The sequence below is a fragment of the Martelella sp. AMO21009 genome (genome assembly GCF_053484295.1).
Genome location: NZ_JBAKFR010000002.1, coordinates 57,672 through 168,794 on the forward strand (window position 1 = coordinate 57,672; position 111,123 = coordinate 168,794).

General features: G+C 63.1%; 115 protein-coding genes, 1 tRNA gene, 1 pseudogene and 1 riboswitch (2 of these 118 running past the window's edge). Of the genes and pseudogenes, 52 read left to right on the forward strand and 65 right to left on the reverse strand.

All coding sequences use genetic code 11. From position 1 onward, the window contains the following. The 3 genes from V6766_RS02450 to V6766_RS02460 all read right to left on the reverse strand — a co-directional run. On the reverse strand, window positions 1-491 hold the start of the coding sequence (locus V6766_RS02450; protein WP_448463285.1) for a LacI family DNA-binding transcriptional regulator. It extends 550 nt beyond the left edge of the window; the window shows 491 of its 1,041 coding nt (coding positions 1-491); the start codon lies at window positions 489-491; the stop codon falls past the left edge of the window. A 108-nt stretch (window positions 492-599) separates the two neighbouring features. Further along, the gene (locus tag V6766_RS02455; RefSeq protein ID WP_448463287.1) at window positions 600-1,316 is read right to left on the reverse strand and encodes an SDR family NAD(P)-dependent oxidoreductase; all 717 of its coding nucleotides are present in this window, start codon (window positions 1,314-1,316) and stop codon (window positions 600-602) included. A gap of 9 nt (window positions 1,317-1,325) precedes the next feature. Continuing rightward, window positions 1,326-2,243 carry an MBL fold metallo-hydrolase gene (locus tag V6766_RS02460; RefSeq protein ID WP_448463289.1) on the reverse strand — a complete coding sequence of 306 codons (918 nt, stop codon included), beginning with the start codon at window positions 2,241-2,243 and terminating at the stop codon, window positions 1,326-1,328. A gap of 361 nt (window positions 2,244-2,604) precedes the next feature. On the opposite strand from V6766_RS02460, the gene V6766_RS02465 reads away from it, so the two are divergent. After that, window positions 2,605-3,300, forward strand: a complete 696-nt coding sequence (locus V6766_RS02465) for a GntR family transcriptional regulator (protein ID WP_448463291.1) — start codon at window positions 2,605-2,607, stop codon at window positions 3,298-3,300. A gap of 130 nt (window positions 3,301-3,430) precedes the next feature. Here V6766_RS02465 and V6766_RS02470 read toward each other — a convergent pair whose 3' ends face one another. Both V6766_RS02470 and V6766_RS02475 read right to left on the reverse strand, forming a co-directional pair. Beyond that, on the reverse strand, window positions 3,431-5,599 hold the full coding sequence (locus V6766_RS02470) for a malate synthase G (protein WP_448463293.1): 2,169 nt from the start codon (window positions 5,597-5,599) through the stop codon (window positions 3,431-3,433). Between the two features lie 188 nt (window positions 5,600-5,787). Next, window positions 5,788-6,849 carry an aldo/keto reductase gene (locus V6766_RS02475; RefSeq protein WP_448463295.1) on the reverse strand — a complete coding sequence of 354 codons (1,062 nt, stop codon included), beginning with the start codon at window positions 6,847-6,849 and terminating at the stop codon, window positions 5,788-5,790. Between the two features lie 410 nt (window positions 6,850-7,259). Between V6766_RS02475 and V6766_RS02480 the strand changes: the two genes are divergently transcribed. Next, on the forward strand, window positions 7,260-7,889 hold the full coding sequence (locus tag V6766_RS02480; protein ID WP_448463297.1) for a class I SAM-dependent methyltransferase: 630 nt from the start codon (window positions 7,260-7,262) through the stop codon (window positions 7,887-7,889). A gap of 21 nt (window positions 7,890-7,910) precedes the next feature. Here V6766_RS02480 and hslU read toward each other — a convergent pair whose 3' ends face one another. The 5 genes from hslU to V6766_RS02505 all read right to left on the reverse strand — a co-directional run bounded on the left by hslU (window position 7,911) and on the right by V6766_RS02505 (window position 11,266). Continuing rightward, window positions 7,911-9,212, reverse strand: coding sequence for an ATP-dependent protease ATPase subunit HslU (gene hslU / locus V6766_RS02485; protein ID WP_230722026.1), 1,302 nt, complete (start codon window positions 9,210-9,212; stop codon window positions 7,911-7,913). A gap of 13 nt (window positions 9,213-9,225) precedes the next feature. Further along, a complete protein-coding gene (locus V6766_RS02490; RefSeq protein WP_448463299.1) occupies window positions 9,226-9,729 on the reverse strand; it encodes a GNAT family N-acetyltransferase in 504 nt (167 codons plus the stop codon). Continuing rightward, a complete protein-coding gene (gene hslV, locus V6766_RS02495; RefSeq protein ID WP_448463301.1) occupies window positions 9,719-10,279 on the reverse strand; it encodes an ATP-dependent protease subunit HslV in 561 nt (186 codons plus the stop codon). Before hslV ends, V6766_RS02490 begins: the two co-directional genes overlap by 11 nt. Window positions 10,280-10,361: 82 nt before the next feature. Further along, entirely contained in the window at window positions 10,362-10,790 is a 429-nt protein-coding gene (locus V6766_RS02500; RefSeq protein WP_448463303.1) for a DMT family transporter, read from the reverse strand. After that, the gene (locus tag V6766_RS02505) at window positions 10,787-11,266 is read right to left on the reverse strand and encodes a DMT family transporter (protein ID WP_448463891.1); all 480 of its coding nucleotides are present in this window, start codon (window positions 11,264-11,266) and stop codon (window positions 10,787-10,789) included. Before V6766_RS02505 ends, V6766_RS02500 begins: the two co-directional genes overlap by 4 nt. A gap of 141 nt (window positions 11,267-11,407) precedes the next feature. On the opposite strand from V6766_RS02505, the gene hisB reads away from it, so the two are divergent. Both hisB and hisH read left to right on the forward strand, forming a co-directional pair. After that, on the forward strand, window positions 11,408-12,016 hold the full coding sequence (hisB, locus tag V6766_RS02510) for an imidazoleglycerol-phosphate dehydratase HisB (protein ID WP_448463305.1): 609 nt from the start codon (window positions 11,408-11,410) through the stop codon (window positions 12,014-12,016). A gap of 23 nt (window positions 12,017-12,039) precedes the next feature. Next, entirely contained in the window at window positions 12,040-12,696 is a 657-nt protein-coding gene (hisH, locus tag V6766_RS02515) for an imidazole glycerol phosphate synthase subunit HisH (RefSeq protein WP_448463307.1), read from the forward strand. Here the strand turns inward: hisH and V6766_RS02520 are convergent, their stop codons facing one another. Then, on the reverse strand, window positions 12,697-12,990 hold the full coding sequence (locus tag V6766_RS02520; RefSeq protein ID WP_448463309.1) for a hypothetical protein: 294 nt from the start codon (window positions 12,988-12,990) through the stop codon (window positions 12,697-12,699). A 138-nt stretch (window positions 12,991-13,128) separates the two neighbouring features. On the opposite strand from V6766_RS02520, the gene hisA reads away from it, so the two are divergent. Genes hisA through coaA form a run of 4 tightly spaced genes read left to right on the forward strand, consistent with a single transcriptional unit; the run spans window position 13,129 to window position 15,970 of the window. Continuing rightward, on the forward strand, window positions 13,129-13,857 hold the full coding sequence (gene hisA, locus V6766_RS02525; RefSeq protein ID WP_448463311.1) for a 1-(5-phosphoribosyl)-5-[(5-phosphoribosylamino)methylideneamino]imidazole-4-carboxamide isomerase: 729 nt from the start codon (window positions 13,129-13,131) through the stop codon (window positions 13,855-13,857). 1 nt (window position 13,858) lies between these two features. Continuing rightward, complete coding sequence (hisF, locus tag V6766_RS02530) at window positions 13,859-14,641, forward strand: imidazole glycerol phosphate synthase subunit HisF (RefSeq protein ID WP_448463313.1); 783 nt, start codon at window positions 13,859-13,861, stop codon at window positions 14,639-14,641. A 16-nt stretch (window positions 14,642-14,657) separates the two neighbouring features. Next, on the forward strand, window positions 14,658-14,981 hold the full coding sequence (locus tag V6766_RS02535; RefSeq protein WP_448463315.1) for a phosphoribosyl-ATP diphosphatase: 324 nt from the start codon (window positions 14,658-14,660) through the stop codon (window positions 14,979-14,981). After that, window positions 14,978-15,970, forward strand: coding sequence for a type I pantothenate kinase (gene coaA / locus V6766_RS02540; protein WP_448463317.1), 993 nt, complete (start codon window positions 14,978-14,980; stop codon window positions 15,968-15,970). Before V6766_RS02535 ends, coaA begins: the two co-directional genes overlap by 4 nt. Window positions 15,971-15,991: 21 nt before the next feature. Here the strand turns inward: coaA and V6766_RS02545 are convergent, their stop codons facing one another. From V6766_RS02545 to V6766_RS02560, 4 genes are all read right to left on the reverse strand, one after another. After that, window positions 15,992-17,515, reverse strand: coding sequence for a tripartite tricarboxylate transporter permease (locus tag V6766_RS02545; RefSeq protein ID WP_448463319.1), 1,524 nt, complete (start codon window positions 17,513-17,515; stop codon window positions 15,992-15,994). Between the two features lie 10 nt (window positions 17,516-17,525). Continuing rightward, on the reverse strand, window positions 17,526-17,957 hold the full coding sequence (locus V6766_RS02550; RefSeq protein ID WP_448463321.1) for a tripartite tricarboxylate transporter TctB family protein: 432 nt from the start codon (window positions 17,955-17,957) through the stop codon (window positions 17,526-17,528). A 19-nt stretch (window positions 17,958-17,976) separates the two neighbouring features. Next, the gene (locus tag V6766_RS02555) at window positions 17,977-18,924 is read right to left on the reverse strand and encodes a tripartite tricarboxylate transporter substrate binding protein (RefSeq protein WP_448463323.1); all 948 of its coding nucleotides are present in this window, start codon (window positions 18,922-18,924) and stop codon (window positions 17,977-17,979) included. Window positions 18,925-19,068: 144 nt separating this feature from the next. Beyond that, a complete protein-coding gene (locus tag V6766_RS02560) occupies window positions 19,069-19,518 on the reverse strand; it encodes a MaoC family dehydratase (protein WP_448463326.1) in 450 nt (149 codons plus the stop codon). Window positions 19,519-19,672: 154 nt separating this feature from the next. On the opposite strand from V6766_RS02560, the gene V6766_RS02565 reads away from it, so the two are divergent. The 3 genes from V6766_RS02565 to fdhA all read left to right on the forward strand — a co-directional run bounded on the left by V6766_RS02565 (window position 19,673) and on the right by fdhA (window position 23,091). Then, entirely contained in the window at window positions 19,673-21,097 is a 1,425-nt protein-coding gene (locus V6766_RS02565) for an aldehyde dehydrogenase family protein (protein ID WP_448463328.1), read from the forward strand. A gap of 23 nt (window positions 21,098-21,120) precedes the next feature. Then, on the forward strand, window positions 21,121-21,741 hold the full coding sequence (locus V6766_RS02570) for a nuclear transport factor 2 family protein (protein WP_448463330.1): 621 nt from the start codon (window positions 21,121-21,123) through the stop codon (window positions 21,739-21,741). 153 nt (window positions 21,742-21,894) lie between these two features. After that, window positions 21,895-23,091: a formaldehyde dehydrogenase, glutathione-independent gene (gene fdhA, locus V6766_RS02575; RefSeq protein WP_448463332.1), complete on the forward strand. Its 1,197-nt coding sequence runs from the start codon at window positions 21,895-21,897 to the stop codon at window positions 23,089-23,091. Between the two features lie 22 nt (window positions 23,092-23,113). On the opposite strand, the gene nth is transcribed toward fdhA, so the two are convergent. After that, window positions 23,114-23,845, reverse strand: a complete 732-nt coding sequence (gene nth / locus V6766_RS02580) for an endonuclease III (RefSeq protein ID WP_448463334.1) — start codon at window positions 23,843-23,845, stop codon at window positions 23,114-23,116. A gap of 24 nt (window positions 23,846-23,869) precedes the next feature. Between nth and V6766_RS02585 the strand changes: the two genes are divergently transcribed. The 12 genes from V6766_RS02585 to V6766_RS02640 all read left to right on the forward strand — a co-directional run bounded on the left by V6766_RS02585 (window position 23,870) and on the right by V6766_RS02640 (window position 33,829). Further along, complete coding sequence (locus tag V6766_RS02585; RefSeq protein ID WP_448463336.1) at window positions 23,870-24,355, forward strand: DUF2244 domain-containing protein; 486 nt, start codon at window positions 23,870-23,872, stop codon at window positions 24,353-24,355. A gap of 75 nt (window positions 24,356-24,430) precedes the next feature. Further along, window positions 24,431-25,315, forward strand: a complete 885-nt coding sequence (locus V6766_RS02590; RefSeq protein WP_448463338.1) for a methylated-DNA--[protein]-cysteine S-methyltransferase — start codon at window positions 24,431-24,433, stop codon at window positions 25,313-25,315. A gap of 265 nt (window positions 25,316-25,580) precedes the next feature. Then, on the forward strand, window positions 25,581-26,537 hold the full coding sequence (tal, locus tag V6766_RS02595) for a transaldolase (RefSeq protein WP_448463340.1): 957 nt from the start codon (window positions 25,581-25,583) through the stop codon (window positions 26,535-26,537). A 305-nt stretch (window positions 26,538-26,842) separates the two neighbouring features. Continuing rightward, window positions 26,843-27,079, forward strand: a complete 237-nt coding sequence (locus tag V6766_RS02600) for a hypothetical protein (protein ID WP_448463342.1) — start codon at window positions 26,843-26,845, stop codon at window positions 27,077-27,079. Between the two features lie 68 nt (window positions 27,080-27,147). Next, the gene (locus tag V6766_RS02605) at window positions 27,148-27,384 is read left to right on the forward strand and encodes a hypothetical protein (RefSeq protein WP_448463344.1); all 237 of its coding nucleotides are present in this window, start codon (window positions 27,148-27,150) and stop codon (window positions 27,382-27,384) included. A gap of 115 nt (window positions 27,385-27,499) precedes the next feature. Continuing rightward, window positions 27,500-27,736, forward strand: a complete 237-nt coding sequence (locus V6766_RS02610) for a hypothetical protein (RefSeq protein WP_448463346.1) — start codon at window positions 27,500-27,502, stop codon at window positions 27,734-27,736. A gap of 60 nt (window positions 27,737-27,796) precedes the next feature. Further along, window positions 27,797-28,006, forward strand: coding sequence for a hypothetical protein (locus tag V6766_RS02615; protein WP_448463348.1), 210 nt, complete (start codon window positions 27,797-27,799; stop codon window positions 28,004-28,006). Window positions 28,007-28,302: 296 nt separating this feature from the next. Further along, complete coding sequence (locus tag V6766_RS02620; RefSeq protein WP_448463350.1) at window positions 28,303-29,481, forward strand: Gfo/Idh/MocA family protein; 1,179 nt, start codon at window positions 28,303-28,305, stop codon at window positions 29,479-29,481. Window positions 29,482-29,492: 11 nt separating this feature from the next. Next, the gene (locus tag V6766_RS02625; protein WP_448463352.1) at window positions 29,493-30,377 is read left to right on the forward strand and encodes a carbohydrate ABC transporter permease; all 885 of its coding nucleotides are present in this window, start codon (window positions 29,493-29,495) and stop codon (window positions 30,375-30,377) included. Continuing rightward, the gene (locus tag V6766_RS02630) at window positions 30,374-31,231 is read left to right on the forward strand and encodes a carbohydrate ABC transporter permease (protein WP_448463353.1); all 858 of its coding nucleotides are present in this window, start codon (window positions 30,374-30,376) and stop codon (window positions 31,229-31,231) included. Before V6766_RS02625 ends, V6766_RS02630 begins: the two co-directional genes overlap by 4 nt. A 155-nt stretch (window positions 31,232-31,386) precedes the next feature. Then, window positions 31,387-32,604, forward strand: a complete 1,218-nt coding sequence (locus V6766_RS02635) for an ABC transporter substrate-binding protein (protein ID WP_448463355.1) — start codon at window positions 31,387-31,389, stop codon at window positions 32,602-32,604. 88 nt (window positions 32,605-32,692) lie between these two features. Then, complete coding sequence (locus V6766_RS02640) at window positions 32,693-33,829, forward strand: ABC transporter ATP-binding protein (protein ID WP_448463357.1); 1,137 nt, start codon at window positions 32,693-32,695, stop codon at window positions 33,827-33,829. 55 nt (window positions 33,830-33,884) lie between these two features. Here the strand turns inward: V6766_RS02640 and V6766_RS02645 are convergent, their stop codons facing one another. The 11 genes from V6766_RS02645 to V6766_RS02695 form a co-directional block, all read right to left on the reverse strand. Beyond that, the gene (locus V6766_RS02645; protein ID WP_448463359.1) at window positions 33,885-35,252 is read right to left on the reverse strand and encodes a GH1 family beta-glucosidase; all 1,368 of its coding nucleotides are present in this window, start codon (window positions 35,250-35,252) and stop codon (window positions 33,885-33,887) included. A gap of 241 nt (window positions 35,253-35,493) precedes the next feature. After that, entirely contained in the window at window positions 35,494-36,678 is a 1,185-nt protein-coding gene (locus V6766_RS02650; RefSeq protein WP_448463361.1) for a Gfo/Idh/MocA family protein, read from the reverse strand. A gap of 389 nt (window positions 36,679-37,067) precedes the next feature. Further along, window positions 37,068-38,120, reverse strand: coding sequence for a sugar phosphate isomerase/epimerase family protein (locus V6766_RS02655; RefSeq protein WP_448463363.1), 1,053 nt, complete (start codon window positions 38,118-38,120; stop codon window positions 37,068-37,070). 140 nt (window positions 38,121-38,260) lie between these two features. Then, window positions 38,261-39,175 (reverse strand): substrate-binding domain-containing protein, encoded by a 915-nt coding sequence (locus V6766_RS02660; RefSeq protein WP_448463893.1) that lies wholly within the window; start codon window positions 39,173-39,175, stop codon window positions 38,261-38,263. A 106-nt stretch (window positions 39,176-39,281) separates the two neighbouring features. Beyond that, window positions 39,282-40,250 carry an ABC transporter permease gene (locus V6766_RS02665; protein WP_448463895.1) on the reverse strand — a complete coding sequence of 323 codons (969 nt, stop codon included), beginning with the start codon at window positions 40,248-40,250 and terminating at the stop codon, window positions 39,282-39,284. Between the two features lie 29 nt (window positions 40,251-40,279). Then, window positions 40,280-41,806 carry a sugar ABC transporter ATP-binding protein gene (locus V6766_RS02670; protein ID WP_448463365.1) on the reverse strand — a complete coding sequence of 509 codons (1,527 nt, stop codon included), beginning with the start codon at window positions 41,804-41,806 and terminating at the stop codon, window positions 40,280-40,282. 224 nt (window positions 41,807-42,030) lie between these two features. Further along, window positions 42,031-43,209, reverse strand: coding sequence for an AI-2E family transporter (locus V6766_RS02675; RefSeq protein ID WP_448463367.1), 1,179 nt, complete (start codon window positions 43,207-43,209; stop codon window positions 42,031-42,033). 60 nt (window positions 43,210-43,269) lie between these two features. Further along, entirely contained in the window at window positions 43,270-43,824 is a 555-nt protein-coding gene (locus tag V6766_RS02680; protein WP_448463369.1) for a gamma-glutamylcyclotransferase family protein, read from the reverse strand. Then, on the reverse strand, window positions 43,824-45,641 hold the full coding sequence (locus V6766_RS02685; RefSeq protein WP_448463371.1) for an ABC-F family ATP-binding cassette domain-containing protein: 1,818 nt from the start codon (window positions 45,639-45,641) through the stop codon (window positions 43,824-43,826). Before V6766_RS02685 ends, V6766_RS02680 begins: the two co-directional genes overlap by 1 nt. 6 nt (window positions 45,642-45,647) lie before the next feature. After that, window positions 45,648-46,298 carry a thiamine diphosphokinase gene (locus V6766_RS02690; protein WP_448463373.1) on the reverse strand — a complete coding sequence of 217 codons (651 nt, stop codon included), beginning with the start codon at window positions 46,296-46,298 and terminating at the stop codon, window positions 45,648-45,650. 100 nt (window positions 46,299-46,398) lie between these two features. Continuing rightward, window positions 46,399-46,941: a MarR family winged helix-turn-helix transcriptional regulator gene (locus V6766_RS02695; protein WP_448463375.1), complete on the reverse strand. Its 543-nt coding sequence runs from the start codon at window positions 46,939-46,941 to the stop codon at window positions 46,399-46,401. Window positions 46,942-47,062: 121 nt separating this feature from the next. Between V6766_RS02695 and V6766_RS02700 the strand changes: the two genes are divergently transcribed. Next, window positions 47,063-48,574, forward strand: coding sequence for an MDR family MFS transporter (locus tag V6766_RS02700; RefSeq protein WP_448463377.1), 1,512 nt, complete (start codon window positions 47,063-47,065; stop codon window positions 48,572-48,574). Here V6766_RS02700 and V6766_RS02705 read toward each other — a convergent pair. The 5 genes from V6766_RS02705 to V6766_RS02725 all read right to left on the reverse strand — a co-directional run bounded on the left by V6766_RS02705 (window position 48,566) and on the right by V6766_RS02725 (window position 54,236). Further along, complete coding sequence (locus V6766_RS02705; RefSeq protein WP_448463379.1) at window positions 48,566-49,753, reverse strand: OpgC family protein; 1,188 nt, start codon at window positions 49,751-49,753, stop codon at window positions 48,566-48,568. The genes V6766_RS02700 and V6766_RS02705 overlap by 9 nt on opposite strands. A gap of 5 nt (window positions 49,754-49,758) precedes the next feature. Further along, complete coding sequence (mdoH, locus tag V6766_RS02710) at window positions 49,759-51,570, reverse strand: glucans biosynthesis glucosyltransferase MdoH (protein ID WP_448463381.1); 1,812 nt, start codon at window positions 51,568-51,570, stop codon at window positions 49,759-49,761. A 74-nt stretch (window positions 51,571-51,644) separates the two neighbouring features. After that, complete coding sequence (locus V6766_RS02715) at window positions 51,645-51,821, reverse strand: hypothetical protein (RefSeq protein WP_448463383.1); 177 nt, start codon at window positions 51,819-51,821, stop codon at window positions 51,645-51,647. Further along, the gene (locus V6766_RS02720; RefSeq protein ID WP_448463385.1) at window positions 51,805-53,424 is read right to left on the reverse strand and encodes a glucan biosynthesis protein; all 1,620 of its coding nucleotides are present in this window, start codon (window positions 53,422-53,424) and stop codon (window positions 51,805-51,807) included. The genes V6766_RS02715 and V6766_RS02720 overlap by 17 nt, the downstream gene beginning before the upstream one ends. A gap of 374 nt (window positions 53,425-53,798) precedes the next feature. Next, on the reverse strand, window positions 53,799-54,236 hold the full coding sequence (locus V6766_RS02725; RefSeq protein ID WP_448463387.1) for an FKBP-type peptidyl-prolyl cis-trans isomerase: 438 nt from the start codon (window positions 54,234-54,236) through the stop codon (window positions 53,799-53,801). A gap of 228 nt (window positions 54,237-54,464) precedes the next feature. Further along, window positions 54,465-54,563, forward strand: a riboswitch (TPP riboswitch). Window positions 54,564-54,599: 36 nt separating this feature from the next. Here V6766_RS02725 and thiB point away from each other — a divergent pair. From thiB to V6766_RS02745, 4 genes are all read left to right on the forward strand, one after another. After that, complete coding sequence (thiB, locus tag V6766_RS02730) at window positions 54,600-55,610, forward strand: thiamine ABC transporter substrate binding subunit (protein WP_448463389.1); 1,011 nt, start codon at window positions 54,600-54,602, stop codon at window positions 55,608-55,610. A gap of 660 nt (window positions 55,611-56,270) precedes the next feature. Beyond that, window positions 56,271-57,881: a thiamine/thiamine pyrophosphate ABC transporter permease gene (thiP, locus tag V6766_RS02735; protein ID WP_448463897.1), complete on the forward strand. Its 1,611-nt coding sequence runs from the start codon at window positions 56,271-56,273 to the stop codon at window positions 57,879-57,881. A 14-nt stretch (window positions 57,882-57,895) separates the two neighbouring features. After that, on the forward strand, window positions 57,896-58,543 hold the full coding sequence (locus tag V6766_RS02740) for a thiamine ABC transporter ATP-binding protein (RefSeq protein WP_448463391.1): 648 nt from the start codon (window positions 57,896-57,898) through the stop codon (window positions 58,541-58,543). Between the two features lie 103 nt (window positions 58,544-58,646). After that, window positions 58,647-60,155, forward strand: coding sequence for a M48 family metalloprotease (locus V6766_RS02745; RefSeq protein ID WP_448463393.1), 1,509 nt, complete (start codon window positions 58,647-58,649; stop codon window positions 60,153-60,155). A gap of 17 nt (window positions 60,156-60,172) precedes the next feature. Here the strand turns inward: V6766_RS02745 and V6766_RS02750 are convergent, their stop codons facing one another. The 6 genes from V6766_RS02750 to V6766_RS02775 form a co-directional block, all read right to left on the reverse strand. Beyond that, complete coding sequence (locus tag V6766_RS02750) at window positions 60,173-61,036, reverse strand: RNA polymerase factor sigma-32 (protein ID WP_448463395.1); 864 nt, start codon at window positions 61,034-61,036, stop codon at window positions 60,173-60,175. A gap of 207 nt (window positions 61,037-61,243) precedes the next feature. Continuing rightward, the gene (locus tag V6766_RS02755; RefSeq protein WP_230720069.1) at window positions 61,244-61,816 is read right to left on the reverse strand and encodes a CarD family transcriptional regulator; all 573 of its coding nucleotides are present in this window, start codon (window positions 61,814-61,816) and stop codon (window positions 61,244-61,246) included. Between the two features lie 442 nt (window positions 61,817-62,258). After that, window positions 62,259-62,597: a ferredoxin FdxA gene (fdxA, locus tag V6766_RS02760; RefSeq protein ID WP_230720070.1), complete on the reverse strand. Its 339-nt coding sequence runs from the start codon at window positions 62,595-62,597 to the stop codon at window positions 62,259-62,261. A gap of 178 nt (window positions 62,598-62,775) precedes the next feature. Further along, window positions 62,776-63,159, reverse strand: a complete 384-nt coding sequence (locus V6766_RS02765) for an RNA-binding S4 domain-containing protein (protein ID WP_448430420.1) — start codon at window positions 63,157-63,159, stop codon at window positions 62,776-62,778. A gap of 5 nt (window positions 63,160-63,164) precedes the next feature. Beyond that, entirely contained in the window at window positions 63,165-66,296 is a 3,132-nt protein-coding gene (locus tag V6766_RS02770) for a helicase-related protein (protein WP_448463899.1), read from the reverse strand. Between the two features lie 362 nt (window positions 66,297-66,658). Continuing rightward, entirely contained in the window at window positions 66,659-67,468 is an 810-nt protein-coding gene (locus tag V6766_RS02775; RefSeq protein ID WP_448463397.1) for a LytTR family DNA-binding domain-containing protein, read from the reverse strand. A 79-nt stretch (window positions 67,469-67,547) separates the two neighbouring features. On the opposite strand from V6766_RS02775, the gene V6766_RS02780 reads away from it, so the two are divergent. From V6766_RS02780 to V6766_RS02790, 3 genes are all read left to right on the forward strand, one after another. Beyond that, window positions 67,548-68,060 (forward strand): DUF6622 family protein, encoded by a 513-nt coding sequence (locus V6766_RS02780; protein WP_448463398.1) that lies wholly within the window; start codon window positions 67,548-67,550, stop codon window positions 68,058-68,060. A 238-nt stretch (window positions 68,061-68,298) separates the two neighbouring features. Beyond that, entirely contained in the window at window positions 68,299-68,454 is a 156-nt protein-coding gene (locus tag V6766_RS02785; RefSeq protein WP_018067473.1) for a DUF3309 family protein, read from the forward strand. Between the two features lie 32 nt (window positions 68,455-68,486). After that, complete coding sequence (locus tag V6766_RS02790; RefSeq protein ID WP_448430426.1) at window positions 68,487-68,672, forward strand: hypothetical protein; 186 nt, start codon at window positions 68,487-68,489, stop codon at window positions 68,670-68,672. Between the two features lie 134 nt (window positions 68,673-68,806). On the opposite strand, the gene V6766_RS02795 is transcribed toward V6766_RS02790, so the two are convergent. Beyond that, window positions 68,807-69,988 carry an acetyl-CoA C-acetyltransferase gene (locus V6766_RS02795; RefSeq protein WP_448463400.1) on the reverse strand — a complete coding sequence of 394 codons (1,182 nt, stop codon included), beginning with the start codon at window positions 69,986-69,988 and terminating at the stop codon, window positions 68,807-68,809. Between the two features lie 199 nt (window positions 69,989-70,187). On the opposite strand from V6766_RS02795, the gene phaR reads away from it, so the two are divergent. Next, window positions 70,188-70,739 (forward strand): polyhydroxyalkanoate synthesis repressor PhaR, encoded by a 552-nt coding sequence (phaR, locus tag V6766_RS02800; protein WP_448463402.1) that lies wholly within the window; start codon window positions 70,188-70,190, stop codon window positions 70,737-70,739. A 101-nt stretch (window positions 70,740-70,840) separates the two neighbouring features. Here phaR and rpmF read toward each other — a convergent pair whose 3' ends face one another. The 3 genes from rpmF to V6766_RS02815 form a co-directional block, all read right to left on the reverse strand. After that, the gene (gene rpmF / locus V6766_RS02805; protein ID WP_133282438.1) at window positions 70,841-71,026 is read right to left on the reverse strand and encodes a 50S ribosomal protein L32; all 186 of its coding nucleotides are present in this window, start codon (window positions 71,024-71,026) and stop codon (window positions 70,841-70,843) included. Between the two features lie 178 nt (window positions 71,027-71,204). After that, window positions 71,205-71,852, reverse strand: coding sequence for a glutathione S-transferase family protein (locus V6766_RS02810; RefSeq protein ID WP_448463404.1), 648 nt, complete (start codon window positions 71,850-71,852; stop codon window positions 71,205-71,207). Between the two features lie 74 nt (window positions 71,853-71,926). Next, window positions 71,927-72,652, reverse strand: a complete 726-nt coding sequence (locus V6766_RS02815) for a biosynthetic peptidoglycan transglycosylase (protein ID WP_448463406.1) — start codon at window positions 72,650-72,652, stop codon at window positions 71,927-71,929. A 124-nt stretch (window positions 72,653-72,776) separates the two neighbouring features. Here V6766_RS02815 and V6766_RS02820 point away from each other — a divergent pair, with 124 nt between their 5' ends. Beyond that, complete coding sequence (locus V6766_RS02820; protein ID WP_448463408.1) at window positions 72,777-73,685, forward strand: polyprenyl synthetase family protein; 909 nt, start codon at window positions 72,777-72,779, stop codon at window positions 73,683-73,685. 29 nt (window positions 73,686-73,714) lie between these two features. On the opposite strand, the gene V6766_RS02825 is transcribed toward V6766_RS02820, so the two are convergent. The 5 genes from V6766_RS02825 to V6766_RS02845 form a co-directional block, all read right to left on the reverse strand. Continuing rightward, window positions 73,715-76,681 carry a diguanylate cyclase gene (locus tag V6766_RS02825; protein WP_448463410.1) on the reverse strand — a complete coding sequence of 989 codons (2,967 nt, stop codon included), beginning with the start codon at window positions 76,679-76,681 and terminating at the stop codon, window positions 73,715-73,717. 170 nt (window positions 76,682-76,851) lie between these two features. Then, on the reverse strand, window positions 76,852-77,835 hold the full coding sequence (gene mbfA / locus V6766_RS02830; RefSeq protein WP_448463412.1) for an iron exporter MbfA: 984 nt from the start codon (window positions 77,833-77,835) through the stop codon (window positions 76,852-76,854). A gap of 66 nt (window positions 77,836-77,901) precedes the next feature. After that, window positions 77,902-78,612: an NAD-dependent deacylase gene (locus V6766_RS02835; RefSeq protein ID WP_448463414.1), complete on the reverse strand. Its 711-nt coding sequence runs from the start codon at window positions 78,610-78,612 to the stop codon at window positions 77,902-77,904. A 46-nt stretch (window positions 78,613-78,658) separates the two neighbouring features. Then, on the reverse strand, window positions 78,659-79,219 hold the full coding sequence (locus tag V6766_RS02840; RefSeq protein ID WP_448463902.1) for a transglutaminase-like cysteine peptidase: 561 nt from the start codon (window positions 79,217-79,219) through the stop codon (window positions 78,659-78,661). Between the two features lie 148 nt (window positions 79,220-79,367). After that, complete coding sequence (locus V6766_RS02845; RefSeq protein ID WP_448430444.1) at window positions 79,368-80,177, reverse strand: alpha/beta hydrolase; 810 nt, start codon at window positions 80,175-80,177, stop codon at window positions 79,368-79,370. Window positions 80,178-80,400: 223 nt separating this feature from the next. On the opposite strand from V6766_RS02845, the gene infC reads away from it, so the two are divergent. The 13 genes from infC (at window position 80,401) to ubiG (ending at window position 88,553) form a co-directional block, all read left to right on the forward strand. Further along, window positions 80,401-80,937, forward strand: a complete 537-nt coding sequence (gene infC / locus V6766_RS02850; protein WP_448430932.1) for a translation initiation factor IF-3 — start codon at window positions 80,401-80,403, stop codon at window positions 80,935-80,937. Window positions 80,938-81,146: 209 nt separating this feature from the next. Continuing rightward, on the forward strand, window positions 81,147-81,347 hold the full coding sequence (gene rpmI, locus V6766_RS02855; protein ID WP_448430446.1) for a 50S ribosomal protein L35: 201 nt from the start codon (window positions 81,147-81,149) through the stop codon (window positions 81,345-81,347). A gap of 37 nt (window positions 81,348-81,384) precedes the next feature. Further along, window positions 81,385-81,789, forward strand: a complete 405-nt coding sequence (gene rplT, locus V6766_RS02860) for a 50S ribosomal protein L20 (RefSeq protein WP_448430448.1) — start codon at window positions 81,385-81,387, stop codon at window positions 81,787-81,789. A 134-nt stretch (window positions 81,790-81,923) separates the two neighbouring features. After that, entirely contained in the window at window positions 81,924-83,006 is a 1,083-nt protein-coding gene (pheS, locus tag V6766_RS02865) for a phenylalanine--tRNA ligase subunit alpha (protein WP_448463416.1), read from the forward strand. Then, entirely contained in the window at window positions 83,003-83,434 is a 432-nt protein-coding gene (locus V6766_RS02870) for an ASCH domain-containing protein (protein WP_448463418.1), read from the forward strand. The genes pheS and V6766_RS02870 overlap by 4 nt, the downstream gene beginning before the upstream one ends. A 7-nt stretch (window positions 83,435-83,441) precedes the next feature. Next, the gene (locus V6766_RS02875; RefSeq protein ID WP_448463420.1) at window positions 83,442-83,678 is read left to right on the forward strand and encodes a DUF4160 domain-containing protein; all 237 of its coding nucleotides are present in this window, start codon (window positions 83,442-83,444) and stop codon (window positions 83,676-83,678) included. Next, the gene (locus V6766_RS02880) at window positions 83,659-83,934 is read left to right on the forward strand and encodes a DUF2442 domain-containing protein (protein ID WP_448463422.1); all 276 of its coding nucleotides are present in this window, start codon (window positions 83,659-83,661) and stop codon (window positions 83,932-83,934) included. Before V6766_RS02875 ends, V6766_RS02880 begins: the two co-directional genes overlap by 20 nt. Window positions 83,935-83,941: 7 nt before the next feature. Beyond that, window positions 83,942-84,184, forward strand: coding sequence for a DUF4160 domain-containing protein (locus tag V6766_RS02885; RefSeq protein WP_448463424.1), 243 nt, complete (start codon window positions 83,942-83,944; stop codon window positions 84,182-84,184). After that, the gene (locus V6766_RS02890; protein ID WP_200335658.1) at window positions 84,159-84,434 is read left to right on the forward strand and encodes a DUF2442 domain-containing protein; all 276 of its coding nucleotides are present in this window, start codon (window positions 84,159-84,161) and stop codon (window positions 84,432-84,434) included. The genes V6766_RS02885 and V6766_RS02890 overlap by 26 nt, the downstream gene beginning before the upstream one ends. Window positions 84,435-84,444: 10 nt before the next feature. After that, entirely contained in the window at window positions 84,445-84,768 is a 324-nt protein-coding gene (locus tag V6766_RS02895) for a hypothetical protein (protein WP_448463426.1), read from the forward strand. A 102-nt stretch (window positions 84,769-84,870) separates the two neighbouring features. Continuing rightward, on the forward strand, window positions 84,871-85,248 hold the full coding sequence (locus V6766_RS02900; RefSeq protein WP_448463428.1) for a hypothetical protein: 378 nt from the start codon (window positions 84,871-84,873) through the stop codon (window positions 85,246-85,248). Further along, window positions 85,245-87,686, forward strand: a complete 2,442-nt coding sequence (gene pheT, locus V6766_RS02905; protein WP_448463430.1) for a phenylalanine--tRNA ligase subunit beta — start codon at window positions 85,245-85,247, stop codon at window positions 87,684-87,686. Before V6766_RS02900 ends, pheT begins: the two co-directional genes overlap by 4 nt. 114 nt (window positions 87,687-87,800) lie before the next feature. Beyond that, window positions 87,801-88,553, forward strand: coding sequence for a bifunctional 2-polyprenyl-6-hydroxyphenol methylase/3-demethylubiquinol 3-O-methyltransferase UbiG (gene ubiG / locus V6766_RS02910; protein ID WP_448463432.1), 753 nt, complete (start codon window positions 87,801-87,803; stop codon window positions 88,551-88,553). Between the two features lie 25 nt (window positions 88,554-88,578). Here ubiG and V6766_RS02915 read toward each other — a convergent pair whose 3' ends face one another. Then, window positions 88,579-89,112: an SH3 domain-containing protein gene (locus tag V6766_RS02915; RefSeq protein ID WP_448430464.1), complete on the reverse strand. Its 534-nt coding sequence runs from the start codon at window positions 89,110-89,112 to the stop codon at window positions 88,579-88,581. A 190-nt stretch (window positions 89,113-89,302) separates the two neighbouring features. Here V6766_RS02915 and V6766_RS02920 point away from each other — a divergent pair, with 190 nt between their 5' ends. Further along, window positions 89,303-90,310, forward strand: coding sequence for a 2-hydroxyacid dehydrogenase (locus V6766_RS02920; protein WP_448463434.1), 1,008 nt, complete (start codon window positions 89,303-89,305; stop codon window positions 90,308-90,310). A 6-nt stretch (window positions 90,311-90,316) separates the two neighbouring features. Here the strand turns inward: V6766_RS02920 and V6766_RS02925 are convergent, their stop codons facing one another. Next, window positions 90,317-90,898, reverse strand: a complete 582-nt coding sequence (locus V6766_RS02925) for a L,D-transpeptidase family protein (RefSeq protein WP_448463436.1) — start codon at window positions 90,896-90,898, stop codon at window positions 90,317-90,319. A 76-nt stretch (window positions 90,899-90,974) separates the two neighbouring features. On the opposite strand from V6766_RS02925, the gene V6766_RS02930 reads away from it, so the two are divergent. Both V6766_RS02930 and V6766_RS02935 read left to right on the forward strand, forming a co-directional pair. After that, window positions 90,975-91,658 carry a response regulator transcription factor gene (locus V6766_RS02930; RefSeq protein ID WP_448463438.1) on the forward strand — a complete coding sequence of 228 codons (684 nt, stop codon included), beginning with the start codon at window positions 90,975-90,977 and terminating at the stop codon, window positions 91,656-91,658. Between the two features lie 34 nt (window positions 91,659-91,692). Continuing rightward, window positions 91,693-92,139, forward strand: coding sequence for a Crp/Fnr family transcriptional regulator (locus V6766_RS02935; protein ID WP_448463440.1), 447 nt, complete (start codon window positions 91,693-91,695; stop codon window positions 92,137-92,139). Window positions 92,140-92,157: 18 nt separating this feature from the next. Here the strand turns inward: V6766_RS02935 and V6766_RS02940 are convergent, their stop codons facing one another. The 6 genes and pseudogenes from V6766_RS02940 to V6766_RS02965 form a co-directional block, all read right to left on the reverse strand. After that, window positions 92,158-92,619 carry an NfeD family protein gene (locus V6766_RS02940; protein ID WP_448463442.1) on the reverse strand — a complete coding sequence of 154 codons (462 nt, stop codon included), beginning with the start codon at window positions 92,617-92,619 and terminating at the stop codon, window positions 92,158-92,160. Between the two features lie 5 nt (window positions 92,620-92,624). Then, a complete protein-coding gene (locus V6766_RS02945) occupies window positions 92,625-93,626 on the reverse strand; it encodes an SPFH domain-containing protein (RefSeq protein ID WP_448430476.1) in 1,002 nt (333 codons plus the stop codon). Between the two features lie 37 nt (window positions 93,627-93,663). Further along, window positions 93,664-94,701 carry a ferrochelatase gene (hemH, locus tag V6766_RS02950; RefSeq protein ID WP_448463444.1) on the reverse strand — a complete coding sequence of 346 codons (1,038 nt, stop codon included), beginning with the start codon at window positions 94,699-94,701 and terminating at the stop codon, window positions 93,664-93,666. 404 nt (window positions 94,702-95,105) lie between these two features. After that, window positions 95,106-96,716: pseudogene (locus V6766_RS02955) on the reverse strand (bifunctional metallophosphatase/5'-nucleotidase); the annotation flags it as partial. A gap of 142 nt (window positions 96,717-96,858) precedes the next feature. Beyond that, window positions 96,859-97,395: a hypothetical protein gene (locus V6766_RS02960; RefSeq protein ID WP_448463446.1), complete on the reverse strand. Its 537-nt coding sequence runs from the start codon at window positions 97,393-97,395 to the stop codon at window positions 96,859-96,861. 124 nt (window positions 97,396-97,519) lie between these two features. After that, a complete protein-coding gene (locus V6766_RS02965) occupies window positions 97,520-98,008 on the reverse strand; it encodes a GFA family protein (protein WP_448463447.1) in 489 nt (162 codons plus the stop codon). A 172-nt stretch (window positions 98,009-98,180) separates the two neighbouring features. Between V6766_RS02965 and V6766_RS02970 the strand changes: the two genes are divergently transcribed. After that, window positions 98,181-98,483: a SelT/SelW/SelH family protein gene (locus V6766_RS02970; protein WP_448463449.1), complete on the forward strand. Its 303-nt coding sequence runs from the start codon at window positions 98,181-98,183 to the stop codon at window positions 98,481-98,483. Between the two features lie 103 nt (window positions 98,484-98,586). Continuing rightward, a tRNA-Leu gene (locus V6766_RS02975) sits at window positions 98,587-98,673 on the forward strand. Window positions 98,674-98,750: 77 nt separating this feature from the next. Here the strand turns inward: V6766_RS02975 and V6766_RS02980 are convergent. The 10 genes from V6766_RS02980 to V6766_RS03025 all read right to left on the reverse strand — a co-directional run bounded on the left by V6766_RS02980 (window position 98,751) and on the right by V6766_RS03025 (window position 110,724). Beyond that, the gene (locus V6766_RS02980; RefSeq protein ID WP_448463451.1) at window positions 98,751-99,503 is read right to left on the reverse strand and encodes a 3-ketoacyl-ACP reductase; all 753 of its coding nucleotides are present in this window, start codon (window positions 99,501-99,503) and stop codon (window positions 98,751-98,753) included. Continuing rightward, entirely contained in the window at window positions 99,500-100,984 is a 1,485-nt protein-coding gene (locus V6766_RS02985; RefSeq protein WP_448463453.1) for a GMC oxidoreductase, read from the reverse strand. Before V6766_RS02985 ends, V6766_RS02980 begins: the two co-directional genes overlap by 4 nt. A gap of 2 nt (window positions 100,985-100,986) precedes the next feature. Next, complete coding sequence (locus V6766_RS02990) at window positions 100,987-102,096, reverse strand: ABC transporter ATP-binding protein (protein ID WP_448463455.1); 1,110 nt, start codon at window positions 102,094-102,096, stop codon at window positions 100,987-100,989. Between the two features lie 5 nt (window positions 102,097-102,101). Continuing rightward, entirely contained in the window at window positions 102,102-102,983 is an 882-nt protein-coding gene (locus V6766_RS02995; RefSeq protein WP_018065269.1) for a carbohydrate ABC transporter permease, read from the reverse strand. After that, window positions 102,980-103,882: a carbohydrate ABC transporter permease gene (locus tag V6766_RS03000; protein ID WP_230721490.1), complete on the reverse strand. Its 903-nt coding sequence runs from the start codon at window positions 103,880-103,882 to the stop codon at window positions 102,980-102,982. Before V6766_RS03000 ends, V6766_RS02995 begins: the two co-directional genes overlap by 4 nt. Window positions 103,883-104,260: 378 nt before the next feature. After that, window positions 104,261-105,517, reverse strand: a complete 1,257-nt coding sequence (locus V6766_RS03005) for an ABC transporter substrate-binding protein (RefSeq protein ID WP_448463457.1) — start codon at window positions 105,515-105,517, stop codon at window positions 104,261-104,263. A 99-nt stretch (window positions 105,518-105,616) separates the two neighbouring features. After that, window positions 105,617-107,134, reverse strand: a complete 1,518-nt coding sequence (locus tag V6766_RS03010; protein WP_448463459.1) for an aldehyde dehydrogenase family protein — start codon at window positions 107,132-107,134, stop codon at window positions 105,617-105,619. A 2-nt stretch (window positions 107,135-107,136) separates the two neighbouring features. Continuing rightward, the gene (locus tag V6766_RS03015) at window positions 107,137-107,904 is read right to left on the reverse strand and encodes an enoyl-CoA hydratase/isomerase family protein (RefSeq protein ID WP_448463461.1); all 768 of its coding nucleotides are present in this window, start codon (window positions 107,902-107,904) and stop codon (window positions 107,137-107,139) included. A gap of 241 nt (window positions 107,905-108,145) precedes the next feature. Further along, window positions 108,146-109,720 carry an acyl CoA:acetate/3-ketoacid CoA transferase gene (locus tag V6766_RS03020; protein WP_448463463.1) on the reverse strand — a complete coding sequence of 525 codons (1,575 nt, stop codon included), beginning with the start codon at window positions 109,718-109,720 and terminating at the stop codon, window positions 108,146-108,148. 2 nt (window positions 109,721-109,722) lie between these two features. Further along, window positions 109,723-110,724, reverse strand: coding sequence for a Gfo/Idh/MocA family protein (locus V6766_RS03025; RefSeq protein ID WP_448463465.1), 1,002 nt, complete (start codon window positions 110,722-110,724; stop codon window positions 109,723-109,725). 334 nt (window positions 110,725-111,058) lie between these two features. Between V6766_RS03025 and V6766_RS03030 the strand changes: the two genes are divergently transcribed. Then, window positions 111,059-111,123 carry the start of a glycosyltransferase family 2 protein gene (locus V6766_RS03030; protein ID WP_448463467.1) on the forward strand. 679 nt of this gene lie beyond the right edge of the window, so the window shows 65 of its 744 coding nt (coding positions 1-65); its start codon is at window positions 111,059-111,061; the stop codon falls past the right edge of the window.

A 111,123-nucleotide genomic window follows, 5' to 3' on the forward strand; every position in this document is an offset into this window, starting at 1 on the left:
TAGAGATCATCGATCGGGAGCGATCCGCCGGCCTTGCGGCTGACCTCGATGCGCACGATCGGCACGCCGACCTTGCCGAGGGGCGCAAGCTCGCGGGCGCCGAGATTGAAGAACACGCCGACAATGCCGTCGAAGCGGCCATGCTGGGCCGACTGGACGACCTGGCGTTCATTGGCCTCGCGGCCTTCGGTGTCGATCGTGATCACCTCGTAGCCGGCGGCGCGGGCGACCTTCTGCACCGCGACCACCAGCGAGGGATAGAAGGGATTGGTGAGATCCGGCACCACGCAGGCGATCACATGGCTGCGCTGGGTGCGCAGCGCCTGGGCGAAACGGTTCGGCTGATAGCCGAGCTCGGCGATCGCCGCCTCGATGCGTTCGGCGGTCTCCGCCGCGACCTTGTCGCGACCGCCATTGAGCACGAGCGAAACCGTTGCCTGCGCGACGCCCGCCCTCTCGGCCACTTCCTTCTGGGTAATCCTCCGCGGCACCCCAAACTCCTCATTGCTACGTAACAATAGATTATTGATACGTAGCAATAAGTCAATCGGGCCGGAAAAATTTAGCTGGAAGTCTGCTGGAACGTCGCGGTGAAAGGCTTAGCCGACCGTCACGCCGCCGCAGACGAACAGGCTCTGGCCCGTGACGAAGCCAGCGCGCGCGTCGCAGAAGAAGCTGACGGCGTTGGCGACATCCTCCGGCGTGCCCATGCGGCCGACCGGAATGGCATCGGTGATCGCCTTGGTCTTCGGCGCATCGGGCGGGTTGTTCTGCCAGAAGGCGGTGGTCGCGATCGGCCCCGGGGCAACACAGTTGACGGTAATGCCGGCGGCGCCGAGCTCCAGCGCCCAGGTGCGCGCCATCGATTGCGCCGCGCCCTTGGTGGCGCTGTAGAGTGAGCGGTCGAGCTTGCCCTTGGTGACGCGGCTGGTGTTGAACACGATCCGCCCGCCGCCATGCCTTTTCATCTCCGGCACCACGATCTGGGCGCAGATGATCGAGGTTCTGAGATTGAGGTTCATCAGCCGCTCGAAATCCTCGAGCCTGACCTCTTCCAGCGGCGCCGGCGCCACCAGCCCGACATTGTTGACGAGGCAGGCGACCTTGTGATCGGCGACGATCTTGCCGACCACGGCCTTCGCAGCCTCAACATCCATTAGGTCCACCAGCACCGCATCGGCACGCAGCGATTCGACTTCGGGCTCGACGACATCGAGCACGAAAACGCGAAACCCGTCCTGTTGCAGCCTCAGCGAAATCGCCTGGCCGATATTGCGGCCGCCGCCGGTGACGATCGCGCACATCTTATCCTTCATGGGCTTGCCTCACTTCAGCGCAGGCAGGAGGCGCGGATTGACCGGTTCGGCGTGGAACCGGTAGGTGCCATCCTCGACGCGCACCATCCGCCCGAGACCCGGATAGGGGAAATGATAGCCGTGGTAGCGGATATTCTCGTCGACGACCTTTTTGAAGATCGCCGCCTTGGCATCCGCGCCCATCCGCGGATCACTGTCGTAATCCATGTGGAAGAACCATTCGGGGTGGTAGGGATCATAGACCTGATGATGGGCGAGATCGCCGGTGAAGATCACCTTCTCGCCCTCGCTTTCGAAGAGGTAGGCGCATTGGCCGGAACTGTGGCCGGCCGCCGAAAGGGTCGTCACGCCGGGCAGGATGGCGTCGCCGATCGCGAAGAGCTTCAGGTTTTCGCGATAGGGCGCAACCGCTTCAAGCGTGCCGGCCGTCCAGACGTTGCGGAAATCGTTGCGCGCACGGTTTGCCTCGTCGGTCCACTCTTCCCAGTCGGTCCTCGGGGCGTAAAGCACGGCATTGGGAAAGGCCGGCGCGCCATCGGGCAGGATCAGGCCGAAGGAATGATCGGGGTGGAGATGGGTCAGCAAGACGACGTCGATATCGGCAGAATCGATGCCGGCGGCCTTCATGTTTTCCATGAGCCGACCCATCTGATCGCCGAACATCGTCGAGGTCTGGCCCATGCCGGCATCGATCAGGATAAGATGGTCCCCGGTATTGACCACGACCGGGTTCAGGTCCATCGGAATATGATCGGCCGGCAGGAGATATTCGCGTTGCAGCCGGGCCATTTCCGCCGGATCGGCATTGGGAAAGATGCCCTCATAGCTGTGATGGATATAGCCGTCCCAGATGGCGGTGCATTCCAGCGCGCCCACGTTGAACCTGTGCCATCCGGCATTCTGCGACCTCAGACGCTTGGCGACCATTCCTTTTCCTCCCTGGATTATCGCGCACCCTTTCCGGCGATGGAGTTCGCAAGCGGAAACGAGCAAGTTTTCCGTCATACCGTATTACGGTAATAATGTACAGGGCTTTGGAAAGATAAGGTGCTGGACAGGGCCTTGCCGTTGTTCCCGCAGGGGCGATCGACCGGATGAACGCAATCACGGTTGGCGCGGTGACAGGATCGATGGTATTACTGTCATATCATATCAGTGAATAACGACGAAAGCCGGAACGCACGGCTCGCGTCCTCCGGCAAATCTTGGTAAACCGGACCGAACGCCCAGGCGGTTCGGCGAGGGACGCCCCTCCCGGCAGATACCGGAACGAATATCGGAGAATAGCATGGCAGGTTCGACAGTCATTGCCCGCACGGCGGCCCCGCTTCGCCAGCAGGTGGTGCGTCTTGTTCGCGAGGATATTCTCGAAGGCAAGCTGGTGCCCGGCCAGCGCCTGATCGAGAGCGCGCTGTGCGAGACCTATGGCGTTTCGCGCACCGTGATCCGCGAGGCGCTGCGCCAGCTTGAATCGGAACATCTGATCAGCGTCGTGCCCAATCTCGGCCCGATTGTGACCGTGCTCACCGAAAAGGAAATCCGCTCGATCTATGTCGTGCGCGCGGCGCTCGAAGGGCTTGCCGGCCGGCTGTTTGCCGAAAACGCGACCGACAGCCAGTGCGCCAGGCTGAAGAAGCTCGGCGAACGGCTCGACAAGGAATACCGCAAGGGCGATGTCGAAAGCCGCGAGCATATCAAGGCCGAATTCTACACCCTGCTCACCGAAGGCAGCGACAATGCCGTGCTGGCCGAAAGCCTCAGCAGCATGCATGCCCGCATCGCCATGTTCCGCCGCTTCGCCTTCGTTGACGAAAGCCGGATCGAACCCTCGATCGCGGAACTCGAAACGATCATCAATGCCGCCGCCGTCACCCGCGACGGCGATGCCGCGGCAGCGGCCTGCGAGCACCACATCCAGCTCGCCGGCGAACTGGCGATCGCCGAATACATGAAGCGCAACAAGGCGATCCTATCGGAGAAATAACGAAGCGGGCCCGGCGATTGACCCGCCCGTGACCATCGCGACGTTTCTCCCCTCCGGAGCGAGAAAATCTTTGGGGCCATGCGGCGCGGCACAGTCCCCGTCATTTACGTTTTGCGGATCGCGCCGCCTCTCAGGCCGCGTCCTTCGCCTTGCGCTCCTGACGGCGTTTGTGGAGCACCGGTTCAGTATAACCGTTCGGCTGTTCGCGGCCCTTCAGCACCAGGTCGAGCGCGGCCTGAAAGGCGACCGAGTCATCGAAATGACCGGCCATCGGGCGATAGAGCGGATCGCCCTCGTTCTGGCGGTCGACGACGGCGGCCATCTTCTTCATGGTCGCGACGATCTGCTCCTCGCTGACGACGCCGTGATAAAGCCAGTTCGCCATGTGCTGGGAGGAAATCCTGAGCGTGGCGCGGTCTTCCATCAGGCCGACATCGTTGATGTCCGGCACCTTGGAGCAGCCGACGCCCTGATCGATCCAGCGCACGACATAGCCGAGAATCCCCTGCGCGTTGTTGTCGAGTTCGGCCTGGATTTCCTCCGGGCTCCAGTTCGGGCGCACGGCCACCGGCACGGAGAGGATGTCCGTGAGGCTGGCGCGCGACCGGTCCTTCAGCTTTTCCTGCACGCTTGCGACATTGACGGCGTGGTAATGCGTGGCGTGCAGCGTGGCCGCCGTCGGCGATGGCACCCAGGCAGTGTTGGCGCCGGCCCTGGGCTGGGAGATCTTTGCTTCCAGCATGCCGGCCATCAGGTCCGGCATCGCCCACATGCCCTTGCCAATCTGGGCATGGCCCGCAAGACCGCATTCGAGACCGATATCGACATTCCAGTCCTCATAGGCCGCAATCCAGGGCGCGCCCTTCATGTCGCCCTTGCGGATCATGGGACCTGCTTCCATCGAGGTATGGATCTCGTCGCCGGTGCGATCGAGGAAGCCGGTATTGATGAACACGACTCGGTCCTTCGCGGCACGGATGCATTCCTTGAGGTTGACCGTGGTGCGGCGCTCCTCGTCCATGATCCCCATCTTCATCGTGTTCGGCTTCATGCCGACGATCTTTTCGACGCGACCGAACAGTTCCGAGGCGAAAGCGACTTCCTCCGGACCGTGCATCTTCGGCTTGACCACATACATGGAGCCGGCGCGGGAATTCATGTGGCGACCGTTTTCGCCAATGTCATAGAGCGCGATCAGCGCGGTGACGGCGGCATCCATGATGCCCTCCGGCACCTCGCGGCCATCGGCATCGAGGATCGCCGGATTGGTCATCAGGTGGCCGACATTGCGCACCAGCATCAGCGAGCGGCCGGGCAGCGTCTTCGGCGCGCCATCGGCGCCGGTGAATGCGATGTCCTTGGCAAGCTTGCGGGTAAAGGTGCGGCCGTTCTTGGTGACCTCTTCCGTCAGATCGCCCTTCATCAGGCCGAGCCAGTTGGAATAGGCCAGCACCTTGTCCTCGGCATCGACGGCGGCAACGGAATCCTCGCAATCCATGATCGCGGTGATGGCCGATTCGAGCGCGATATCGCCGATGCCCGCCGGATCGTCCTTGCCGATCATGCTGCCGGGATCGACGAAGACCATGACGTGGAGGTTGTTGTTGACGAAATAGAGCCGGAAGGCGTCGCCCTCCTCATCTTTGAAGCCCGCATATTGCGCGGGATCGGCAAGGCCGGTTTCGCCGGCGGCGGTCTTCACGATCAGCGTGCCGCCATTGTAACCGAAGCCGGTGACATCAGCCCATTTCCCGCCGGCAAGCGGAATGTTCTTGTCCAGGAAATCCTTGGCCCAGGCGATGACCTTCGCCCCGCGCTTCGGGTTATACCCCCTGCCCTTTTCCGCGCCGTCATCCTCGGCGATCGCATCCGTGCCGTAGAGCGCGTCATAGAGCGAGCCCCAGCGGGCGTTCGCCGCATTCAGCGCATAGCGGGCGTTCATCACCGGCACGACCAATTGCGGACCGGCGATGGTGGTGATTTCCGGGTCGACATTCTCGGTAGTGACGGAAAAATCGCCGCCTTCCGGCAGGATATAACCGATCTCGCGCAGAAACGACTCATAGGCCGCCATATCGGCCGGCGCGCCGTTTTCCCTGTACCAGGCGTCGAGCTTTTCCTGCATCGCATCGCGGGTTTTCAGCAATGCGCGGTTCTTCGGCGCGAGGTCACTCACAATCGCGGAGAACCCCTCGAAAAAGGCATCTGCGTCGACATTGGTGCCGGGCAACACCTTCTCGGTCAGGAAATCATAAAGCGCCTTGTCATAGGCAAGGCCGTGTTTCTCGATGCGCGCCATGAAATCACCATCCCTGTGGCTGGAACTGTCATTGCCAATCTAGCGGCAAAGCGCGCGAGGTCAATTCGGCATGAGTGCCAAATATTTTTTCCATTTGGGCATAAATGGCAGTGTCGCGAAACTTCGTCACCCTTGATCTCCCCCTCAAGGGGGGAGATTGGCCCGGGGCTATGCGGTTATGTCCAGCCTTAATTCCCTTCCAGATACGGCCCGATCAGCGCCAGATCGGCCTCGCCGAGGCGTTCGCTGGCCGAATTGCGCTGGTGCCAGTAGGGGTATTGCAGCCAGGGCTGGCTGACGGCGTCGAGGCGGCCGCGTTCCTCCTCAGTGAGCTTCAGATCGGCTGAGGCGAGGTTGTCGCGGAACTGGTCTTCCGTGCGTCCGCCGATGATGACCGAGGTGACGCCCTTGCGCCCCAGCGTCCAGGCCAGCGCGACCTGGGCCGCCGAAACGCCGCGGGCATCGGCGATTTCCACCAGCGTATCGATGATGGTCCACAGCCGTTCCTCGTCGCGGATCGGCGGCTCGGTCCAGCCGGCGAACTGGCGGGTGCCTTCCGGCGCCTTGCGGTCACGGCGGTGCTTGCCGGACAGAAGCCCGCCGGCGATCGGGCTCCAGACCAGGATGCCGAGCCCCTGATCCACGCTGATCGGCACCAGTTCGTTTTCGGCGTCGCGGCTTTCGAGCGTGTAGTGGATCTGCTGGCTGACGAAGCGCTGGCGATGCTCGCGTTCGGCAATGCCCAGCGCCTTCATGATATGCCAGCCGGAGAAATTCGAGCAGCCGACATAGCGGACCTTGCCGTGGCGCACCAGCGTGTCGAGCGCCTCCATGGTTTCCTCCAGCGGGGTCAGACCGTCCCATTCATGGACCTGGTAGAGATCGATGACATCGGTCTTCAGGCGCTTCAGGCTGGCCTCGCATGCGGCGATCAGGTGGTGGCGGGAAAGGCCGGCATCATTCGGCCCGTCGCCCATGGCAAAGCGCGCCTTGGTCGCGATCATCATCTTGTCGCGGCGCGGCTTGTCCATGATCTCGCCGATGATTTCCTCGCACACGCCTTGCGAATAGGCATCCGCCGTATCCATCAGGTTGACGCCGGCATCGATACAGATGTCGACGAGGCGTCTTGCGTCATCAGCGCCAAGATCGCCCACCGTCTTCGCCCAGCCGACCCCGCCAAAGGTCATGGTGCCCATGGTAATGGTCGAGATTTTCAGGCCCGAACGGCCGAGCTGGCGATATTCCATGATGTTCCTCCGAGTGTATAAAGGCGGGTGCAACGCGTCTGGCCGCGCTGCCATGGGTCCAGCCTAGAGCCCTTCAGGCTTAAATGGAAGCGTTCTGCGGCAAGGAATTTGCGCCAGGATCAAGGGCTTTGGCGCAGGGCATAGCCGTCGCTATGTCCAAGCCGAAGACCGCCGGTAATGGCGCAAATTCCTTGCCGCCCTTCGGGTTTGCCGAAACCGGCCCTCCACTTTGTCGAAGCCCTTCGCCATAGCTATGGCTATGCCGCGCGGGCTTCTTCGCGTGGAATGACCGGTTTGGGCAAACAGAACTGCTTCCATTTAAGCCTGAAGGGCTCTAGGCAGCGAAACGGTCGAACGCAACCCGATTTCGGGGTAGGTTACGAAGCACTCCAAGAACAGGACAAAAAGCGATGCCGACGCCAGCGAAAGACAGGGATACCCGTTTCTGGGACAAATCCGCCGAAAAATATGCGGCGCAGAAGGTTGCCGATGAGGAAACCTACCGGATCAAGCTGGAACGGACCGGCGCGCTGTTCACGCCGGAGATGACGGTCCTGGAGTTCGGCTGCGGCACGGGCACCACGGCGCTTCACCACGCCGCGGCCGTGGCCCGCATCGATGCCTATGACATATCTGAAAACATGATCGCGATCGCCCGAAAGAAGGCGGAGAGTGCCGGCATCGCCAATGTCGCCTTCCGGGTGGGTGATATCGAAGACATCGACGGCGGGCCCTATGACGCCGCGATGGCGCATTCCATCCTGCATCTTCTGAAAAACCGGCAGGCGGTGCTTGCCAAGGTTCACGCCATGCTGAAGCCGGACGGGCTGTTCATCTCCTCGACCGCCTGCATCGCCGACGGTCTAGGCTTCCTGCGCCCGATCCTGCCGGTGATGCGCCTTTTCGGCAAGGCGCCCTATGTGGGCGTGTTTTCGCAGGCCACGCTGGTGGAGGAGATGCGAGAGGCCGGGTTTTCAATCATCGAGGAATGGCGTCCCGGCAAGATGAAGGCGGCGTTCGTGATCGCACGGAAGGGATAGCCCCTTCCGCGCGTCGCGACCTTACAGAATATACCGCGACAGGTCCGTGTCCTGCGCCATGTCGCCGACATGCTTGCGAACGTAGTCGCTGTCGATGGTCAGCGCCTGGCCGGACTGGTCGGGGGCGGTGAAGGAGATTTCGTCCAGCACCCGTTCCATCACCGTCTGCAGCCGGCGCGCGCCGATGTTTTCGACGGTGGCGTTCAAATGCACCGCGACATCGGCGAGCGAATCGATCGCATCCTCGGTGAAGTCGAGCGAGACTTCCTCGGTTCCCATCAGCGCCTTGTACTGGCGGATCAGGCTGGCCTCGGTTTCCGTCAGGATGCGGCGGAAATCCTCCTTGGTCAGCGCCTGCAATTCGACGCGGATCGGCAGGCGGCCCTGCAACTCCGGCAGAAGGTCCGACGGCTTGGAGACGTGGAACGCACCGGACGCGATGAACAGGATATGGTCGGTCTTGATCGGGCCGTATTTGGTGGCGACCGTCGTGCCTTCCACCAGCGGCAAGAGGTCGCGCTGCACGCCCTCGCGCGAGACGCCGGCACCCATGCGGCCGTCGCCGGCGGCGATCTTGTCGATCTCGTCCAGGAACACGATGCCGTCTTCCTGCACCAGCCGCACGGCCTCGCGCTGGATCACCTCGTCATCAAGCAGCTTGTCGGACTCATCGCGAACCAGGTCGTCATGGGAAGCCTTGACCGTGGTGCGGACCTTCTTGGTCTTCTGCTGCTTGCCGAACATTTCGGAAAGGTTCAGCACGCCGATATTGGCGCCGGGCATGCCCGGAATCTCGAAACCTCCCATGCCGGAACCGGTATCGTTGATCTCGATGTCGATTTCCTTGTCATCAAGTTCGCCGGCGCGGAGTTTCTTACGGAAACTATCGCGGGTTGCCGGCGATGCCGTCTTGCCGACCAACGCGTCAAGCACGCGCTCCTCGGCATTGGCGTGGGCCTTGGCCTGCACCTCCTGGCGCTTCTTCTCGCGCACCAGCACGAGGCCGATTTCGACGAGGTCGCGGATAATCTGCTCGACATCGCGGCCGACATAGCCGACCTCGGTGAACTTGGTGGCCTCTATCTTGATGAAGGGCGCGCCGGCGAGTTTGGCAAGCCGGCGCGAGATCTCGGTCTTGCCGACGCCGGTCGGGCCGATCATCAGGATATTCTTCGGCATCACCTCGTCGCGCAGATCGTCGGGAAGCTGCTGGCGACGCCAGCGGTTGCGAAGCGCGATCGCGACGGCGCGCTTGGCGTCGTGCTGGCCGATGATGTGGCGGTCGAGCTCGGAAACGATCTCGCGGGGGGAAAAATTGGTCATCTGTCACTGCTCCTCAAGGGTCGCGGGCCATCAGCAGCGCCGGACCGCCTGTCATGCTGAAAGTTCCAAGCCGGACGAAGCCGGCCTTCTCGTAAGCGCGGATCGCCGCCGCGTTATCGGGATGCGGATCGACGAGCACGCGCTTCGCGCCGTCATTCAAGGCCCGCTCCGCCATGGCGGCAACCAGCCGTGTGCCGAGGCCCTTGCCGATCATCTCCGCCGGGCCGATGAACTGGTCGACGCCGAACGTGCCCATGGGCTGGCCCTCAAGCGCCGGCTCGTTGTCGCGCTCGTGATCGAGAGCGCAGAGCTGGATATAGCCGAACGGCACGTCATCCAGCAGCACCACGAAGGGCGACACCGTCGGGTCATCGATATGGGAGCGCATCTGCTCGACCTGTTTTTCCGCACGATGCCACCACGCCGCGACATGCGGGGCGGCGAGCCAGCGGGCCATCAGGTCGAGGTCGTCCTCGACAAGCGGGCGGAAGCCTATGACGCCGTCACTATGCGGCATCCAGCGTTTCCACGATGATGTTGCCATTGGTGTAGACGCAGATCTGCGAGGCGATTTCCATCGCCCGGCGGGCGACGTCTTCGGCGGGCTTGTCGCTATCCATCAGCGCAAGAGCTGCGGAAAGCGCGTAATTCCCACCGGAACCGATCGCCATGACGCCCTGCTCCGGCTCCAGCACATCGCCATTGCCGGTAACGGCAAGGGTAATGTCCTTGTCGGCGACCAGCATCATCGCTTCAAGATTGCGCAGATATTTGTCGGTGCGCCAGTCCTTGGCAAGCTCCACGCAGGCCCGCATCAACTGGTCGGGATATTGTTCCAGCTTGCGCTCCAGCCGCTCCAGCAGGGTGAAGGCATCGGCGGTAGCGCCGGCGAAACCGGCAATGACATTGCCGTTCTTGCCGATGCGGCGCACCTTGCGGGCATTGCCCTTCATCACCGTCTGGCCGAGCGAGACCTGGCCGTCGCCGGCCATCACCACCTTGCCGTCCTTGCGCACGGTGATGATCGTCGTCGCATGCATGGTGCCGAAGGGATTGTGTTCGCTCATGATCAAAAACCTCAATTGCGGCCCGTCGGGACAGGCCTTTCCGGCTCCCTATGTAGGCAGCCATGCCACATTTGCAATCCGCTCAGGCTCTCGGACGGGCCTGCGCCAGAAGAATGCCGGCCAGAATGAGGATCAGGCCGGCAATACGCAGCACCGGCGAGGCCGTCACCCCCTCCGCCATATCCATCGCCGCGCCGGCGATCATCTGGCCGCCGATGATCAGCACCGCCGTGTTGACCGCGCCGATCTTCGGAATGACCCACGAGCCGGCCGCGACGAAGATCACCCCGAGCGGCCCGCCGAGCCAGGCATAGGGCGGAATATTGGAAAAGGAGGACGGCCACAGGCCGCCGAGCGCCAGCAGAACCGCGCTCATGACCGCGAAGCCGACAAGATGGTTGTAGAAAGAGGACGTCATCGGCGAGGTGGAGAGGCTGAGCCGCCCGTTGACCTGCCGGCTGAGGATCACCAGGATGCCGGTGACGACCGCATAGATGATTGCCGCGATCATGCCTGCGCCCCCGCAAGAATGACCAGCAAGCCACCGGCGAGGATCAGCGCCACGACGATCACATCGCGCCGGTCGAGCCGGCGCGCCGGCAGACCGAAAAAGCCCCAATAGTCGGCGGCCAGCGAAAACAGCACCTGGCTGGCAAGCCCGATCGCGATTGCGCCGGAAAGCGCGAGCGGCGAATTGACGGCAAGGGCCGCGCATACCACGGTTGCCGCGCCGAACACGCCGCCGAGATAGGCCCACCAGGGGATCGCCGGCTTCTGCTCTGCCGTGCCCGCCCGCTTCCTGAGACCGAGAAGCCCGAGCAGCGCGATCGACACCACCGTACCGGTGGCATGCGCCGTCCAGGAGGCGAACATCGCATTGCTGTAAAAGCTCATGACCGCGTTCAGATGCGTCATAAACGCCAGCACGCAGCCGGACGCGAAGGCGGCGAGGAAATAAAGCAAAGCGGGGCGTTGGGCGGCGGGCATGGGAAGGGCTTTCAATGACGATTGTTCCTCCCTTAGCCGAGAATGGGCGCGCGGGAAACACGCCCGCTTTTCTTTTGCGCTTCCCGACCCTGCCTGATAAGAAACGCCCATTATCCCGTTTCGATGGAGGCATCAGGCATTATGGCCGCTCAGACCGAAGCCCGCCGCGCGGAAATTTCGCGCAAGACCAATGAAACCGCCGTGTCGGTATCCGTCAATGTCGACGGCACCGGCGAAGCGCGGATTGCGACCGGTATCGGCTTCTTCGACCATATGCTCGACCAGCTTTCCCGCCATTCGCTGATCGACATGACGGTCGAAGCCAAGGGCGATCTCCATGTCGACGACCACCACACCGTGGAAGATGTCGGGATCGCGATCGGCCAGGCGCTGGCCAAGGCGCTTGGCAACCGCGCCGGCGTGACCCGCTACGCCTCGATCGATCTCGCCATGGACGAGACCATGACCAAGGCGGCGCTCGACCTGTCCGGCCGGCCTTTCCTGGTGTGGAACGTAACCTTCCCGAGCGAGAAGATCGGCACATTTGATACCGAGCTGATGCGCGAATTCTTCCACGCGCTCGCCCAGAATGCCGGCATCACGCTGCATGTGCTCAATCACTATGGCGCCAACAGCCACCATATCGCCGAGACCTGTTTCAAGGCGGTGGCGCGGGCCTTGCGCGCGGCTGCCGAAATCGATCCCCGTCAGGAAGGCCGCGTGCCGTCCACCAAGGGCATGCTGGCCTGAGGCCATAACACCGGAATGAAGCCATGACCCAGACAGTCGCGATCATCGACTATGGTTCGGGAAACCTGCGCTCGGCCACCAAGGCGTTCGAACGCGCCGCCCGTGAAAGCGGCGCGGATGCTGAAATCGTGCTCACCGACAGAGCCGATGTGGTGGCAGCCGCCGACCGCATCGTGCTGCCGGGCGTGGGCGCCTATGCCGATTGCCGCGCCGGGCTTTCAGCCGTCGACGGCATGGTCGAGGCGATCCGCGAGGCGGTGGAGCAGAAGGCCCGCCCCTTCCTCGGCATCTGCGTCGGCATGCAGTTGATGTCGGAACGCGGTCTTGAAAAGACCACCTCCGAGGGCTTCGGCTGGATTGCCGGAGACGTCACCCCGATCACGCCCGCAGACCCCGACCTCAAGATCCCGCAGATCGGCTGGAACACGCTGACGCTGACGACCCCGCATCCGCTCTTCAACGGTATCGAGACGGGCGAGAACGGCCTCCACGCCTATTTCGTCCACTCCTATCACCTTGCCGCAAAGAAGCCGGAACAGGTGATCGCCACCACCGATTACGGCGGCCCCGTCACCGCCTTCGTCGCCGACGGCAACAAGGCCGGCAGCCAGTTCCACCCGGAAAAGAGCCAGCGGCTTGGCCTCAAGCTGATCGCCAATTTTCTGACGTGGGCGCCGTAGCTATCTAGCTTTGGTTGCCGAGTGGAGACTGTTTCGAAGCCAGTCATTGCCGCTAGCCGAAATCCCTTTAGTGGCCCAGTTGCCAGAGACGCCTATTACGAGCAATTCATCATCGCTGTCGAGGTGAGGTTTGAGATAATCGCGAATCTGGCCGGCATTCAAATTCGTATTAATAAGCCAAGTGCTGTCGAGGTGGTGCCAGTAACCATTGGCTAGCTCTTTTATGGCGGCTATCAAGTCTTCATAGTTTTTGCCGCTCTTGTTAAGGTCATATCCGATCATGTATGTCTGCATCGTGCTATCTCCTTTGAGGCACATCTAGTGTTGCGCTGCCCCGCGAGGTACAAAATCTAGGGGCAGCGCAATCATTGACCGATTCCCTCGAGAGAGTCGAGTCCTTTTGTTCTTTGTCCGTTCTGGGGCCTGACACAGATGATCCTTTTCCCCGCAATCGACCTGAAAGACGGCCAGTGCGTGCGCCTCAAGCTTGGCGACATGGAGCAGGCGACGATCTATAACCCCGATCCGGGCGCGCAGGCGAAGGCCTTCGAGGATCAGGGGTTTTCGTGGCTGCATGTGGTCGATCTCAACGGCGCGTTCGCCGGCGAGAGCGTGAATGGCGCGGCGGTTGACGCCATTCTGAAGGCCACGAAGAACCCGGTGCAGCTCGGCGGCGGCATCCGCTCGCTGGAGCATATCGAGAACTGGCTGTCGAAGGGCCTTGCCCGCGTCATTCTCGGCACCGTGGCGGTGCGCGATCCGGAACTGGTGAAGGCCGCCTGCAAGGCCTTTCCAGGCCAAATCGCCGTCGGGATCGACGCGCGCGGCGGCAAGGTGGCGGTCGAAGGCTGGGCGGAGGCCTCCGAACTTGAGGTGGTCGAACTGGCGAAACGTTTCGAGGGCGCCGGCGTCGCCGCGATCATCTACACCGATATCGACCGCGACGGCATTCTGACCGGCATCAACTGGGACGCCACGCTGGCGCTGGCCGCCGCCGTCGAAATCCCCGTCATCGCCTCCGGCGGCCTCGCCTCGATGGACGACATCGCCCGGATGACAAAGCCCGACGCCCAGATCCTCGAAGGTGCAATCTCCGGCCGCGCGCTCTATGATGGCCGCATCGACCCGGCGGAAGCGCTTCAGATGCTGAAAGGCCTGTAACATGACCCTCAAAGCCCGCGTCATACCCTGTCTCGACGTCAAGGACGGTCGGGTCGTCAAGGGGGTCAATTTTGTCGATCTGATCGATGCCGGCGATCCGGTGGAGGCGGCTCAGGCCTATGATGCGGCGGGCGCGGACGAACTCTGCTTTCTCGATATCACCGCCACCTCCGACAATCGCGAAACGATCTTCGATGTGGTGACCCGCACCGCCGAGCACTGCTTCATGCCGCTGACCGTCGGCGGCGGGGTGCGCACGGTGGCCGATATCCGCAAGCTGCTGCTTTGCGGCGCGGACAAGGTGTCGATCAATTCAGCGGCGGTAAAGAACCCGGATTTCGTGGCGGAGGCCGCCGACAAGTTCGGCAATCAGTGCATTGTGGTGTCGATCGATGCCAAGCGGCGGGAAACGCCGGCAGGCGAAGGCGACAGCGCCTGGGAAATCTTCACCCATGGCGGCCGCCAGCCGACGGGCATCGATGCGGTGAAATTTGCGAAGAAGGTCGTCGCTCTCGGCGCCGGCGAAATCATGCTGACCTCGATGGATCGCGACGGCACCAAGGCGGGCTATGACATCGAACTGACCCGCACGCTTGCCGATGCGGTTTCCGTGCCGGTGATCGCGTCGGGCGGCGTCGGCACGCTTGATCATCTGGTGGAAGGCATTCGCGATGGCCACGCCACCGCCGTTCTGGCTGCGTCAATTTTTCACTTCGGCACCTATTCCATAGGCGAGGCGAAACAGTATATGGCTGACAGCGGGATTGCCGTCAGGCTCGACTGACGGCAAAGGAGAGGACATGTCAGAATTCACGCTTGCCGATCTGGAGGCAATTGTCAGAACCCGCGCTCAGGCTTTGCCCGAGGAAAGCTGGACCGCCAAACTCGTCGCCGGCGGCCAGCGCAAGGCCGCCAAGAAGCTCGGCGAGGAAGCCGTCGAAGCGGTGATCGCCGCAATCGCCGAAGACCGCGAGAACCTTGTCGGGGAAAGCGCCGACGTGCTGTTCCATCTTCTCGTGGTTCTGAAGATCGCCGACATCCCGCTCTCCGACGTCATGGCTGAACTTGCAAGCCGCACCGACCAGTCGGGCATCGCCGAGAAGGCGGGACGCGCGCCCTCATGATCGCAGGTTTCGAGGAAACGCTGGTCGCGGAGGGGGACGTTTCCAGCGGAACCGTCTCGCCCTATCGCTTTTTTACCGCCGAGGAATGGTCGCATTTTCGCGCCGACACGCCGCTGACGCTGACGGCCGAGGAGGTTCACAAGCTTCGCTCGCTGAACGACCCGATCGATCTGGAAGAGGTGCGGCGCATCTACCTGTCGCTGTCGCGGCTGCTGTCGAGCCATGTGGAATCCTCGCAGATGCTGTTCCGCCAGCGCGGCCAGTTCCTCAATTTCGGCGAGGCGGACCCCAAGACGCCATTCATCATCGGCATCGCCGGCCCAGTCGCGGTCGGCAAGTCGACCACGGCGCGCCTGCTGAAACAGCTTCTCGCCCGCTGGCCGTCCAGCCCCAAGGTCGATCTCGTCACCACCGACGGCTTTCTCTACCCCAATGCCGTCCTGGAGATGGAAGGGCTGATGCGCCGCAAGGGCTTTCCCGAAAGCTTTGACACCGCCGCGATCCTGCGCTTCCTCTCGGCGATCAAGGCCGGCATGCCGAATGTGAAGGCGCCGCTTTATTCGCATCTGAGCTATGACGTGCTGCCCGACGGCTTCGTCACCGTCGATCGCCCCGATATCCTGATCTTCGAGGGCATCAACGTGCTGCAGGCCCGCGACCTGCCGGCCGGCGGCCGGATGGTGCCGATGGTCTCGGATTTCTTCGACTTCTCGATCTATATCGACGCCAGCACCGACCTCATCCATCACTGGTATGTCGAGCGCTTCATGAAGCTGCGCCAGACCGCCTTCCGCGACCCGGCCTCCTATTTCCATCGCTATGCGCGGCTGACCGAGGAGGACGCGCTGTCGACGGCGGAGGATCTCTGGAACAACATCAACATGAAGAACCTCGTCGAAAACATCCTGCCCACCCGCCCGCGCGCCGACCTGATCCTGCGCAAGGGCCGCGATCATCTGGTCGAAACGGTCGCGCTGAGGAAACTCTGAGCGCAACCGCGAGACAGCCGGTCAGTCCTCGATCGGCTCGGGTTCCGGTTTCTTTTTCTTCTTCCTCGGCCCCAGATAGACGATCGAAACCACCGAAAGCGCCAAGAGCACGAGCGCGATCGGATGCTGGAACACGACCATCGGGTCACCGCGGCTGATCAGGATCGACTGCACCATCTTCGATTCCAGCTCCGGCGTCAGCACATAGCCGATGATGAAGGCCACCACCGAAAAGCCGAAACGCTGCATGAAATAGCCGAGAACGCCGAAGGCGAGCATGATGTAGACGCCGAACATCGAGCCCGCGGTGACATAGGCCCCGGTGATGCACAAGAGCAGCGCCGCCGGATAGACCACCGAATTGGGCGCGGCGATCGCCATCGACCAGATACGCATGCCGACCTGGCCGACCCCGAGATTGCAGAAATTGGCGATCAGCATCGCCCCGAACAGACCGTAGATCAGCCGTCCCTGCTCCTCAAACAGGAGCGGGCCCGGCTGGACGCCGTGAATGATGAAGGCGCTGACCAGTAGGGCAGCGGCGATATTGCCGGGAATGCCGAGGGTCAGAAGCGGTATCAGATTGGCACCAACCACCGCCGAATTGGCGGCTTCCGACGCCGCGATGCCGCGCGGATCGCCCTTGCCGAAGCTTTCCGGATCCTTCGCAGCCTGCTTGGTGACGGAATAGGACAGAAATCCTGCCGTGGCGGACCCGAGCCCCGGGATCGCGCCGATTACGGTTCCGATCACGAAGGCGCGGATCGCGACATATTTGTTGGCGAGCAACTCCGTCAGGGTGACGCCCCTGTCCTCCGGATCATCGGAGCGCACCCGGATCGGCGACGCGGTGCTGGTGGCCCGCGTGGTCGCGGCGATCTGGCGGAAGATCTCGGAGACGGCCAGAAGCCCGATCGACATCGCCGTCAACGGCAGGCCATCATAGAGATCGAGCGAGCCGAAGGTGAAGCGCGGCGTGCCCATCCCCGGATCGATGCCGACGGAGGCGAACAGGAAGCCGAGCGCCGCCGCCATCAGCCCCTTCACCATGGAATTGCCGACAAGCCCGGTGATCACCGTGAAGGCGAGGATCATCAGTGCGGTGATCTCGATCGGCCCCATCCTGAGCGCCACCAGCGCCAGCGGCGCGGAGATGGTGATCAGCACGATGTCGCTCGAAATATCGCCGAAGACCGAGTAGTACAGCGAATATTTCATCGCCTTCATCGGCCGGCCCTTCTTGGCCATCGGATGCCCGTCCAGCGCGGTCGCGGCCGATTCCGGCGTGCCCGGCGTATTGATCAGGATCGCCGGGATCGCGCCGCCGACCGTGCCGCCCTTGTTGACCGAAATCAGGAAGGCCAGCGCCGTCAGCGTGTCGAGCGTATAGGTAAGCGGAATGGCGATCGCGAGCGCCATCAACAGCGTCATGCCGGGAATCGCGCCGACGATCTGGCCGACGGCGACGCCGCAGATGATATAGAGAAGATTGGTGAGCGTGAGCGCGTCCGTCAGCCCGCCGATAATGGTTGCAAAATCTGGCATCAGGGCGCTCTCAGAACGGGATTGCGGGCAGCGGACGGCCCATGACGATGACGAAGACGAACCATGTGCCGACCGGCACGGCGGCAATCGTCGCGGCAAGCCAGGCATAGCGCCGCTCGAACATGAAGGCGCAGATCACCGCCATCAGCGCCACCGCCGAGGGCAGAAACCCGATCCGCGGCATGGCGAGCGCCGCCGCAAGCACCGCGATGGTGAGACCCGCCAGACGGAGGAACTCGTAACCATCGAACCCGGCCGCCTCGCGGGGCTTCATGACGAGTTGCACCGCGCCGAGCAGGATGAACAGCCAGGCCGCGATCCTTGGAAACAGCGACGGATCGATCGGCCCGGCGCTGGCGGTGACCTGATCGGGGATCAGGTAGAAGAGAAGGAAACCGCCGAAGATGACGGCGGCTCCCCCGATCAGACGTTCGAACTGCATGCTGCCGGACCTTCCCGCGTCACTTGCCGAGATAGGTCTTGTAGAACTGAGCGTTCCTGGCGATCCGTTCGGTGGTGCCCTCGGGCCCGAGATTGAGCGGCTCGTTTTCAAGCCTCGTCATAAGCTCGCCATAGCTTTCGGACTCCACCGCCTCGTCAAGCGCCTCTTCCAGGCAGGTCCGAATTGCAGGATCAACCCCTTTGGGGATCATGAAGATCGTCTGCCCCTCGATCGTGGCATCGAGCCCGACCTCCACCAGCGAGGGCGAATCCGGCGCATAGGGCACGCGCGCATCGGTGAGCGAGGCGAGCTGGTTCATCGCGCCGGCCTTGATCTGCTGCACATGCTGGGTGCCCTGGGTGGTCGCGTCGACATGGCCGCCGAGGGTAGATTGCAGCGCGTCGGCAGCGCCCTTGCTCGGCACCGCGATCAGGTTGACGTCGTAATGCTTGGCCATCTGGTCGACGAGGATTTCCTGGCTCTTGCCGCCGACGGCGATGGTCGCGCCGTTGTTTTCCTTGGCATAGGCGATGAATTCCTCGAGATTCTGGTAGGGCCGGTCGACCAGGGCGACGAGGCCGTAATTGATCTGCATCGCCGTGCCCAGATAGTCGAAGCTTTCATAGGTATAGGGCGTGTCGTCGTTCTCGTAGGGGTTCAGCGCCACCGTGCCGGTCGCGCCGACGCCGATCGCATAGCCGTCCGGCTTCATGTTCATCAACATCGCCGACATCACGCCGCCGCCGGCGCCCGGCTTGTTGTCGACAACGACCGTCCAGCCCTGGCTTTCCTCGATTTCGGCCGCGATCGCCCGCGCGATCGCATCCGTGCCGCCGCCGGCGCCATAGCCCACCAGCATCTGGATCGGCTTTTCCGGAAAGCCATCCGGGCAGGTTGCCGCATGGGCGCCCGTTGCCGTCATTGCCGTAACGCCAAGCACGATTGTGCCGAAGATTGTGGTTTTCATGATTTTCTCCTCCGTTGCAGGCGGCCGGCCTCCATCCCCGATGCCGGACACGCCCCTTGTCCTATCCCTGCCTAACAAGCCGATCCGTGCAGGCATACCGCGCGGAGAAGGCGTTTCGGCAGGCGAAACACCGGTGACCCAAGCCTATCCCTTGTCCCGCGCCGGCACCTGCCCGAGCGAGGTATAGGTCATCACCGTCTCGCCATCCTGGTTGGTCATCGTCACTTTGGTGCGGATGCGGCCGTATTCAGGACGTTTTTCGTGCCTTGTGGTTTCCACCACCTCGCGGGCGACGGTCAGCTGATCGCCGGGCTTCACCGGCCTGCGCCAGCGCAACTCGTCGATGCCGAGGCCCACCATCGGCGTCTCACCATAGCCGCCCTCCTCCACGAACAGGCGCATGGAGAGCGCCGCGAGCTGCCAGCCGCTGGCAATCAGCGAGCCGAACCGGCCCTTGGCCGCGGCTTCCGGATCGGTGTGCATCGGCTGCGGATCATATTCGCCGGCAAAGCGGATGATATCGGCCTCCGACAGGGAAATGGTCTTGCTGGTCCAGGTCTCGCCGACCTCGAAATCCTCGAAATAGCGCCGCATGCGGTCCTCCTTTTGTGAGATGATGTTCTAGATAGCCGCGCAACGCCAGGCAAAAGCGCGCGGCCCTCATTTCGGCAGACGAAATGCGGCAGCGCCCCGATTGCGGCCCGGGCGGTTGCGGCTAAAGTCGCTGCAACCGACTGAGGGAGGGATCATGGACGCGCTGGAATTCTATATCGACGGGACCTGGGTGAAACCTGACGGCGCGCGCGAGATGGCCATCATCAACCCGGCCGACGAGCGCCAGATCGGCCGGGTCGCGCTCGGCTCCGCCGCCGATGTCGATCGCGCCGTTGCCGCCGCGCGCCGCGCCTTCGACGCCTGGTCCACGACCACCCGCGAGGAACGGCTGAAAGCGCTCCGCCGCATCGTCGACGGCTTCCGGGCGCGACTGCCGGAACTTGCCCGGCTGATGACGATGGAAATGGGCGTGCCGATCACGTTTTCCACCGAACGGCAGGCGACGGTGGCGCTGTTTCACTTCGAAGAGGCGATCCGGGTTCTGGAAAGCTACGCATTCGAGCGCGCCGAGCCGACCGGCATCATCCGGCGCGAGCCGATCGGCGTCTGCGGCATGATCACGCCGTGGAACTGGCCGCTGAACCAGATGGCCTCCAAGATCGCGCCGGCGCTCGCCACCGGCTGCACCATGGTGCTGAAGCCGAGCGAGATCGCGCCGCTGAGCGCGAAGGCGCTTGCCGAGATCATCGATGCGGCGGGCGTCCCTACGGGCGTGTTCAATCTCGTCCAGGGCGACGGACCGACCGTTGGCGAGGCGATCGCAGGCCATCCGGAGGTCGACATGGTCTCGATCACCGGTTCGGCGGGCGCGGGCATCCGCGTGGCAAAGCTTGCCGCCGACACGATCAAGCGCGTGGCGCAGGAGCTTGGCGGCAAATCCGCCAACATCCTCCTGCCGGATGCCGATATGGCCAAGGCCGTCGCCGCCGGCATCCATGCCTGCAACACCAATGCCGGCCAGAACTGCCAGTCGCCGACCCGCATGCTGGTGCCGCGCGTAAATCGCGAGGAGGCAATCGCCGCCGCCCGCGGCGCGATCGACACGATCGTGCTTGGCGATCCGATGGACCCGAAAACCACGATGGGCCCTCTGGTGAGCCAGTCCCAGTTCGACAAGGTGCAGGCGCTGATCGCCTCCGGCATCGACGAGGGCGCGACGCTGGTCGCAGGCGGGCCCGGCCGCCCGGCCGCCGCCAATGCCGGATATTTCGTGCGGCCGACCGTGTTCGCCGATGTAACGCCGGAGATGCGGATCGCGCGCGAGGAGATTTTCGGCCCGGTGTTGTCGATGATGTTCTATGACAGCGAGGACGAAGCGATCGCGATCGCCAACGACACGCCCTTCGGCCTTGCCGGCTTCGTGCAGTCGCCCGATCCCGAGCGCGCGCGCAAGATCGCCAATCGCATCCGCGCCGGCCGGGTCTACTATAATGGCGCGCCCTTCGACCGGTCGCTGCCCTTCGGCGGCTATAAGCAGTCCGGCAATGGTCGCGAATTCGGCCTTGCCGGCTTCGAGGAATATCTGGAAACAAAGGCCCTGGTCGGTTTTTCGGCCTGAGCGGCATCAATGCGGAGGATAACATGCAACCCGAAACCGAACAGCGCCTGCTGGAGATGCTGGAGCGCGAGGAGCTTTTCGACCTTGTGCGCCGGGAGCGCTTCGCCCGCGACCAGGGGCGCTTCGACGTGATGCGCGCATGCTTCCACGACGACGCCTATGTGCGCACCAGCTGGTATGACGGCAAAGGGGGCGCGGCCTATGTCGATTCCACCCGCGCGTTCATGAAAAGGGTGCGCGGCGGCAAGCACTGGGTGTTTCCCGCCTTCGCCCGCATCAACGGCGACCGGGCGACCGTGGAAAGCCCGGCGATGATCTTCAACCGCGCGAAGCTTGAAGACATCGCGGTCGACTTCCACGTCTTCTGCCGCTTCTTCTCGCGTTGCGTGCGCGAGGACGGACGCTGGAAGATCATGAGTTTCGAAGTGCTATTCGAGCGCGACGTGATGAGCGCGGTCAACCCGCGCGAGGCGCTGCCGATCGACTGGGACAAGCTCGAGAGCTATCGCCCGAGCTACTGCTTCCTCTCCTATCTCCAGGGCAGCCGGGGCATCACGGTCAACCAGGACCTGCTGGGCGACGACCGCCCCGAAACCCTCGCCGCCTTCCACCAGGGCGAGGAGGCGTGGTTGCGGGGCGCCTGACGCGGCGTTTCTTCGCGACAGCCTTGCCGGCCTGTTTTCATACCGCCATGCCCATGGCGGCATTTTTGATGCGCGATCATGTCGCATTCAGGCCTGAACCAATCGCGTTGCGGGCGGATGATGCAGGTTCGTAGCAAAGCCTGGGAGGAAGACATGGCAAGTGCATCGAACCGCGGCGTGATATTTCAGGGCGCCGGCAAAGTGACTGTCGAAACGATCGATTTTCCGAAACTGGCGCTGGGACAACGCCGGTGTGATCACGGCGTGATCCTGAAGATCCTGACCACCAATATCTGCGGCTCCGACCAGCACATGGTGCGCGGCCGCACCACCGCGCCCAAGGGTCTCGTGCTCGGCCATGAGATCACCGGGCAGGTGATCGAATGCGGGCGCGATGTCGAGTTCATCTCCGTCGGCGACATCGTTTCGGTGCCGTTCAACATCGCCTGCGGGCGTTGCCGCAATTGCAAGGAAGGCAAGACCGGCATCTGCCTCAACGTCAATCCGTCGCGCCCGGGCGCTGCCTATGGCTATGTCGATATGGGCGGCTGGGTCGGCGGGCAGGCCGAATACGTCATGGTGCCCTATGCCGATTTCAACCTGCTGAAATTTCCCGACCGCGAACAGGCGATGGAGAAGATCACCGACCTGACGTTGCTCTCCGATATCTTCCCGACCGGCTTTCATGGCTGCGTGACGGCGGACGTCGGACCGGGCTCGATCGTCTATATCGCCGGCGCGGGGCCGGTCGGCCTTGCCGCAGCGGCTTCCGCCCGTCTGCTTGGCGCGGCCTGCGTGATCGTCGGCGACATGATCCCCGAGCGTTTGAACCAAGCAAAGAGCTTCGGCTGCGAGGCCATCGACCTCAGGCAGGACGCGACGCTGGGGGACATGGTGGCCGAAATCACCGGCACGCCGGAGGTGGACGCCTTTGTCGATTGCGTCGGATTCGAGGCCCATGGCTGCGGCCATGATCACAGCCACGAACAGCCCGCGACCGTTCTGAATTCGGCTATGGACCTGACCCGCGCCGGCGGCCAGATCGGCATTCCGGGTCTTTACGTCACCGAAGACCCCGGCGCGGCGGACAAGGCGGCGCAGAAAGGCTCCCTCAGCCTGCGCTTCGGCCTCGGCTGGGCGAAATCGCATTCCTTCCACACCGGCCAGTGCCCGGTGATGCGCTATAACCGGGCGCTGATGCAGGCGATCCTGTATGGCCGGGTGGATATCGCCAAGGCGGTGAATGTCGAACTCATCACCCTCGACGACGCCCCGCGCGGCTATGCCGATTTCGATGGCGGGGCGGCGAAGAAATTCGTCATCGACCCGCATGGCATGGTCGCCGCTTGAAAAACGGGCGGCGATCGCCGGTTCACCCGATCGGAACCAGCGGCGCCGGCATCTCGGAGGTCTTTTCCGCGGCCTTGCAGATGTCGGCGATCACGCAGGCCGGACAGTCGGGCTTGCGGGCCTTGCAGACATAGCGGCCGTGCAGGATCAGCCAGTGGTGGGCGTGGAACAGGTATTCGTCCGGGATCACCTGTTCCAGCTTCGCCTCGACCTCGTCCGGCGTCTTGCCGGGCGCAAGGCCGATGCGGTTGGCGATGCGGAAGATATGGGTATCGACGGCAATCGTCGCATGGCCGAACGCCATCGACATCACCACATTGGCGGTCTTGCGGCCGACGCCGGGGAGCGTGACGAGTTCCTCGCGTGTCCTCGGCACCTCGCCGCCGAAATCGTCGATCAGCTTGCGGCTCATCGCGATCACGTTCTTGGCCTTGTTGCGGTAAAGCCCGATCGTCTTGATATGGGCAATCAACCGTTCCTCGCCGAGGTCCAGCATCTGTTGCGGCGTCTCGACTTCGGCAAACAACGCGCGGGTCGCCTTGTTGACGCCGACATCGGTGGCCTGGGCGGAAAGCGCCACCGCCACCAGCAGCGTGAACGGGTTGGTATGCTCAAGCTCGCCCTTGGGCTCCGGCCGCTGGATCGAAAAGCGGCGGAAAATCTCGTGGATCTCCGCCTCGTTATAGGCGCTCGCCCGCGTGCGATTTGACTTTTTGCGCCTTTGGGTGCTGACTGTGGTTCTGGTTTTTGTCATTTTTTCAATCTGGCTCGACGCGCAATGACCGAAGCGCTTGATGACAGGCCGGTCTTTTCGGCTGAACTTTTCCCCCATCGCTCTTTAGGGCGCAAGGGTTTTCGCGTGCTGCTCATGCTCGCGGCCCTCGGTTTCGTGCCGAATGTGCTCTATTTCACCGTCCATGGCGCCTGGCCGATCGCGCTTTACTGCCTTGCGGCCTTTGCCGGACTTTATGCCGCCTTCAGGCTGTCCTACCGCAGCGCGCTCGAGCGCGAGCATGTGCGGGTGTCGCGGCTCAATATATCCGTCACCAAGGTGACGCCGGCGGGCAAGCGGCTCGAGGCGCATTACAATCCGTTCTGGGCGCGCTTCACCGTCGATCGGCACCACGAATTCGGCATCACCCAGATGGCGCTTGCCGGAGAGGGGCGACGGACCGAGATCGGCGCCTTCCTCAATCCCGATGACCGCGAGAGCTTCGCCAGGGCTTTCCGGCAGGCGCTCGCCACCGTGAAACAGCGCATTTGAGGGCGGCTGGCAAGAATCGGGTGGCGGCGCGGAAAGAAACCGTGCTTCCTGCCGTGACGAAGGAGCACGAAGCCGATGAACGCCTTATTTGAAACCATATCCGACAGCGCCGTCGAGACGACACCCTGCGGGGCCGATTACGACACGGTGCGCAGCGTCATTACGATGATCAGCGAGGATTATCGCGAACAGCCGGGGCTTGAGACCATCGCCGAGCGGCTCGGCCTGTCGCCGACCGGGCTGCAGAAGACCTTCACCCGCTGGGCCGGTCTGTCGCCCAAGGCGTTTTTACAGGCGATCACGCTGGACCACGCCAAGGAGCTTCTCGGCAAGGAGCGGCTTCCGGTGCTCGACACCTCCTATGAACTCGGTCTCTCCGGTCCCGGCCGGCTGCACGATCTGTTCGTCACCCACGAGGCGATGTCGCCGGGCGAATGGAAGAGCGGCGGCGAGAGCCTGGTGATCCGCTATGGCTTTCACGCCTCGCCCTTCGGTCGGTCGCTGCTGATGATCACCGATCGCGGGCTTGCCGGCGTCGCCTTCGCTGATCCGGGCGAGGAGCGCACCGCCTTCGAGGACATGACCGCGCGCTGGCCCAACGCCACCTATATAGAAGACGAGCCGGCGACTGCGGTCTATGCGCGACGGATATTCGATCCGGAGGAATGGTCCTCGGACCGGCCGCTCAAGGTCGTTCTGATCGGCACGGACTTTCAGATACAGGTCTGGGAAAGCCTCCTGAAGATACCCTTCGGCAAGGCAAAGTCCTATTCCGAGATCGCGTCCGAGATCGGCCGGCCCAACGCCTCGCGCGCCGTGGGTGCGGCGATCGGGCGAAACCCGGTCTCCTTCGTCGTGCCCTGCCATCGCGCGCTCGGCAAGTCCGGCGCCTTGACCGGCTATCACTGGGGCGTGACCCGCAAACGGGCAATGCTCGGCTGGGAGGCCGGCAAGGCCTGAGAACCGCGCTTGAGCAAAACGGATATTCCAGCCGAACCGGTTGCCGTTTCGGCCCTTCGTTTCCATATCCATCCTTGACTTTGAAAACCCGCACTTGCGATAGTCGCCGGGAAACGACCGCCCTTGCATGGCGGGCCGATGTCTGCGAACAGTCATGAACGCATCACCGCGACCCGCTATCATCGCGGGAGCGCCGCGATGGCTTCGGCGGAACAGGATTGCGGCCGGCCTTATGGGCTGCGCCAGAGAAGGAAGGATGAGGAAAATGGCTTCCAAGCTAGACCAATTGCGCGAGATGACCACGGTCGTTGCCGATACCGGCGATATTCGCGCTGTCGAGAAACTGAAACCGGTCGATTGCACCACCAATCCCTCGATCGTGCTGAAGGCACTGTCCACCGACATGTTCGACGACGCCTTCGACGCGGCGATCAAATGGGGCAAGGAACAGGGCGGCGCCAAGGATGACGTCGTTGCCGCCGTCGCAAGCCGGCTCGCCATCGATGTCGGCGCGGCGCTGGTCAAGCTGGTGCCCGGACGGGTTTCGACCGAGGTCGACGCCGACCTGTCCTTCGATACGGAGGCTTCCGTCGCCAAGGCGCGCGAGATCATCAAGGCCTATGAAGACCGCGGCATCGGCCGCGAGCGCATCCTGATCAAGCTCGCTTCCACCTGGGAAGGCATTCGCGCCTGCGAAATCCTGCAGAAGGAAGGCATCGACTGCAATCTGACGCTGCTGTTTTCCAAATGCCAGGCGATCGCCTGCGCCGATGCCGGCGCCTTCCTGATCTCGCCCTTCGTCGGCCGTATCCTGGACTGGTACAAGAAGGACACCGGCGAGACCTATACCTCGGAAACCGATCCGGGCGTGCTCTCGGTCCGCTCGATCTACAATTACTACAAGGCCAATGGCATCAAGACCGTGGTCATGGGCGCTTCGTTCCGCAATACCGGCGAGATCGAAGGCCTTGCCGGCTGCGACCGGCTGACGATCTCCCCGAACCTCCTGGAAGAACTCGCCGCCGACGAGGGCAAGCTGGAGCGCAAGCTGACGCCCGATGTCTTCGAGGCCGAGGACAAGATCGAGATGGACGAGAAGACCTTCCGCTGGATGATGAACGAGGATCCGATGGCGACCGAAAAGCTTGCCGAAGGCATCCGCAATTTCGCCAAGGACCTCGGAAAACTGCGCACGCTGGTGGCCGAAAAGCTCGAAGCCTGAAAATTTTTCGAAAAAAATCACCCAATCAACCCGGCCTCGCGGCCGGGTTTTTTATTGCCCGAAATTGCGCCTGCGGACTTGCAAGCAGTGGCCTCGATACCAATTTAATCACTTGATTTATAACGCGAATTGTCGCGCTGATCAGACAGCTCTGTTCTGAAAAACGGAGCGGCATCAAGGACTTCGGAGTGGACCGTCAACAAAAAAACGACGCTGCGGCTCTAAAACGGAGACTTGTTAATCAGATGATTAAATCCCATCTCCCAGTCATCAAACGACACAATGATGATCAAAGGAGTTTCATCATGAACAAGTTCGCAGCAACCGCCGCCCTGGTCTCCGCTCTCGCAGCAGCCCCTGCGGCCTTCGCAATCCAGCCCTCCGCCGTTCCAGACACCGGCACGCTTTCCAAGGCCCCGGCCGGCTCCACGGTCCAGATCAACGGCACCGACAATTTCGGCGACCACTATGTCAACTTCTTCCGCGTGAGCGAAGACGGTTCGCTGCAGCTGGTCGACCAGGTTCGCCAGGGCAACGACTGAAACCACCAATAATCGCGCGCCGGAAAACGGCGCCGCAACTGACTGAAATACCCAAGGAGTATTCTGAAATGAACAAGTTTGCAGCAACCGCCGCCCTGGTCTCCGCTCTCGCGGCAGCCCCCGCAGCTTTCGCCATCCAGCCCTCGGCCGTTCCGGATACCGGCACGCTTTCCAAGGCCCCGGTCGGCTCCACGGTTCAGATCAATGGCACCGACAAGTTCGGTGACCGCTATGTCAACTTCTTCCGCGTGGCCGATGACGGCTCGCTTCAGCTGGTCGACCAGGTTCGCCAGAGCGACGACTGAAACACCCAAGGTGACCGGCGCCGGCGACGGCGCCGCACTCTTCCTGGCGCATCGGCCCGGAAATCGGGATCGATTTACGGAAAGCACGATGCGCAGATTCAAAGGATTATTCGAAATGAAAAAGATCGCAGCATCCGCCGCTCTCTTCTCCCTTCTGGCCGCCGCACCGGCCGCCTTCGCCATCCAGCCTTCGGCCGTTCCGGAAACCGGCACGCTTTCCAAGGCCCCGGTCGGCTCGACGGTTCAGATCAACAGCACCGACAAGTTCGGCGACCGCTACGTGAACTACTTCCGCGTGGCCGATGACGGTTCGCTCAAGCTCGTCGATCAGGTTCGCCAAAGCGACGACTGACGCGTCAGATTACCCGTGCGCGCCGGTTTCCGGCGTCGCACTGTTTCAGGAGCAATGGCAATGACAAGGTTCACGGTCCCCTCAGCCCTGGTCCTTTTGCTGGCCACCGCGCCGGCGGCCCTCGCTCTCCAGCCTGCGGCGATCCCGATGGACGGCCTGCGGATGATGGTTTCCGCCGGCGGCACCGACATCGAAAGCGCCGAGCGCTTCGACGCCGCGGAGAACGCCGGAATGACCGTCAGCGACGAGGCCCAGCAGCCCGCCGACTGATACCGAGCAGAATGCGGCTTTCGCCGCCTACGCTGGCAGAGCCTATCATCGGCTGCAATGCCCGAGGTGACTTGCCCCCCTACACCTCAGGATGGCCCCGGTTCTCCGGGGCCTTTTTTTGTCGTGTGGCGGGCGCTGCCGGCGCGCGGCGGGCCCTGTCATCGAGACCTCATCCAATCCCAGTTTTGAAAATCATTTTCATGAAGTCATTTTTTTAGCGAAAGTTTGTTGACGTTTCGGCTTTCTTGTCTCAGTCTGAAGAAAATAAATTACGAAAATGTTGGGAACAGTCCTCCATGAAGGTCGCTATTATCGGACTCGGTTTCCGTCTGGGTTATCTTGGCGTGGTGTTTTCCGAAATGGACCCCGATTTCGAGATCGTGGGCTATGTGGATCCGGCGCCCGCAGGTCTCGAAACGCTTGAAAAAGATGGCATTTCTCCCGGCAAGGCGTATGAGACGCCCGAAGCGCTGATCGAAAACGAGATCTTCGATCTCCTGATGATCGGCTCGCCCAATTTCATGCATCTCGACCATATCCGCATCGGGCTTGAGGCGGGGCTGACCGTTTTCACCGAAAAGCCGATCGTGATGAGTATCGAGGAAAGCTACGCACTCGCGGCCCTCCTCCATACCTATGGCCACGACCGGCTGCTGGTCGGCCTCGTGCTGCGCTATTCGCCGCTTTACCGCGATTTGCGCGCGGCCCAGGCCGATGGCCGGCTGGGCGATGTGGTCTCGATCGAGGCGTCGGAGCATATCGCACCCTATCACGGCGCGTTCTTCATGCGCGACTGGCGGCGCAACACGCGCTATTCCGGGCCGTTCATGCTGGAAAAATGCTGCCACGATCTCGACCTCTACAATGGCGTCGTCGGCGCGCGGCCGCGTTATGTCGCAAGCTTCGGCGGTCGCAAGAGCTTCACGCCGGCCAATGCGCCACAGGGCGCCGGCGCCAACGATATCGAGGTCTATCACCGCAAGCCGAGCGGCTGGATGGGCTCGGACAAGGTCTTCGACAGCGACGGCGACATCATCGATTACCAGACCGCGACCGTCGAATATGAAAATGGCGTCGCCATGACCTTCCACACCAATCTGAATGTGCCGGACGAATTCCGCCGCTTCTGCGTGATCGGCGCGAAGGGCATGGCCGAAGGCGATTTCGTGCGCGGCTTCCTCGATGTCCATGACGCCCGCACCGGCGAGAAGACCGTGTCGCGCACCTATTCCGCGCCGTCGGAACGCTCGCAGCATTACGGCGCGGACGAGCAGATGGCCGAGGATGTGATCGCCCATATCACCCGTGGGGCGGCGCTGCCGGTCTCCGCACTCGACGCCATCGAGGCCGGCATTCTGGCGCTCGCCATGGACGAGGCCCGGCGCGAGCGCAAGGTCATCGATCTCGCGCCGGTCTGGGCGCGCTATGACGCGCTGCTTCACGGCGAGACCGCCGAAGCGAAAGCCGCGGGCTGAGGGGGACCGGGATGGATACCAAACGCTCAGCCGTCATTTTCGCCTGGCTCCTTCTCGCCCCCGCCCTGATCTATATCCTGCTGATCGTCGCCTATCCGCTGCTCGACACGATCAACCTCTCCTTCACCGATGCCTCGCTGAAGCGGACCTATGACTGGGTCGGGCTGGAGAATTATTTCAAGATCTTCGAGCGCGGCTTCGGCGAGGTGATCCTGCGCACCTTCATCTGGACCTTCTTCTCGGTTGCCGCGAAGATGGTGATCGGCGTGTTCGGCGCGGTGCTTCTGAGCGCCGCCGTGCCCGGCCGCACGCTGTTTCGGGTGCTGACAATGCCGCCATGGATCGTGCCGATGGCGATCGGCATCTTCATGTGGGGCTGGATGTATAATGGCCAGTTCGGCATGATTTCCGGCCTGCTGCAGCGCTTCGGCCTGCTTGACGGTCCGTTCCCGATCCTTGCCACCGGCACCTCGGCCTTCATCGCCACGATCGTCACCGATGTCTGGATCGGCGTGCCGATGGTCACGATCTACATGCTGGCCGCCGTGCAGTCGATCCCGTCCGATCTCTACGAGGCCGCATGGACCGATGGCGCCGGCCGGTTCTACCGCTTCCGCCGCATCACGCTGCCGTTGATCGTGCCGGCCCTGGTGACGATGTCGATGATCTCTCTGATCTCGACGTTCAATTCCTTCGACATCATCTGGATCCTGACCAAGGGCGGTCCGTCGAATGCGACCACGACGATGATCATCGATACCTACAAGGTCGCGATCGGCTCCTACAAGTTCGGCGCCGGTGCGGCCCGGGCGGTGCTGATCTGCATCTTCCTGTCGATCTTCTGCTTCGTCTATTTCCGCGCCGTCAGCCGCTTTTCCGGGGAGGCCGCACGATGAAACCCACCGCCCGCATCCATCATTACAAGTGGTACGAGCTGATCGGCGTCTATGCCGGGCTCGCCGTGTTCCTGGCCTTCGTGCTGGCGCCGTTCTTCGAGGGCTTCATGGTGTCGCTGAAGCCGCTCAATCACCTGTTTTCCGCGCCCTACAAATTCTGGCCGGAAGATCCCTCGCTTGCCGCCTATTTCGATATGTGGGAGCGGGTGCCGCTGCTCGGGCGCTATATCTTCAACTCGATCCTGATTGCCGGCATCGGCACCGCGCTTTCGGTGATCTTCGTGACGCCGGCGGCCTATGCCTTCGCCCGCTTCGAGTTCAAGGGCCGCGGGCCGCTGCTCGGCGCGTTCCTGGCGGTCAACATGTTCTCGGGCGCGGTGCTTCTGATCCCGCTCTTCCGGCTGATGCGCTCCTTCGGGCTGATCAACACTTATTTCGCGATGATCGTGCCCGGCGTCGCCTTCACCATTCCGACCGGCATCTGGCTGCTTCGAACCTATATGCTGCGCATTCCGCGCGAGCTGGAGGAAGCGGCGCTGGTCGATGGCGCAAGCCGGTTCTACACCTTCCGCCGGGTGATCGTGCCGCTCGCCATGCCGGGCATTTCGGTTGTCGCGATCGCCGCCTTCCTGACGATCTACGCGCAGCAGTTCATCTTCGCGCTGACCTTCAATTCCAAGACCGAATACATGCCGCTTCCGGTCGGGCTCTATGCCTTCTTCGGACGTCAGGAGGTGATCTGGAACGAGCTGATGGCGGCAAGCTTCGTCGGCATTTTGCCGGTGTTCATCGTGTTCCTGTTCCTTCAGCGCTACCTCGTCGCCGGCATGACGGCAGGCGCGGTGAAGACCTGACCCGGCGGTTTCGACCGTCCACTGATTTGGCGATCGGGAGAACATGCGCCGCATGCGACCGCCAGTTTGAACGGCAGGGATTTGACTGCCGAAACGCAAAGGCCCGCACCGTCCACGGGCGATCATCGACTGGACGAAAGATAGGGGAATTTGAAATGCCTGATCTGAAGAAACTCAGCCTCGGCGTCGCAACGCTCGCGCTTGTCGCCTCGGCCTCCGTCGCCTCCGCCGAAGACAAGGTCGTCTCGATGATCCAGTGCGGCGACGAGCTTGCCGAAGGCTATGACGGCTTCATCGCCGAATGGGAAGAAAACAACCCCGGCTACAAGGTCGAGACCGAGGTGGTCGGCTGGGGCCAGTGCCAGGACAAGGCCACCAACCTCGCCGTTGCCGGCACGCCGATCGCGCTCGCCTATATGGGATCGCGTACGCTCAAGCAGCTTTCCGAAAACGGACTGATCGTGCCGATCCCGATGAGCGAGGAGGAAAAGGCCTCCTACTATCCTCACATCGTCGACACCGTCACCTTCGACGGCGAGCAGTGGGGCGTTCCGGTCGCCTTCTCCACCAAGGCGCTCTACTGGAACAAGGACCTGTTCGAACAGGCCGGCCTCGATCCGGAAACCCCGCCGAAGACCTGGCAGGAACTCTACGACATGGCCGCCACTATCAAGGAAAAGACCGGCACGCCCGGCTTCGGCCTCACCGCCAAGAGCTTCGACAACACCATGCACCAGTATCTGCACTGGGTTTACACCAATAACGGCCAGGTCATCGACGCCGACGGCAATATCGTGCTCGACAGCCCGCAGAACCTGGAGGCGCTGGAATGGTACGGCAAGATGGTGGACGTGTCGGAAGAAGGCCCGACGGCTTACGAGCAGGACGAGCTGACGCCGCTGTTCAACGACGCCCAGGTGGCCATGATCGAGCAGGGCCCGTGGGTGAGAAACCGCGTCAATGACGATCTCAACTGGGGCGTGGCGCTGTTGCCGGTCGGCCCGCAGGGTGAAGGCCCGGGCACGCTTCTGATCACCGATAGCATGGCCGTCTTCGATGGTTCGGGCGTGGAAGAACAGGCGATCAGCCTCGCCAAGTGGCTCACCAACCCGGAAAACCAGTTCTACTACGAAAAGACCCACGGCCTGACGCCGCTGCGTCCAGTGCCGGGCGTTCAGGAAATGGTGGCCGAGGATCCGACCTGGGCACCCTTCCTCGACGGTATCGAGTTCGGCGGTCCGGAGCCGCTGTTCACCGACTACCAGGCGTTCCAGAACGCCATGGTCGACATGGTTCAGTCCGTGGTCATCGGTTCCGCCGAGCCGGCCGAGATCCTCTCCTCGACCGCGGCCGAGATCGAAGAGTACAAGTAATACGAAGGCCGCCCGGCGACCCCGCCGGGCGGCTTCCCATTTGCGGGTTGGCCTGGAATGGCTTCCCGGATGCGGCAGGAGAGACCTCTTGGGACAGCTCAATCTCAAAAACATCTACAAGAATTACGGCATCTACGATGTCATCAAGGGCATCGATCTCGAGGTGCATGAGGGCGAATTCGTGGTTTTCGTCGGCCCGTCCGGCTGCGGCAAGTCCACGCTTCTGCGCATGATCGCCGGCCTTGAGGACATCACCTCCGGCGACATCACCATCGACGGCGAGCGCGTCAACAATCTCGCCCCCGTCAAGCGCGGCATCTCGATGGTGTTCCAGTCCTACGCGCTTTACCCGCATATGACGGTCTACGAGAACATCGCCTTTCCGCTACGCGTCCAGAAAATGGCCGAGCCGGAAGTGCGCGAGCGCGTCGAAGCGGCGGCGAATATCCTGCAGCTCGGCGAGCGCCTGCAGCAGAAGCCCGGCATGCTGTCGGGCGGTCAGCGCCAGCGCGTGGCGATCGGCCGCGCGATCGTGCGCAAACCGAAGATCTTCCTGTTCGACGAGCCGCTCTCCAATCTCGATGCCGCGCTGCGCGGCGAAATGCGGATCGAACTGACCCGCCTGCACCACGACCTCGCGGCAACCATGATCTATGTGACCCATGATCAGGTCGAGGCCATGACCATGGCCGACCGGATCGTGGTGCTGAACGCCGGCGATATCGCCCAGGTCGGCGCGCCGCTTGAGCTTTACCACAAGCCGCAGAACCTGTTCGTCGCGGGCTTCATCGGCAACCCGCCGATGAATTTCCTGAAGGTGACCTGCACCGGCGCGGATCAGTCGGGCGTCACCGTGGGATATGACGGCAAGAGCCTCACCGTTCCGGTGGAGCCCCGCGACGGCCTCGTCGACGAAACGCTGACGCTCGGCATTCGCCCTGAGCATACCGTGCTCGGCGGCGGAGAACTCGCGATCACCATCAAGCCGACGGTGATCGAACGCCTCGGCATCAACACCATCGCCTATGCGGCGATTGGCGAAGACAAGACCTTCTGCTCGCTGACTTCGGGCTCGGCCCCGGTGCGCGTCGACGAGGACGTCGTGATCGGCATCAACGCCGCCGACTGCCACCTGTTCGATGGCGACGGCAACGCGCTGGAGCGCCGCGTCGAACTCAAGGATTTCGATTTCGAGAAAGTGCTGGCGCCCGAAGCGCAAGGGTGAGTCCGTGCTTGGCCAGCGGCGCACCGCCGCTGGCGTCAAGCTCACGGTCGGCTGATCAGGCCTCTTCGCTTTCGCCGAAGGTCTCGGCAAGCGCCTTGTACCACTTGCCAGAGTCCTTGATGGTGCGTTCCTGCGTGTCGTAATCCACGTGCACCAGGCCGAACCGCATGCGGTAGCCCTCTGCCCACTCGAAATTGTCCATCAGGCTCCAGGCGTAGTAACCCTTGAGCGGAATGCCCGCGTCAATGACGTCGGCGCAGACCGCAATGTGCTCGGAGAGATATTCGGTGCGCGGGCTATCGTCCACCGTGCCGTCGACCGGCTCCATATTGTAGCAGGCGCCGTTCTCGGTGATGTACATGTCCGGCAGGTCGTAGCGGTCGTAGAGCTGTTTGATCAGCTTGCCGAGCGAGGGGGCGCAGACTTCCCAGCCGATATCGGTGAGGACATTATTGACCGGGGCAGTTTCTCTTGCCGCCGGAAATGCCGCGTCGGGGCTGCCGTCATGGGCAATGCGCATGGGACGGTAGTAATTGAGGCCCCACCAGTCGAGCTTCTGATTGATGGTCGCAAGGTCGCCGTCCTCGATCTCCGGCATGCGTTCCCCATAGGCGGCCATAAAATCCGCCGGGTACTCGCCCTTCAGCATCGGATCGAAGAAGCAGGCATTGTGGAACTGGAAGGCGCGTTCGACCGCGGCCATATCCTCGGCACTGTCGCTTGCCGGCTCGAGCGCCTGATGATTGCAGACGATGCCGACCGGCACGTTCGGCGCTTCCTGGCGGATCGCCTCGACGCCGAGGCCATGGGCGAGGTTCATCGTGTGGAGTGCGGCAAGAGCGGCGTCGATCGACTTTTCGCCCGGCGCGTGAACGCCGTAAAGATGGCTGAGCCAGACGATGCACCAGGGTTCGTTGAAGGTCGCGACCATGTCGAGCCGGTCGCCGAGCCGCTTCATCACCGTCTGCGCATAGCGCTGGAAGGCGTAGGCCGTGGAGCGCGCGGCCCAGCCGCCATCGCCGGCAAGCGTCAGCGGCAGGTCCCAGTGATAGAGCGTCGCATTGGTCTTGATGCCGCGCTCCTTGCAGCCGTCGATCAGGCGGTCGTAGAAGTCGAGACCGGCCTCGTTGATCGGGCCGCGGCCATCGGGAATGATGCGCGGCCAGGCGATCGAAAACCGGTAGGTCTCGACGCCGAGCGACTTGATCAGGTCGAGGTCCTCGTCGAGGCGATGGTAGTGATCACAGGCGACATCGCCGCTGTCGCCATTGAAAGTGCGGCCCGGCATGTGGGAAAACGCATCCCAGATCGACGGTTTGCGGCCATCCTCGCGGGCAGCGCCTTCGATCTGGTAGGAGGCCGTCGCGACGCCGAACATGAAATCGGACGGAAAGCGTCCGGCCAGGGCCTTGGGATCGATCATGCTGGATATCCTTTCGTCTCGACCGGATGAGGACGATGCCACCCGGTTTCAGTCGTCTTGCCGCTGCAACGCCAGGGCGCAACGGCTTTTTCGAGGCCGATCTCTAGAAAATCCAAAGCGCTTTGTACAGAACGCCAGCGGCAAATCTGTAACGTTACAGAAGTTATTCGCGCAACGTTGCCGAATTGCGTCACCCGGCCCGGCATGGCGCCGTTGAGCGCGCATGCAGGGCCGAAGCGCATCAGACGTCGGGCTTCACCCAGGCGCCGTCCTTCTTGGCGGATTCCACGCAGGCCTCGACAAAGGCAAGACCGATCACGCCGTCCTCGATCGTCGGGTAGATCACGTCGGGGGCTTCTCCGCCATCGCGGTATGCCTTGATGGCGAGCGCGGCCTCCGAATAGATGTTGGCGAAGCCTTCGAGATAGCCCTCCGGGTGGCCGGCGGGAATGCGGGAAACGCGGGTGGATTCCGGCAGCGCCCCGGCGCCGTTGCGGGTCAGCATCTGCTTCGGCTGGCCGAAGGGGGTGAACCACAGAATGTTCGGGTGTTCCTGCACCCATTCGAGCCCGCCCTTGGTGCCGGCGATGCGGATTTTCAAACCGTTTTCGAAGCCGGGCGCGACCTGGCTTGCCCACAGTATGCCCTTGGGCCTGACGCCGTTCTTCTCCTTGAAGCGCAGCATGACATGGGCGTTGTCGTCGAGCTGTCGGCCTTCCACGAAACTGTCGAGGTCGGCGGCGAGGCTTTCGACCGCGGCCCCGGAGACGAACAGGGCAAGGTTCAGCGCGTGGGTGCCGATATCGCCCAGCGCGCCGCCCGCGCCCGAGCGTTTCGGGTCGGTGCGCCACTCGGCCTGTTTCGAACCCTGCCGTTCAACCGGCTCGGTCAGCCAGTCCTGCGGATATTCGGCGTGGATCAGGCGGATATCGCCGAGATCGCCCTTTTCCACCATGGCGCGAGCCTGGCGGATCATCGGATAGCCGGTGTAGTTATGGGTGAGGATGAACAGCGCATTGGCCTTGTCGGCGATCTCTTTCAGCGCCTTGGCGTCTTCAAGGTTAGAAGTCACCGGCTTGTCGCAGATGACATGGATGCCCTTTTCCAGAAAGGCCTTGGCCGGGCCGAAATGCATGTGGTTGGGGGTGACGATCGCGACCGCCTCGATCCCGTCCTCGCGCGCGGCTTCCTTCTCGGCCATTTCCTCATAGGAGCCGTATGTGCGCTCGGGGTCGAGACCGAGCTCCTTGCCCGAGGCCAGCGCCTTTTCCGGCGTTGACGACAGCGCGCCCGCGACCAGCGTGTAGTGATCGTCAAGCCGCGCCGCGATGCGATGCACGCCGCCGATAAACGCGCCCGAGCCGCCGCCCACCATGCCAAGCCGGATGCGGCCGGAATATTTCTCGTCTTTGCCTTCAATCGCCATGTCGTGTTCTCCTGAATTGTCTTTGTCCGGGGTGGTGCCCCTCATCCGGCTGCCGCCACCTTCTCCCCGGCGGGGAGAAGGGGTCGTGTGGCTGGCTCTCTGCCTCTCAACCCGATCAGCGTGCTCCCTCGCCCGGGGGGAGAGGGTTGGGGTGAGGGGGGAGGCTATCAGCCCACGCCAGCCGTTGTGCTTGTCTGCGGCCCTCCGACAGCCGCTCTTCTCCGTTTCCTCTTTGCGCCCGTGCCCCTCATCCGGCTGCCGCCACCTTCCCCCGGCGGGGAGAAGGGATCGTGTGGCTGGTTCTCTGCCCATCACCTCGATCAGCAAGCCCCCTCGCCCCGGAGGGGAGAGGGCTGGGGTGAGGGGGGAACCGCCTGCGCCAGCGAACCCTACAGCCCCAGCATCCGCTTGTTGGCGGCCTCGTCGGTGCCGCCGCCGGCGAAGTCGTCGAAGGCCTTTTCGGTGACGCGGATGATGTGGTGACGTACGAATTCCGCGCCTTCGCGGGCGCCGTCTTCCGGGTGTTTCAGGCAGCATTCCCACTCGACCACGGCCCAGCCGTCGAAATCATTGGCGGCCATCTTCGAGAACACCGCGCCAAAATCCACCTGGCCGTCGCCGAGCGAGCGGAACCGCCCGGCACGATCGACCCAGCCCTGATAGCCGCCATAGACGCCCTGCCGACCGGTCGGATTGAATTCCGCGTCCTTGACGTGGAACATCTTGATCCGGTCCTTGTAGATGTCGATGTTGTCGAGATAGTCGAGGCACTGCAGCACGTAGTGCGACGGGTCGTAGAGCATGTTGGCGCGCGGGTGGTTGTTGACGTGGTCGAGGAACATCTCGAAGGTCACGCCGTCATGCAGGTCTTCGCCCGGATGGATCTCGTAGCAGATGTCGACGCCGTTCTCGTCGGCGTGGTTCAGGATCGGCGTCCAGCGCTTTGCAAGTTCGGCAAAGGCGGTTTCCACCAGGCCCGCCGGGCGCTGCGGCCAGGGATAAAGGAACGGCCAGGCGAGCGCGCCGGAGAAGGTCGCATGGGCGTTGATGCCCATATTCTTCGAGGCGGAGATCGCCATCTTCACCTGGTTGACGGCCCATTCCTGCCTTGCCTTGGGGTTGCCGCGCACTTCCGGCGCCGCAAAGCCGTCAAAGGCCTCGTCATAGGCCGGATGAACGGCGACGAGCTGGCCCTGGAGGTGGGTTGAAAGCTCGGTCACCTCGACGCCGTTCTCGCGCGCCTGGCCCTTGAAATCGTCGCAGTAGTCCTTGGATTCGGCGGCCTTCTTCAGGTCGATGAGCTGGCCGGCCCAGGTCGGCACCTGAACGCCCTCATAGCCGCAATCGGCCGCCCATTTGGTGATCGCGTCCCAGCTGTTGAACGGGGCCTCGTCGCCCGCGAACTGACCGAGAAAGATGGCCGGTCCCTTGATCGTCTTCATGATATTTCCTCCGTTCTATGCGGTCGCGTCGTGTCGGTGGCATGCACCTCGGGTTTCCGGCGAAGCGGCCCTGCTCGTGCAGGGCTGGAGGCTCCGCCGGGGTATTCTGTCATGCCGCCCTATGGGGGCGGCCTACCGGATCAATACGGCGAATCCGGGAAGTAGTAGTCCTCGGCATTGTCCTCGGTCACCAGCGTGGCGTCGAGGATGTAGCTGCCGGCCACCGGCACCTGATCCATCAGGCCCGCGACCGTCAGTTCCATGGCCGTGCCGATCATCGCCGGCGGATAGAGCACATCGACCGGGATCATGCTGTCGCCGTCCATGACCTTCTTGATCATGTCCTTGGAGCCCGCGCCGCCGATGACATACTGGATATCGTCGCGGCCGGACTGCTCGATCGCCTGCAGCACGCCGACGACCATGTCGTCATCCTGCGCCCAGACCACGTCGATCTTCGGATATTTGGTCAGATAGTCCTGCATCACGCGGAAGGCGTCGTCGCGGTTCCAGTTGCCGAACTGCTTTTCCAGAACCTTGACGTTGGAACCTTCGAGCGCTGCGTCGAAGCCGTCCTGGCGCTGCTGGTCGATCGGGATCGGCAGGCCGCGGATGACGACCACTTCGGCGTCCGGCGTGGTGTCGACGATGTATTCGCCGGCGACGGCGCCGAGTGCCGGATTGTTGCCGGCGACATAGAGGTCGCGGACATTGCTGTCGTTGTTGGACGGCGCGCGGTCGACCAGCGTCACGAAGGCGCCCTGGCTCTTGACCTGCATGATGGCGTTGACCAGCGGATCCGGGTCGGTCGGCAGGATCACCAGCGCGTCGATGCCCTGCACGGCCAGATCCTGCACGGCGTTGGCCTGGCTTGCCGGGTCGGGCGAGGTTTTGACGATGATGTCGAGATCTTCATACTCGCCCATCAGTTCCTCGGCCACGCGCTCGGCGTGGTAGACGATGCCGGCTGTCCAACCATGGTCGGCGGCCGGGATGGATACGCCGACCGTCAGCGCCTGCGCTTGCGTAACGCCGACAAGCGATGTCGCCGCCATAAGGGTCGCGCCCAATACCATATGTTTCATGCTTAATCCTCCCAAGTGGCGGACCGTTTCAGTCCGGAATGTCCGGGCTGCGGGTGGTCCGTAAAACCCGCAAGCGTTAACTTTTTTGCCTGTTGAACAGCGAACGCTGCACCAGCATGGCGATGATGATGATCGTGCCCTGGATGGCGGCGATCAGATATTCGGAAATGAAGTTCGACAAGAGCATGATGTTGCCGACAACCTCCAGAATGAAGGCGCCGCAGATCGTGCCCCAGATGCGGCCAACGCCGCCCCTGAGTGCGGTTCCGCCGACGACCACGGCGGTGATCGCCTGCAGCTCCCACAAGATACCGGTGGTCGCCGAGGTCGAGCCGAGGCGCGGCACGTAGAACAAGACGGCCACGGCGACGCAGAGCCCCTGGATCAGATAGGTGATGATCCGGATATTGCGCACCGAGATGCCGGAATAGCGCGCCACCTCTTCATTTGAGCCAACGGCGATCACATGGCGGCCGAAGCGGGTGCGATAGAGCACGAAGGCCCCAATCAGCGCCGTCACCACGATCGCGATCACGGGAACCGGAATCCCGAACACGGTGCCGAAATAGGCGGGGCGATAGGCCGACTGGACGTCGAAATCCTTAAGCGTGATCGCGCCGCCCTGCGACAGCCATGTCGTCAGCCCCCGGAATATCCCCATCGTGCCGAGCGTGACGATGAAGGGTTCGACCCGCCCGACGGTGGTGATCACCCCGTTCAAAAGCCCGCAGGCCATGCCGATCAGGATCGCGAGCACCATGGCGGTCGCAATCAGCAGATAGGGACTGGAAATCACCGCCGTATTGATGAACATGATCATCAGGCTGGCGACAAAGGCGACCATGGAGCCGACGGAAAGATCGAGCCCGCCGGCGGAAATGACGAAGGTCGCGCCGACGGCGATGATCGCGATGAAGGCCGAGCGCGTCGCCACATTCATAAGATTGGTGACCGTCAGGAAGTTCGGGTTTGAGAACGCGCCGAGCACCAGAAGCAGCGCCAGCGCCAGGAACGGCGCCATTACCCGAAGGTCGAGCCGGCTCATGAATCCGGAATTGGTTTCAGCCTGCCCGCTCACGACGCCATCTCCCGCTTGCCGGAAACGCCGGTCGCCAGCACCACGATCTCGTTTTCGTTCATGTCCTCTCCCGTCACCTCGCCGGCGATCTCGCCCGAACGCATCACCACGATCCGGTCGCAAAGGCCGATTAGCTCCGGCATTTCCGAGGAGACCACGATGATCGAATGCCCGTTTCGGGCAAGGTCGGCGATGAATTTATAGATCTGTTCCTTGTTGCCGATGTCGATGCCGCGCGTCGGCTCGTCGATGATCACGATCTCGGGTTCGAGCAGCATCATCTTGGCAAGCAGCAGCTTCTGCTGGTTGCCGCCCGACAGTTCGCCGGCGGCAAGTTCCTTCGAACCGGTGCGGATATCGAAGTCGCGGATCGCCGCGTCGAGCGCCTTGTCCTCGGCCTTGCGGTCGACCTGCAGGTTCTTCGTGAACCGGTCGAGAGCGGAAAGCGTGAGGTTGGTTCGAAGGTCCTTGGTCAAGAGCAGCCCCTTGCCCTTGCGATCCTCGGAAAGATAGACGATGCCGGAGCGTAGGGCCGCGATCGGGGCATTGAAGTTGACCGACCGGCCATTCAGCCGCACCGTGCCCCTGCCGGGTTTGAGCCCCAGCAACCCTTCCATCAGCTCCGTGCGTCCGGCGCCGATCAGGCCGGCGAAACCGAGGATCTCGCCCTTATTCAGCGTGAAGGAACAGCGTTCGGCATAGCCCGGCACGGTAAAGTCCTCGACCTGCAGCACCGGCAGGCCTGCGCCGTCATGGGCGCGGTCGGGATAGAGCTTGGAGACGTCGCGACCGACCATCAGCCTCGCCATGTCGGCGGGCTCGAGCGTATCGGCATCGCGGCTGGCGATCAGCTGGCCATCGCGCAGAACGGTCACCGTGTCGGCGATCGCCTTCACCTCGTTGAGGCGGTGGGAGATGAACAGCACGGCGACTCCGCGGTCGCGGATCGCGCGGATGACCTTCAAGAGCGCCTCGGTCTCGAACGGCGTCAGCGAGGCGGTCGGCTCGTCGAAGATCACCACCCGGTGCGGGGTCAACAGCACGCGGGCGATCTGCACGAGCTGGCGCTTGGCGATCGACAGCCTGGAAACGGGGGTATCGGGCGCGATGTCCGCGCCGAGTTCGAGCAGCGCCTTGTGGGCTTCGGCGTTCATCACCCGGTCGTTGACGGCAAGGCCGCGTCGAACCTCCCGGCCGAGGAAAATGTTCTGCGCCACGGTGAGATCGGGCGCGAGCAGGATTTCCTGATGCACCAGCACGATGCCGGCGGCTTCCGCCTCGACAGGGTTTTCGAAACTGACAGGCGCGCCGTCGACCTTCACGGAGCCGGCAGACGGTTTCAGGTTGCCGGCCAGAAGCCGCATCAGCGTGGATTTGCCGGCGCCGTTTTCGCCGATCACGGCATGGATTTCGCCGGCGCGAACGGAAAGATCGATGCCGTGCAGCACCTCGATCGGGCCGAAGGATTTCCTGAGCCCCTCGGTCTGCAGAATAGCGGCGTTTCCGCCCGCTTTCTCAATCATGATCCTCCCCAGGCGCTGTTGCCAAAGCGCTCATTTCTCTCCGGCGCGTCGCGCCGGAAGATGGTCCTCCGCGCCGCCTTCCCGAGCGGCGCAAAACGGGCGCGGATTCGCCCTTGCGGCGACGGCTGCCCTTTCCCTGATGAGCCTAGCGGGAAAAATGATGTACGTAAAGCATGTTTCGCCGTCGCAACCGTCTCCAGGAGGCGGCTTCAGAAGAGGTCGGGTCAGTCTTGGCCGATTGCGGTCGGGCCTTGCGAAGGCGGGGGCTCGGCTTCGGCCGGCTTTTCGGCGGCGGCGAGGTTTGCCTCCAGCACCCATTCGCGCCAGATCGCGACGATCAGCGCCATCAGCACCGGGCCGACGAACAGCCCGATCAGCCCCATGGTCTTGACCCCGCCGACAAGGCCGAAAAAGGTCGGCAGGAAGGGCAGCTTGATCGGCCCGCCGACGAGGCGCGGGCGCAACGTCTTGTCGACGATGAAAAGCTCGATCGTGCCCCAGGCAAACAGCGCGATGCCGTGGATCGGCGTGCCGCGCGCCACCAGATAGGCCGAGATCAGCGTGAAGGTCAGCGGCGCGCCGCCCGGCACCATTGCCATCACCGCCGTCAGCAGGCCGAAGGACACGAAATTCGGCACGCCGGCCAGATAGTAGGCCGTGCCAAGCACGATGCCCTCGCCCATGGCGATCAGCGTCATGCCGGTGACGGTCGAGGAGATCGTTGCCGGCACCACGCGCGAGATCCGGTACCAGCGGTCGGGAAACAGCCGCTCGCCGATCATGTCGAGTTGGGCTGCGAACTTGTCGCCGTCCTTGTAGAGGAAGAACAGCGCGATCAGCATGAACAGCGCCGCCAGCGCCAGACCGAACACCCGGCCGCCGACGAACAGGGCGGTGCGATAGATGCTGCCGATATTCTCGCCGCTGACGGCCTGGATCAATTGGCCGATATCGCCGGGCTGGCCGAGATATTCCTGCCACTTCGCCGCAACCCATGCGCCGATGGCGGGCAGGTTGTAAATCCAGTCGGGCACCGGCGCGCCGACGCGGTTGGCCTCCGCGGCCCAGGTGATCCAGGCCTCGAGCTCGCGCGACATGTAGATCACCGCGAAGACGATCGGCAGGATCAAAAACAGCAGGATCAGGAAGATCGCGATCGCGGCGGAAATCTTGCGCCGCCCGCCAAGCCTGCGGTCAAGCTTGCGGTAAACGGGCTGCGAGGCAAAGGCGATGATCAGCGCCGCCAGCACCGGCACCAGGAAGCCGTGAAAGAAATAGATCGCGGCGAGCGCGACGCCGAGCAGCAGCCAGCGCGCCGCCGTGACGGAGGGGATCAGCGGCGCGCGGGCGGCGGCTGCCGTGCCGATCCAGCTTTGCGTCCTGTGATGCGGTTTCTGATCCATCGCCTGTTTCTTTCCCGTGGGCGCAGCCCGGCATTATCTATGCTGCCCCCATATCGCCTTTCAAGGCCGATAGCCAGCAAAAGCCCCGTCGCCATCAAAGCCCGCGCCCGCCAGAGCCTCTCCTGCCTCGATCCCGGACGGACGCGAACGGTCGGGATCGGCGCGGCAAGGGGCGGCGGCGAGCTGGTCGACATAATCCGCCGGCAGACCGTGCTGGCGCGCGCCGGCAACCACCAGCGCATGATACCAGTCAAAGGGCAGCAGCGTCGGATCGCGAAAGGCGGGCGGGGCCTTGTAGGTGCAGGCTGAGACCGTCGCGTCGTCCTTCAGGAGGCGCACCGCGCAGTCATCGATGCGGTCATAGCCCTTGCCTTTGCCTTCGAACGCATCAAGCAGATCGCGTTCGCTCAGGTCGAGCGTGAACACCACGCCGAACACTGCCTCGCCTGGCCGCTCCACGATCGTCGCCTTGCCGGATCCCTCATTGCCGATCTTGGAAAAGGCGAGCGCGTGGTTCTCCAGCACGGCCGGACCAACGGGCCGCGCCGAGGGGCAGCGCCGCGTCAGCCGCTCGGTCAGCATGTTGGAGCCATAGGCGAAATAGGCGAGCGCCATCAGCCTTCCAGTTCCTCGCGCAGCATTTCCAGCTCCAGCCATTCCTCTTCCTTAGCGGCCAGTGTTTCGCGCTCACGCTCCAGCACTTTCGCCGCCTTGGAGAAACCATCCGGATCGCGGGCGAAGAATTGCGGATCGGCCATGCGTTCCTCGAGCTTGGCGATATCCGCCTCGATCTTCGCCATTTCCTTCGGCAGGTTTTCCAGCGCGAATTTCTGCTTGTAGGAAAGTTTTCCTTTCGCCTTGGCGGGTTCCGGCGCGGCCTTCTCCCGTGCGGCCTGCTTTTCCTTCTTTTCCTGGGCCTTCGCCTCGGCAGCGGCGCCCTTGCGCTGCGCCATCATGTCGGAATAGCCGCCGGCATATTCCAGCCATTCGCCATCCGGCGACAGCGGATTGGCCGGCGCGATCGTCGAGGTGACGGTGCGGTCGAGAAAGTCGCGGTCATGGGAGACGAGGATGACGCTGCCGGCAAAGCCGGCGACGATCTCCTGCAGCAAGTCCAGCGTCTCGATGTCGAGATCGTTGGTCGGCTCGTCGAGGATCAGCAGGTTGGACGGTTTCGCCAGGATGCGGGCGAGCATCAGCCGCGCGCGCTCGCCGCCGGAAAGGTTGCGGATCGGCGTGCGGGCCTGTTCGGGCTGGAACAGGAAATCCTTCATGTAACCCGCGACGTGGCGCTGCTCGCCATTGACCAGCAGCGTATCGCCGCGCCCGTCGGTGAGATAATGCGCCAGCGTGTCGTCGGGGTCGAGCTCCTCGCGCTTCTGGTCGATCACGGCGATTTCGAGATTGACGCCAAGGCGGACCCAGCCGCTGTCGGGCGCAAGCTGGCCGGTCAGCATCTTCAAAAGCGTGGTCTTGCCCGCCCCGTTGGGGCCGACGAGACCGATGCGGTCGCCGCGCGAGACCCGGAGCGAGAATGGCTTGACGATCGTGCGGTCACCGAAGGATTTGGTGATGTTCTCGGCCTCGATCACCAGCTTGCCGCTTTCGCGCACATCGCTGACCGTGGCGTTGACCGTCCCCTGCGGCCCCTGATGGCCGCGGTGGCGGGCGCGCATGTCATGCAGTTCGCCAAGCCGGCGCATGTTGCGCTTGCGCCTGGCGGTGACGCCATAGCGCAGCCAGTGCTCCTCGCGCACGATGGCGCGCGCAAGCTTGTGCTGCTCGGCCTCTTCCTCCTCCAGCACCTTGTCGCGCCATTCCTCGAAATGGGCGAAACCCCGGTCAATCCGCCGTGCAATGCCGCGGTCGAGCCAGACGGTGGCGGTCGAGACGTTTTCGAGAAAGCGCCGGTCATGCGAGATCAGCACCATGGCCGAACGGGTGCCGGCAAGCTCCTCTTCCAGCCATTCAATGGTGGTGAGGTCGAGATGGTTGGTCGGCTCGTCGAGCAGCAGGATATCGGGTTCGGGGGCGAGCACCCGGGCAAGTGCCGCACGGCGCGCCTCGCCGCCTGAGAGTTTCTTTGGATCGGCCGACGGCGAAATGCCGAGATGCTCCATCATGTAATCAGCGCGGTAATGCTCGTCGCCGGGCGCAAGACCCGCCGCGACATAGGCTTCCACGGTGGCATAGCCGGAAAAATCCGGCGCCTGTTCGAGATAGCGGATGGTGGCGGACGGCTGGCGGAAGATTTCGCCGGACTGCGCCTCGACCAGACCGGCGGCGATCTTCAGAAGCGTCGACTTGCCCGATCCGTTGCGCCCGACAAGGCAAATCCGGTCCCCCGGCTCGACCTGCAGGCCGGCGCCGGCAAGCAGCGGCGTTCCGCCGAAGCTCAGATGGATATCGTCCAGTTTCAAAATCGGCGGCATAAAGCCTCATACTCCCGAAAAATCATGCGGCCGGAGAATGATGATCCCCGAACCGTTTTTCAAGCCGAAGCGCACCGGCCCGCCCTTCGCCTTGTTCGATACGCCGCGCGCAGCACCAAAGGGCAGGGCGAAATCCTCAAGCGGATAGACCGCGTTGTCGATCGAAAGGCCCGCGAGGTGGGACACGCCGAGCACGGAGAACAGCGCGCCTTCCGGCATCTCCACCACCGTTTCCCCGGCAAGCAGCGGATGGGCCTCCTCCTCGCCCGAGGTCAGCACGATGTCGATGCCGTCGCCGGCGAGCCGGACGGCGAGCAGCATGTTCATCAGTCCGTGATCGGTGCGCTCGCCCTGCAGCGCGCCGGCCATCACGATCCGCCGAGCACCCCGCTCCAGCGCCTCTTCAACGGCGAGCGCGCCATCGGTCAGGTTCTTGGCGGGCGGAAAGCTCTTGCGCGTGATCTCGGGAAAGCGGGCCACCAGATCGGCATCGGTGGAATCAAAATCCCCGACCCAGACTTCCGGTTGCACGCCAAGCACCCCGGCATGGCGCATGCCGCCATCGGCGGCGATCACTCGGCTTCCGGCCACAAGCGCCAGCACCCGGTCATCAACCGCAAGCGCACCGCCCAGCAATATCGTGAAGGTCTCGTTCATCGCCTACGCAATAGAGCGGATCGGGCGCAAAGGGAAGGGCGGTTCAGGCGGCGCGTGAGACTGGAGAGAGCCCACAGGGCTCATGGATCCCGCCTGTTCCCTAACTGGCCGAACGGGCCTTGGGCGCGATCTCGGGGGCTTCGCCGGCGGCATGGATGCGGGCGTAATCCTCGAGGCCGTTGACGAAGCGCTGATAGAGCCTGGAGAAGGTGTCGAGGTCATCGGCCGACCAGTTTTCCGTGACGCCTTCGAGAAGCCGCCGCTTGACCGCGTGAACCTCGTTGAGCAGCACCTTGCCCTTCGCCGTGATCACCAGGATCGAACGGCGGGCATCGTTCTGGCACACGCGCCGTTCCAGCACGTTCTGGGAAACGAGTTCGGCGACGATGCGGCTTGCGCGCGAGGGATCGATGCGCATGCCTTCGGCAACCGAGCCGATCGTCGCGCGGTCGTCCTCGCCGGCGCGATAGACCACGTCGAGCACATCGAGATGGGTGATCTCGAGCGCCGGCGCGACATTGGCGATCGCGATCCGCCCGATAATGCGGCGACGCATCATCAGCCGCTGCTGCGTCATGGCGTCGGAAATCCGGTCCATGGCGTCGGCCTGGTCGGGGGGTGTCGTGTCGCGCTTTTCGTCCATGCTCTCTGTCTATCAGATCATCGGAAATTTTGAAACATGCATAGTGCATATCCATGCTGTTGACAAATACTTGCTTTCAGCACATGTATCGGCGATGCGCTCCACCGAGACTGCCCCGCCCATGGACCAACAGAGCCAGTTCGTCTCGCTGGTCGAGCATCCGCGCCGTCGCGTCATTGCCTTCCTGTTCCTGCTGATGTCGATGTTCCTGGCGACCCTCGACAACCAGATCGTCTCCACCGCGCTGCCGACGATCGTCGGCGAGTTCGGCGCCGTCGAACGTTTCGGCTGGGTCGCCTCCGCCTATCTGCTGGCTTCCTGCGCGGTGATGCCGATCTACGGCAAGCTTGGCGATCTTATCGGGCGAAAATATGTGCTGATGGCGGCGATCGTGATCTTTCTGGTCGGATCGCTAACCTGCGGTCTCGCGGTCTCGATGAACACGCTGATTGCCGCGCGCGTTCTCCAGGGTTTCGGCGGCGGCGGGCTGATGGTGTCGATCTTCTCGCTCAACGCCGACCTGTTTCCCGCGCGCGAACGGGCCAAATATCAGAGCTATGCCAGCCTCGTGCTGATGACGTCGGGCGCGCTCGGCCCGATCCTCGGCGGCACGATGACGGCCGCCTTCGGCTGGCGCTCGATCTTTCTCGTCAACCTGCCGGTCGGGCTGATCGTGCTGGCGGGCCTCCACATTCTGCTGCCCAACCGCAAGACCGGGCGCAAGCCGACGATCGATTTCGCCGGCGCGCTGCTTCTGGCGCTGATGGTGACGGGGATCGTGCTGTGGTGCGATTCCGGCGAAATCTTCGGCTCGATGCTGTCGCCGGCAAGCCTTGGCGTGGTGGCCGCGGTCGCCGTGCTCACCGGCGTGTGGGTGATGGTGGAGCGGCGCGCGCCCGAGCCGATGATCCCGCTCTCGCTGTTTTCAAACCGCACCGTCGTGCTGCTTCTGATCGTCTCGATCACCAGCGGCAGCATCGCCATCGGCATGGTCAATTATCTCGCTCTGTTCCTGCAGACCGTTCACGGGCTTTCGCCGACGGCCGCGGGCCTGTTCTTCATCCCGGTTACCATTGGTCTTGCTGTCGGCGCGCTCACCGGCGGGCGGCTGATGTCGATCACCGGACGATACCGGCCGCTTGCCGTTCTCGGCTTGTCGCTCTCGACGCTGGCCTTTGTGACGCTTTCGCTGTTTGCCGTTTCCGCCCCGCTGGCGCTGATGGCGCTGATCCTCGGCCTGCACGGGCTCGGCATCGGCTTCGGCCAGCAGGTGCCGGTGCTGGGCGTTCAAAACGCCGCGCGCGGGGGCGATGTCGGAGCGGCCACCGGCACGGTGACGCTGTCGCGCATGGTGGGCGCGTCGGCCGGCATTTCCATCTACGGCGCGATCCTGGCCCATGGCCTCGGCCGTTCCGCGCCCATTCCGGGCGTCGGCGCGCTTACCGAGCTTTCGCCGACAGGCATTGCCGCGCTGCCGGAACCCGCCCGCGCGCTGGCGATCGGCGGATACGGCGATACATTCACCATGCTGTTCATGTTTGCAGCCGCCGTCTGTTTGGTCGGTCTTGTCGCAGCCCTTGCGCTGCGACCCGTGCTCCTTGGCGCGCCGGCGCAGGCTGCGGAATCAGCCTGACCGCTTGATGGCGGCCTCCGGCGGTGGCGTGATCGCGGGCGGTATCACAGCCGCCTTGGCCTTGCCGGCGCGGGCAAGTGCGGTGCGGGCGGCGAAATACTGGATCGCGATGCCCGCCAGCAGCAACATACTATCTCCCAGGAGGGTGATTCCGGTCATTTCGCGCAGGATCTGAAACGCGAAGGCGGTCAGCGACCCGGTCACGAAGGTGGCAAGGCTCGCCCGACCCATGACATTGATCGGCTCGAAGACCGGCAGCGACAGGAAACGCTTGAGCCCCGGCATGTAGACCACGATATAGGCGAGCGCCAGAATGTGGGCGATACGGGGCAGGCTGAGCCATTCCTTGCTGGTATCGGCGATGAATTCCGGCATGAAGGCGGGGAAGGGGAAATTATACTCCCCGATCAGCCGCCACCACACCGAATAGACCACGAAGGCGACGGACGCGGCGTAAAGCGCGGAGTGGAACGCGACCAGCGCCTTGCCGCGCCGGTTGGCGATGCCAACCGCAAGCCCGATCGCAAACAGCAATTGCCAGCAGAACGGATTGAAGAACCAGGCCCAGTCGGCCGGATAGGCCGGGAGCCGGACCTCGAAATAGCGCGCCACCAGCCAGATTGCGAAAGAGACCGACAGCATCAGGCCGATACTGCGCCTGCCCAGCAATAGCAGCGCCGGCAGGGCCGCAAACAGCACGATATAGAGCGGCAGGATGTTGAAATAACTGACCTGATAGGTCAGCAGGGCGGAGCCGGCAATCGTGGCGATCGGCTGTTCCCACAGCCATGACAGCCCGTTTAGCTCGGCGAATTCCTCCATGCCGAAACGCACCAGAAACGGCGTCGCAAGCGCCAGCACGACAAGTGTGGAAAACACATGCGCGCCATAGATCGTACCCGCCCGCCGCCAGATGCGTTTGGCCGTCTCCATCAGCGAACCGGCGACGAACCGGCCGCTATAGGCAAGGCCGGCGGAAATGCCCGAGATCAGCACGAAGGCTTCGGCGGCATCGGAAAATCCGTACATCCGCATCGTGTAGAACGAATAGAGGTTCTCCGGCACATGGTCGATGAAGATGATGATCAGCGCCAGACCGCGCAGAACATCCAGGCGCGGGTCGCGCTTGCTTTTCACCGTGGCCGCCGGGGCGGCGGCCTTGCTCCTGTTAGCGTCCAAAGGCGTTATCCCTGCGCGGCCGAAAAGGCGGGCTCGATTGCATCCGTCCTCGGCGCGGCGGTCTCCCGGTCAACAGCGGGTCTCTCCTTCCAACGCGCAAGAACGCGGTCGCGTTCCCTGACGATGGCCGGACGCGCCAGTTCCTCGGGGGTGCGGAACAGCTGGCAGCGATAGGCGAACCGCCCGCTCGCCGGCGATGAGCTTGCGGCGATCAGCAGCGGGGCAATGATCTGCGGACCGGCGATCGGCGTCAGCCACCAGAACAGGTCCGGCGCGAGCGTCCACGAGCCCACGAGCGTCAGAATGCCGGTCAGCACGATCCACCAGCTGGCGCGGAAGGCCTCGCCGAATTTCAGCGTCTGGCCTTCGCGGTCGGAGGACGGCCAGCCGCCATCCATACCGAAGATCACCTGCATCACCGAGCGGCTTTGATACATCAGCGTGATCGGCGCAAGCAGCGACGACCAGATGATCTCCGCGAGCGTGGACAGGAAGACCCGGAAAAATCCGCCGAAACGGCGCGCCTCGCCGGAAAGCCCGGCGCGCAGCGCGATCAGCAGTTTCGGCCCGATCAGAAGCCCGCCGACGCCGACCAGCAGCGTCACCGCGAGCGCGGTCTCGGCGCGCGGAAATATCGCCGGCAGATAGGGGCTCGGAAAGTAGTCGATCGCTGGCGCAAACAGGGGCGCGACGATCGAGGCGGCAATGAAGGCCATCCACAGCGGCGAACTGATATAGGCCATCACGCCCTGGAGAAAGGTGAACCGGTTCCAGCCATGAAGGCCAGGCGCTGTCAGCAAGCGGATATGCTGAAGATTGCCCTGGCACCAGCGGCGGTCGCGCTTGGCATAGTCGATCGCGTTCTGCGGCCCTTCCTCATAGGAGCCCTCAAGATCCGGGTCGACCCGCACGATCCAGCCCTGACGCCTGAGGAGCGCCGCCTCGACATAGTCGTGGCTCAGGATATGCCCGCCGAAGGGCGGCGCGCCGGAAAGCGCCGGCAGGCCGCAGCTTTCGGCAAAGGCATTGGTGCGCACCATGGCGTTGTGGCCCCAGAACGGGCCTTCCTCGCCCTGGATACGGGCAAGGCCGCGGGTGAACATCGGCGAGAACAGTCCGGCGGAAAACTGCAGCGCGCGGGCAAACCAGGTCTTCGACGCGATGATCTTGGGCAGCGTCTGTAAGAGGCCGAGCCGCGGCTCGGCTTCCATCCGGCGCAGCATTTCAACGATCGTCTCGCCTTCCATCAGGCTGTCGGCGTCGAGGATCAGCATATAGGGGTAGCGCGCGCCGTGGCGGCGGACGAAATCGCCGATATTGCCGGCTTTCTTGCCGCTATTGTCGGTGCGGCGGCGATAATATGCGTCGATCCCGCGCGGCATATCGGCATGGAGGGTGAGGAACCACGCCTCCTCCTGCGCGATCACATCGGGATCGCGGCTGTCGGAAAGAATGGCAATATCGAAAAGCCCGGCATAAGGCGTTTGCGCCAGCGAATGCGCCATGGCGGCGACCGACGAGAACGTCGCGCGGGGATCCTCGTTATAGACCGGGATCAGGATGGCTGTCTTTGCCGCCTGGCCGCTTTCGGCAAGCGAGGCGCGCGGCGGCGTCTTGAACCTGCGGCCGATCAGGCCGCCAATCCCGAGTGCGGCGCCCCAGGCGATCCACGCGGCGGTCGCGGCACATAGCGCGATCCGCACGAAGTCGACCCAGTCGGCGCCGTCGGCGAAGAAAACGTCCATCGCGATGCGCGACGCCGCAATCGCGATGATTGCGGCGAATACGATCGAAAAGGTCCGTCTGAAGGCCAGCATCGGTTATCCCTTTAGTCCTTGCGGGCCTCGCCGTTGAAAACGGGAGGCCACCCGGAAAAGTTACCTTCCGGTTTCTAGAGCCGCGCCGAGCGCGGGCGCTGCCACACGAGAACCGGCGACAGGATCGTGGCGATCACGCCGCGACGGCGCGGGCGCTCGAGAAGCTGCTCGGGCATGGGAAGCGGCGCGGCCGCCGGCAGAAACCGGCTGAATTCCATGTGCTGATCCGACCCGTCAATTTGGTTGGTCATCGCCTTTTCTCCACTGATATAACCAGATTTCACTCACGTCGCGGCTGCCGTCCGTCAGCGCCCCGACAATTTCCACCGGCGCATCGCCGGCGGGCTTGATATCGATTGCCAGACGCCAGACTCCCTGACCTCTGATCGCCGAGACCGTGGAATGTGCGACCTCGCCATTGGTAATGTGCAGGCGTTCCTGCAGTTCCGAGCCGGCCGCCATGTCATCCAGCGGGCCGCCGGCGAAATCGACCACGAGCTTGCGCACGTCGTCATTGTCATTGGCCACACCGGACACGCCGCCCTCGCCGCTGCGGATATCGATGACGCGGGCAAGCCGGGCCTGGTCTTCCTCGATCGCGCCCCAGGTCAGCCGGTAGCCAAACTCGGCCGATCCGCCTTTCTTGGCGGGCGCTTCCGGCTGCCAGAAGCAGACGATATTGTCGTTGACTTCCTTATCGGTCGGGATCTCGACCAGCGAAATCGTACCCTTGCCCCAGTTTCCGGCCGGCTCCACCAGAAGCGACGGCCGCCGCTCGTAATGGGCCTCGGCGTCCTGGTAATCCTCGAACGCGCGATGGCGCTGGTAGAGGCCGAACGCCCGCGGATTGGTTTCGCCGAAGAACGAATTGGCGAGCGTCTTGGCATTCTGCAGATTGCGCCAAAGCTCGGTGCCGTCGGCACGCACGATCTTGAGACCCTCGCTGTCGTGGACCCGCTCCCGATAATCATCAAAGGCATGATGGTTGGCGGGACCGAACAGGAACATGGAAGTCATAGGGGCAACGCCGAGACGCTCGATATCGTTCCGGAAAAAGAGTCGCGCGGTGACATCCATGCGCGTATTCTTGCCCGGCGTGATCACGAAACGGTAGGCGCCGGTCACGCTCGGACCATCAAGCGCCGCAAAAACGGTGATCTTGTCCTTCTCCGTGCCCGGCCGCATGATGTAGAAGGCGGAAAAGCGCGGAAACTCCTCGCCCTGGCTGGTCGCGGTGTTGATCGCAAGGCCGCGCGCCGAAAGGCCATAGAGATTGTTCTGGCCGAGCGCGCGGAAATAGGACGAACCCAGGAACGAGATCAGCTCGTCGGAGACCTCCGACCGGTTCAGCGGATAGTTGATCCGGAAGCCCGCGACCCCTGGCAGCTTGACGCCGTGGAACTGCTCGACGTCCAGCGGCGCGCGGTAGATGAAGTCATCGCCGGTGAATTCGAGCTTCTGCGCAACGCCGTCGGCGACCTCGTAGATATCAACCGGCGTCTTGAACAGCCAGCCGAGCGCGAAGGCCTGAAGCTGAAAATCGGACTGGTCGCGCCAGATCGCCTTGTTGGGATCGTAGCGGATCGCGCGGTAATCATCATATTGAAGGTCCCGGAACGGTTCGGGGACCTCCTGAGAGGGCTCCTCGTAAGCCTCCCCGGCCTTGGCCTTCATCTGTTCGGTAAGCGTGTCGAAATTGAACGCGTCAGGAGGCGGCGCTGACGCCTCGACCGTTGCGTTGGCTTCCGGCATCTTTCCCGGCTCGACCGCCTGCTGCGCGAAGGCCTTGCCGCCCACCCCCGAAAGAGCGAGCGCGCCGACCGCGGTCTGGGCCAGAAAGGTTCGTCTCTTCATGCGTAAATCCCGTTGGCTTTAAATGGATAGATAAAATGAAATGGTGCAGAGCAGCATACTCATTCCCTTCGCCCGCCGGAAGCGCGCAGGCGCGGTTGCGCGAATGCCCGGCGCCAGACGGGCGCGGACGAGTCACAAACGAGGCAGGCCCGTTTCGGTTCCATCGCTGAAGAAGAATATTTTCGATCGATAAAATAGACGTTCCGGGAATCCGGCATGAGGATGGCTCACCAAAAAGGGCTGACACACACTTTTGCGTACCAGCCCATTATTAGCAAAGCCATTCAGCCAAAGAATGGCAAAATCATGGCAATGTGCCACCTTCGCGCCGCAATATTTTCACATAGTCGGAAAACCCGTGCGGCAGGCCCTGATCAGGCGGCCTTCACGATCTCGACCAGTTCCACCGCAAAATTCAAATCCTGGCCCGCGAGCGGATGATTGGCGTCAACGGTGACTTCCTGTTCCTCGACCTTGGTCACGATCAGCGGCACGGTCTGGCCATCTGGCGTGCGCGCCTGAAGCTGCATGCCGGGGGCAACTTCCACTTCCTGCGGCATGGCGGAGCGCGGCACGACCTGCACCTTCTGCGGGTCATGGGGGCCATAGGCTTCGCTGGAATCGACCTTCACGTCGCGGCTGTCGCCAACATTCATGCCGGCGATCTCGCGGTCGAGGCCGGGAATGATCTGGCCGGCGCCGACGGTGAATTCCAGCGGCTCGCGGCCATCGGAACTGTCGAAGGTCGAACCGTCATTAAGGGTTCCGGTGTAGTGAATACGAACGGTATCGCCCGCTTTTGCTTCTGTCATCTCGTGTGCTCCTTCCTTGAAACACTGCACGCTGGCCGAGATCGGCCGCGCCGTTTTCGGTTTTCCAGAGTGCTTTCGCCCCTGAAGGATGAGCCGACACACTTTATTTCGCATGACGACCGACTTTTCGTCCGGCGCGCCGGACAAGCCCTTTACCTAATGCTTCCGGGCCGTTTTTTCAAATCGCGCGCCACTTGAAATGCCGGGACCGCCGCGATAGGTGTTTGGTCAGCTCTAACGGGGTGCGATTTTCGCTGAGAGGCTTTGAGCCAACCCGAAGAACCTGATCCGGCTAGCACCGGCGGAGGGATTAGACGCGCAGGACGCCGTTTTCCCCTCAGTTACCGAACACAAGGAGGCGTCATGACCTATCGCACGACCATCGCCATTCTCGCGCTTGCGGCCCTTCCGGCGCTGCCGGCGGGCGCTCAGGAGAACAAGGTCCTCACCGTCTATACCTATGAAAGTTTCGATGCCGAATGGGGCCCGGGGCCGGTGGTGAAGGACGCCTTCGAGAAGACCTGCGACTGCACGCTGAAATTCGTCAGCGTCGAGGACGGCGTTGCGCTCCTCAACCGGCTGAAGCTCGAAGGCCAGTCGAGCCCGGCCGATATCGTTCTCGGCCTCGACAACAACCTCATCCACGAGGCGAAGGAAACCAGCTTCTTCGCCAAATCCGGCGTCTCGACCGAGGCGGCCGATATTCCTGGCGGCTTTTCCGATGATATCTTCGTGCCCTTCGATTACGGCTGGTTCGACATCGTCTACGACACCGAAAGCATCGACAACCCGCCGACAACGCTCGACGAACTGGTGAACGGCCCCGCCGACCAGAAACTGGTGATCGAGGATCCGCGCACCTCCACGCCGGGCCTCGGCATGCTGCTGTGGATGAAATCGGTCTATGGCGATGACGCCGCCGCCCAATGGGAAAAACTCTCCGACCGTATCCTGACGGTCGCGCCGGGCTGGTCGGAGGCCTACGGGCTGTTCACCAGCGGCGAGGCGCCTATGGTGCTGTCCTACACCACATCGCCGGCCTATCACGAGATCGAGGAGGGGAGCGACCGCTACAGGGCGATCGATTTCAAGGACGGGCTTTACATCCAGATCGAGGTCGCCGGCATGACGACGATGGCCGATGATCCCGACCTTGCAAGGTCCTTCCTCGAATTCATCCTGACCCCCGGCTTCCAGGACGCGATCCCGACCCATAACTGGATGATGCCGGCGGCCGCGACCAGCGAGCCGCTGCCCGCCGCCTTCGAAAACGCCGTGAAGCCGCAAAAGACCCTGCAATTTGCCCCCGACGTCGTCGCTGAAAACCGCCAGAAATGGATCGACGAATGGCTGAACGCCATGAGCGCGCGGTGAGAGCGATAGGTCCGGCGGTGAGGCGAGGGCGCGAGGCTACCTCGCCTCTGGCGCAGTGCGGCGAACCGCGCCGCAGAGCCCCCCAATCTTCTCGCCCCGGAGGGGAGAGATGTCGCGACAGCGACAGTGAGGGGGCAGTCTATCACCGCGAACGCCCTCACGTTTTGAGATGCCGCGCCACCCTCACTGCCCCTTTCGGGGCATCTCTCCCGCCAGCGGGAGAGAGTATTGGGAGCAAGGTGCCGCGCCCCGAAGCAACAGACCCGCTCCTTTATAGGCGAGGTGGTGGGCTGGCTGAGCGGTGGGTGCGTGACATTGCCTCACCTCCAGCATACTGCGGCGAACCATGCCGCATAGCCCCCAAACCTTCTCGCCCCGGAGGGGAGAGATGTCGCGACAGCGACAGTGAGGGGGGAGCCTATCACCGCGACCGCTCTCACAATTTGAAATGCCCCGCCACCCTCACTGCCCCTTTCGGGGCATCTCTCCCGCCAGCGGGAGAGAATATTGGGAGCAAGACGCCGCACCTGCATGCAACAGACCCACTCCTTTATAGCCGAGGCCGTGGGCTGGCTCCACGGCGGCTCGCCGCTTTCCCATCCAGACGCCGCCGGGCCCACCCGCCCGCCTGCGCCTGAGCGAGAGGGCCGCCCCGTGCTGATGTCCTCCTCCGAACGCCGCCGCAGCTATGGCTACGGCATCGCAGCCCTCGCCGGCGTGATCGGCTTTATCGCCATCGCCATTGTCGCGCTCTCCGGCTTCGGACGGCTGCAGGCTTCTATCGCGGTGTTCGACGAGCCCTATGTCTGGCGCATCCTGCGTTTCACGCTGTGGCAGGCCACGCTGTCGACGCTGATTTCGGTGGCGCTGGCCATTCCGGTCGCGCTGGCGTTGGCGCGGCGGCCGCATTTTCCGGGCCGGCTCTGGATCGTGCGGCTGATGGCGGTGCCGCTCGGCCTGCCGGTGCTGATCGGCGCGCTGGGACTGATCGGCATCTGGGGCCGGCAGGGGATATTCAACGATCTGCTGACGCTGGCGGGCCTCGGCCGGCCGCTCCAGATCTACGGCCTGCAGGGCATTCTGCTGGCCCATGTCTATTTCAACCTGCCGCTCGCCGCCCGCCTGTTTCTGGCGGGGCTGGAGCGGGTGCCGCAGGAATATTTCAAATCGGCGGCGATGCTCGCCATGCCCGGCCGCGCGGTGTTCCGCTTTGTCGAATGGCCGGTGATCGCGCCGCTGATCGCCGGCGTCGCCGGGCTGATCTTCATGCTGTGCGCCACCTCGTTCACGCTGGTGCTCATTCTCGGCGGTGGACCGGCGGCGACCACGATCGAGGTCGCGATCTATCAGGCGCTGCGCTTCGATTTCAATCCCGCCCGCGCCGTCGCCCTTGCAGGCATGCAGATCGCGCTGACCGGCCTGGTGCTGATCGCGCTCGCCTTTCTGCCCAAGGCCGACGATCCCGGCACCAGCGCCGACACCGCCATTGCCCGCCCGGATGGCGCGGGCCGGTTCAAGGCGCTGGCCGACGCCGGCATCATCGCGCTGTTCACGGTTGCCCTCGCGCTCCCGCTCGCCATGATCGTCATCAAGGGCATCGAGGCCGACCTCATCAAGCTGCTCGGCGAACGGATTTTTCTGCGGGCGACGGCGACCAGTCTTGCGATAGCGCTTGGCGCGGCGCTGCTCTCGCTTCTCGTGGCGCTCGCCTTCATTGCCGCGACCGGCGCGGTGGCTGCGGCAAAACGTCCGAGCGCTGTCGAGAAGGGTTTCAGCGCAACGATGGCGGCGATGGGATCGCTGGTTCTGCTGGTGCCGCCGATCGTGCTGGGCACCGGCTGGTTCCTGCTCTTGCGCCCCTTCGGGCTGACCGATGCGGCCGCGCCGCTGGTGGTTGCCGGCATCAACGCGCTGATGGCGTTGCCCTTCGTGCTGCGGGTGCTGCAGCCGGCAATCGCGGTTCACCGGGCGCGCACCGCGCGGCTTGCGGCAAGTCTCGGTCTTTCCGGTTTCTCTCGGCTGCGCATTGTCGATTGGCCGGGGCTCAAACGTCCGCTTCTGACCGCGCTGTCCTTCGCCATGGCGCTGTCGCTCGGCGATCTCGGCGCCGTGGCGCTGTTCGGCGGCGATGATCTCACCACGCTGCCCTGGCTGCTCTACAGCCGGCTCGGCAGTTACCGCACGGCGGATGCCAACGGGCTCGCGCTGATCCTCGGCGCGATCTGCCTTATCCTGATGGTCGTCGGCACCCGCCGGCAGGCCGCGCGATGAAAGGGAAAGCAACCATGCCCGTCGATATCACGCTTGACGATGTTGCCCTGAGGCTCGGCGACAAGGATTTCCGCTTCGACGGCCAGATCGAGGGCGCGAAGGTGAGCGCGGTGACCGGCCGCTCCGGCTCCGGCAAGACGACGCTGCTCAACCTGATCGCCGGTTTCGAAAAGCCCGACAGCGGCGAAATCCTTATTGCCGGCGAGCGGATGAACGGGCTTCATGTTTCGAGGCGGCCGGTGACGGTGGTGTTTCAGGAAAACAACCTTTTCGCCCATCTCGATATCTTCACCAATGTCGGCCTCGGCCTGGACCCGGCGCTGAGGCTCGACGAGGCCGGACGGGAGGAAGTGCGCGACGCGTTGAAACGGGTCGGGCTTGAAGGCTATGACGGGCGCAAGCCCGCGACATTATCGGGCGGCGAACGCCAGCGCGCCGCCTTTGCGCGGGCACTGGTGCGCGACCGGCCGGTTCTGCTACTCGACGAGCCATTCGCGGCGCTCGATCCCGAAATGCGCGGTGAGATGGGCAGGCTTCTGCTTGAACTTCATCGCGAATCCGGCAATACCGTCGTTATCGTCTCGCACGAGCCGGACGAGGTGGAGGCGATCGCCGACCACCGGCTGGTTGTCGAGAACGGGCGACTTTCCGCGCGCTATTGACCCTTGGCGCACGAAACGACAAATATGATAAAGTAAAACAGGCGCCGGGCGGCTTTCGCCGGACCGCAGTGATCAGGGACGCGTTCATCCGAACGCGACAGGCATGGTGAATAAGGTCGGCCGCGGCCTCACGCAAGACAGACGCAGGCGCTTCCTGCCGGGAGTGCGGCCATCCGTGTTCGTACTGATCGCGGCGCTGGGGCTTGCCTCGTGCCAGACCAACGACACATTCTTCATCCTGCCGGAAACACCGGCAAGCGCCGAGCAGACCGTCGACGCGCTGACCCGCAACGATCCGAACGCGGCGATGGGCGCGCGCGAGCATCCGCGCATTCTCGAGACTTATGGCGGCCAGTACCGCGATCCGCAGGTGGAAAAACTGGTGGCGCGCGTCGCCGGCGCGTTGACGGCCGTTTCGGAAAATCCGCGCCAGACCTACCGGATCACCATCCTGAATTCGCCCAGCATCAATGCGTTCGCGCTGCCGGGCGGCTATCTCTACGTCACCCGCGGACTGCTGGCGCTTGCCACTGATGCCTCCGAGATCGCCGCCGTGCTATCGCACGAGATGGCGCATGTCACCGCCAATCACGGCATCGAGCGCCAACGCCGCGAGGAAGCGGAAGCGATTTCCAATGAGGTGATTTCCGAGGTTCTGCCGGGCAATCCGGAAGTCGACCAGATCGCCGCGCGCGGCAAGATGCGCCTTGCCGCCTTCTCGCGCCAGCAGGAGCTGGAGGCCGACGCGATCGGCATCCGCATGCTGGCGGAAGCCGGCTACGACCCCTATGCCGCCTCGCGGTTCCTGCGCTCCATGGCGGCCTATGCGCAGTATGAATCGGCTGGCGCGGAGAATGAAAGCCTCGACTTCCTGTCGAGCCATCCCAATACGCCGCGCCGTATCGAGCTCGCCGCCCAGCAGGCCGCGCTCTACGACAATGTCGGCGCCTCGGAAGTCGGACGCGATTATTTCCTGAACGGAATCAACGGACTGCTTTATGGCAGCAATCCGGAGCAGGGCTATATCCGCAACCGCGATTTCTATCATCCCAAGCTGCAGATCGCCTTCCAGGTGCCGCCCGGTTTCGTGATGACGGACAAGGCCAATGCGGTGGTCGCCACCGGTCCCGGCGATGTCGCGATCCGTTTCGATGGCGTCAAGGCGAATGGCCGGCGCGATCTCGAGGAATATATCAGAAGCGGCTGGGTGACAGGTCTGGTCGATGGCTCGGTCCAGTCCACCACCGTCAACGGCATGCCGGCCGCGACCGCGAAGGCGGTTGCCGGCGACTGGGTGTTCGATGTCACGGTTATCCGCGACGGCGGCGATATCTATCGTCTGCTGACCGCCGCGCCGCGCGGCAGCGGCGCGCTGGAGGATACCGCCTTTTCCGTGCGGTCTTCGTTCCGCAAGCTGTCGCCCGCCGAGGCCGCCGATCTGAAGCCATTGAGAATTCGCATCGTCACCGTTCAGCCGGGCGACACGGTCGCCAGCCTCGCCGCGAAGATGATGGGGACCAACCGCAAGCTTGCGCTGTTTCAGGTGCTGAACGCGCTGCCGCCGGGCGCAACGCTCTCGGCCGGCGAAACGGTGAAGATCGTTTCGCAGTAGCGGGCGGGTGAACGCCGTCAAGCGATCGCAAGTTCCCCGGTGTTTTCCGACGTCATCGCCATCTTCAGCTTCTCGAGCGCCCGGTTTTCGATCTGGCGCACGCGTTCCTTAGAAATGCCGAGCTCGGCGCCGAGTTCGGCGAGCGTGGCGCTGTCGTCGGCCAGCTTGCGGGCGCGGATCACGCGGTTTTCCCGGGCGGTCAGCTTGGTCAGCGCGCGCTTCAGCCGCAGATGAAGCCGTTCGCCGTCGATGATGCCGGAGACCTGCTCTTCCGGCAGCGGCGCATCGCAAACCAGAAGGTCGATCCGCTCCGCGCCCTCCTCGCCGTCATTGCCGACGGGGGCCTGAAGCGAGGCGTCATTGCCGGAAAGCCGGGCGTCCATGACCTGCACGTCGGAGACCGAGACGCCGAGGCTGGCGGCGATTTCTTCGTAGATCGCCTGCGAGCTCATGTTCCGGTCGCGCGCGGCGATCTTGGCGCGCAGGCGACGGAGCTTGAAGAACAGCGCTTTCTGGGTGGAACTGGTTCCACCGCGCACAATCGACCAATTGCGCAGCACGTAATCCTGCATCGAGGCCCGGACCCACCAGCTTGCATAGGTCGAAAACCTGACGCCGCGCTGATGATCGAAGCGGGCCGCCGCTTCCAGAAGGCCGACATAGCCTTCCTGCACCAGATCGGCCTTCGGAAGGCCGAAGCCGCGAAACTTGCCGGCCATCGAGACCACCAGCCGCAGATGCGCCATGGCGATATCGTCGCGCGCATCGCTGTCATCCTTCACCCGCCAGCGGGTGGCGAGCTCGGTTTCCTGTTCGCGTGAGAGATAAGGCGCTGCCATTGCTGCGCTGGCAATGCGGTGGTCCTGTACGTCGATATCCATGGCGTGGCTCCCGGAAGGCGCGTTGTTTGGGCCAACGAGGGCTTCGGGACGACAAACGCATCCGTTGCTCCTCGAAAAGATCAACGCAAAGCGGGGCCATTTAGTTCAACATGGAATTCATTTTTTCAGTTCAAAGGGCTGGATCATAAAAAAATCCGGCCTAAAAGACCGGATTTTTCATTCAATACGCTGCTGAAAGCGCCTTGATCAGGCCGCTTCCTCGCGGGCGTCGTCTTCGTCTTCCGCCGCCTTGCCGCGCTTGGGACCCTTGGCAAGGTGGGTTTCGATCAGGCGGACAGCCTCGGTTTCCGACATTTTGTTGACGGCGGCGATTTCGCGCGCCATGCGGTCAAGCGCCGCCTCATAGAGCTGGCGCTCGGAATAGGACTGCTCGGGCTGGTTCTCGGCGCGATAGAGATCGCGGACCACCTCGGCGATCGAAATCAGGTCGCCGGAATTGATCTTGGCATCATATTCCTGCGCGCGGCGCGACCACATGGTGCGCTTCACGCGGGCCTTGCCCTGCACAACCTTCAGCGCGCGCTCGACGAAATCGGTCTCCGACAGCTTGCGCATGCCGATGCTCATGGCCTTGGCCACCGGCACCTTCAGGCGCATCTTGTCCTTGTCGAATTCGATGACGAAAAGCTCGAGCTTCATGCCGGCCACTTCCTGCTCTTCGATCGCGCTGATCGTGCCAACGCCGTGGGCAGGATAGACGATCGACTCGCCGGGCTTGAAACCGTGGCGGCCGGCAGGTTTTTTCTGTTGTACTGTCATAGGCTTTCAAAAACTCCCTGTTACGCATCCGGCGGGCGCCGGTTCCGGACATGCATGATCCGGAGGGTGGGGCAACGGAGGTTGCCACCCACTGTTTCCATCGAACGGGCAACGAAAAGCGACGCGAAATCCCGATCTGAAGGCAAGGCCCTCAAAAATTCCGATTATTCGACGTTTGGGTTGATTTCTTTCTTCGGCTTTTAAGACAAAGCTGCCGTTTTATGGGTCAGTGCCAATTATATAGCATGTCACGCAGCAGAAATCAATGAGCCGTGCACCCGTGACGCATCGTCACCGGCGGGAGGGTGGTCCATGGCCGACACGTAACCGAATTGGCGCGCTTCGCCAAGCCCAAAATTGTGCCCCCGCCGGAAAAAAACTGCGGTCGTTGACGATGCGTCAATTACCGGGGCATGCCGGAATAAGCCGGTCGGCGCGACGCTCAGTCGCCCGCGCCGGGCTTGTCGGAGAAGAATTTCTCGAATTTGTTTTCGACGCCATCCATCTCCTCCGCTTCGGGCAGCGGCTCTTTCTTGATGGTGATGTTGGGCCAGGATTCGGAAAAATCGGCGTTCAGCTTCAACCACTTGTCGAGGCCGGGCTCGGTATCGGGCTTGATCGCCTCGGCGGGACATTCCGGCTCGCAGACGCCGCAATCGATGCACTCATCGGGGTGGATGACGAGAAAATTCTCGCCCTCGTAGAAACAGTCCACCGGGCAGACTTCGACACAATCGGTATATTTGCACTTGATGCAATTATCGGTCACGACATAGGTCATGAAAGACTCCAGAAAAACGGCCGGCGCGCGCCCGTTGGAGCCGATAGCCGGCTCGCTTGGGGCTTCGCATCCATGAACTTATGCCCGGGAGTATCGGCTTTCAAACGGTCGGGCAAGACTATTTCATGCTCGAAACCGGGCCGCGACGGGTAGAACTTTCCAAACCCGCGCCGGCAATTCAGTCGCCGCGCAGTTTCGAAAGGTCGCGGCGCTCCTTCTTGGTCGGCCGGCCGGAGCCCGGCACCCGCTGGGCCTGTTCGAAGGCGTTGAGCTTTTCACGCGCTTCCGGCGGCGGGCTGATATCCTCGTAGAGCGTCTGCGCTTCGGCAAACGGCCCCCGGCGAGTGCCGGGCGCGCGCACGATCACGTGGACATCGCGTCGCTCCAGCGCAACGACGAGCTTGTCGCCGTCGCCGACATCGACGCTCGGGCGGATCACCCGCGAACCGTTGAGCCTGACATGGCCGTCGCGCACCAGTTTCTGCGCCAGCGAGCGCGATTTGACGATGCGCGCGAAGAACAGCCATTTGTCGATGCGCTGTTTTTCCGCGGCCTCGTCCATGGTTCTTAGCGCTTCATCTGCTCTTTCAGGGCGGCAAGCTTGGCGAATGGCGAATCGGGATCGATCGGCTTGTCCTTTTCGCGGCGCGGCGGGCGCTGGTTCGCGTGATCGTCCTTGCGGTCGCGGCGCGGGCCCTTGCCGCCTTTGCCGCCCTTTCCGCCGCGGTCGTTCCTGCCGAAACGCTCGCCGTCGCCGCGGTTCTCACCGGCCTCGCCACCGCCCTTGCGGCCGCCCTGCTGTCCGCGCCCGCGGCCTTCGCCGCGCTGCTGGCCACGGCCATGCTGGGGACGGCCGTTGCGTTCATTGCGGCCGGCCTGACGCCAGAGAAGGACAGGCTTGGGCTCTTCTTCCGGCTTGTCTTCGCCCGTGGCCGCGCCGGTCTCTTCCGCCTTTTCGGCGGCGGGGGCGCTTTCCGCGCTCGCCGGTTCCTCAGCCGGCGTGGCGGCCGGCTGCGCGGTTTCAGCCTCGGCGGCATCCGTTTCCGCCGGGGAGGCTGCTTCGTTGTCTGCCGACTCGACCGCAGCGGATTCCTCGCTCGTCGTCGATGAATCGACAGCTTCTTCGGTCGGCTTTTTGGCGTCGACCGGCTTTTCCGCAACGGCCTTCTTGGCGACGGTTTCCACAGTCACGCCGCTCGGGGCCTGGCGGGCGGCCTTTTCGGCATCGCGCGCGGCCTGGATTTCGGCAAGCGTCGCGACCTCTTCTTCCGAAGCGATATCGGCGCGATAGCCGAGGCCCTTGAGGATTTCCTCCATATCATCGGCGGTGGCGCCCAGGATCGACATCATCGCCGGCGTGGTGACGAAGCGGCGGCCGTCGAACGCGCCTTCCGGCCGGGGCGAACCGCCTTCCGGCTTCCACTGCGTCAGCGGGCGGATGAGGTCGGCGAGACGCTCGAGAATGTCGATGCGCACGGCGCGCTTTCCGAGGAAGCGGAAGCCGGCGAGCTTGTAGAATTCACGCTCGAATGTCGGATCGGTGACGACCGAGGTGCGGCCGGCGGCCAGCACCGAAATCAGGTCGCCATAGCCGGGCTTCTCAAGTCCGTCATTCTTCAGCGCCCAGAGCAGCGTGATCATCTCCGCCGGCGCGGGCTTCAGTAGAGCCGGCATGAACACATGGTAGGCGCCGAACCGCACGCCGTAGCGGCGCAGCGAGGCGCGCGCATCCTGATCCAGCGTCTTCACTTCATTGGCGACATCGCGGCGGAACAGCACGCCATAGGCTTCGACAAGCTGGAAGGCGAGGCCGCGGGCAATACCTTCGAGGTCCTCGGCATTGGCGAGATCGTCGAGCGGCTTCAGCACGGTCTGGATCTGGTGATTGACGTAGCGTTCGATGCGGGCTGCGACATGATCGCGCGCCGGGCCGGTCAACTGCTCGTCGGCCAGCAGGATCACGCGCGGGCGCAACACGTTGTCGGAGGCGACAAGCCGCGCCACCGGATCGCCGAGCCAGCGCACGGTGCCCGACGCATCAAGCGCCAGGTCGCCATTGCCGGAGGCATGCAGCCGCGCGGCGCGCGCCTCGAACTCCAGCGCCAGCGCCTTCAGCGCCGCCGCTTCGATCGCCTTGGCATCGGGACCCTCGGCCCCGGACACGGCTTTGAAACGGAAGCCCGCCAGTTCCCCCACATGATGTCCTTCGACAAAGACATCACCATTCACGCTCACTTCAGCTTCAAGCATCGCATTCTCTCTCAGGCGCTTCATCAGCACAGATGTCCTGCGGTCAACGAAGCGTTTCGTCAACCTCTCATGCAGCGCATCTGACAGCCGATCCTCGATTTTCCGTGTCTTTTCCTGCCAGTGTGTCGGATCGGCAAGCCATCCGGGCCGGTTCGAAACATAAGTCCATGTTCTGATCTGGGCAATCCGCGCCGACAGCGTGTCGATTTCGCCATCGATCCGATCGGCGTGTTTGACCTGCTTTGCCAGGAAATCCTCGTCCACAGTGCCATGTTCGACAAGGTCGAGATAGAGCGAGGCGATCAGCTCGGCATGCTGGGCGGGCGTGATCCGGCGATAGTCCGGCAGCGCGCAAGCCTCCCACAGAAGCTCGATCCGGGCGCGGCGGTCGGCCTTGCCGGCAACGTCGGGGTTGCGCGCCAGAAATTCGAGCGCGCGCTGGTCGACCGCCGGCAGCGCCCGCGTCAGGCCTGGCACGCGCGGCACGTCGTCAAGGCTCGCCTTCAGGCTGTCGAGCGAGGTGAAATCGAGCGCCTTGGAACGCCATTGCAGCACCCGCACCGGATCGAACTGGTGCGATTGCAGCCGCTCCACCAGCTCATCATCGAAGGGCGCGACCCGGCTGGTGACGCCGAACGTGCCGTCGCGCATGTGGCGTCCGGCGCGGCCCGCGATCTGGCCGAGTTCGCCGGGATTGAGATTGCGATATTGGTGTCCGTCGAACTTGCGGTCCTGGGCGAAGGCGACGTGGTCGACATCGAGATTGAGCCCCATGCCGATCGCATCGGTTGCCACCAGATATTCGACATCGCCATTCTGGTAGAGCTCGACTTGGGCGTTGCGGGTGCGCGGCGAAAGCGCGCCCAGCACCACGGCAGCACCGCCGCGCTGGCGGCGGATCAGCTCGGCGATCGAATAGACTTCCTCGGTGGAAAAGGCGACGACGGCGGAGCGTCGCGGCAGGCGCGTGATCCGCTTCTGGCCTGCATAGAACAGTTGCGACAGCCGCGGCCGTTCGACCACGGAAATGCCGGGAAGCAGTTTCTGCAGGATCGGCCGCATGGTCGCCGAGCCGAGAAGCAGCGTTTCCTCGCGCCCGCGCAGATGCAGGATGCGGTCGGTGAAGATGTGGCCGCGCTCCATGTCGCTGGCGAGCTGCACCTCATCGATGGCGACGAAGGCGACATCGGCCTCGCGCGGCATGGCTTCCACGGTGCAGACGCTGAAACGCGCTTTCGGCGGGGCGATCTTCTCCTCGCCGGTGATCAGCGCGACATTGTTGACGCCGACGCGCTCGACGATGCGGGTATAGACCTCGCGCGCCAGAAGGCGCAGCGGCAGGCCGATGACGCCGGAGGAATGCGCCACCATGCGCTCGATCGCGAAATGGGTCTTGCCGGTATTGGTCGGACCGAGCATCGCGGTAACGCCGCGCCCGCTCAAGATCATTGCTTCAGAATTCAATGTCCGGTCCCGAATGATATGGCCGGGGCCAAAGTCTCGCCCCCGACGGTCTTTCATATCCGCGCGAGCCGGCTCCATCGGCCCGCAGCGGTCGCTCGCCTATAGATGGCCTGCCGATCGCCGACAAGCAAGAGGGCCCTCCGGATTTCGGCTGCGAAAACGCCGTTCCGTTAAGTTTTGGAACAGATGCGAACGAATCACAGACGAATCGCTGACTCTGTCGTTTTCCCGATTTGTTCACGGCTAGATATTGCGGAAACGGACTGCGCGCGGTCCACATCTGGATTCGAATTTGTCCCGGAGCCATGGCGAAGCGCGGGATTCGCGCTTGGCGTTAACCATTTGCCTCAACGCGGCAGAAGACCCGCCCGGCGCAAATCATCGAGACAGGAACGGCTGACGGGCAGGCGGTCGCCGGCGGTGGTTTCAACGAACACCTTGCCGTTCTCGCGGCGGACGGCGGAGACGGCCTCGAGCGCAACCCAGTGGGAGCGGTGGATTTGCAGGCCGTTTACGGGGGCAGTCTCGTCGATGGCATCTTTCAACCGGATCAGCAGCATGTGGCGGCCCGCGCCGGTGGTGACCTCGACATAGTGGTCGCTGACGCTGAGCGAGATCAGCGGTCCGCGCCTCTCGACCGGCAGGCGCGTTAGCAGTCGCGGCGGTTCGGGCCTTTGCGGCTCCCCGGCTTCCGCCGGCTTGTCGCGCGCAAGAAGCTCCATTGCCGCAACGGCGGCGGTTGCGATGATGAAGGCATGGGTCGCGGTCGCGGCAATCGCAGAGGGCGCGAGCGCCGCTAGGCCCTCGACCGCGATCGTGACCGGCAGCACGGCGATGGTGGCGGCAAGGCCCGCGACAAGGATGACGGCTACAAGCGCGTAATGGCGCGGCGCCCGGCGGGCTCTCAGGTGAAACCGCGTCCATTTCGCAAAGAAATGCGCTGCCCAATAGGTCAGAAACGTGGTCGCCGCCCAGAAGGCGAAGCGCCCGGCGAGCGAAAACGCCGATTGCGTATCGAAGGGGCCGGACCAGGCGAGCACGGCGGCGAGGATAAGAAGCAGGCCATGCACCCGCCAATTGGCGAGATCGCGCCGCATCTGGCGAAGCGTGAATTGCAGGCCGCTGTCATTCGCGAAGTTTTCGCGCAGTTCGTTCATTCCCTGTTTTCCCGATGTCCCGGAATGTTATGCCAGCGGCCGAGGTTATCGTTTCCCGAAGATGAAAGGAACAGCGGACATGTTTATCGACATTATCACCGGCACGCCCCTTTACGTCTGGCTCATCCTGGCGCTGCTCGTTTATCGCGGCGTGAAGCGGCTTTATCCGCGCGATGTTCATCTGCGTGCCTTCGTGATCCTGCCGCTGCTGTTTCTGTTTCTCGCCGGTCACCGGCTGGCCACGCTTGACTACACCCATGCGGTGCTTGTCGGGCTCGTCGGCGGCCTCATTGTCGGCGCGTTGCTGACGGTCATGCTGCGGCCGCAGGATCGGCTTTCCTATGCCGGCGGGAACCGCGCCCATGTCGATGGCGAATGGCACACGCTGGCGATGGTTCTGGCGCTGTTTGCCGCGCTCTATGCGCAGAATGCCGGCCTCGCCGTAAACCCGGCGCTCGCCAACAACGTGCCGTTCATGCTCGCGGTCAACGCCGTGATCGGCCTTGCCACGGGCTTTTCCACCGCTCGCGCCGCGGCCTATCTGCTCAAGGTAAAAAGGCTCGCAAAAGCCGATGAAAGCGCCTCTCGTTAACGTTCGGGCCAAAGCCGGAACGAATCAGCGACGAATCGCTTACCGGTCGATCTTCCGGTTTTGTTCACCGCTAGATATGGTGCGGGAAGGATTTGTTAACCATATTTTTTAAGCGGTTGGCGCGGGGGACGCGCGCCGCCGTTAACCTTTTCCGCGGCGCCTTCGGAAGATGGGCTGGGAACAAAATTTTGCCCGGCCGCGTTTAGGCTGCGAACATATGACCGGAGAGGGCAATCACATGCTGGGCACCATTCTTCTTATTATTCTGATATTGCTGCTGATCGGCGCGCTGCCGCGGTGGGGTTATTCCACCAACTGGGGCTACGGGCCGTCCGGCGGTCTCGGCCTCGTGCTGCTGATCGTCATAATCCTGCTTCTGGCGGGCTATATCTGACAAAGACTGAAGAACATTGGAGACCTGACATCATGAAGAAGACCGTTATCGCCATCGCATTCATTCTTCCGCTGGCCGCCTGCACCACGCAGGAACGCAACACCGCCGCTGGCGCCGGCATCGGCGCGGGCGTGGGCGCGCTTGCGACCAACAGTGCCGGCGGCGCCGTGGCGGGCGGCCTGATCGGCGGCGGCATCGGCGCTGCAACGGCCAACTGATCGCCAATGCGCCGGTCGGGCGAACCCGGCCGGCGATCCCTACCGAAAGCGGCGCGCGCCCCGGGCTGTCGCGTCAAGATCGGCTCGCAGCATCCCCCCGCTCGTCGATCCAGGCGTCGCTTTTTCTTTTGCGCTCAGGCGCGTTCCACGCACATCGCAACGCCCATGCCGCCGCCGATGCAGAGCGTGGCGAGGCCCTTCTTTACATCGCGCCGGCGCATTTCGTAAAGCAGCGTGGTTAACACCCGCGCGCCGGAAGCGCCGATCGGATGGCCGAGCGCGATCGCCCCGCCATTGACATTGACCTTCTCCGGATCGAGCGCCAGTTCGCGCACCACCGCGCAGGCCTGCGCCGCGAACGCCTCATTGGCCTCGATCAGGTCGAGATCGCCGACCTGCCAGCCGGCTTTGGCCAGCGCCTTCTGCGAGGCCGGGATCGGGCCCGTGCCCATCACCTGCGGATCGACGCCGGCGGTCGCCCATGACACGATCCGCGCCAGCGGCGCGATGCCGCGCCTTTCGGCGTTCGCCGCCTCCATCAGCACCAGCGCCGCCGCGCCGTCATTGATGCCCGAGGCATTGCCGGCGGTCACGCTGCCGCCATCCATGAAAGCCGGGCGCAGGCGCTCAAGCGCGTGCGGGGTCATGCCCTCGCGGATGCCCTCGTCCTGCTCGACCACCACCTCGGACTTGCGGCCGGCGACGGTGACCGGCACGATCTCGTCGGCGAAGCGGCCGGCGGCGCGGGCGGCCTCGGCGCGGTTTTGCGAGCGGGCGGCATAATCATCCTGCACCGCCCGGGTCAGGCCCCAGCGCTCGGCGATGTTTTCCGCCGTCACGCCCATGTGATAGCCATAGAAGGCGTCGACCAGCCCGTCCTTCAGCATGGTGTCGACCATGGCGGCGTCGCCCATGCGCGTTGCGCTGCGAAGATGGGCGCAATGCGGCGACAGCGACATCGATTCCTGTCCGCCCGCCACCACGATCTCGGCATCGCCGGCGAGGATCTGCTGCATGCCGAGCGCGACGGCCCTGAGCCCCGATCCGCAGAGCTGGTTGATGACGAACGCGGTCTTCTCGGCCGGCATGCCTGCGGCCATCGCCGCCTGTCGGGCGGGGTTCTGGCCGGCGCCCGCCGTCAGCACCTGGCCGAGGATCGTCTCGTCGACTTCAGCCGGCGAAACGCCCGCGCGGGCAAGCGCTTCGGCGATCGCCACGGCCCCCAGCTCATGGGCGGGCACGCTGGAAAGCGCGCCGCCCAGAACGCCGATCGGCGTGCGCGCCGCGCCTGCAATAACAATGGCCGAACCGGACATGTTTCTCTCTCCCCATTTCACGATAGCGGCACTGTGCAGAAGCCGGTTTGCGAAGTCAAACGGGCCGCCGCCGCCGCTTTGCCCCGCAGCAAAGACCCCGCCGCCGGCGTCGCTGCATTGCGACAAAATCATTGTACCGGGGCCGGTTTTGAGGTTACATCAGAGCGGGAAGAGGAAACAGATCGCGGGAGGAGGCACAATGCCCGTAAGCGACGGACCAACAATCATCAAGAAATATGCGAACCGCCGGCTCTACAATACCGGCACCAGCAGCTACGTCACGCTGGAAGACCTGGCCGACATGGTGAAAAGAGGAGAGGATTTCACCGTGAAGGACGCCAGGGCCGGCGACGACATCACCCACACCGTGCTGACCCAGATCATCTTCGAACAGGAGGCGAAGTCCGATCAGGCGATCCTGCCGGTTTCATTTCTGCGCGAGATCATCGGCTATTACGGCGACCAGATGCAGGCCATGCTGCCGGGCTTTCTCGACAACGCCATGAAGGCGTTTTCCGAGCAGCAGACCCATATGCGCGAGCAGATGGACAAGGCGCTCTACGCCAATCCGCTGAAACGCGAATATTACCGCAAGGAAGAGGCGGCGCGTCAGGCGGGCCTCGCCGCGACACGGTATCGCGATGCGGCGGAAGAGGAAGATCTCGAAGGCATGCACAATGCAGCCGCCGGCGACCTCGACGACCTGCGCCGCCAGTTGCGGGTGCTGCAGGACCGTATCGACAATATGTGAGCGAGGCCGGGCGGAAACGCCCGGCCATAAAATTCGCCCCAACAAAAAAGCCGCCCCACGGGACGGCTTTTTTCAATTTCAGCGGAAAGCTGCCTGATGAATCAGGCGTTTTCCTTCGGCGTCAGAACCTGGCGGCCGCGATACATGCCGGTCTTCAGATCGATATGGTGCGGACGGCGCAGTTCGCCGGAGTTCTTGTCTTCGACATAGGTCGGAGCCTTGAGAGCGTCTGCAGCACGGCGCATACCGCGCTTGGACGGGGTCGTTTTTCTTTTCGGTACAGCCATTGGACTACTCCACTTGAGGCGCAAGGCTCAATCGACGGCGGGTGAAACCACCGCAAGATCGTCCCTGGAATTCTTGAAATTTGGCGCGCTTATACAGGGCAAACCGGCGTTTGACCAGTCCCCCCGGCATTTTTTTGACTCTTGCGGCAACCGGGCGGCAACCTGGTCGAAACCGGGCTCACACCTCGTCTTCGGGAACCACCCAGCTTTCGGCCAGCGCGCCGTCGCGCCAACGCTGGAATGCCGGTACGCTTTTGATGGCATTCATATAGGCGAGCGACGTCGCATTGTCGGTGAGTTCATAGACCTCGAAGCGGTTGACCACCGGCGCATACATCGCATCGGCCGCCGAAAAGCTGCCGAACAGAAACGGCCCGCCCGAGGCCTCAAGCGCGTCGGCCCACAGTGTTTCGATGCGCCGGACATCGGCTTTGACGGCGTCATCGATGGCAATCGGCGCGGGCTTGCGGCCGAAATTCATCGGGCAGGCCCCTCGCAGCGCCCTAAAACCGGCATGCATTTCCGCCGAGACGGCGCGCGCCGCCGCCCGCTCCACCCTGTCGGCGGGCCAGAGCTGGGCCTCGGGATAAAGCTCGGCGACATATTCGATGATCGCCAGCGATTCCCAGACCCGGAACCTGCCGTGATGCAGCACCGGCACCTGACCGACGGGCGAGACTTCGCGGAAGCGCGGATTGCCGGCGGGAAAATCGAACGGGATCAGCACTTCCTTGAACGGGATTCCGGCAGCCTCCATCGCCAGCCATGGCCTGAGCGACCAGGAGGAATATTTCTTGTTGCCGATATAAAGCGTCAGATCGCTCATGCTTCACCCTTCCACCACGTTTGCGCGGGAGTTAAACGCATTTTCCCGCCCGGCGCCAACAACAATGTCGAATGTCAGTCATAAAGGCAGGTAATATAGGAGCCGGAGCGCGAGGCGAGCCGCTCCACGCGGGCGGCGAGGGCCTGCATGTGGCGACTCGGGGCGGCGGCCTGCCGGCCCACCGGATCGGGCAGCGAAACGGCGAGCAGTGCCGCCTGCCGCGCCGTCAGCTCCGAAGCCGAGACGCCGAACTGTTCGAGCGCCGCCGCCTCAATGCCGAAGGTCTCCGGTCCCCATTGCGCGATGTTGAGGTAGATTTCCATGATCCGCTTCTTGGGCCAGACGATATCGGCGGAGATCGCCAGCGGCAGTTCCAGCGCCTTGCGGATATAGGAGCGGCTGTTCCAGAGGTAGAGGTTCTTCACCGTCTGCATCGGTATCGTGCTCGCCCCGCGCACGGCCTTGCCGGCCAGCGCGTCCTCGACCACGGCCTTGTACTCGCCCCAGTCTATACCGTCGTGATTGCAGAACTGCCCGTCCTCTGACATCATCACCGATTGCACCAGCACCGGCGCGACCTCATCGAATGGCACCCATTGCCGGTCATAGCCGGTAAAAAGCCGTGTCATCATCGGCACGGATACAGGGTGCACAAAGGATGGTCGGTAAAGCGGCAGCAGCAGGTAGGGCAATAGCACGATCACGATGATGACGATCACGCCATAGCGGATCAGGCGGCGAAAAAGCGACCGGCGCGGGGCATCATCCTCATCGTCTTCCGGCATGTCGTCGTCGCGCATCGGTTCATTAGCTTTCGTGAAATCCGCCCCTTCCATAGCGTGATGCGGCGGCCAAGAAAAGCCGCGACGGCGGCGGCGCGAAACCGCTTGAACGCCGCGCCCCCTCGTGCCAAGACATGGCCCCATGTCAGAGACTGAATTCACCACCCGCCTCGAAAGCGCCCGCAAGGACGTCGAAGCCTGCCTCGACCAACTGCTCGGCCCCGACCCGCTTGCAGGCGAAACGGCGCGGCCGGAAACGCTGATGGCGGCGATCCGCCACGGCGTTCTGAACGGCGGCAAACGCTTCCGCCCGTTTCTGGTGATCGAGACAACGCGGCTTCTCGGCGGGCCGGCTGATGCGGCGCTCAGGGTGGCCGCAGCACTTGAATGCATCCACTGCTATTCGCTGATTCATGACGACCTGCCGGCCATGGACGACGACGATCTGCGCCGGGGCCGGCCGACGGTGCACAAGGCCTTCGACGAGGCCGCCGCGATCCTCGCCGGCGACAGCCTGCTGACGCTCGCCTTCGACATCATCGCCGATGACGCGACCGGGGTCGATCCCGCAGCCCGGCTTGCCCTTGTCAGCGCGCTGTCGCGGGCGTCAGGCATTGGCGGCATGGCGGGCGGTCAGGCGCTTGATCTGGCGGCAGAGAAGACCCCGCCGGATGAGTCCGGTATCGTCACCCTGCAGGCGATGAAGACCGGCGCGCTGATCCGGTTCGCGGCGGAGGCCGGCGCGATCATTGCCGGCGCGGGGGCGGACGAGCGCGCCCGCCTTGCCCGTTTCGGCGCGGTGATCGGCCTTGCCTTCCAGCTTGCCGACGATCTTCTCGATCTGAGGGCCGATGCCGAGACCATGGGCAAGGCGACCGGCAAGGATGCCGGACGCGGCAAGGGCACGCTGGTCTCGCTGCACGGCGCGGACTGGGCCGAACGCCGGCTGACCGAGCTGGTCGAAGAGGCCGAGGCCCTGCTTAGCCCCTTCGGCGCGCGGGCCGCAACGCTGATCGCCGCCGCCCGCTTCGTGGCCTCACGCGAGAACTGAGGTCTGCGCGGAGCGGATGAAGGCCGCGCTCAGTCGTTACCGATGACGCGGTTGCGACCGGCTTCCTTGGCTTCGTAGAGCCGCTGGTCGGCCTCGGCGATGAAGCGGTCGAGCGTGTCGCCTTTTATGGGAATGGCGGAGTAGTAGCCGATGCTCACAGTCAGCGGCTCGACATTCTCCCCATGCTCTACCGGCCGCGCCTCGACCTTGGCGCGCAAGCTTTCGTGAAAAGCGTGGATTTCCTCAGACCCTCCGGCGAGGTGATAGGCAATGAATTCCTCACCGCCATAGCGCGCCACCAGGTCTTCGGCCCTGAGGAAATGGGACCGGAAGATCGCGGCGAGATGTTTCAGACAGGCATCGCCGAAAACATGGCCCAGCCGGTCGTTGATCGGCTTGAAGTGGTCGACATCGATCATTGCCAGGGTAAAGCGCTCGCCATTGCGCTGGCACTGTTCGAAGATCTCTTCGGCGCGGGTAATGAAATAGGTGCGGTTGTAGAGCCCGGTCAGGCCGTCGGTGATCGAGGTCTGTTGCAGCAGGTCGTTGGCCGTGTTCAGGGCCCTGTTGAGCAGCCGCAGCTTGCGCACCCAGTAGAGGAAGACGAGGAACACGACGGCGATCAGCGCCGCGGTTGCGAACAGCAGGCGATAGTCGATCGTGCGCTTGAACGGCGCGAGCTTCTGGCGGTTGAGGATGCGGTCGACTTCGCCGGGGTCGAGCCTGGCGATCAGCTTTTCGAAGATAATGCCGAGCACCGGCTGGTCGGCCGCTGTGGCCGCCGCCGCCTGGACGTTTTCGGGTATCCGGCCGGAGATCTTGATGTCGTTGGTATCCATGGCGGCGATCAGATAGACGAGCGTGTCGAGCGGACCGACCACGGCATCGAGCTTGCCGTCAAGCACGGCATCCAGCCCGTCGCTTTCGCTGTCGAGCTGAACGATCGTGACATCGGGATAGCGCGCCGCAAGCATCGCCGCCGGCGCATGGCTGGAAACCAGGCCGACGCGCTGCCCGGCGAGATCGCGCATGCTTTCCACGAACGGCGCCTGGAGCGGGCTTGCCACCGCGAGCGCAATTTCGAGATAGGCCGGCGCCGGATCGAAGGCGTCTGCCGCGAAATCGGCGTTGACGACGAAAGGCAGGACGTCGCAACCTGCAAGCGCTGGGTCCTTTTCGTTTCTCCCGGCAAGCGGCACCGGCTGGATCCGCCAGGAGAACTCGCCGTTCTCGCCGAGAAGCGTGAGGATATCGGCGACCGCGCCGGTGAATTCGCCGTCGCGCCCGACCATGGTATAGGGCGGCGATTCCGGCTCGACGCATACTTTGAGCGGCCCCCTGTCGCGCAGATAGGCGCGTTCGTCCTCATTGAGTACGGCGCGGTGGCGGTCGATCCCGGCCAGCGGCGGGCCGAGCCAGCGGTTCTCCATTTCCTGCCAGCGCGCGGTCGGGATCGAGACCAGGACGCTGTCGATGATACTTTGCAGATAGGGATATTTCGGCGAGACGCCGAAGCGCAGGTCCTCGCGCTCGACGCCGTCCATCAGGAATTCGCCGCCGATCTCGATATTGATCAGACCGTCGCGGCGGATGATGGCATTGCCATTGCTCAGCGAAATGATGGCCGCGTCGATCTCGCCATCGGCAAGGGCATGCATCAGCGCTTCCTGGCCGTCATATTGGCGCACGTCGTCAAACCGCGCCGAAACCGCCTCGGCATAATAGATGTCGCGGCCGATCCCGATCCGCTTGCCGTCAAGATCGGCGATATCCCGGTAGGGCCCGAAGCCGGAGCGCACGAAAACCGCATTGGGGATGCGGTGATATTCGTCGGAAAACAGCGTAAAATCGCTGCGCGCTTCGGTGTACGAGATATTGGTGATGATATCGAGCTCGCCAGCCTTGAACCGCCGCAACAGTTCGGCCCAATTGTCATAGACCGGCTCGAACGAAAGCCCCGTGCTGGCGCTGATATACTGGGCGAGGTCGACGGCAAGCCCCTGTCCGCGCCCGTTTTCAAGATAGCTGAAGGGCTGGTAGTCGATAATGAAGCCGATCGACAGCGGCGGCGCCTCCTCGATGAAGACCTGCTCCTCCGGCAGCAGCCTGAGCAGGCCGGCATTCGTCGCGCGTCCGGTGCGGTAGGTCAGCCAGCGCCCGGTGATTTCGTCCAGCGTTTCGGCGGGTAGCGCAAGGACGGCCTTTTGCAGGATCGACGACAGCACCGCGGCATCGCCGGACTGTTCGAGGACGCCGAGGCGGAAATCCTCCAGTGACACCGCTGTCAGCGGCAGCGCGCCGGCGGCGACCACATTGGTGAACCCGTTCTCGCGAATGAAGAAATTGCCGGTCAGTTCGGCCGCGAGCGCGCCGTCGACCCAGCCGAAGGCGACCGCCGCCATCAGATCGCGATAGGTGGCGTATTCCTGAAGCTGGAACCCGGCCTTTTCCAGGGCGCTGGCGTAATAAATGTCGCGGATCACGCCGATCTGGCGCTGTTTCAGCGCATCGAGGTCGGCGAGGTCGCCAAGCGGACGGTCGATGTTTTCAAACAGGATCGTGCGGCGCAGGTGGTAGGGCTCGGTAAAGGCGATAAAGGGCTCGCGCTCCTCGGTGAGCGAGATGTCCGCGATCACGTCCAGCCCGCCGCGCCGGAACTGGCCGTAGATTTCCGGCCAAGAGCCTAGCCGGACCGCGAAATCAAGTCCGGTCATTGCGGAGATCGCGTCCAGCACGTCCACCGACCAGCCCATGATCTTGCCGTTGAGGTAGAAGGAATAGGGCTCGTTGTCGGCCACGAGCCCGATGCTCGCCACCGGGTTTTTGGCTATATAGGCCCGTTCCTCATCGGTGAGGTCGAGCGGCTCGGCCGCAAGCGCGCCGGCGGCAAGGGTCGTCAACAGCAGAATGAGGGCGAAGACCGGCGTCGCCAGCTTTCGGAAAATGCCTGTCGCCGATGTCGGGCCGCGATTTTCGCTCAGGCTGGTCTCATCCATGCTGCCTTCTCAGTTTATGGCTCACCGTTACAATATCAAATAGCACACAACTGGCCCGCGCCAAGCTTACTTGCGCTGCAAGGCCGTTTTGACATGGCGGGCATGTGAGTCTGGCAACAGGTTCAAGCGCCTTCGGCGGCCGTATTGGAGGGGCAGCGGCCCCTCCCGGCTCAGCCGCTGCCGATGATCATGCCGGCGGCCAGCACCAGCCCGCCGCCGAGCACGACCTGGAAGGCGGCGCGCATGAACGGGGTTTCCATATATTTGTTCTGAATGAAGGCGATCGCCCAGAGTTCGAAGAACACGATCACGATGGCGATGATCGTCGCGGTCCAGAATTCGGGGATCAGATAGGGCAGCGCGTGGCCGAGCCCGCCGAGCATGGTCATCACGCCGGAGGCGATGCCGCGCTTGATCGGCGAGCCGCGGCCGGAAAGCTTGCCGTCGTCATGGGCGGCCTCGGTGAAGCCCATGGAAATGCCGGCGCCGACGGCGGCCGACAGGCCGATCAGGAAGGTCTGCCAGGTATCCTGTGTGGCAAAGGCGGCGGCGAAGATCGGCGCCAGCGTCGAGACCGAACCGTCCATCAGCCCGGCAAGGCCCGGCTGCACCCAGGTCAGCAGGAACTGGCGGTGCTCCTTGGCGGCCTCCTCATCGCGCACGTCTTCCGGCGCGTGTTTTTCGGTCAGCGTCTCGGCGAGCTCCTCATGCGCCTCCTCGGCGATGGCGAGATCGCCCAAGAGCTTGCGGGTGTCGGCATCCGAAACCTCGTTCATGGCGGCGCGGTAAAAGCGCTGGGCCTGCTCCTCCATCAGCACCGCCTGACGGCGGATCTTCTCCAGCGACAGCGTCTTCATCAGCCAGTCGGGCCGGCGTTCGAGGAAGCCGCGCACATGCTCGCGCCGGACCAGGGGAATGTCATCGCCGAAGCGGCGCTTGAACATGTCGATCAGCATGCGCCGGTGGCTGTCCTCGACCTCGGCCATATCGTCGAAAATCCGGGCGCTGTCGGGAAATTCGCCGCGCAGATGGGCGGCATAGGCCTTGTAGATACGCGCATCGTCCTCCTCGGAGGAGATCGCAAGCGCCAGCATTTCGGCTTCGCTCAGGGACGAGAAGTCGCGCTTGGCGCGACCAAAAAAGGGCAGGACCATGGGACTGATTCCGGTTTTAGTTTAGAATAATTCTAAATCGAAAATCGCCGAAGGTCAAATGGGGAATCAGGTTTTCTTGCCAAGGAGCCCCGCAACGAAATCGGGAACGGCGGTCGAGGCCGAACCGGTCCGGCATTCGCCGAACAGGCTGTTGCCGGTCGCTTCGAGATTGATCTCGACCGTATGCGCGCCGGCGGAGGCGGCGGCCGCCACGAAACCGGCGGCGGGGTAGACCGTGCCCGAAGTGCCGATCGCCACGAACAGCGCTGCATTTTCCAGCGCGACCTCGATCGCGTCCATATCGTAGGGCATTTCGCCGAACCAGACGATATCGGGGCGCAGCGACGGGCGGCTGCAGCTGGAACAGAAACAGTCCCGGTCGAGATCGCCTTCCCAGTGCTGGTGGCTCCCGCATTCATAGCAGAGCGCGGAATCGAGCCGGCCATGCATGTGCAGCATCCGCTTCGAGCCTGCCCGTTCATGCAGGTCGTCAACATTCTGGGTGATCAGCAGGAAATCGCCGTCCCAGGCGTTTTCCAGCGCGGCAAGCGCATTGTGGGCGGCATTGGGCGAAGCCTTCGCGGCCTCGCGGCGGCGCATATTGTAGAAATCATAAACCAGATCGGGATTTCTGTGAAATCCCTCAGGGGTCGCGACATCCTCGATGCTGTGCCCTTCCCAGAGCCCGCCCTGATCGCGGAATGTGGCAAGGCCGGACTCCGCCGATATGCCGGCGCCGGTCAGAACAACGATCGGGGCGGAAGTGTCAATCTTCATGGGTCACGCCTGTCTCGGGCCCCGGGCGCATCGCCCGAGGTTGATGTCAACGCAACGAGGCGACCGGCAGATCGGTTCCGGTTTCGACCTTGACCCAGCGGCCGCTGTCGAAGGAGGCCTGACGCTTGAGGAAGGTATAGGGCGTATCCGACCAGGCGAGCACATCGTCATTCAGATTGTCGAGGATGAAGTCGCCGTCATTGGTGCGCAGCGTCAGCACCGCATGGCCTTCGCCGTTAGGCTTGCGCACCACGGTGATCAGCAGATCGGAGGCGGAGATGCCGGCCTTCATCAGGCGGCGACGCTTCTCCAGCACGAAATCCTCGCAGTCACCGGCGCCGCTCACGGGATAGGCCCAGACTTCCTCGCGGCCGTAAAGCTCTTCATCGGTCATCGGCTCGATTTCGGCATTGACCGCGCTGTTGATCGAAACCACCGTCTTCCAGCCGAAATTCGTCAGCCGTGCTGCAATCGTGCTGGCGGCGTGGGGGGCGCAATCGCGGCGGTGCTGCTCGCAGAACTCGAAATGGCCGATCGGCTGGGACGTGACCCCGCCCACCGGCATGGCCGATGCGGCAAGCGCGGGCGTCGAAAAGCCGAGGCCCATAATGGCGCAGAAAGCCGAGATGATCAGTCTATCCAAACGAGGCACGCTATACCCATCCGCCCTTGAATTCTTAACAAAGAGTTAAGGAGAAATAGGGCGGGGAGTCAATCAGCGTGAGGGGTCGGCGGACCGAGATCTTAAGAAATGGTTAACCGGCGCGGTGTTCGGCCGCCGTCTCCAGAAGGCCGGAAAGCGCGGTCAGCATGCGGGCAATGTCCTCGGGCCGCGAAAGGCGGTGGTCACCATCCTGCACCAGCGTCAGCACCACATCATCTGCCGGCAGATGCGACATCAGCTTCAGCGCGTGCTTGTAGGGCACGTCCGGGTCCTGCTTGCCCTGGATGATGTGCACCGGGCAGCCGGTTTCGATAATGCCGGTCAGCACCATGTTGCGCCTCCCGTCATCGAGCAGCGCCGCGGTATAGATGGTCGGTTCCGGCCCGTAGATCGACTGTTCCTCGAAATAGCCGTTCTCGGCCAGCGCCTTGCACTGGGCGTCCGTCAGATCCGGCTCGATCAGTTCGCTGGTGAAGTCGGGCGCGGGCGCGAGCAGCAGAAGCCCATCGATCGCGGGTGCGCCTTCCTTGCCCTTCAGCTCCTGCACCGCGCGAAGCGCCAGCCAGCCGCCCATGGACGAGCCGATGATGATGACCCGTTCGGGAGCGGCATGTTCGATTGCAGCGAGCGCATCGGCGAGCCAGCGGGAAATCGTGCCGTCCTTGAAGGCGCCCTCGCTCTCGCCGTGGCCGGTATAGTCGAAGCGCAGCATGGAAAGCCCGTTCTCGCCGGCATAGGCGTCGAGCGCCTCCGCCTTGGAGCCCAGCATGTCGGAGCCGTAGCCTGAAAACCAGACGAGGGTGGGCGCATCGCCCCGCCCCTTGCGAAGGCGCATGGCGATCTTGAGCGGCCCGTCGCCGTGATCGATTTCGGTGTAGGTCAGCTGGCTCTCGTCGTTCATCGTGCTCTCCATCCTCGTCCCGGGCGCCGCCGCGACCCTCAAAACGCCTGCAAACCCGCGCTTTTGGCGATCGGCAGGTGATTTTCTTTTTCCGCTGTGTTATTGACACATCGGCTGTAACAACCATTTGTGTCCAACACGTGCAAGTTTTTGTGCAGTTGGCGCTTACGCAGCCGAATTTCAACAAGTCGTCGAATTTCAACAATTTGAGGAGACAACGACCATTCGCAGACCCCACAGAGCCGCTCCCCCGACCAAGGAAGGTCCCCGCGCCAACCGTGACATCCGCATCCGCGAAGTCCAGTTGATTGACGAGGACGGGGAGAACAAGGGCGTCGTACTGACTGAAGATGCGTTGAGAATGGCTGAGGAAGCCGGGCTTGATCTCGTCGAGATCGCCCCCAACTCGACGCCGCCCGTTTGCAAGATTCTCGATCTGGGCAAGCTGAAATATGCCAACCAGAAGCGCGCCGCCGAGGCACGCAAGAAGCAAAAGATCGTCGAAGTCAAAGAAATCAAGATGCGTCCCAACATCGACACCCATGACTATCAGGTGAAGATGAAGGCGATGAACAAGTTCTTCGAGGAAGGCGACAAGGTGAAGGTCACGCTCCGTTTCCGCGGGCGCGAGATGGCGCACCAGGAACTGGGCATGAAGCTTCTGTCCCAGGTCAAGGAAGACACCGCCGAAATCGCCAAGGTGGAAGCCGAGCCGAAGCTTGAGGGCCGTCAGATGCTGATGGTGCTTGCGCCGAAATAAGCTTCTCGCTGTCGACGAATGATGACAGGCCGTCCGGGAAAACCGCCCGCGACGGTCGCTGTCTTTTTGTCGCGACGGAGAGGTTGCACAATAAGGGCAAAGCGCGTATACACGCGCCGTCCGAGCGGGCCGGCAGGGCATGCCGTGTCCGCTCCAAATGCGAAGCCGGGGTTCGTCTCCCGGCGCAATCAATAAAACGGAGTAGCAAAATGCCCAAGATGAAGACGAAATCGTCGGTCAAGAAGCGGTTCAAGGTTACCGCGACCGGCAAGGTGAAGTCGGCAGCCGCCGGCAAGCGCCATGGAATGATCAAGCGTTCCAACAAGTTTATCCGCGATGCGCGCGGCACGATGGTTCTGGCGGAGCCGGATGCCAAGATCGTCAAGCAGTTCATGCCTTACAGCAAGTAACGCCCGCTAACCGAGATAGATTTAAGGAGATCATGATATGGCTCGCGTAAAACGTGGCGTTACCGCCCACGCCAAGCACAAGAAGGTCATCAAGCAAGCCAAGGGCTTCTATGGCCGCCGCAAGAACACCATCCGCACGGCCAAGGCCGCTGTCGACAAGTCCAAGCAGTACGCCTATCGCGACCGCAAGGTAAACAAGCGCAATTTCCGCGCTCTGTGGGTCCAGCGCATCAACGCCGCCGTGCGTGAACATGGCCTGACCTATGGCCGCTTCATCGACGGTCTGAACAAGGCCGGCATCGAAGTCGATCGCAAGGTTCTTTCCGACATGGCGATCCATGAGCCGGAAGCGTTCGCAGCCCTGGTTGCCGCTGCGAAGAAGGGCCTGGAGTACCTCAAGAAGGAAGGTACCGCCAACGAGTTTGAAAGCGCTGTAGCTTAAGCCAGCGCTTCCCAAGCCTTTATACATACCAATTTGGGAAACCCGCGCTGGCAGGACCAGTGCGGGTTTTTCGCATTCAGACGATCACAATTACGGACCGTTATCGGTCCAGGCGGCAGCAGGAAGACGAGAACATGTCCGATCTTGATGATCTGAAGACGAAGCTGATGGACGAGATCGCGGCGGCCTCTGACGAGGCGGCGATCGAGACGGTGCGCGTCAACGCCATCGGCAAGAAGGGCTCGGTGTCGGAGCTTTTGAAGACGCTCGGCAAAATGGACCCGGAGGAGCGCAAGACCCGGGGTGCTGCCATCAACGCGTTGAAGACCGAGGTCTCCGATGCGATTTCCGCCCGCAAGGCCGAACTGAAGGATGCCGCGATCGCCGCCCGGCTTGCCGCCGAAACGGTGGACGTGTCCCTGCCGGTGCGCCCCTCTCCGTCTTTGTCCGGCCGCATTCATCCCGTCAGCCAGGTGATCGATGAAATCACCGCCATCTTCGGCGATATGGGCTTTTCGATAGCCGAGGGTCCGGAGATCGAGACCGATTATTACAATTTCACCGCGCTGAATTTCCCGGAAGGCCATCCCGCCCGCGAGATGCACGACACCTTCTTCTTCAATCCGGATGAGAACGGCGAGCGCAAGGTCTTGAGAACCCACACCTCGCCGGTACAGATCCGCTCGATGGAAAGCCAGGAGCCGCCGATCCGCATCGTCGCGCCCGGCAAGACCTACCGTCAGGACAGTGACGCCACCCACTCGCCGATGTTCCATCAGCTCGAGGGTCTCGTCATCGACAAGACCACCCATGTCGGCCATCTGCGCTGGACGCTGGAGGAATTCTGCAAAGCCTTCTTCGAGGTCGACAGCGTAACCATGCGCTTCCGACCGTCCTTCTTCCCGTTCACCGAGCCGTCTTTCGAGGTCGACATCCAGTGCGACCGCTCCGGCGACCAGGTGAAGTTCGGAACCGGCACCGACTGGATGGAAATTCTCGGCTGCGGCATGGTGCACCCGAACGTGCTGCGTCATTGCGGCCTCGATCCGGATGTCTATCAGGGCTTTGCCTGGGGCATGGGCCTCGACCGCATCGCCATGCTGAAATACGGTATGCCGGATCTCCGCGACTTCTTCGCCGCCGATGAACGCTGGACCAGCCATTACGGCTTCCGCCCGCTCGACATCCCGACGTTGTTCGGCGGGCTGTCGTCATGACGGCGCTTCCGGAACGCTACAGGGATTCCGTGCAGTTTGCCTTCGGCGATACGCCGGCGCTGAAGGACGAGCTTCTGGCGCTGGTGCTTGAGGGCAAAAAGACGGCGACCTGCACCGCGCTCAGAGATGTGAAGGACGCGCAGGAGCCGATGCCGGAGATCGGCCGCCGCGACGTGGTGCTCGACGGCGCCGGCAAGCCCGCTGCCGTCATCGAGACGACCGAAGTGACGGTTCGCCGGTTCGACGAGGTCGACGAGGAATTCGCGCGGGACGAAGGCGAGGGCGACCTGTCGCTCGAATACTGGCGCGAAGGCCACGAAGCCTATTTCGCCCGCAATGGCGGCTTCGAGCCGGACATGGAGCTGATCTGCGAGCGGTTCCGGCTGGTGGAGACGCTGGGTGAATACAGGCGCGGGGCGGAGTCGTGAGGAAGGAATGCCGACACTGCTGATCTGGCATGGCTACAAGTTTCGGTTTTACGCCCTCGATCAGGGCGAGCCGGCGCATGTTCATGTCGTGAAGGATGGAAAGTCCCTTAAGGTCTGGTTGGAGACAATGGCCGTCGCCCGCAACATTGGGTACAATGAACGCGAGATCGAAAGGCTACGGGCGGTCATCGCCGAACACCGAAACGAGTGGATCGGAGTGTGGAATGACTTCTTTGGAATTTGAGACCGAGGCAATGCGTCCGGTGAAAGCATGGTGCACGAATGGTGAGGTCCATGTGACCCTCGCCGACGGCCGCACCATATCCGCCCCGCTCTGGTGGTATCCGTTTCTGAACGGACTTGATGCGGATGGACTGAACGATATCGAGCTCATGTATGAGGGTATCTGGTGGACGCGGGCCGACGAGGGGATTTCGGTGAAGAGTATGTTTCTTGGGCAGAAAATGCCGGGAGCCAAGGAACCGGAAGGGGTGGCGTAGGAATGCGATGCCCACGGTTCTTCGAAAATACGGCATACGTTTCCACTTCTACGGTTCGGACATGGGCGAGCCGCCCCACATTCATGCGTCCGGTCAGGGCGGCAAGGCCAAGGTCTGGCTGCACTCCGGCGAGATGGCGGAATGCAAAGGCTTCAATACCGTCGATGTGAAGCGTATTCTGTCGGTGGTTGAAGAACACAAGGTCGAGTTTTTGGAGGCATGGGATGACTTCTTCGGATCCATATCCTGAACATGAGCGACCGGTCGCAGCATGGTGCGATCCGGCGCATGTACATGTGCGCCTCGCTGATGACCGCGAAGTGGTGACGCCGCTCTGGTGGTATCCCCGGCTCCTGGCGGCAAGCCCGGCCGAGCGGAACAATGTCGAGCTGATGCTTGATGGCGTTCATTGGCCTGATGTGGATGAAGACCTGTCCGTTCGCGGGATGCTGAGTGGGTGGAAGTATCCTAACGCGGTTGAGCCGAGGGAAGTGGCTTGAGGGAGATAGTATGATGGTGAGCTTGCGGAACACGAACCTGTCGGTGGAGAAGATAGCTGCCATCGCAGCACCTCTTCTGCAAAGTGATTTGAGCGCCTATGGGTATAAAGGAGAGACAATCCGGGAAGATGAAACCTTCGATGGCGAACCGATTATTCGGATAATGGTTCACGTGGAGACGGCGGTGCCTGTTGAGAAACTCAACGGCACTTTGAAGAAAGTGCATGATCTCTTGCGGCAGGATAACGATGAACGTCTTGTTTTCTTGAGTGCTCCCGGCCCTGCAGACGAAGAGGGCATTGAAGCTGGCCAAGATATCGAGGATTCTGATTGAATCATGGTTAAGTCTGGCCCCACAATGGTTGAGAGGTTCCTTTTCTCCGCCGAAGAACTTCTGAGGTCAAAGCCGAAAAGCGCGGCTTACCGCAGGCGTGCAGTGAGCAGCGCGTACTATGCTGTGTTTCACGCACTGGCTGCTATGTGCACCGGTGCGCTTTTGCAGCGAACTGCCGACGAGGACAGCAAGTTACGGGTGTATCGTGCACTCGATCACGGCCCTATGAAAAATGCGTTCTCTCAGGCGCCTTTGAAGGATCACGCTCGGTTTAAGGAAATCGGAGCGCTTGTTCGACAACTTCAGGACGAACGACACAGAGCAGACTATCTGCCACCAGATAATTCACTGTTCCCGATAAATGAAGCTCGCGAAATTATTGGCAAAGCCCGCTTTGTAGTCGGCAGCCTTAGGGAATTGGATCAAGAAAGTCGCCTTATTTTGGCGACATGCCTCCTCTTCAAGGAACGTAAATCATGAAATTCACACTGTCCTGGTTGAAGGACCATCTGGAGACCGAGGCCTCGCTTGAGGAAATCTGCGAGCGGCTGACGACGATCGGGCTTGAGGTCGAGGAGGTCGATGACAAGGCGGCCTACAGACCGTTCACCATTGCCCGCGTCACCGAGGCGAAGCAGCATCCCGATGCCGACAGGCTGCGGGTGCTGACCGTCGATGCCGGGCCGGCGATCAATGGCGGCAAGCCGCTGCAGATCGTCTGCGGCGCGCCGAATGCGCGCACCGGGCTCGTCGGAGCCCTGGCGCTGCCGGGGACCTATGTGCCGGGCATCGATGTCACGCTGTCGGTCGGCAAAATCCGCGGCGTCGAGAGCCAGGGCATGATGTGCTCGGAAAAAGAGCTCGACATGTCGGACAATCACGATGGCATCATCGACCTGCCGGAAGATGCGCCCCTTGGCGCAAGCTTCGCCGAATATGCCGGGCTCGACGATCCGGTCATCGAGATCAATCTGACGCCGAACCGGCCGGATTGCACCAGCATCTATGGCATCGCCCGTGATCTTGCCGCCTCCGGCCTTGGCACGTTGAAGACGCGGTCAGCGCCTTCCTTCAAAACCGAAGGCGAAACGTCGGTCGGCCTCACGCTCGATTTCGCCGCCGAAGACAAGCATCTCTGCCCCGGCTTCGCGCTGCGGCTGGTGCGCGGCGTGAAGAACGGGCCGAGCCCGAAATGGATGCAGCAGCGCCTGATCGCGATCGGTCTTCGCCCCATAAACGCGCTGGTCGACATCACCAATTACATGACCTTCGACCAGGGCCGGCCGATGCATGTCTTCGACGCCGCCAAGGTCAAGGGCGGGCTCGTGGTGCGCCGGGCGAAGGAAGGCGAAACGCTGCTGGCGCTCGATGAGCGCGAGTATGAATTGAATCATGACAATGTCGTCATCGCCGACGACAACGGCGTCGAATCGATCGGCGGCATCATGGGCGGCGAGCATTCCGGCTGCGACGAAAGCACCACCGACGTGCTGATCGAATCCGCACTGTGGGACCCGATGAACATCGCCCGTTCGGGCCGCGACCTCGGCATCATCACCGATGCCCGCTATCGCTTCGAGCGCGGCGTCGATCCGGAATATATGGTTCCCGGCCTGGAGCGCACCACCGAACTGGTGCTGGAACTCTGCGGCGGCACGGCCGCGGAGAAGAAGGTCGAGGGTTATCACGGCCATCAGGCCAAAGTGATCGATTACCCGTTCTCCGAAGTCAAGCGCCTGACCGGCCTCGATGTGTCGGCCGATGAAAGCCGCGATATCCTTACCCGCCTTGGTTTCGGCGTCGAAGGCGATGGCGACACGGCTTCCGTTTCCGTGCCCTCCTGGCGGCCGGATGTGGAGGGCAAGGCCGATCTGGTGGAAGAGGTCATGCGCATCCATGGCGTCGACAAGATCAGGCCCGAACCGCTGCCGGCGGCCGACGCTGTCAACGAGAAGATCCTGACCACGCTGCAGATCCGCTCGCGCGCGGCCCGGCGCGAGCTTGCCGCGCGCGGCATGCTGGAGGCGGTCACCTGGTCGTTCATTCCGGAGGATCAGGCGAGGCTATTCGGCGGTGGCGCGCCGGCGCTGAAGCTGTCGAACCCGATCGCCGCCGATATGTCGGACATGCGGCCTTCGCTGCTGCCAGGCCTGCTTTCGGCCGCCCGGCGCAATGCCGCGATCGGCCATGGCGACGTCGCCCTGTTCGAGGTTGCCGCAACCTATGAGAATGACAGGCCGGAAGGCCAGCGCCGGGTGGCCGGCGGCATCCGCCGCGGCACGGCAACGCTGTCGGGCTCCGGCCGGATGTGGTCGAACAATGAGACCGGCGCGGGTCGCGCCGTCGGCGTGTTCGACGCCAAGGCCGATGCGCTGGCCGTGATCGAGGCCTGCGGCGTGCCGATGGGCAATGTCCAGATCGTCGCCGGCGGGCTGGACTGGTATCACCCCGGCCGTTCTGGCACCATTAAGATGGGCCCCAAGATCGTGCTCGGCCATTTCGGCGAGTTTCATCCGAAGGCGCTGGAAGCGCTGGACGTTTCCGGCAGGCTGGCCGGCTTCGAGATATTCATCGATGCCATGCCGGAGCCGAAGAAGAAGGCGACCCGCACCAAGCCGGCGCTGACGCTGTCGCCGTTCCAGACGGTGACCCGCGACTTCGCCTTCGTGGTCGACCGCACTGTGGAAGCAGGCGCCATCGAGCGCGCGGCGGCCGGCGCCGACCGCAAGCTGATCACCGGCGTTACCGTTTTCGACATCTTCGAGGGCGCGTCGCTTGGCGAGGGCAAGAAGTCGGTCGCCATCGAAGTCGCGATCCAGCCGGCCGAGCGCACGCTGACGGATGAGGATTTCGAGGCGCTTACGAAGAAGATCGTCGCCAATGTCGGCAAATCCACCGGCGGCGTGATCCGGGCGTAGGCGGGCGCAGTCAGCCCCGTGCGGGAGGCAGGTGCGCGCATCTGTCTTCCGCCCGCGTCTTGCCGCATCGCCGTGGCGCACCTATAACCTTGGGAAACAACCCTGGAGAGACCGATGACCGAGGCTGCCGGCAAGACGACGATCGATGACGCACAGGTCGAGTGGTTCTCGAAGATGGCCGCCGAGTGGTGGGACCCGCGCGGCAAATTCAAGCCGCTGCACAAGTTCAACCCGGTGCGCATCAGCTATATCCGCGAAAAGGCCTGCGCCCATTTCGGCCGCGACGAGAAGCTGGCCCGCCCGCTGGAAGGGCTGCGCGTGCTCGATGTCGGCTGCGGCGGCGGGCTGCTGTCGGAGCCGATGGCGCGCATGGGCGCAAGCGTCGTCGGCATCGACCCAGCGGAAAAGAATATCGGTATCGCCAAGACCCATGCCGCCGAAAGCGGCGTGCCGGTGGATTACCGCGCCGTCACGGCGGAAAAGCTTGCCGAAGACGGCGAAAGCTTCGATATCGTGCTCAATATGGAAGTGGTCGAGCATGTCGCCGATGTCGATTTCTTCCTGACGACCTGCGCCTCGCTGGTGAAGCCCGGCGGCATGATGTTCGTCGCCACCATCAACCGCACGCTGAAGGCAGGCACGCTGGCGATCTTCGCCGCCGAACGAGTGCTGCGCTGGCTGCCGCCCGGCACCCACCAGTATGAAAAGCTGGTGCGGCCGGATGAAATCGAGACGCCGCTGAAGTCGTCCGGCATGACGCCCGTGGAGCGCCAGGGCGTGTTCTACAGCCCGCTGACGGATAGCTGGAACCGCTCGAAGGATACCGACGTCAACTACATGGTGCTGGCGGTCAAGCCGGAGGCCTGAGCGGGCCGGCCGGCCCTGCGCGGCGTCAGTTGAACACTTCGTTCGGATAGACGCCCCAGATATCCTTCTGGCGCATATAGCCGTTGACGCCCTTGACCGAGAGCTCGCACCAGGTGCCATCGCATTCCTCGAGATGGACGATCACGCCGGGCTCCAGGCTCGCGACATCGCGGGCCGAATCATCCTTGCCGGCCTTCAGCGCCAGAAAATTCTCGCTGTCCGCATTGCCGTCGCGCAGCCAGGGGGCAATCATGGCGTTGCGCTGGGAGGAGAGCACCGAGACATGCATCCAGCCCTCGGTGCCGTCGGCATCGCGCACCTGCCGCCAGACGCTGTATTCCTCGGTGATTTCGACGGGAAGGCCGGGGCGCTTGTAGATCCACTTGGTGGCGTAGTTGAAGCCGGGGCCGACGCGCATGCGGGCGCGATCCGGCTTGATCATGGCAAAACGCGGCAGCGGCCCGCCCGAGGCGCCCTTGCGCTCGGTTTGCGCCATCGCCGGCTCCAGCATGGCGAAGACAAGCAATGTGCAGATCAGCAATCTTGCCAGACGACGCATATGACCTCTTCGAATGCCGTTTTCCCGGCCTTGGTTGTTTGTTTGCGCGGGTTTACGGCCACGCGCCTGCCCCTTCAACGAGGGATTTGCGTGTCCGAAGCGGTTTTCATCACGGGAAGAACCGCTTCAGGTGGAAAAGCGCCCTCATTATGTGCATTATCGCCCGACATGATTAATGAGCTGTTAACCGATGAATAACCCCAGAAAGCCCGTCGTCGTCGTCACCCGCAAGCTGCCCGCTTCGGTGGAGGCGCGCATGGGGGAATTGTTCAGCGTCGAGCTGAACCATGACGACCGGCCGTTTTCGCGCGAGAAACTCGCCGAGGCCATGGCCCGCGCCGACGTGCTGGTGCCGACGCTGACCGACACGATCGATGCCGCGCTGATCGAAAAGGCCGGTCCGAACCTGAAGCTGATCGCGAGCTTTTCCAACGGCATCGACAATGTCGATGTCGATGCCGCCGCGCGCAAGGGCATTACCGTCACCAATACGCCCAATGTGCTGACCGAGGACACCGCCGACATGACCATGGCGCTGGTGCTGGCGGTGCCGCGCCGGCTTGCCGAGGGCGCCAGGCTTCTGGCCGGCAGCGAACCGGACGCCTGGCAGGGCTGGAGCCCGACATGGATGCTGGGGCGGCGCATCTGGGGCAAGCGGCTCGGCATTGTCGGCATGGGGCGCATCGGCACGGCGGTGGCGCGACGCGCCAAGGCGTTCGGGCTTTCGGTGAATTACCACAACCGCAACCGCGTCAATCCGGAGACCGAGGCGGAGCTGGAGGCGACCTATTGGGACAGCCTCGACCAGATGCTCGCCCGGGTCGATATCGTGTCCGTCAACTGCCCGTCGACGCCGGCGACCTATCACCTGATCTCGGCGCGCCGGCTGGCGCTCTTGAGACCCGAGGCCTACATCGTCAACACCGCCCGCGGCGACGTGATCGACGAGGCGGCGATGATCCGCTGCCTGGAAGAAGATCGGATCGCGGGCGCCGGCCTCGATGTGTTCGAGAACGAGCCGGCGATCAACCCGCGGCTCTTGGAACTCGCCAGAACAGGCAAGGCCGTGCTGCTGCCGCATATGGGCTCGGCCACGCTTGAAAGCCGGGTCGATATGGGCGACAAGGTGATCATCAATATCCGCACCTTCTTCGACGGCCATCGCCCGCCGAACCGGGTGTTGCCCGGGCGGATCTGAACTGCCTCAGCCCAGAACCTTCAGCCGCATGCCCGGCCTCAGATGGGGCAGCAAAACACGCATCGCCGCCGGCGCAATCGCCACGCATCCGGCCGTCGGCGCGAAATCCGGGCGTGCGAGGTGGAAGAACACGGCGGAACCGCGATTGCGGGCGCGCGAGCGCATGTTCCAGTCCATCACGATCACGAGATCGTAAATGCCGTCGTCGCGCCGCAGGCGTTCATGGCTTGCGGCGAAGGGCAGGCGGACGGGGCGGTTGTAATTCGGCGAGACCGGCGCGTCGCACCAGCCGTCATCGGCTTTGGTGGCCATGATCCGCAATCCGGAATGCGGCCAGCCTTGCCGGTGCCTTGGGTCGCGATAGCCGTAAAGCAGCGCCATGACGGCGATCGGCGTCCTGCCGTCGCCCTCGCGTTTCAGGGCCGTCATGCCGTTCCTGCCGATCGCTGCTTGAAAGCGGAGCGGGCCGAAGGCGAGGATGGCGCGGTGGGCGGCGCCCGGCGCGCGGCGCACCGCGATCACGCCCGGCGTTTTCGTCGCGGAACGGCTGGTTTTCTTCACTTTTTTTTGCTTTGTGCGTGAAATCATATAGTTTCATAGCAATACGCCGGGCCATGGCGTATCGCAATGGTCTTCGGGGATGCGAGGCAGAGGGCAGGTGCGGATGACAGAGCGGACGATACTTCTCGTCGATGACGATGCGGATTTGCGCGAGACGCTGGTGGAACAGCTGGAGCTCTACGACGAATTCATCCTCCGCTCCGCCGATTGCGCGGCCAAATCGCTGAAGATGCTGCGCGAGGAACAGATCGATCTTCTGATCATGGATGTCGGCCTGCCCGATATGGACGGTCGCGAGGCGGTGAAGATCGCGCGCAAGAACGGCTACAAGGCGCCGATCATCATGCTGACCGGCCACGACACCGACAGCGACACCATTTTAGGGCTCGAGGCGGGCGCCAACGACTATGTCACCAAGCCGTTCCGCTTCGCCGTGCTTCTGGCCCGCATCCGCGCCCAGCTTCGCCAGCACGAGCAGAGCGAGGACGCGACCTTCAATGTCGGGCCCTATGTGTTCAAGCCGAGCCAGAAGCTGTTTCACACCGCAGATGGCCAAAAGATCAGGCTCACCGAAAAGGAAGCCTCGATCATCCGCTATCTTTACCGCGCCGGCCAGAAGGTGGTAACCCGCGACATGCTGCTGGAAGAGGTCTGGGGCTATAATTCCGGGGTGACGACGCATACGCTGGAAACCCATGTCTATCGCCTGCGCCAGAAGATCGAGGAGGACCCGTCGAACGCGCGGATCCTCGTGACGGAAAACGGCGGCTACAAGCTGGTGCCCTGATACGGCTTTGCCGGTTAAGGGGAGGGGATGAAGATTGGCACTGACTGACGACATCGCGACGCTGCGCCGGGTGGAGCTTTTCTCCGGTTTTTCAGCGGAACAGTTGCGTCTCATCGCCTTTACCATTTCGCGGCTTTCGCTTGGCGAGGGCGAATTGCTGTTTGACGAGGATCAGGACAGCGCCGGCGCCTATATGCTCGAAAGCGGTCATCTCGATCTTCAGGCCGGCGGGCGCTCTGCCGGCATTGCCGGGCCGGGCAGTCTGCTGGCGGAGGCAGCGCTCATCAGCCCCGTGCCGCATCGTTTCGCCGCCCGCGCCAGCGCGCCGTCGGAACTCCTGCTGATCCGCCGCGAGCAGTTCTTGCGCCTGATCGAGGAATATCCCGATATCGGCCGGGAAATGGAAAACCGCCTGCGCCAGAGCTTCGCCGACATGGTCGGCGCGCTGAATGCGGTGAAGACGCGGCTTTCTGACTTTTAGGCTTCGTTCCGAAGGCTTCTACACCGGTTCCACGACCAGCTTGCCGCCATCATTGCCGGTGATGCGCACCGTGGCGCCGATGGGTGCGTCCGGGCCCTCGGCCGTCCATGTCGTGTCGTCGAGCCGGATGCGGCCGCGGCCGTTGACGATCGCCTCGCTGACGATCGCTGTGCGGCCGATCAGGCTTGCCGCGCGCTGGTTCAGCAGCGGCTGGTCGGAGGTCGTGTCGCGGCGCGAAAGAATGCGCCGGCCGACGATGATGCTGACGAAGGCGAGCACGGCAAACAGCACGAGCTGCAACTGCCATACCCAAAAGCCGAAACCCTGAAAGGGCAGCGACAACAGGCCGAGGATCAGGGCCGCGATACCGACCCACATCAGGAACACGCCCGGCACGATCAATTCAGCCAACAGCAACAGCAGGCCGACGATGAACCAGCCCCAAGGCCCCGACTCGGCGAAGAAGACGAGCAGCTCCATCCCCGTCAGCTTTCGTCGTTCGGGCGCGACCCGGAGACCGACGGGGTGGAGCGCGTCGGCCGCGATGCCGTCGTCCCATCGCCATCGGAGCCGAAGACTTCCCTGGCGATCTGGCCGATGCCGCCGAGCGAGCCGATCAGCGATGACGCTTCCATCGGCATCAGCACCACCTTGGAATTCTTGGCGGTGCCGATCGAGGCCATCGCCTCGGTATATTTCTGCGCGACAAAGTAGTTGATCGCCGCGACATCGCCCTCGGCGATCGCGGTGGAGACGGAGCGGGTGGCGTTGGCCTCCGCCTCGGCCAGCCGTTCGCGGGCCTCGGCCTCGCGATAGGCCGCTTCGCGCTCGCCCTCGGCCTCCAGAATCGCGGATTGCTTGGAGCCTTCCGCACGCAGAATCTGGGCGGCGCGGTGGCCCTCGGCGTCAAGGATCTGCGCGCGCTTCTCGCGCTCGGCCTTCATCTGCCGTCCCATGGCCTCGACCAGATCGGCCGGCGGGCGGATATCCTTGATCTCGATGCGCGTCACCTTCACGCCCCACGGTTCGACCGCGAGGTCAACGACCCGCAGCAGGCGTTCATTGATGGAATCGCGGTTGGAGAGCAGTTCGTCGAGATCCATCGAACCCATCACCGAGCGGATATTGGTCATGGTCAGATTGAGGACTGCGAGCTGCAGATTGGCAACCTGATAGGCGGCGGAGGCCGGATTGAGAATCTGGTAGAAGCAGACGGCATCGGCCTGGACGCTGGCATTGTCGCGGGTGATCACCTCCTGCTCGGGCACATCCAGCACTTGTTCCATGATGCTGATGCGTTTGCCGATCCGGTCGATGAACGGGATGATCAGGTTGAGGCCAGGGGTCAGCGTGCGGGTGTAGCGGCCAAAGCGCTCCACGGTATAGCCATAGCCCTGCGGCACGGTCTTGATCCCGGCGAACAGCGTCAGGAGGATCAGCACCGCCAGAATGATGATCGTGATGGAAAATCCTGTCAGTGCTTCCATGTCGTTTCCTCCTTCGGCCGGTTCTGCCGGCTGTTATTTACTCTACCCAGCCGGACAGCTCGCGGGCAACCACATGGTCGATCACCCGCATGCCCTCGTCGGAATCATTCAGGCAGGGAATATGGGTGAATTTCTCGCCGCCATGCTCCATGAAGCTCTCGCGCGCCTGTTCGCCGATTTCCTCCAGCGTTTCCAGACAGTCGGAGACAAAGCCGGGGTTCATCACCGCGATCCGCTTGATGCCCTTTTTCGGCAGTTCCTCGACGGTCTTGTCGGTATAGGGCTGCAGCCATTCCTCCGGCCCGAAGCGCGACTGGAAGGTGATCATCAGCCGCTCCTTCGAAAGACCCAGACGCTCGCGCAACAGCCGCGCCGTCTTCTGACACTGACAGTGATAGGGGTCGCCCTTCTTGAAATAGGACTGCGGAATGCCGTGGAACGAAGTGATGATCAGTTCCGGCTCCCAGTCGAGCGTGGCGAGGTGATTTTCGACCGATTTCGCCAGCGCGTCGATATAGACCGGATCGTCGTGATAGGGCGGAACGGTGCGCAGCGCCGGCTGCCAGCGCATGTCGAGCAGCGCCTGAAACGCCTTGTCGTTGACGGTCGCCGTGGTTGACGCCGCATATTGCGGATAGAGCGGATAGATCAGGATGCGCTCGCAGCCCGCCGCCTTCAGCGCCTCGATGCGGGCGGGAATGGAAGGCTGGCCGTAGCGCATCGCCCAGTCGATCACGAGGTTCGGCGTATCAGTATATTGCGCAGCGAGCTTTTCAGCCTGGCTGCGGGTGTAGGTTCGCAGATAGCTCTCATCCAGCTCGTTGTTCCAGATCAGCTTGTAGGCCTCGCCGACCTTGGCCGGTCGGCGGTTCAAAACGATGCCGTAGAGGATCGGATACCACAGCGCCCACGGCCATTCGATCACGCGCTTGTCCTTCAGAAACTCCTCCAGATAGCGCCGCATCGAGGCCTTGTCGGTGCCGTCAGGCGTGCCGAGATTGACGAGCAGTACGCCGACCTTGCCGAAGGCGACGCTTGGGTGTTTGTCCGGCCATGCGGCATGCATTTCTGACATCGGCAGTCTTTCCATTGTTGTCGTTGTCGGGTGTCATATAACAACGCAAACAAGGCTTCGCCAGATTATACGGTGTCGCAGGCGGATCGTGGCTCTGCCGTCTGTTGCTGACATTGAAGAGGTGAGAGCCGCGCAGCGGCAAGCGGATGCGGCCTGTTGGCACATGTTAAGAGTGATTGATCGATGGCCCAAGGCACGCCCGAGAACAATAGTCCGGGAGCCTTGCAGGCGAATGCCTACCAGCCTGTCAGGCGTCATGCTCGTGCTTGACACGAGCATCCAGGCACCACGGAGAAAGCTGCCTGGACCCTCGGGTCAAGCCCGAGGGTGACCCGAAGGAAGACGGGAGCTGCAAAATGATGCTGAAGCCCTAGCGGCTCCCGACACGCAATCTATTACTTCGCAACGTCGGTGATACGACCGTCGGTATAGGGCTCGTAGGGGCTGTTCATGCCGAGATATTCCGCGACGGCATCTTCCAGGTTGGGGCCGAAATCATAGGCGTTCATGGCTTTCTCGTCGAACACGTCGTAGCCGTCGCCGCCCCCACGCACATAGTTGTTGGTGACGATGCCGTAGGTGGCGGACTCATCGATCGGCGTGAACCCGCCATTGCCGTCGGCGACTTCAACCGAGACCACGCGGCTGCCCGGTTCCTTGCTGGAATCATAGGTGTATTTCATGCCGGAGACCTGCGGATAGCGGCCGGCGCCCTCCTCGATCTGCGAAAGACCGTTTTCGAGTGCGGCAATCACATCGGCACCCTTGAGCTGGAATGTGGCGATGGTGTTCTGGAAAGGCAGCACGGTCAGCACCTCGCCCATGGTCACCGTTCCCGCGTCGATCGAGGCGCGCACGCCGCCGCCGTTCTGGATCGCAAGCGTGATGCCCTGGTCGGCGACGCGCGCGAGCATGGCATCGGCCACGAGATTGCCCATCGAGCACTCCTCGGCGCGGCAGACGTTGCGATCGCCGACAATCTCGGCGCTGGCCTCGCCGACTTCCTCGTTCTTCAGCTCCTCGAGCGGGACCGCCTTTTCGGAAATCCAGGTGAGAACCCCCTCGTCCGGCGTCACGCTGGCATCGAGCAGGATCGGGTCGCCCTTGGCCGAGGTCACCACGCCGTCATCGTTGAAAACGACATCGAGATCGCCGAGATACTTGCCATACTGGTTGGCCTGCACCACCGGCACCTTGTAGCCGTCCGGGTTGTCAACCATGGTTGGATAGGGCCCTTCGGCCTTCTCGTCCGTATTCGAGAGCAGCGTGTGCGAGTGGCCGCCGACGACGACGTCGATGCCCGGAATGACCGCGATCGCGGCGAGGTCGCGGGGATAGCCGACATGGGTGAGCGCGATGATCTTGTTGACGCCCTGATCTGTCAGCGCCGCAACCTGTTCCTTGATGGCATCGACATCGACGGTGATGTCGATGTTCTTGCCGGGATTGGCGATTTCCGGCGTGTCATTGGTGACCGCGCCGATAATGCCAACCTTCTCGCCGTCGATATCGAGCACGATCGAGGGTTCGATCATGTCGTTGACGGAGGAATCGGCATTGGTCTTCACATTGGCGGTCACAACCGGGAAGTCAACGATGTCGAGGAAGGTCTTCAGTCCGTCCTCGCTGTCGTCGAATTCGTGGTTGCCGACGGTCATCGCGTCATAGCCGAGCATGTTCATGAACTCGGCTTCCATCTCGCCCTTGTAGAAGGTGTAGAACAGCGAGCCCTGGAAATTGTCGCCGGCGTTGAGCAGGATGACATTCTTGCCCTCGGCCTCAAGCGCGTCGCGGGTTTCATTGATCGCGGTCAACAGCCTCGCTGCGCCGCCGAAGCACTTGCCCTCGGTCTCGTCCTCGGCCGAGCAGGCGGAATCATAGCCGTTGATCGACTCGAAGCGCGAATGGAAATCATTGTTGTGCAGGATTTCGAGGTCGAAATCGGCAAGGGCGCTGCCGGCTGAAAGGGTCAGCGCGGTTGCCGCGAAGAGGGCGGCTTTCGAAAGGGAATGCATGGCAGACTCCTGAAAAAGAATGAAATCGCGGCACTTGCCGCCCGGCACTTAACTTCACACACGGATGTGACGACGTTTTAAACGGTCGCGTCAAGTGCCGATTTCAGGAGAGGCCATAAAAGCGGGCCGCCAAACCGCGTTGTCAGAAGCTTCCGCCGGTCTGCGCGCCGGAGAAATTCACCGAGGGCGTGGCGGCGGGCATTGTCGTCGGCGGCGACATGGTGTTGGCCGGGGTCATCTGGGAAGCATCGGCGCTCGCCACCTGCTGAGACAGATCGGGCAGGGTGAAGCCGACAGGGGCCATGCTTGGCTTGTAGATCGAGAACTTCGCGCCCTGGCTCGGCGTGCAGTTCATCAGATAGGGGGCCACCAGCGCGCAGTTGACCCTGGACTGGGTCCGGCGCAGCACCGAGGTCAGCTCGATTTCGATCAGATTGCCGGTCTCGGTATAGGTGCCGATGGCAAGCGTCGTGTTGCTGTCGGCCGAAAGCGTCTCGAACCGGCCGCCGGCAAAGCGCGATATGATCCCGTCCTTGTCGCGCCACTCGCCATCGACGGCGGAAACGGGCGCCTGGGGTGCCGACGGCGTCGTGGGCAGCCGGCCGGACTGGGGCGTGGTGGTGCAGGAGGCGGCAAGCACTGTGCAGCAGACGAGGGTCAGGATCGGGATCGTTTTCACGGGCGCGCTCTTTCGCAATCGGTTCAAACACAAGAAAGGCTTATCTGGCTTCAAAAATCAACCGCAGGAGGGTCCGGTTGGTTCCATGTCGGCTGCATCGCTTTTTCACCGTTGCATGGAAGGCTCACTGTCGGCTTTTGTGCCGCGCCTCGGCGTCGGCCCGGCGGGCGAGGCTTTCTTCGGGCCATTCCTCGCTCATCTCGTAATAGGCCTCGAATTTCCGGGCCCCTGCCGGCAATGGCAGCCAGGGCAGTTTCGAGCGCGTGTAGATGTGGACATCGGGCTCGAAGTGCTCGGCCTCGTCCAGGGCCATGATCCGCACGAATTTCAGCCAGCCGCGTCCGCCATAGTCGCTTAAGAGCGGAGCCCCGCAATCGGCGCAGGACGAAATGACATGCGCTCGTCCGCTGGTGGTGGGAAGGCGGTGTTCGACCGGCGCGCCTCTTGCAATTTCGATCGCATCCCCTTCAACCAGCCCGTTTATGGCAAACGGGCCGCCGGTCTGGCGCTGGCAATCGCGGCAGTGGCAGGCGTGAATGAACATCGGGCGCCTGTTCATCTTGAAACGTATGGCGCCGCAAAAACAGCCGCCCTCGAAAACTGCGTCGGACATTCACCGCTTCCCCATCTTGCCTCGGCGCAGAAAAGCATGGCGCCGGGCTGCGAGCAACTTGTCTTGCCTCGGCGTCGGAGGTTTCCTGTGTTTTACGCCTTGGCGGGCGACGAAGCGCTATCCATTTCCCCGCACCTGTTTTAATCAGGACATTCGCGAAAGGGAGCGTCACATGGCGGAAAAACCGAAAATCAGAATCGTCTATTGCAGCATGTGCAACTGGCTGATGCGCTCGGCATGGATGGCGCAGGAACTGCTCTCGACCTTCTCGCTCGAAATCGGCGCGGTCACGCTCGAGCCGCGCACCGGCGGCATTTTCGAAATCTGGGTCGATGACGAACTGATCTGGGAACGCAAGCGCGACGGCGGCTTTCCCGGCCCCAAGGAACTCAAGCAGAAGGTGCGCGACATCATCGATCCCGAGCGCGATCTCGGCCATGTCGATCGCGCCGGCGAGGCCGGAAAGCAGGACTGAGGCGGCGAGCGCCAGGCGTGGTCGAAGCGGACAGCTTTTTTGTCGCGAAAACGTCAAATACCCGTTGACTAATGCCGCCACGCCTCTTAAACGAGCCGTCATTGCCCAGATGGCGGAATTGGTAGACGCGCCAGCTTCAGGTGCTGGTACTCGCAAGGGTGTGGAGGTTCGAGTCCTCTTCTGGGCACCAATTTCATGTTTCAGAACGTCCGTGGATGTCCAGAAACGCCGCAAAAAGCCCGGTTCTCCGTGCTTTTTTGTTTTGCATCACAGCCGTGAGATCGAAAGTCCGCCATCGGCCGTGATCACCGAGCCGGTGGCGAAGGCGAAATCGCCGCGCGCCAGCGGCAGCACGGCGGCGGCGACGTCATCCGGCGTGCCCCAGCGGGCGGCCGGCACGAGGCCGGTTTCGATGCGGGCGGTGTACTTGTCCTTCACCCCCGCCGTCATGCCGGTTTCGATGATGCCAGGGCGGATGTCGAAGACGCCGATATTTTCCGGAGCCAGCCGGGCCGCGAACAGTTTGGCGGCCATGGCGGCGGCGGATTTGGAGATGCAGTACTCGGCGCGCTCCACCGAGACCATTTCGGCGCTGACCGAGGTGATGAAGATGATCGCGCGGTAGCCCTGATCATGGCCGAGCATGCGCTTTGCGGCCTCCTGCGCCAGGAAGAACGCGCCCTTCAGGTTCACATCCATCACGAAATCGAAGTTTTCCGGCGACAGGTCCAGCATGTCGCCGCGGATCGGCGCGCCGACGCCGGCATTGGAGATGAAGGTGGTGAGCGGGCCGAGATCATCCTCCAGCCGGTCCAGAAGGGTCGGGATCGCAGCGATATCGCGCACGTCGTGGCGATAGTAGCGGGCCTCGGGGCCAAGGGCCGCGAGCGCGTCTCGAACGGCCGGGCTTTCGGGGTCGGCCTCGGCGGCGATCGCGATCGCATAGCCTGCGCCGGCAAGCGCCCTGGCGATGCCGAGGCCGATGCCCTGCTGGCCGCCGGTGATCAGCGCGGTTTTCATCGTGCAAACTCCCTTTTGATGGCGTCGCCGGCCTTCAGCGCAAGGGCCGCGACCGTCAGCGACGGATTGACGGCGGCCGACGTCGGCAGCGCCGAGGCATCGGTGACATAAAGGTTGTCATGGTCGAAACTGCGGCAATCGGGATCGAGCACGGCGGTCGCCGGATCATCTCCGAGCCGCGCGGTGCCGCACTGGTGCGAGGGCACGCGGCCATCAAAAAGGCGCGACAGCACGACGGGAAAACCCGCGCGTCGCAGCGCCTGTTTCATCCGCTTCACCAGCCGGTTATGCGCCTCCATGTTGGAGCGCCGCCACAGGAGCTGGATTTCGTTGCCGTTCAGCACCACCCGGCTTTCCGGGTTCGGCAGGTCCTCGGAGATCGCGTAGAAATCGACCGAATGGCGGGAGAGGTGCGTTGCGAGCGCCATCGGCATGGAGGGCGTGGTCGCCTTCAGGATTTTCGGCACCACCCGGCCCAGCAATTGCACGTTGCCGAGCGGCGGACCGTTGTCGCCGTCGGCGAGATACCAGTCATTGATCGCGAAGGTCTTCTGGTAGACCGCGTCATTTTCGAAGCGCGGATCATAGGCGATCATCGCCGTGGCGTTGTGGTTCATGAAATTGCGGCCGACCTTGCCGGAGGAATTGGCAAGCCCGGACTTCAGAAGAAGCGCGGCGGTCTGCACCGCGCCGGCTGCAAGCGCCACGATCTTCGGCGTCACCGTGATGGTCTGGCCGGCCTGCTCGTACGTGACACTCGCGATCCGGCGGCCATCAGGCTCGGCCGTCAGATGGGTCACGCGGGCACCTGTCTCCATGCGTACATTGTTATGAGACAATGCGGCGGCCAGCGCGCAGGTTTCCGCGTCCATCTTGCCCGAGCGGGTATCGGGATAGCCGTCCCAGCCGTCATTGCCGTGTGACAGCCAGAGGTCGAGGTCGACGCCGAGCGGAAGCGCTGCCGGGTGAAGCCCGGCCTTCGCCAGCCGCCGCCGGACAGCGGCAAGCGCCGGCTCGTCCGGCACGGCGGGGTAGGGGTATGGCCCGGCATGGGGCGGCTCGGTCGGGTCCTCGGTGAAATCGCCGCGCACCTGATAGAGCGCTTCTGCGGCATCGTAATACGGCGCGAGCGTCTCATAGGGGAACGGCCAGGCCGGCGAGACTCCGCCCAGGTGTTCCATCGCCTGGAAATCCTGCCGGCGGTAGCGGTAGAGCACCGCGCCATAGAGCTTGGTATTGCCGCCGACATTGTAATAGTTGCCGGGTGAGAAGGGGTTGCCGTCCGCATCCAGCCAGGTCTCGTCGGAGCGGAAGGCGCTGTTCCTGTAGATCCGGTCCGGATCGCGCGCCGGCGCGTCGTCGGGGATCTGCTGCCCGCGTTCCAGGATCAGGATTTCGGCCCCGGTAGGGGCGAGGCTAGCGGCAAGCGTCGCCCCGCCCATGCCGGAGCCGATGATGACCACATCAGGCGAAACCCGCATTGCTATCGGAGCCGCTCTTCGGTTTTCGGGTCAAAGGCGACGGCCTTGTCCATATTGACAGCAAAGGGGAACACGTCGCCCGGCTTGACCTCGACATCGGCGCGGAACCGGGCCGTGACCTCCTTGCCGCCCATTTCGGCGACCGCGAATGTATCGGAGCCCGCAGGCTCGGTCACCTCGACCCTGGCCTTGATGATGTGCACGGCATCGGAGGAGCGGTCGGCGCCCAGCTCGTCGGTGATCGCCTCCGGGCGGATGCCGAGAATGATGTCGCGTCCGCCGTGATCGATCATCGACCCTTCGGGGAAGGGCAGTTCGGCGTTGCTGCCATCGGCAAGCGGGAACTTCGCCACCGCTTTGCCGCCCTCGACCGTGACCTTCGCCGGAAACAGGTTCATCGAAGGCGAGCCCATGAAGCCGGCCACGAACATGTTGGCCGGGTTGTCGTAGATTTCCTTCGGCGTGCCGAGCTGCTGGACATGGCCGCCGAACATCACCGCGATCCGGGTCGACAGCGTCAGCGCCTCGATCTGGTCATGGGTGACGTAGACGATGGTGGTGCCGAGCTTCTGGTGCAGCTTCTTGATCTCGGTGCGCATGTCGACGCGCAGCTTGGCGTCGAGGTTCGACAGCGGCTCGTCGAACAGGAACACGTCCGGGTCGCGCACCAGCGCCCGGCCCATCGCCACGCGCTGGCGCTGGCCGCCGGAAAGCTGGCCGGGCTTGCGCTTCAGGAGGTGCTTGATCTGCAGGAGATCGGCGACGCTGTCGATCGCCTTTTCGCGTTTCTCCTTCGGCACGCCATGCATTTCAAGGCCGAAGGAGATGTTCTCGGCGACATTCATGTTCGGATAGAGCGCGTAGGACTGGAACACCATGGCGATGTTGCGTTCCGCCGGGCGCACGCCGTTCATCGAGCGGCCGTTGATGACGATGTCGCCGGAGGAGACCGGTTCGAGGCCGGCGATCATGTTCAAAAGCGTGGACTTGCCGCAGCCCGACGGGCCAACGAGCACGAGAAACTCGCCTTCCTCGACTTCGATATCGGTCTGGTGCAGGACGGTCAGGGAACCGAAGCTCTTGGTGACCTTGTCAATTTTCAGAAAACCCATTGGCCTTAACCCTTAACGCTGCCGGCCATCAGGCCGCGTACGAAATAGCGTCCGGCGACGATATAGACGAGCAATGTCGGCATCGCCGCCATGATCGCGCCGGCGAAGTGGACATTGTATTCCTTCACCCCGGTCGACGACTGGACGAGATTGTTGAGCGCCACCGTCATCGGCTGGCTGTTGAAATCGGAGAACGAGGCGCCGAACAGGAAGTCGTTCCAGATGTTCGTGAACTGCCAGATGATGCAGACCACCGCGATCGGCCCGGAGGAGGGCAGCAGGATGCGGCGGAAAATGGTGAAGAAGCCGGCGCCGTCGATCATCGCCGCGCGCACCAGCTCGCTTGGAAACTGGGCGTAATAGTTGCGGAAATAGAGCGTCGAAAAGCCGATGCCATAGACCAGATGGACGAAGATCAGCCCCGGCACGGAGCCCGCAAGCCCGATAATGCCGAGAATGCGCGCCATCGGGATCAGCACGATCTGGAACGGGATGAAGCAGGCGAACAGCAGCAGGCCGAAGATGATGTTGTGGCCGCGGAACTGCCATTTGGTCAGCACATAGCCGTTCAGCGCGCCGAGCACGGTGGAGATCGCCACGGCGGGAACCACCATCTGGATCGAGTTCCAGAAATAGGGCTTGAGGCCTGTCGCCTGCACGCCGATCTGGGCGGTCGACCATGCGCTTTTCCAAGGCTCGAAGGTCAGCGCCTCCGGCAGGTTCATCATCCCGCCGGCCTGGATTTCTCGCAGCGGCTTCAGCGAGTTCACCACCATCACGTAAAGCGGCAGCAGGTAATAGAGGCAGAAGATCAGGAGCACGGTGTAGATGAAGAACCGTGCCGTGCGGCCCGTCGAGACAACTTGAGTGGAAGCGTTGCTGCTCATTGCTTCTTCTCCCTCAGTTCCGACCAGAGATAGGGCACCATGATGGCAGCGACCGACATCAGCATGATCACGGCGGATGCCGCACCGATGCCCATCTGGTTACGGGTGAAGGTGTAGGAATACATGAAGGTTGCGGGAAGCTCCGTGGCGCGGCCCGGTCCGCCGCCGGTCAGCGCGATCACGAGGTCGTAGGATTTGATCGCCATATGGGCGAGCACCACGATCGCCGACATGAAGGCCGGCCGAAGCTGCGGGATCACGATCCGGCGGTAGAGCGAGAAGTTCGACGCGCCGTCGATCTGGGCCGCCTTCAGCACCTCGCCGTCAATGCCGCGCAGGCCGGCGAGGAACATCGCCATGACGAAGCCGGAGGTCTGCCATACGGCGGCGATCACGATGGTGTAGATCGCCATCTGGTTGGACTTGATCCAGTTGAACTGGAAGCTGGTCCAGCCCCAGGAATGCATCACGGCCTCAAGGCCGATGCCGGGATCGAGAAACCATTTCCAGGCGGTGCCGGTGACGATGAAGGAGAGCGCCATCGGATAGAGATAGATCGAGCGGATGAAGCCCTCGGCGCGGATCTTCTGGTCGAGGAAGATCGCCAGCATCAGCCCGATCGCGCAGCAGAAGATGATGTAGAGCGAGCCGAAGATCGCGACGTTCTTGATCGCGATGGTCCAGGCCCGGAGCCGGAACAGGTTGATATAGTTCTTCCAGCCGACGAGATCGAAGCTCGGCAGGATGCGGCTGTCGGTAAAGGAGAGATAGACGGTGAAGGCGATGAAGCCGTAGACGAAGATCAGCACCATCGCGAGCGACGGACTGAGCACGATCTTCGGCAGGGCATCGCGTAGAAAATCCCCCGCTCTCCCGCTTCTTTGCGCGGACGAAGCCATTCAAACCCTCCGGATTGGCGAAGCCTGATGGGTTCGCCGATGTGTTGTTGTTAGCCCTGCAAGCGCTGGCGGGCCTCTTCCTGCGAAAGCATTCTCGGCTCGTTGCCGCAAAGCCTCCAAGTCTTCTCGCCCCGGAGGGGAGAGATGTCGCGAAGCGACAGTGAGGGGGGAGAGTATCCCCTTGAACGCCCTCGCGTTTTGAAATGCTGCTTCACCCTCACTGCCCCTTTCGGGGCATCTCTCCCGCAAGCGGGAGAGAATAGTTGGCGCAAGCGGCTCTGCTCGGGACTAACTCCACCGCAAAAAGGAATCGTACCCAGGTGGACCCGCTAGCTCAGCAGAATGCCGGGGGCGCTTGGGCGCCTCCGGACGAGCCTTTTACTGCGCGATCTGAACCGCGGTGACCAGCTCTTCCGTTGCCGTTTCGGAATCATACTCGCCGTTGAACTGGGCGGTGATCACGTCGTACATCGCGTTCTTGACCGAAGCCGGGTTGGCGTGGCCGTGGGCCATGGAGCCGAAAAGGTTGCCCGACGACGAGGCCGCCGCCAGATCCTTCATGCCCTGCTTGCCGCAAGCGTCGAAATCGGCGTCGGAAACATCCGTGCGCGCCGGAACCGAACCCTTGACGACGTTGAAGGCCGACTGGAATTCCGGCGACATGATCGCCTTGGCGAGCGCCACCTGCTGAGCCGTCGGCTCGTCGCCCTGGTTGAAGAAGGCGAACTGGTCGGAGTTGAAGGTGACCTGATCCTGCGTGCCGGGGAAGCGGAAGCACAGGAAATCCTCGCCCGGCGTCAGGCCGGCTTTCAGGAATTCGCCCTTGGCCCAGTCGCCCATGAACTGGAAGGCGGCCTCGTCGTTGATGACCATGGCGGAAGCGAGGTTCCAGTCGCGACCGGAGAAGTTGTCGTCAACATAGCCGCGCAGAACGGTCATGCGGTCGAACACTTCCTTCATCGTGTCGGAGCCGAGGGCTTCGGGATCGAGGTCGATCATCGAGGCCTGGTAGAATTCCGGTCCGCCGGTCGCCATCACCACGGCGTCGAAGATGGTGGCATCCTGCCAGGGCTGGCCGCCATGGGCGATCGCCACCTTGCCGGATTCCTTGACCTTGTCGAGCGCTGCAACCAGCTCGTCCCAGGTCTGGGGCTGTTCGATGCCGAGTTCGTCGAGGATCGACTTGTTGGCCCAGACCCAGTTGGTGGAGTGGACGTTCACGGGCGCTGCGACCCAGTTGCCGTCATATTTCGAGAACTTCTGCAGCGCTTCCGGAACTACTTCGTCCCAGTTTTCCTCGGCCGCGATGTCGTTGAGGTTGGCAAGCGCGCCTTCCTCGGCCCAGTCGGTGATGTCGAAGCCGAGCATCTGCACGGCGGCCGGCGGGTTGCCGGCGGTCACGCGGGCACGCAGCACCGTCATGGCCTGTTCGCCGCCGCCGCCTGCAACCGGCATATCCTGCCAGCCGATGCCCTGATCCTGCAGGTTTTCCTTCAGCACGTTGAGCGCCGAGGCCTCGCCGCCGGACGTCCACCAGTGCAGGACTTCCACATCCTCTGCCTTCACGGACGCCGCCGAAGCCGAGGCCGCGACGATCGCGATAACGGCTGCACTTTTCGCAAAATTCAAACGCATAGTGTCCTCCTGTCTGCGTTTTTGGTCCCGCCGGGGGAGCATTGCTCCACGGGGCCCGGCAGGCATTTCCTCCTCATGTTCCCCTTGGAAGGGAACAGTTCACTCCACCCAGGGCGCGCGCGAGCGACCGATGCGCATCGTCACGGTTTTCACCTCCAGGTATTCCTCAAGCCCGTAGCGACCCAGCTCGCGGCCGAGGCCGGACTGCTTGACGCCGCCAAACGGCAGCTCGGAATATCCATCCATCCAGGTATTGGTCCACACAGTGCCGGCCTGAACGCGGCGGGCGAAGGCGAGGCAGGTCGAAACATCCCTGCTCCAGACGCCTGCCGACAGCCCGTAGCTTGCGTCATTGGCCAGTGCGATTGCCTCCTCAATCGATTTAAAGGTCAGGACCGACAGCACCGGTCCGAAGACCTCCTCCCGTGCGATTGCCATGCCTGAACTGATATTTGTTACAACTGTAGGCCCATAGAAACGGCCTGACAACCCCGGGATTTCAAGCGCTCCGCCGCCGAGCGGGATCTCCGCTCCGGCCTCGCGCGCGGCCTCCACATAGCTATCGATCTTTGCAAAATGCGCCTCGGAAATGATAGCCCCTACTTTAGTCTTAGGATCGAGCGGATCGCCGAACGCGACCTTCCGCGAAAGTGCCACCACCTTTTCCGTCAACGCCTCGGCGACGTCCTCATGGACGATGATGCGCGAGCCTGAATTGCAGCATTCGCCGGCGTTGAAGTAGACGCCGAACACGATCGCGTCGGCGGCATCGTCGAGATCGCAATCCGGAAACACGACCTGCGGGTTCTTGCCGCCGAGCTCGAGCGAGACCTTTTTCAAGGTTCCGGCGCTGGCGCGCACGATCGCCTTGCCGACGCCGGTGGAGCCTGTGAACGAAACCATGTCGACATGCTCGCTCTCGCACATGGTCGTCCCGACCGGATCGCCATAGCCAAGCACGATGTTGACGACGCCGTTCGGTATGCCGGCCTCGATCAGCAGTTCGCCGAGGATCACGGTCGAAGATGGCGTCATTTCGGAGGGCTTGATCACGGCGGTGCAGCCGGCGGCGAGCGCATAGGGCAGTTTCTGCGAGACGATCAGGAAGGGGAAATTCCACGGCGTGATCAGCGCGGCGACGCCGACCGGCTCCTTCAGCACCACGCCCAGCATGTCGTCGCCAAGCGTGTTGTGGCTGTCGCCGGAAAGCGTGCGGGCAAGGGCCGCGGCATGGCGCCAGAGATCGGCCGCGCCCGCGATTTCGTCGCAGGCCTGGCTGATCGGCTTGCCGCTTTCCAGCGTGTCGCGCAGCGCGATCTTGTCGAGGTCGCGCTCAATCAGGTCGGCGACCTTCAGGAGAATTGTGGCGCGGTCCTTGCCGGAAAGGCGCGACCAGCGGCCATCGTCGAAGGCCGCGCGGGCGGCGGCGATCGCGGCCTCGGTCTCGGCCACGCCGCCCTTTGCGGCATTGGTGACGGTCACCAAATGGGCCGGCGACTGGCGTTCGAAACTCGCGCCATCGGCGGAAGTCTGCCACTTGCCATCGATCAGATGCCTTGCCTGAAAGACGGGCTCCTGAAGCGGGCTGCCGGCGGGGATGATGGTAAGATCGGTCATGCCTATCTGCCCTTGAATGCGGGTTTGCGTTTTTCGCGGAAGGCGGCGACGCCCTCGGCCTTGTCGGCGGAGGCGGCGATCATGCCGCTGCCGAGCGTTTCGATCATGGCGGCGGTATCTTCACCGTAGCCGGCATGAAGCATGTATTTGGCGATTTCGGTCGCGTAAGCCGAAGAGGCGAGCGCGCCATCGGCGATATCGAAGGCGGCGGCGCGCGCATCTTCGGCAATTTCGGCGGCAAAGCCGAGCGCAACCGCGCGCTCCGCGTCGAGCCTGCGGCCGAACAGCGCCATCTCCTTGATCACCGGCTCCGGCAGAAGCCGCGCCACGCGCTGCGTGCCCGACCATCCCGGCACCATGCCGATCTTCGGCTCGGGCATCGCGATCGTGGCATTGGGCGTCATCACGCGGATATCGCAGGCTGCCGCAAGCTCCAGCCCGCCGCCCAGCGTATGGCCGGAGAGCGCGGCAATCGTCGGCTTCGACAGCCGCGCCAGACGGTCGAACCGGCGGTGGCCGTCGCGCACCCAGTGGCGGGCGAATTCGGCCGGCGGCAGATCACCCCAGGCCTGGATATCGGCGCCGGCGCAAAATGCGCGGTCACCTTCGGCGGTCAGGATCACGAAGCGGATTTCGGGGTCGGCGTCGATGGCATCGAGATGCGCGTCGAGCGCCGCCAGCATATCCGGCGTGAAGGCGTTGAGCTTTGCCGGATTGTCGAGCCGGAGTTCAGCAATGGCATCGTGGCGGATGAGGTGAAGGGCGCTCATGGGGTGGATTCCGATATTGTTTCTTCGGCGCCTGCCGGGCCCACCCACCAATCTCCCCCCTTGAGGGGGAGATGTCGCGAAAGCGACAGAGAGGGGTAGCGGCATGAGCCGCTTGCTCCGAATGTGTTGAAAGGGTTCACCCCTCTCTGCCCCTGTCGGGGCATCTCCCCCTCAAGGGGGGAGATTGTTTGGAGGTGGCCCGTCTTCGCGTTCCAGAAAAGCCTATTTTCCGCAGCTACCATCACAGCACCAGCCCCATCGGCTTTTCCGAAAGCAGCGACAGCGGCATCAGTGTCGCATTCTCCGCAACCCGCACCCGGCCGCCGGAGGCCGCGACGATGTCGCGCTCGGGGTCGATGCCGGGCATGATTTCGGTGGCGAGAAGGCCGTCATCGGTGATCCGCATCACGCAGCGTTCGGTGACGTAGAGCACATCCTGACCGGTTTCGCGGGCGCGGCGGCCGGAGAAGGTGACATGCTCGACGTCGTCGACCATCTTGGAGAATTTGCCGGGCTTTTCGACTTTCAGGCCGTCGACGGAGAGGACAAGCGTCGCCGCGGCTTCGAAAAGCCCGGCAAAGACGATTTTGCGGGCATTGGCGGTGATATCGACGAAACCGCCGCAGCCGGCGGTGAGATACGGTTTCTTGCCGAGTTTGGAGACGTTGACATTGCCCTCGCGGTCGACCTCGAGGAAGGACAGGAAGGTCACGTCAAAGCCGCCGCCCTGGAAATAGGTGAACTGGCTGGGAGAGGGCATGAAGGCATCGGCGTTGGAGGCGCAGCCGAAGGCGAAGCCCGTCAGCGGCATGCCGCCGACCGCGCCCTGTTCGATCGCCCAGGTCACCTTGCCGGCATGGCCTTCCTCAAGCAGGATTCGTGGCACCAGCGCGCAGATGCCAAAACCGAGATTGGCGGTCTCGCCCGCGGCAAGCTCCATCGCGGCGCGGCGGGCAATCACCTTTTCGATGCTATGTTCGGCCAGTTCGAAATCCTCCAGCGGATGGATGACCTCGCCGGAAATTGCCGGGTCGTAGAAGGTCTCGGTGGTCTGGTACTGGCCGGGATCGACCACGATGAAATCGATGAGGTGGCCCGGAACCCGCACATCATGCGGGCGCAACGTGCCCGCCGCCGTCACGCGCTTGACCTGGGCAATCACGATGCCGCGATTGTTGCGCGCGGCGATCGCCTGATCGAGCCCGCCGAGATAGGCGCCCTCATGCTCATAGGTGAGGTTTCCGTGTTCATCAGCCGTGGTCGCGCGCAGGATGGTGACGTCGGGCGCGAAGTTTTTGAAGTGCAGCCAGGTATCGCCGGCAAAGTCGACGCGGGCAACGATCGGGCTTTCCGCAGCGCGGTCATTCATGGCGCAGCCCTGCCGCTCGGGATCGACGAAGGTGTCGAGGCCGACCTTTGTCAGCACGCCGGGGCGTTTGGCCGCCACATCGCGCTGCATGTCGAACAATATGCCGGACGGCACGTTATAGGCGGCGATCCGGTTTTCGACGACCATCTTCCAGATTTCCGGCATTGGCAGCGACGACGCGCCGCTCGGATAGGAGCCGGCGATCACGGTGTCGAGGAGGCCGTCCTGGGCAATATGGTCGATGCCCTTGATGCCGTACATGTCGCCGGCGGCGATCGGGTGGATGGTGGTGAGCTTGCGCGGATGGCCGGTGGCGGCAAAGCGCGCGCCGAGCGCTTCCAGCACCTTGTCCGGGCAGCCGAGGCCGGAGGACGAGGAGACCGAGACGACGGCGTTGTCGGCGATGTGGCTGACGGCGGCCTCGGCGGTGACGATCTTGCCCGGCATGCTCAATATCCTTCGTAATTGACGTCGACGGCCCGGCCTTCGGCTGCTGCCTGGCGCACGGCCATGGCAACGGCAAGCGACTTCACGCCGTCGATCCCGTCAGCGGCCGGCCGGCCTTCGCCTGAAACGGCGCGGTTGAAGGCCGCGATCGCATATTCGTAGAGGTCGTAGCTCTCGTAAGGCACATCGGTTTCGCCCTCTTCCGTCACCAGCGTGACGGTTCCGGTTGGCCGCTGCGACATGACGTTGCGGGCGAAGATCGAGCCCTTGCTGCCATGGATTTCAAGGCCGGAGCCGGCAAACGGATGAGTGAAACTCTCATGGCTCTGAACCATGACGCCGGACGGCATCGTCCAGACCGACATCACGCTGTCCTCGACGCCCTTGCCGAGGCCGGAACTGACGGACTGGGCCACCACACGCCGCGGGTCCTCGTCGAGATAGAAGCGGACGGTATCGGCGTCATGCACGGTGATATCGGGGATCACGCCGCCGCCGGCCGCCGGATTGTCGATGCGCCAGCCGCGCAGGTGCTCCGGCAGCATGACGGCGTGAAACACCCGCATCGACAGCACCTTGCCGATCCGGCCTTCGGCAATCAACGCCTTTGCGGCGCGATGCGCGCCGGCGCAGCGCAGATGATGGTTGGTGGCAAAGACGACGCCGGCCTTTCGCGCGGCCTCCACCATCGTCCTTGCGTCCGCGACGCTCATCGCCAGCGGCTTTTCGCACAGAACATGCTTGCCGGCGGCAATGGCGGCCAGCGCTTGGTCGCGATGCTTTTCATTGGTGGTCGAGATATAAACCGCGTTGATCTCCGGACGCGCCAGAAGGGCGGAAAGCTCCGTGTCGGCATTGGGGATGTCATGGGCGGCGGCATAGGCATCGGCGCGCTCGCGGCTGGATGACAGCACGGCGTTCACGCTGTTGCCGTCATGCTTTCTGATTGCGCCGATCATATATTCGGCCGCGATCGTGCTGGCGCCGATAAGCCCCCACTGCATGCCCTGCCTCCCATTTTTGGCACGTTCCAATTTTTCCGATTTCTATGCCATCGGTTGCGCCACGTCAATCCGTGCCCGGAAATTTAGTATAGTTTGGGATAATCGGGCGAAGGAGCCATGCATGGTTGCCCGCGGCTTTCGCATGGACTACCTAAAATCCGGGGAAGCCATGTTCTCGGCCACAGGACCTCGCGGTAACGCAATCACTGTTCATATTGTGCGACTGCAGGTAAGCTTTGTTGAGAACATGGGTTGAGCTGATCTGGTATGATCAGGAACATGCTTTTGTGGCGGCAGGGGCATAGGCGGCAACGAAGCCGGCAGGGATGATTGAGTGCTAAATATTGTGATACCGATGGCCGGTCGCGGCAGCCGTTTTGCCGATGCGGGCTATAGCGA

Coding starts and splice junctions, on each gene's coding strand:
- V6766_RS02455 (WP_448463287.1), bottom strand. CDS start 1,316: ATGAAGGATAAGATGTGCGCGATCGTCACCGGCGGCGGCCGCAATATC.
- V6766_RS02460 (WP_448463289.1), bottom strand. CDS start 2,243: ATGGTCGCCAAGCGTCTGAGGTCGCAGAATGCCGGATGGCACAGGTTC.
- V6766_RS02465 (WP_448463291.1), top strand. CDS start 2,605: ATGGCAGGTTCGACAGTCATTGCCCGCACGGCGGCCCCGCTTCGCCAG.
- V6766_RS02470 (WP_448463293.1), bottom strand. CDS start 5,599: ATGGCGCGCATCGAGAAACACGGCCTTGCCTATGACAAGGCGCTTTAT.
- V6766_RS02475 (WP_448463295.1), bottom strand. CDS start 6,849: ATGGAATATCGCCAGCTCGGCCGTTCGGGCCTGAAAATCTCGACCATT.
- V6766_RS02480 (WP_448463297.1), top strand. CDS start 7,260: ATGCCGACGCCAGCGAAAGACAGGGATACCCGTTTCTGGGACAAATCC.
- hslU (WP_230722026.1), bottom strand. CDS start 9,212: ATGACCAATTTTTCCCCCCGCGAGATCGTTTCCGAGCTCGACCGCCAC.
- V6766_RS02490 (WP_448463299.1), bottom strand. CDS start 9,729: ATGCCGCATAGTGACGGCGTCATAGGCTTCCGCCCGCTTGTCGAGGAC.
- hslV (WP_448463301.1), bottom strand. CDS start 10,279: ATGAGCGAACACAATCCCTTCGGCACCATGCATGCGACGACGATCATC.
- V6766_RS02500 (WP_448463303.1), bottom strand. CDS start 10,790: ATGATCGCGGCAATCATCTATGCGGTCGTCACCGGCATCCTGGTGATC.
- V6766_RS02505 (WP_448463891.1), bottom strand. CDS start 11,266: ATGCCCGCCGCCCAACGCCCCGCTTTGCTTTATTTCCTCGCCGCCTTC.
- hisB (WP_448463305.1), top strand. CDS start 11,408: ATGGCCGCTCAGACCGAAGCCCGCCGCGCGGAAATTTCGCGCAAGACC.
- hisH (WP_448463307.1), top strand. CDS start 12,040: ATGACCCAGACAGTCGCGATCATCGACTATGGTTCGGGAAACCTGCGC.
- V6766_RS02520 (WP_448463309.1), bottom strand. CDS start 12,990: ATGCAGACATACATGATCGGATATGACCTTAACAAGAGCGGCAAAAAC.
- hisA (WP_448463311.1), top strand. CDS start 13,129: ATGATCCTTTTCCCCGCAATCGACCTGAAAGACGGCCAGTGCGTGCGC.
- hisF (WP_448463313.1), top strand. CDS start 13,859: ATGACCCTCAAAGCCCGCGTCATACCCTGTCTCGACGTCAAGGACGGT.
- V6766_RS02535 (WP_448463315.1), top strand. CDS start 14,658: ATGTCAGAATTCACGCTTGCCGATCTGGAGGCAATTGTCAGAACCCGC.
- coaA (WP_448463317.1), top strand. CDS start 14,978: ATGATCGCAGGTTTCGAGGAAACGCTGGTCGCGGAGGGGGACGTTTCC.
- V6766_RS02545 (WP_448463319.1), bottom strand. CDS start 17,515: ATGCCAGATTTTGCAACCATTATCGGCGGGCTGACGGACGCGCTCACG.
- V6766_RS02550 (WP_448463321.1), bottom strand. CDS start 17,957: ATGCAGTTCGAACGTCTGATCGGGGGAGCCGCCGTCATCTTCGGCGGT.
- V6766_RS02555 (WP_448463323.1), bottom strand. CDS start 18,924: ATGAAAACCACAATCTTCGGCACAATCGTGCTTGGCGTTACGGCAATG.
- V6766_RS02560 (WP_448463326.1), bottom strand. CDS start 19,518: ATGCGGCGCTATTTCGAGGATTTCGAGGTCGGCGAGACCTGGACCAGC.
- V6766_RS02565 (WP_448463328.1), top strand. CDS start 19,673: ATGGACGCGCTGGAATTCTATATCGACGGGACCTGGGTGAAACCTGAC.
- V6766_RS02570 (WP_448463330.1), top strand. CDS start 21,121: ATGCAACCCGAAACCGAACAGCGCCTGCTGGAGATGCTGGAGCGCGAG.
- fdhA (WP_448463332.1), top strand. CDS start 21,895: ATGGCAAGTGCATCGAACCGCGGCGTGATATTTCAGGGCGCCGGCAAA.
- nth (WP_448463334.1), bottom strand. CDS start 23,845: ATGACAAAAACCAGAACCACAGTCAGCACCCAAAGGCGCAAAAAGTCA.
- V6766_RS02585 (WP_448463336.1), top strand. CDS start 23,870: ATGACCGAAGCGCTTGATGACAGGCCGGTCTTTTCGGCTGAACTTTTC.
- V6766_RS02590 (WP_448463338.1), top strand. CDS start 24,431: ATGAACGCCTTATTTGAAACCATATCCGACAGCGCCGTCGAGACGACA.
- tal (WP_448463340.1), top strand. CDS start 25,581: ATGGCTTCCAAGCTAGACCAATTGCGCGAGATGACCACGGTCGTTGCC.
- V6766_RS02600 (WP_448463342.1), top strand. CDS start 26,843: ATGAACAAGTTCGCAGCAACCGCCGCCCTGGTCTCCGCTCTCGCAGCA.
- V6766_RS02605 (WP_448463344.1), top strand. CDS start 27,148: ATGAACAAGTTTGCAGCAACCGCCGCCCTGGTCTCCGCTCTCGCGGCA.
- V6766_RS02610 (WP_448463346.1), top strand. CDS start 27,500: ATGAAAAAGATCGCAGCATCCGCCGCTCTCTTCTCCCTTCTGGCCGCC.
- V6766_RS02615 (WP_448463348.1), top strand. CDS start 27,797: ATGACAAGGTTCACGGTCCCCTCAGCCCTGGTCCTTTTGCTGGCCACC.
- V6766_RS02620 (WP_448463350.1), top strand. CDS start 28,303: ATGAAGGTCGCTATTATCGGACTCGGTTTCCGTCTGGGTTATCTTGGC.
- V6766_RS02625 (WP_448463352.1), top strand. CDS start 29,493: ATGGATACCAAACGCTCAGCCGTCATTTTCGCCTGGCTCCTTCTCGCC.
- V6766_RS02630 (WP_448463353.1), top strand. CDS start 30,374: ATGAAACCCACCGCCCGCATCCATCATTACAAGTGGTACGAGCTGATC.
- V6766_RS02635 (WP_448463355.1), top strand. CDS start 31,387: ATGCCTGATCTGAAGAAACTCAGCCTCGGCGTCGCAACGCTCGCGCTT.
- V6766_RS02645 (WP_448463359.1), bottom strand. CDS start 35,252: ATGATCGATCCCAAGGCCCTGGCCGGACGCTTTCCGTCCGATTTCATG.
- V6766_RS02650 (WP_448463361.1), bottom strand. CDS start 36,678: ATGGCGATTGAAGGCAAAGACGAGAAATATTCCGGCCGCATCCGGCTT.
- V6766_RS02655 (WP_448463363.1), bottom strand. CDS start 38,120: ATGAAGACGATCAAGGGACCGGCCATCTTTCTCGGTCAGTTCGCGGGC.
- V6766_RS02660 (WP_448463893.1), bottom strand. CDS start 39,175: ATGGCGGCGACATCGCTTGTCGGCGTTACGCAAGCGCAGGCGCTGACG.
- V6766_RS02665 (WP_448463895.1), bottom strand. CDS start 40,250: ATGAGCCGGCTCGACCTTCGGGTAATGGCGCCGTTCCTGGCGCTGGCG.
- V6766_RS02670 (WP_448463365.1), bottom strand. CDS start 41,806: ATGATTGAGAAAGCGGGCGGAAACGCCGCTATTCTGCAGACCGAGGGG.
- V6766_RS02675 (WP_448463367.1), bottom strand. CDS start 43,209: ATGGATCAGAAACCGCATCACAGGACGCAAAGCTGGATCGGCACGGCA.
- V6766_RS02680 (WP_448463369.1), bottom strand. CDS start 43,824: ATGGCGCTCGCCTATTTCGCCTATGGCTCCAACATGCTGACCGAGCGG.
- V6766_RS02685 (WP_448463371.1), bottom strand. CDS start 45,641: ATGCCGCCGATTTTGAAACTGGACGATATCCATCTGAGCTTCGGCGGA.
- V6766_RS02690 (WP_448463373.1), bottom strand. CDS start 46,298: ATGAACGAGACCTTCACGATATTGCTGGGCGGTGCGCTTGCGGTTGAT.
- V6766_RS02695 (WP_448463375.1), bottom strand. CDS start 46,941: ATGGACGAAAAGCGCGACACGACACCCCCCGACCAGGCCGACGCCATG.
- V6766_RS02700 (WP_448463377.1), top strand. CDS start 47,063: ATGGACCAACAGAGCCAGTTCGTCTCGCTGGTCGAGCATCCGCGCCGT.
- mdoH (WP_448463381.1), bottom strand. CDS start 51,570: ATGCTGGCCTTCAGACGGACCTTTTCGATCGTATTCGCCGCAATCATC.
- V6766_RS02715 (WP_448463383.1), bottom strand. CDS start 51,821: ATGACCAACCAAATTGACGGGTCGGATCAGCACATGGAATTCAGCCGG.
- V6766_RS02720 (WP_448463385.1), bottom strand. CDS start 53,424: ATGAAGAGACGAACCTTTCTGGCCCAGACCGCGGTCGGCGCGCTCGCT.
- V6766_RS02725 (WP_448463387.1), bottom strand. CDS start 54,236: ATGACAGAAGCAAAAGCGGGCGATACCGTTCGTATTCACTACACCGGA.
- thiB (WP_448463389.1), top strand. CDS start 54,600: ATGACCTATCGCACGACCATCGCCATTCTCGCGCTTGCGGCCCTTCCG.
- thiP (WP_448463897.1), top strand. CDS start 56,271: ATGTCCTCCTCCGAACGCCGCCGCAGCTATGGCTACGGCATCGCAGCC.
- V6766_RS02740 (WP_448463391.1), top strand. CDS start 57,896: ATGCCCGTCGATATCACGCTTGACGATGTTGCCCTGAGGCTCGGCGAC.
- V6766_RS02745 (WP_448463393.1), top strand. CDS start 58,647: ATGGTGAATAAGGTCGGCCGCGGCCTCACGCAAGACAGACGCAGGCGC.
- V6766_RS02750 (WP_448463395.1), bottom strand. CDS start 61,036: ATGGATATCGACGTACAGGACCACCGCATTGCCAGCGCAGCAATGGCA.
- V6766_RS02755 (WP_230720069.1), bottom strand. CDS start 61,816: ATGACAGTACAACAGAAAAAACCTGCCGGCCGCCACGGTTTCAAGCCC.
- fdxA (WP_230720070.1), bottom strand. CDS start 62,597: ATGACCTATGTCGTGACCGATAATTGCATCAAGTGCAAATATACCGAT.
- V6766_RS02765 (WP_448430420.1), bottom strand. CDS start 63,159: ATGGACGAGGCCGCGGAAAAACAGCGCATCGACAAATGGCTGTTCTTC.
- V6766_RS02770 (WP_448463899.1), bottom strand. CDS start 66,296: ATGATCTTGAGCGGGCGCGGCGTTACCGCGATGCTCGGTCCGACCAAT.
- V6766_RS02775 (WP_448463397.1), bottom strand. CDS start 67,468: ATGAACGAACTGCGCGAAAACTTCGCGAATGACAGCGGCCTGCAATTC.
- V6766_RS02780 (WP_448463398.1), top strand. CDS start 67,548: ATGTTTATCGACATTATCACCGGCACGCCCCTTTACGTCTGGCTCATC.
- V6766_RS02785 (WP_018067473.1), top strand. CDS start 68,299: ATGCTGGGCACCATTCTTCTTATTATTCTGATATTGCTGCTGATCGGC.
- V6766_RS02790 (WP_448430426.1), top strand. CDS start 68,487: ATGAAGAAGACCGTTATCGCCATCGCATTCATTCTTCCGCTGGCCGCC.
- V6766_RS02795 (WP_448463400.1), bottom strand. CDS start 69,988: ATGTCCGGTTCGGCCATTGTTATTGCAGGCGCGGCGCGCACGCCGATC.
- phaR (WP_448463402.1), top strand. CDS start 70,188: ATGCCCGTAAGCGACGGACCAACAATCATCAAGAAATATGCGAACCGC.
- rpmF (WP_133282438.1), bottom strand. CDS start 71,026: ATGGCTGTACCGAAAAGAAAAACGACCCCGTCCAAGCGCGGTATGCGC.
- V6766_RS02810 (WP_448463404.1), bottom strand. CDS start 71,852: ATGAGCGATCTGACGCTTTATATCGGCAACAAGAAATATTCCTCCTGG.
- V6766_RS02815 (WP_448463406.1), bottom strand. CDS start 72,652: ATGCGCGACGACGACATGCCGGAAGACGATGAGGATGATGCCCCGCGC.
- V6766_RS02820 (WP_448463408.1), top strand. CDS start 72,777: ATGTCAGAGACTGAATTCACCACCCGCCTCGAAAGCGCCCGCAAGGAC.
- V6766_RS02825 (WP_448463410.1), bottom strand. CDS start 76,681: ATGGATGAGACCAGCCTGAGCGAAAATCGCGGCCCGACATCGGCGACA.
- mbfA (WP_448463412.1), bottom strand. CDS start 77,835: ATGGTCCTGCCCTTTTTTGGTCGCGCCAAGCGCGACTTCTCGTCCCTG.
- V6766_RS02835 (WP_448463414.1), bottom strand. CDS start 78,612: ATGAAGATTGACACTTCCGCCCCGATCGTTGTTCTGACCGGCGCCGGC.
- V6766_RS02840 (WP_448463902.1), bottom strand. CDS start 79,219: ATGGGCCTCGGCTTTTCGACGCCCGCGCTTGCCGCATCGGCCATGCCG.
- V6766_RS02845 (WP_448430444.1), bottom strand. CDS start 80,177: ATGAACGACGAGAGCCAGCTGACCTACACCGAAATCGATCACGGCGAC.
- rpmI (WP_448430446.1), top strand. CDS start 81,147: ATGCCCAAGATGAAGACGAAATCGTCGGTCAAGAAGCGGTTCAAGGTT.
- rplT (WP_448430448.1), top strand. CDS start 81,385: ATGGCTCGCGTAAAACGTGGCGTTACCGCCCACGCCAAGCACAAGAAG.
- pheS (WP_448463416.1), top strand. CDS start 81,924: ATGTCCGATCTTGATGATCTGAAGACGAAGCTGATGGACGAGATCGCG.
- V6766_RS02870 (WP_448463418.1), top strand. CDS start 83,003: ATGACGGCGCTTCCGGAACGCTACAGGGATTCCGTGCAGTTTGCCTTC.
- V6766_RS02875 (WP_448463420.1), top strand. CDS start 83,442: ATGCCGACACTGCTGATCTGGCATGGCTACAAGTTTCGGTTTTACGCC.
- V6766_RS02880 (WP_448463422.1), top strand. CDS start 83,659: ATGACTTCTTTGGAATTTGAGACCGAGGCAATGCGTCCGGTGAAAGCA.
- V6766_RS02885 (WP_448463424.1), top strand. CDS start 83,942: ATGCCCACGGTTCTTCGAAAATACGGCATACGTTTCCACTTCTACGGT.
- V6766_RS02890 (WP_200335658.1), top strand. CDS start 84,159: ATGACTTCTTCGGATCCATATCCTGAACATGAGCGACCGGTCGCAGCA.
- V6766_RS02895 (WP_448463426.1), top strand. CDS start 84,445: ATGATGGTGAGCTTGCGGAACACGAACCTGTCGGTGGAGAAGATAGCT.
- pheT (WP_448463430.1), top strand. CDS start 85,245: ATGAAATTCACACTGTCCTGGTTGAAGGACCATCTGGAGACCGAGGCC.
- ubiG (WP_448463432.1), top strand. CDS start 87,801: ATGACCGAGGCTGCCGGCAAGACGACGATCGATGACGCACAGGTCGAG.
- V6766_RS02915 (WP_448430464.1), bottom strand. CDS start 89,112: ATGCGTCGTCTGGCAAGATTGCTGATCTGCACATTGCTTGTCTTCGCC.
- V6766_RS02920 (WP_448463434.1), top strand. CDS start 89,303: ATGAATAACCCCAGAAAGCCCGTCGTCGTCGTCACCCGCAAGCTGCCC.
- V6766_RS02925 (WP_448463436.1), bottom strand. CDS start 90,898: ATGATTTCACGCACAAAGCAAAAAAAAGTGAAGAAAACCAGCCGTTCC.
- V6766_RS02930 (WP_448463438.1), top strand. CDS start 90,975: ATGACAGAGCGGACGATACTTCTCGTCGATGACGATGCGGATTTGCGC.
- V6766_RS02940 (WP_448463442.1), bottom strand. CDS start 92,619: ATGGAGCTGCTCGTCTTCTTCGCCGAGTCGGGGCCTTGGGGCTGGTTC.
- V6766_RS02945 (WP_448430476.1), bottom strand. CDS start 93,626: ATGGAAGCACTGACAGGATTTTCCATCACGATCATCATTCTGGCGGTG.
- hemH (WP_448463444.1), bottom strand. CDS start 94,701: ATGTCAGAAATGCATGCCGCATGGCCGGACAAACACCCAAGCGTCGCC.
- V6766_RS02965 (WP_448463447.1), bottom strand. CDS start 98,008: ATGTCCGACGCAGTTTTCGAGGGCGGCTGTTTTTGCGGCGCCATACGT.
- V6766_RS02970 (WP_448463449.1), top strand. CDS start 98,181: ATGGCGGAAAAACCGAAAATCAGAATCGTCTATTGCAGCATGTGCAAC.
- V6766_RS02980 (WP_448463451.1), bottom strand. CDS start 99,503: ATGAAAACCGCGCTGATCACCGGCGGCCAGCAGGGCATCGGCCTCGGC.
- V6766_RS02985 (WP_448463453.1), bottom strand. CDS start 100,984: ATGCGGGTTTCGCCTGATGTGGTCATCATCGGCTCCGGCATGGGCGGG.
- V6766_RS02990 (WP_448463455.1), bottom strand. CDS start 102,096: ATGGGTTTTCTGAAAATTGACAAGGTCACCAAGAGCTTCGGTTCCCTG.
- V6766_RS02995 (WP_018065269.1), bottom strand. CDS start 102,983: ATGAGCAGCAACGCTTCCACTCAAGTTGTCTCGACGGGCCGCACGGCA.
- V6766_RS03000 (WP_230721490.1), bottom strand. CDS start 103,882: ATGGCTTCGTCCGCGCAAAGAAGCGGGAGAGCGGGGGATTTTCTACGC.
- V6766_RS03005 (WP_448463457.1), bottom strand. CDS start 105,517: ATGCGTTTGAATTTTGCGAAAAGTGCAGCCGTTATCGCGATCGTCGCG.
- V6766_RS03010 (WP_448463459.1), bottom strand. CDS start 107,134: ATGACCGATCTTACCATCATCCCCGCCGGCAGCCCGCTTCAGGAGCCC.
- V6766_RS03015 (WP_448463461.1), bottom strand. CDS start 107,904: ATGAGCGCCCTTCACCTCATCCGCCACGATGCCATTGCTGAACTCCGG.
- V6766_RS03020 (WP_448463463.1), bottom strand. CDS start 109,720: ATGCCGGGCAAGATCGTCACCGCCGAGGCCGCCGTCAGCCACATCGCC.
- V6766_RS03025 (WP_448463465.1), bottom strand. CDS start 110,724: ATGCAGTGGGGGCTTATCGGCGCCAGCACGATCGCGGCCGAATATATG.